Source organism: Salinibacterium sp. NSLL17 (genome assembly GCF_015864935.1).
Lineage (GTDB): Bacteria > Actinomycetota > Actinomycetes > Actinomycetales > Microbacteriaceae > Rhodoglobus.
This window is the reverse complement of the sequence record NZ_JADYWH010000003.1, coordinates 1-113,377: the sequence shown is the minus strand read 5'-3', so window position 1 is coordinate 113,377 and position 113,377 is coordinate 1. Positions and strand designations below refer to the sequence as shown.

Genomic DNA, 113,377 nt, shown 5'->3' with positions numbered 1-113,377 from the left:
TGATTGACCTATGGACAACTAATGAGCGGCTCGAAATGAGTTCCGTCCGTAATTAGTGGTCTGCCCCTGTCTGGGAGCAGACCCAGACAGGAGAAAAGTGGCTGCAAAACCACGCGTACACGAAGTCGCCGCCGAAGCTGGCGTCGATAGCAAGGCTGCTCTAGCGAAGCTCAAAGAAATGGGCGAATTCGTTAAGGGCCCGTCATCGAGCATTGAGCCCCCCGTCGCACGACGGTTGAAGGCTGCACTCGAAGCTGACGCAGCGAAAGCACCGGCAGAGCCGGAGAAGCCCAAGGCTGCTCCCAAGGCCGCGCCGAAGGCTGCCGCTAAAGCGACACCGAAGCCCAAAACTCCGATGCCAAGCGCGCCGACCCCAGCACCTGTTGCTGAGGAAGCACCCGCAGCAGCACCGGAGCCCGAGCACACTGCTGAACCAGAAGAAGGCGCGGCTCCCGCTCCTCTGACGGTTGCCGAGCGTCAAGCTCAGGCACTGGCTGCTGAAAAGGCACTGGCCGCAGAAAAGGCTTCTGCCGAGTCTGGTGCAAAGCCCGAGGGCGGCGCAGCAGATGCTCCCAACCCTTCCTCTGTTCCTCGTCCGGGTACTCCCCGTCCGGGAAACAACCCTTTCGCCTCCAATCAAGGCATGGGGCGTCCCGCACCTGCCGGTGGCGCAAGCTCGATTCCTCGTCCCGGCGCTCCGCGTCCGGGCTTGCCTCGTCCTGGCGCTCCGCGTCCGGGGGCACCTCGTCCCGGTTCGCCGCGCCCAGGTTCACCTCGTCCCGGTGCACCTCGTCCGGGTGGACCCGGTCAGGGTCAGCGCCCCGGTGGCTTCGGTCAGCGTCCAGGCGGTCCTGCTGGAGCAGGAGCCGGCGCACGCCCAGGTGGAGCTGGTGGCGGATTCCGTCCCGGTGGAGCACCAGGAAACAACTTTGGGCCTAACCGTCCACCAGCCGGCGGTCGCGGTCGCGGTCCCGGCGGAGGCACCGCAGGTGCTTTCGGTCGCGGTGGCGGCAAGAGCAAGGCACGCAAGTCCAAGCGGGCGAAGCGGGCAGAGTTCGAACTGAGAGAAGCACCGTCGCTTGGTGGCGTTAGCGTCCCCCGCGGAAACGGCAAGGAAGTTATTCGCCTTCGCCGTGGTGCATCGATCACCGACTTTGCCGACAAGATCGACACGAGCCCCGGAAACCTCGTCACCGTACTGTTCCACTTGGGACAGATGGCGACAGCGACCGAGTCTCTCGACGAGGCAACGTTCGACATCCTCGGTGAAGAACTTGGCTTCAAGATCGAAATGGTCTCGCCAGAAGAAGAAGACCGCGAGTTGTTGCTCGGCTTCGACATGGACCTCTCTCAAGAACTCGAAGACGAATCAGACGACGAACTCGTCATCCGTCCTCCCGTTGTTACCGTCATGGGTCACGTCGACCACGGTAAGACCAAGCTGCTTGACGCCATCCGTAACGCCAACGTTGTTGCTGGCGAAGCCGGCGGCATCACGCAGCACATTGGTGCTTACCAGGTCGTCAAGGAGCACGACGGTATCGAACGTCCGATCACCTTCATTGACACCCCGGGTCACGAAGCGTTCACCGCTATGCGTGCTCGTGGTGCTCAGGTCACCGACGTTGCCATCCTCGTGGTTGCAGCAGACGACGGAATCATGCCCCAGACGGTTGAAGCACTCAACCACGCTCAGGCAGCAAACGTTCCGATCGTTGTCGCGATCAACAAGATCGATAAAGAGGGTGCAAACCCGGCCAAGGTGCGCCAGCAGCTCACCGAATTCGGCCTCGTTGCAGAAGAGTACGGCGGAGACACCATGTTCATGGATGTCTCGGCGCTCAACAAGGTCGGTATCACCGAGCTTCTTGACGCAGTGCTCCTGACAGCGGATGCCGGACTCGACCTGCGTGCAAACCCCAACAAGGACGCTCGTGGTGTCGCGATTGAAGCCAAGCTCGACAAGGGTCGCGGTGCTGTTGCTACCGTGCTCATCCAGTCGGGAACACTTGAAATCGGAGACCCCATCGTTGCGGGTACCGCTTACGGTCGCGTTCGTGCCATGTTCGACGAGAATGGTGGATCGGTTACTCACGCGGAGCCTTCGCGCCCCGTTGCCGTACTCGGTCTGACTTCAGTACCCAAGGCCGGCGACGTGTTCTTGGTTACCGACGACGACCGCATGGCCCGCCAGATCGCTGAAAAGCGCGAAGCAGCAGAGCGCAACGCAATGCTCGCTCGTAGCCGCAAGCGCATCAGCCTCGAGGACTTCACGAAGGCCCTCGAAGACGGCAAGGTCGAATCGCTCAACCTCATCATCAAGGGTGACGTATCGGGTGCTGTTGAAGCCCTCGAAGAGTCGCTGCTCAAGATTGATGTTGATGACTCGGTTCAGCTGCGCATCATCCACCGCGGTGTCGGTGCTGTTACCGAAAGCGACATCAACCTCGCCACGGTCGACAACGCCATCATCATTGGATTCAACGTTCGCCCCGACCCGAAGGCACGCGAGCGCGCCGTTCGCGAAGGTGTCGATGTGCGCTTCTACTCGGTCATCTACGCCGCACTTGAAGACGTTGAGAACTCGCTCAAGGGAATGCTCAAGCCTGAATTTGAAGAAGTTCAGTCGGGTGTTGCTGAGATCCGCGAGATCTTCCGTTCCTCCAAGGTCGGAAACATCGCTGGTGTCATCGTGCGTTCGGGAACGATCACGCGAAACGCCAAGGCACGAGTTATCCGCGAAGGTGTCGTCGTTGGCGACAACCTCGCGATCGACTCGCTGCGTCGCTTCAAGGATGACGTCACTGAAGTTCGTACCGACTACGAAGCCGGTATCGGACTTGGTAAGTTCAACGACATCCAAATCGGTGACGAGATCGAGACAATTGAAATGAAGGAAAAGCCGCGAGTCTAATCTCGCTGGCTTATGACGGCACCCAGGTCAGGAAGCGGAGCTACGCAGGCTCCGCACGCTTCCTGACCTGGGTGCCGTCAACGCCTCGGTTATTCTCGAGGCAGCAAAAGTTATAGAAGGAGTAGAGATGGTTGACGCAGCTCGTGCCGCGAAAATGGCCGACCGTATCAAAGTGATCGTTGCCAAAACGCTTGAGCGTGGCATCCGAGACCCGCGCCTCGGCTTTGTCACCATCACTGACGTCCGGGTAACCGGCGACCTCCAGCATGCCTCGGTCTTCTACACGGTGTACGGCACCGACGAAGAACGCAGCGACAGCGCAGCGGCTCTCAAATCGGCCACCGGCCTCGTGCGCCGTGAAGTGGGCAAGAACATTACAGCCCGCCTGACGCCGTCTATCGAGTTCATTGCCGACGGAATCCCCGAGAACGCTGCCCTCATTGAGTCGCTCCTGACGGAAGCGCAGCAGCGCGACGCCTCAGTTGAAGTACTCAAGAAGACCGCACGCTACGCGGGGGACGAAGATCCTTACGTTAAGCCTCGCGATCTCGCCGCCGAAGAAGAAGCCGCAGGCTTTGACGACGACGAGGATGACACCACTCACGCCTAGCGACTGCCGCGTGCCGGCAGAGCGGCTGATTCACGCCCGTTAGGGCAGTACGTAGCCCGAGTCCTCAGCGACGGCGAGTCCGTCTTTCAGGAGACCTGCTAGTGCGCGCTCACGCTGTTCGGCATCCGCCCACACCTGCGTGATTTCGTCTGCGGTGACCGGCACATCGCTGGCCCGAAGCTCGGCAAGGATCAGACCGCGCACTTGCCGGTCTGAGCCCTCAAACTTTTTCTGCACGACCTGCCGTTTGCCCTCATAGGCCGGGTAACCGGCAGCACGCCACGCGCACAGTTCGCGCACCGGGCATTGCTCGCATAGCGGTTTCTTGGCCGTGCACACGATCGCGCCCAGTTCCATGACGGCGGCATTTGTGAGTGGAGAGGCAGCCCGGTCATCCGGGAGCAGCTGCTCCATGGCTGCGAGGTCTCGTGTGCTCGAGGGCGGGCCGGCTTCGCCCTCGCCGTTGACGGCCCGGGCGATCACCCGCCGCACATTGGTGTCAACGACCGGATGATGGTGGCCGTAGGCGAACACGGCGACAGCGCGAGCCGTGTAGTCGCCGATCCCGGGCAGCGCCAGCAGGGTCGGCACATCCTCGGGAACCACGTTGTTGTGCTGCTCCGCGATGGCGGTTGCGGCGGCGTGCAGGTTGAGGGCACGGCGCGGGTACCCGAGGCGTTCCCACGCCCGAACAGCGTCGCCAGGGGCGGAAGCGGCGAGGGCGGCGGGCGATGGCCAGCGTTCGAGCCACTGTTCGAGCCGTGGGATCACGCGAACGACCGGGGTTTGCTGGAGCATGATCTCGCTCACGAGGATTCCCCACGCGCCGAAGCCGTCGTGTCGCCAGGGCAGATCGCGGCCATATTCGACGAACCAGTCACCGATGAGCCTGGCGAGTTCAGCGCGGTCGGCCGTCGTGGTTTCTGCGGTCACGGAGGTTTGTCGGTTTCGTCGGGGTCGTGGGGTGCGTTGTGTGGGGCTGTGGAGCGCTGGCTAACGCGTGGAGGGAGGCGTGGTGTCGAGCGCAGCGAATCGCGCGGCAACATCCTCCGTGGTCAGAAAATTGCCGGTCTCTTCGACGCCGTGAACAAGTTCGACCATCAGTGCGTTGAGGGGAGCGGCACGGTTCAGTTCGTCAGCGGCACGCACCACGGCACCGTTGAGGGCATCCACTTCACTGGGTTGACCGCGACGAATGCTCTGCAGCGTCGAGCCAGGATTGGGGGTGCGCCCCATTCGCCGGCTCATGAGCAGGGGGATGATCTGACCGAGCCACAGCGGTGACCGTGCCAGATTACGAAGGCGTCGGTGGGAGAGCCCCTGAAGCGTCTCGAAGCGGATGCCGGCGGCAAGGGCAGTGCGTGCTGTTTCGCGCATGCTCGCGGTCATTATCTGTCGCAGCAAGGGCTCTTCGATGACGTCTTGCACGCTACGGCCAGTAACCGCAGGCAGCGCATTGACTTGGTTGATGACGAGCTTTGTCCACTGCGCACCGCGAAAGTTGGACACAGCGAAGGTCGGCATGACCGCGTTGAGCGCGTTTGCGGCATAACGTGCTGGCACATCGTTGTCTCCGGCAACACCCAAATAGCTGGGGCCAGCGGCGGTGACATGGATGGTGCCGGGGGAGAGGAACGAGGAGGCGAAGGTGGCGAGCCCGCCGATGATGTCTGAGCGCGGGGAGGCGTAGGTGGCAACATCGAGCGAGTCGAGGCCGTTTTGAAAGATGACAACGGGAAGGTCACGCAAAAAGCGAATGTTCTCGCGAATCGCTTCTTCGGCGTCGTGCGCTTTTGTGGCGACGATCACGAGCTCGTTGATGCGGCTGAGGGTGCCAGAGGCACGCACGCGAGAAACGCTGTCGCCCCACGCGCCGGTGAGGGTGAGGCCCGATTCGCGGATGGCGCGGAGGTGAGCTCCCCGTGCCGTCACTTCGACATCATTGCCAGCGCGCGCGAGCAACGCTGCTATTGCACCGCCAACGGCACCCGCCCCAATAACGCCGATTCGCATAGGGGAAGTCTAGGCGTACTGCGTGAACATTTTTCGTGACCGACGCAATGGAGCGCCGCACATCGACCGCGTCAGAATTGGCTAAAGTTGTGGGGCTGCCCATCCGGGGCACCCGTGCGGAAAGGAATGTCATGGCTAAGCCGCCGCGCAATCCGACGAGCGGGATTCTGTTCGTGGATAAGCCTCAAGGCATCACGAGCCATGGCGTGATCTCACGGGCCCGCAAATCAGTGGGCACCCGCAAGATCGGGCACGCCGGAACGCTTGACCCGATGGCCACCGGGCTCCTTGTGCTCGGCGTCAACAATGCGACTCGCCTGCTCACGTATCTCGTCGGGCTCGACAAGCAGTACACCGCCACGATTCGTTTGGGGGCATCGTCAAACACTGACGACGCTGAGGGCGAACTCTCTGAGACCGCGGATGCCGCGGCTCTCGCTGCCGTCTCCGACGATGCCATCGCGCACGCCGTCACCAATCTCACTGGCGCTATCTCGCAGCGCCCCAGTTCCGTGAGCGCCATCAAGGTAGATGGTCGCCGCGCGTACACGTTGGCTCGCGCGGGCGAAGAGGTCGTGCTCGCTGAGCGAGCGGTCACGGTTTCTGCTTTCGAGGTGCTGGAGATTGCGCGCGGAGAGTTCATCGATGTGAAGGTTCGAGTGGATTGTTCCTCCGGCACCTACATCCGCGCTCTTGCTCGCGATATGGGGGAGGCGCTGGGAGTTGGCGGTCACCTGACGGTGCTGCGTCGCACTCGGGTTGGGCCGTTCTCCGTCGAGGAGGCGAGTGCTGTCGATGAGGACCTTGAAACGAAGCTCGTGGCGCCGGCCGTCGTGGCCCGAGTGCTCTTTGACACTGTTGAGCTCGATGATGAGCAGGCTGCTGATTTGGCGCAGGGCAAGCAAATTGCTTTGGAGCCCCAGGGCGAGGGGGCACTTGCGGCGCTCAACTCAGAGGGCCGCTTAGTCGGCCTCCTCGAAATTGTTGATGGTCGCGCCCGAATCCTCTCGAATTTTCGACCGGATGCCGAGCCAGCAGCGCCTGAGCTTCTGGTGACGGGCGACGGCGAGTCCGCCTCTGAGGAAGGAACCCCGAACAATGGTTGAGTGGTTTGTGTGGGTTCAGATCGTTGTGGCGGTCACCGCAGGCCTTGGCGCCGTGATTGTCGGCTTCGCGCGAGTGAAGCCCAATGATTACACCCTGGGGGCAACGTTGCTGGTTGAGCTGTTGCTCATCGTCCAACTGGTCATGGCGATCATTGCGCCGTTGCTCGGGAACGTGGCGACGGGTAGTTCTCTAGAGTTCTGGATCTACTTGGTCTCGGCCATCCTGATCCCTCCCGCAGCGGTCATGTGGGGGCTTATCGAGCGCAACCGCTGGAGCACGGTGATCTTGGGGGTGGCGTGTTTGTCGATCGCCATCATGGTTTACCGCATGAGCCAAATCTGGTTTGTGCAATTGGCCTAGCCGAGAGCGCCTAAAGTTGAATGTGATGACTAGGAAAGCTTCTTCGACTGCCTCGGGCATCGGCCGAGTGCTGATCGCCGTTTATGCGGTGATGGCGCTGGGCGCTACCGCTCGGTCACTGTTTCAAATCGCTACCAAGTTCGATGAGGCGCCCGTGGCGTATCTGTTGTCTGGTCTTGCGGGGCTTGTCTACATCGTTGCCACTGTCGCGCTCATTCGCTCGGGTCGTGTCTGGTTCCGCGTCGCTGTGATCGCGATCGTGTTTGAACTTGTCGGAGTGATTACCGTCGGAATCCTCAGTCTCGTGGATGCCGTGTTGTTCCCGGCAGATACTGTCTGGTCTGCTTTCGGTGCCGGCTACCTCTTCGTGCCTCTCGCTCTTCCGGTGCTTGGCCTTATCTGGCTGTATCGGGTGCGTCGTGCTGAGGGGAGACGCTGACATGGATGTTTTCGATTCAATTGACGCTGTTCCCGCGACCTTTGGTCCGGTTGCCGTCACCATCGGCAAGTTTGATGGCGTGCACAGCGGGCACCGTGCGGTGTTGGCGCGGTTGCGCGCGGTTGCCGCCGAACGCGGTTTGCGCTCTGTTGTGGTGACGTTTGACCGCAATCCGATGAGCCTGTTGAACCCTGCAGCGTGCCCGCAACCCTTGCTGAGCAAGGAGCAGAAGCTGGAACGACTGGCCACGACCGACGTCGACGCCGCTCTTGTCTTGACCTTTGACCGTGCCCTCAGCGAAGTCTCGGCTGACGACTTTGTCGCGACGGTGCTCGCGGGGGCGCTCGATACCAAGGTTGTTCTCGTCGGGGCCGATTTCCGTTTCGGCGCTCGCGGCGCTGGCGATGTCGCCCTGCTTCGCACTCTGGGCAATAACCATGGTTTTGACGTCGTCGTCATCGATGACATTGCTCTTGAGGAAGGGCGTCGCGTCTCGTCAACCTTTGTGCGCGAGCTTCTCTCCGAGGGTCGCGTGGCCGAAGCGGGGCAATTGCTCACCGCCCCACACTCGGTGCGCGGCGTGGTGGTGCTCGGCCAGCAACGCGGACGAGAGCTCGGGTATCCGACCGCCAATTTGGATCGAAACTCTGAGGGTTTCATTCCCGCTGATGGCGTGTATGCGGCCTGGCTTGTGGTTGACGGGGTTCGCTTTGCGTCCGCGGTTTCTATCGGCAATAACCCGACTTTTGATGGGGTGCCCGAGAAGCAGGTTGAAGCGCACGCGCTCGACCAAGATTTCGATATCTATGGCAAGCGTGTCGAAATCGAGTTTGTGGAATACGTTCGCGGCATGGTCAAGTACACGACAGTTGATGCTCTTATCGAGCAAATGTGCCTTGATGAGATTGCGGTGAGAGAAATCTTGGGCGTCTCGGCAAAAAAGACGCCCAAGAAATAGTTCTTGAGGGTTAGCCCTTGATGAGCTTGTTGAGGGGAACCTTGACGCCGTTCTTGAGGTTCTCCACGATGTCATCGGGCACATCGCCGATGATCGGCAGGTTGAGGTCTTTGGCCCAGTTCGCGACAGTCTCGAGGATCGTATCGGTGTCGAGACCTTTGAGGGTCGGCTGGATGCCTTCCCAGATGGGCTCTAGAGCGTCAGTGTCAAGACCCTTGCCTTTGACGAGATCGCCGACGACGTCGCCGATGTCACCGAGATCGAATCCGCTGTTACCCATATTTATCTCCCTGAGATGCCAGCCGACACGAGTTGTCGGCGATACCCACCATCGTAGAGGTAGGGCTTTTCACGACGTAGACTCGTGCGAATGACTACCCCCACGCGCACCCTCTGGAGGGGGCGCATTCTTGCGCTTGCTGGCATCCTGTTCGTCGCTTTGAATGTGCGAACCGCGGTTGCCGCTATTTCGCCGATTATCGGCGTGATCGAAAACGATATTCCGATCTCGAGCCTAGGCCTAGGGATGCTCGGGATGTTGCCGCCGATCGCTTTTGCGATCGCCGGAGTCGCGGCGCCAGCGCTCGCTCGCGCCCGCGGTCTTGACGCGGGACTGCTCATTGCGGCGGCGGCCATGGTTGCCGGTTCGAGCTTGCGTGCCGTCAGCGATAACTACATCGTGCTTGCGATCGGCAGTTTTGTCGCGCTTGCGGGAATGGGAATCGGCAACGTGCTGCTGCCTCCCGCTGTCAAAAAGTATTTCCCCGACCGTTTAGCGACGGTAACGGGCGGTTATGTCGTGCTCATCTCGCTTGGCGCCGCGATTCCGGCGTTCTTCGCAGCACCGATCGCCGACGCCTCTGGCTGGCGTGTGTCCGTTGCGGTGTGGGCTGCTCTCGCGCTTACCGCGTTCGTCCCGTGGCTCGTACTGACGCTGCGGGGGCGCCACGCCAAGCGTCGGGCTGTGAACGACGAGAGTGTACTGCCGCTGACACCGCATATTTCGGTGTGGGCCGTCGCGAAGTCGCGAACGGCGTGGGCCATCACGATCGCCTTCGGAGTCTCATCGATCGCGTTCTACTCGTTCTTTGCGTGGTTGCCAGAGATTCTTATCGAGTCCGCTCAGTTCACCCCGGTCGAAGCAGGGGCAATGCTGTCTCTCTTTGGGCTCATCGGCATTCCGCTCGGCATCCTGAGCCCTATTCTTGCCAGCCGCGTACAGAACATCGGTGTTGTCATTGCCGGGGGAGTGTTTGCCGGCGTGATTGGCTTCACCGGTCTTGCGTTCGCCCCCACGGTCGCCACCTGGCTGTGGGTCGTGCTCGTTGGAATCAGTTCGATCCTGTTCCCGTTGTGCCTCGTGCTCATCAACCTGCGTACGAGAAGCCATGAAGGTTCGGCAGCCCTCAGCGGCTTCGTGCAGAGCGTTGCCTACTCAGTGGCGGCGCTTGGCCCGTTTGCTGTCGCTCTCGTGCGTGAGCTCAGCGGCGGCTGGGTTTGGCCCTTGATGTTCTTGCTCGTCACAAGTCTGCTCGCGCTTATCAGCGCTGTCATGCTCGCCCGCCCCAGTTTCGTCGAAGACGAGATCGACTTTCCGGCAGCGGCTCTCGACGATTAACCGGCGCGCGGCTAGTTGACTAGTCGCCGAGAGCTGACGTGCTCAGCCGTTCGGGGTGGTGCACGAGAGAGGCGGCGCCGATAAGGGGTCCATCGCTGGAGAGCCCGGACGCGACGACGCGCACCTTCGTAATGAACGGGAAGGGCGCTCGATCGGTGATCGCGTCCGCAACAAGATCGATGTAGTCGGCGGCAACGTGCGAGAAGCCGCCACCGATTGCGACGAGCTCAAGATCAACGAGTGCGGTGGCCGAGGCGATTCCGTGGCCAACGGCACGCGCCGAGCGGCGTACTGCGGCGATCGCAATGTCGTTTCCTGCGGCGTAGTCGGCAGACAGCTCTTCGCCGGTGGTGCCAGTCCAGCCCTGCGATTGTGCCCATTCAACGGTTTTGGGGCCAGCGGCGACTGCTTCGACGCAGCCTGTTCCGCCACACCCGCAGATGACAGTTTCTCCGCCAACTTCGACGTGACCGAAATGGCCGCCGTTACCCGTGGGACCGTCGATGAGCTGATTGTCGAGGATGAGCCCGCCGCCGACGCCGGTGGAGACGACCATGCCCATGAAGTACTTCACTCCCTGAGCGGCACCGACCCAGTGTTCTGCCAGTGCGATGCAGTTGCCATCGCCGCGCAGCGACACCGTGAGCCCTGGCAATTCTTCTTCGACAAGGGCGCGAACGCCGAAGTCACGCCACGCGGGCAAGTTCAAGGGGGAGACCTCACCGCGGGACACCGAGATGGGGCCAGCGCTGCCGATGCCAGCACCGAGCAGCTCCGCGCCATCCGGAAGCTCAGCGATCGACTGTCGCACGACCGTGCGCACGCTGTCAGCGAGCTGAGCGCTGGAGGAGGCGCGGCCCGTTGGCGCGCGAAAGCGGCTCGGGGTGAGAACGACGCCGTGGGGGTCGACGAGAGCGGCTTCGACTTTGGTTCCGCCAATATCAATGGCAAGGGCATAGCGATTCGATGTGGTGGTGGTCACGGCATCCACCTTATTGGGTTCGAGGGGTGGTCATGGTGCACCTGTGGACGTTCGTGTGGTGTTCAGCTTGGGGGTGTTTGCTGCTCGTGTGCGCACTCGCGTCGGCCACTTGCTGCTCATCTGAGCAAGTGGCCCCGCATATGTTGCAGCTCGGTGTCCGTGACTCTATCGTTGAAGCAGGAGGCAGCAGTGGATGAATCAACCGAACTCTTGGCCGTGCGCGTCGCCGAGCTCTATTACGAAGAGAACAAGACGCAAGACGAAGTCGGCGCCCTCCTCGGAATAACCCGCTGGAAAGTGGGCCGCCTACTCACTCGCGCTCGCGAAGCCGGAATTGTTCGTATTGAGATCGTGCACCCCCGAGCCCGCCGGCTGGATATCGAACGTCAGTTGCGAGACCGCTTTGGCCTCAAAGATGCGGTTGTTGTTCCGCTTCCCGCCGAAGACGAAGAAGTGAGCCCTCGCGTGGCTCAGGCTGCGGCTGACTACCTCGCTGCTGTGCGCCCCATTCCTCGCACTCTCGGCGTGAGCTGGGGCCGCACCCTTGACGAGGTCGCTCGTTTGCTCGCTGACGGCTGGACCATCGGTGTGCAAGTAGTACAGATCAACGGCGGAGTGAGCCTCAACAGCAAGCAGGGAACCGCCGCTCAGACCGCAGTGACCATTGCGCAAAAGGGACACGGTCAAGCAACGCTGCTGCCGATCCCCGCGATTCTTGAGCAGGTCGAAACGAAGCGTGCGATTGAACGTGACCGCACGGTGGCGAGTGTGCGCGCGCTGGGTGCTTCGGCATCCGCGTATCTCTATAGCGCTGGTGTTGCTGGGGCTAGTTCCGTGCACGTCGATAGCGGCTACCTCACTGAGAGCGATGTTGACGAGCTCGTGGCTAAGGGAGCGGTTGGCGACGTTGTCGGCCGCTATATCGATAGCGCAGGCGAGATTGTCGATTCGGCACTCGACGAACGAACCGTCGGTATCGGCCTTGATGAGCTCCGTGCCGCTGAGCACGCAATTTTTGTCGTCGCTGGCGACGCTAAACATGACGTCGCGCGCGCCGTCGTTACGAGTGGGCTGTGTTCCGTCATCGTCACCGATGAGGCCACCGCTCACGCCCTTCTGGAGGAAACAACATGACAATCGAATCGGCCATCGCGCTCGCTCCTGCTGAGCGCGCGGTCAATCTCATCGGAGCAGACCTGACCGAGAAATCTCTCAAGCTTCACCTTGAGGGGCTCCCGGGCGTCGACGCGGTCGGTCTTGAGCAGCGTGCCGCAGCGCTCGGCACCCGCTCGATCAAAACCACGTCAAAGGCCTGGGCTCTCGACACCATCATCAAGCTCATCGACCTCACCACGCTTGAGGGCGCAGACACCCCTGGCAAGGTTCGCTCACTCGCGGCCAAGGCTGTGTTGCCGGATGCTTCGGATGCCTCGACCCCTCAGGTCGCTGCTGTCTGCGTGTATGGCGACATGGTTCCTTACGCGGCCGAAGCCCTCGGGTCATCGTGGTCAAACGGTTCAGACAACGGAATCAACGTTGCTGCCGTCGCCACCGCGTTCCCGAGCGGACGCTCGTCGTTGCCGATCAAGATCATGGACACCAAAGAAGCCGTCGCTAACGGCGCAGACGAAATCGACATGGTCATCGACCGTGGCGCCTTCCTCTCCGGCAAGTACGGTGTCGTCTTCGATCAGATCGTTGCTGTCAAAGAAGCCTGCCGCCGCGAAAACGGCACCTACGCTCACCTCAAGGTGATTTTGGAGACCGGCGAGCTCAACACCTACGACAACGTTCGCCGCGCATCCTGGCTGGCAATTCTGGCCGGGGGAGACTTCATCAAGACGTCAACCGGAAAGGTCGCGCCAGCAGCGACTTTGCCCGTCACCCTCCTCATGCTTGAGGTTGTGCGCGACTGGCACTTGCTCACCGGCGAAAAGATCGGGGTGAAGCCGGCTGGCGGCATCCGCAGCTCGAAGGATGCCATCAAGTACCTCGTCACGGTCGCTGAAACGGTGGGCGAGGAATGGCTTCAGCCGCACCTGTTCCGTTTCGGAGCATCCAGTCTTCTCAATGACGTTCTCATGCAGCGTCAGAAGCTCACCACCGGCCACTACTCCGGCCCCGACTACGTCACGATTGACTAAGGCACACCATGACAGAGAACGACAAAGCACTGAGCGCGAAGGTCCCGAGTTTTCTCGACTACGCCCCCGCCCCCGAATCGACTTCGGTTCTGCACTTGAAGAAGCACTACGGTCTCTTCATTGATGGTGAATTTGTGGATGGCCGCGGCGACGCGTTCAGCACGATCTCACCGGCAACCGAAAAGGAGATCGCCTCGATCTCCAACGCCAACAGCGCCGATGTGGATGTCGCCGTCGCTGCAGCCCGCAAGGCCTACGACCGCACGTGGTCGAAGCTGTCGGGCGCAGACCGCGGCAAGTACCTCTTCCGCATTGCGCGCCTCGTACAGGAGCGGGCCCGTGAGCTTGCTGTTGCCGAGAGCCTCGACAACGGAAAGCCGATCAAGGAGAGCCGCGACGTTGACGTGCCTCTCGTTGCTGCCTGGTTCTTCTACTACGCCGGTTGGGCCGACAAGCTGGACTACGCCGGTCTCGGCCCCAACCCGCAGTCGCTCGGTGTTGCCGCTCAGGTAATCCCGTGGAACTTTCCGCTGCTCATGCTCGCGTGGAAGATCGCTCCGGCGCTCGCGGCAGGAAACACCGTCGTGATCAAGCCAGCGGAGACCACCCCGTTGAGCGCGATGATCTTCGCCGAAATCCTGCAGCAGGCTGACTTGCCCAAGGGTGTCGTCAACATCGTCACCGGCGCTGGCGACACGGGCCACGCGCTCGTCAATCACCCCGACGTCAACAAGGTTGCCTTCACCGGCTCAACCGGTGTTGGCCGTGCAATCGCGAAATCGGTCGCGGGCACGGGCAAGAAGGTCACGCTCGAGCTCGGTGGTAAGGCGGCGAACATCGTCTTCGACGACGCCCCCATGGACCAAGCCATTGAGGGAATCGTCAACGGCATCTTCTTCAACCAGGGTCACGTCTGCTGTGCAGGTTCGCGACTGCTGGTTCAAGAGAACGTGCACGACGAGGTCGTCGATCGTCTCAAGGCGCGACTGTCCACGCTGCGCATGGGTGACCCGCTCGACAAGAACACCGACATCGGTGCGATCAACTCGAAGGCTCAGCTCGACCGCATCCGTGAACTCAGCGATATCGGTGAAGCGGAAGGTTCAGAACGATGGACCGCCGACTGCCCGATTCCCGAAAACGGTTTCTGGTTCGCGCCCACCATCTTCACGAACGTGTCGACCTCGAGTCGCATCGCTCGCGAAGAAGTCTTCGGGCCGGTGCTGAGTGTTCTCACGTTCCGCACCCCAGCAGAAGCTATCGCTAAGGCCAACAACACGCCCTACGGCCTGTCTGCGGGCATCTGGAGCGAGAAGGGCTCACGAGTCCTTGCTGTGGCTGACAAGCTGCGTGCTGGCGTTATCTGGGCTAACACGTTCAACCGTTTCGATCCTGCGTCGCCATTCGGTGGCTACAAGGAGAGTGGCTACGGCCGCGAGGGTGGCCGTCACGGACTGGCCTCCTACCTAGAATCCGCTGGATGGGCCGCGCCCGCCGTCACGAAAGGTGGCAAGAAATGACCCGTCTCACGGTTCCTAAGACCTACAAGCTCTACATCGGTGGCAAGTTTCCGCGCAGCGAAAGCGGTCGCACCTACGAAGTCGCCACTAAAAAGGGTGCCTTCCTCGCGAACGCAGCTTTGGCAAGCCGCAAGGACGCTCGGGATGCCGTAGTCGCCGCCCGCGCAGCCTTCAGCGGTTGGTCGGGGGCCACGGGCTACAACCGCGGCCAGGTGCTGTACCGCATTGCAGAACTGTTGGAGGGTCGTCGCGAGCAGTTCATCGACGAACTCATGGCAACGGAGTCGCTCTCGAAGTCGGCAGCGACCGCACAGCTCGATACGGCAATTGATGCGTGGGTTTGGTATGCGGGCTGGGCAGACAAGTACGTGCAGGTTGCCGGTAACGGAAACCCCGTTTCGGGCCCGTACTTCAACCTCTCCACTCCTGAGCCGAGTGGCGTTATCGCCATTGTGGCTCCGCAGGATTCGTCGTCGTTGTTGGGTCTCGTGAGCGTCATTGCTCCGGCTCTCGTCAGCGGAAACACGGTTGTCGTGGTTGCTCACCAGAACGCCCCGCTCAGCGCGATCAGCCTCTCTGAGGTTCTCGCGACGAGCGACGTTCCCGGTGGCGTCGTCAACATCCTCACGGGGTCACCGGCCGAGATCGCGCCGTGGCTTGCGAGCCACGCGGATGTCAATGGTCTCGACCTCGCCGGAGCAGAACAGCTCGAGTGGGTTGACCTTCAAATCGCGGCTGCCGACACGCTCAAGCGCGTCCTGGGGCCGGTCGTGGGAGTTCCCGCACCGTCCGTCGAGCGCATCGTTCAGTGGACCGAAACGAAGACGGTCTGGCACACGAAGTCTCTGATTTAGCCGAGAAGTGTGGCGTGGGGGTTGCCCGGCGCGCGTATCTACGGATACTTGCTGAGTAATGATTTTTTCACGCCACACTCCGTCTCGTATCGCCAGCGCATTTTTTGCGCTTCTCTTGGCGATGTTCCTTGTTCCCCTCGGTGCCGCAAGTTCTGCCTCGGCCGCCGAGGCAGACACTATTCACGGACTTGTGAACCAAGCTCGCTGGGATGACGGTCAGCTCGGCCTCATCCGCAATGCGGAGATGGACGCGGTTGCGTTGGCGTGGGCCAAGAAGATGGCGGCGAGCAACAACATGTCGCACAACCCCAACTATTCGGATCAGATCCCGACTGGTTGGCGTTCCGCCGGCGAGAACGTGGCGCAGGGGTATCGCACCGCGCAGGCCATGCATGACGGCTGGATGTCGTCGCAGGGCCACCGCGAGAACATCTTGGGCGCGTTCACTGACATCGGTATCGCGTTCTATACGAGCGGTGGCACAACGTGGGGAGTGCAGGTTTTCGCGACCTATCCCGGCCACACTGGACCGGATGCCGCCTCCGCAGCTCCCGCACCGGCTCCCGAGCCTTCTGAGGAGTCGAGCGAAACGGCGACGTCTTCCGCGTCACCCACACCCACGCCGACAGCAACCGACGCCGGGGATTCTGGGGCGGGGTCGAACTCGTCGTCGGGGTCGTCAGCTGACGGCACGATCGGCGAAATTGATGCCGACGCAGCCCCCACGTTGACTCAAGCCGAATTGCAGGCCAGCGTCTATGGCACTCAACCGGACTACACGTGGATTTCGTGGACCATCTTCTTCACCCTGCTTGCGGTTGGCGGAGGCTTCTGGTTTGTGGTGTGGCGTCGTCTGAAGTCACGACGGCCTGTAGCGCGTCGCGCCCGCCAATAGAAGAACCTACGGCGAGTATCTAGGCGTTTGTGCGCTGCTTCCCAGTCGCGCTGCCTAGGGTTGCCGCATGCGCGTTCTTGTAACTGGAGCAACAGGATATTTGGGTGGCCGACTCGTACCTCGGCTGATCGAAGCAGGCCACACGGTGCGCGTTCTGGTGCGCAACCCCCGCAAGCTGCACGACGTTCCCTGGCGTGACGATGTTGACGTCGTCGTTGGTGATCTCACCGACGCGAGTTCACTCACGGACGCCATGGTCGATATCGATGCGCTCTATTACTTGGTGCACGCCATGGGCGCTGCCGGCGACTTCGAAAAGACCGAGAAGCTCTCCGCAAACAATGTGGCGAAGGCAGCCAAGAAGGCCGGTGTCTCACGCATTGTGTACCTCGGTGGGTTGCACCCCGCGGGGGATATCGCTGAGCTGAGCCGCCATTTGCGCAGTCGTGCCGAGGTCGGCAACATCCTGCTGGAATCTGGTGTGCCCACGATTGCGTTCAATGCGGGAGTCGTCATCGGTTCCGGGTCGGCATCCTTCGAGATGATCCGTCACCTCACCGAGGTGCTGCCCTACATGCCGGCACCCAAGTGGGTGCGCAACTTCATTCAGCCGATCGCGGTGCGCGACGTGCTCTACTACCTCGTTTCGGCCCTCGAATTGCCGGCAGATCTCAATCGCAGCTTCGACATTGGTGGCCCGGATGTGTTGCGTTACGGCCAGATGATGAATGGCTACGCCCTTGAGGCTGGCCTTCACCAGCGCCCCATCGCGTCATTGCCGGTGCTGACCCCGTGGCTGGCCTCGCAGTGGGTCAACTTAGTGACGCCCATCCCGCGCTTGCTCGCTGTGCCGATTATTGAGTCGCTTCAGTTCGACTGTGTCGTGCGCGACACGTCGGTGTCCGATTTCATTCCTGAGCCCGAGGGCGGCCTCACGGGGTACCGCGCTTCGGTGCGCTTGGCTCTGGTAAAGATGGGCGACGGCGAGGTAGAGACGAGCTGGCAGGACGCCACCGTTGTTGGTGCGCCGAGCGATCCGATTCCTAGCGACCCGGAGTGGACGGGGCACACGGTCTTTACCGATCTTCGGGAACGTGAAACTCCGGCTTCGGCGGAGGCCCTGTGGGGCGTCGTCGAGGGAATCGGTGGCGAGAACGGGTGGTATTCCTTCCCGCTGGCCTGGGCTCTGCGCGGCTGGCTCGACAAGCTCGTTGGCGGGGTCGGACTACGACGTGGTCGTCGCCATCCGAGCACGTTAAATACAGGCGATGCCCTCGACTTTTGGCGAGTGGAAAGCATCGACCGCGGGCACAGTTTGCGCTTGCGTGCCGAGATGAAGCTCCCTGGGCGAGCGTGGCTTGAACTGACGGTGGAGGATCGCGGCGCTGACGGTGCCGTGTATCGCCAGCGTGCCGTGTTCTTTCCGAGTGGTTTGGGCGGCCGGCTCTATTGGGCCGCAATTCTGCCGTTCCATGGCGTGATCTTTAGTGGCATGGTGAATCGGATTGTGGCAGCCGCCGAAGCTGACGCTGCCGAATAAAGTGCGCCGTTCGCGCCGGGAATGCGCTACTTTTGACTAATGTCAGGAATCGTCGTCGTCGGTAGCGCAAACATTGATCAGGTCTTTCGAGTGGAACGGATTCCCTCTCCGGGGGAGACCGTCATGTCTCAGGGGCTGAACACTGCTCTAGGCGGCAAGGGCCAAAACCAAGCGGTTGCGGCAGCGCGCGCGGGAGTAGCCACCACGTTTATCGGTGCCGTCGGAAACGATGGTTTCGGAGAAATGGTGCGTGACGGTCTCGCGGCTGACTCCATCGATGTGTCGCACCTGAAGACCACAGACAAGCCAACCGGAACCGCGCTCATCGCCGTCGATCCCACGGGTGAGAACACGATCATCGTTGAGGCCGGCGCCAATAACGACGTCGCTAACCTGACGAGCGAAGACTCCGCCGCGATCAGCACAGCATCCGCTCTCATGATGCAGCTGGAGATCCCGCTGGCTACCGTGATCGAGTCAGCGCGTATTGCGCACGCCGTTGGCACGCAGGTGATTCTGAACGCGGCGCCGATTCAGCCATTGCCCAAAGAACTCCTCGACAACCTCGACATCCTGATCGTCAACGAGCACGAGGCTGCTGAGCTCGCGCGCGATAACGGCCTGTCCGCTGACCTTGAGGGAGTGGGCGAACGCCTCTTGAGCCTCGTCTCGACTGTCATCGTCACGTTGGGTTCGAAGGGTGCTGCTCTTCACCGCGTCGGTTCGGAGCCGGTCGTCGTTCCTGCTCACCGTGTCACGGCCGTAGACGCTACCGGCGCTGGCGACACGTTCTGTGGTGCTTTCGCCGCGGGCGTTGTCGAGGGAATGATGATGGATGATGCGTTGCGCTTTGCCGGGGCTGCGGCATCCATTTCGGTGGAGAACCACGGTGCTGTGCCGTCGATTCCGCACCGGGCAGCGATTGAGACACGCCTTAACTAATCCGCCCAAAAGGTAACGGATTGGTAACAGGCTCGCTATAGTGGGGTCACCGTGAACGTGCGGCAACCCGACACAAGGACGGCGAGTCAATGGCGACATCGCATCACCTGGCACACCCGAAACACCATCTTCGAGCGCGGAGAGCTGCGCTAGCGGCCACGATTGTCACGGCAATCACGCTCGCTCTCGTACTGAACGCTAACGTCGCCCGCGTGCATGCGGCGGGAGTTTTCACCTCGCTCAAGGCGCCGGGGGAGGCCGCGTTCATCGCCGGTCATCGCGGCGACAAGACGGTTGCTCCCGAGAACACGATCGAGGCCTTGAGTCTCGCGCTTGATAGCGCGGCCGACTATGTCGAAACTGATGTGCAGCTGACGGCCGATGGCGTTCCCGTGCTCATGCACGACTGGACCGTTGATCGCACAACAGACGGCACTGGGCCGGTGTGGCAATACACCTACGAGGAGCTTTCTGCCCTCGATGCTGGCTCGTGGTTCGGCGAGGAATTCGCCGGAGCCACCGTGCCCACGCTTGAGCAGTTTCTGGGAGTGCTCCGCTGGTCAACAAAGAACGCGATTCTGGAACTCAAAGGCTCGTGGACCGACGATCAGGTCGCGCTCGTCGCCGATCTGATTGCCCGCAATGGCGTGAACAACCACGTGATCATCGGGAGCTTCGACATCATGACGCTGCAGGCCGTGCAGCGGGTGAGCCCCGAATTGCCCGGGATGCTTATCGTTCGTGACATCGTGGGCGATCCGGCTGAACTCGCGGCCGCGTCGGGCGCCGTGGCACTCGTCACGAGCAAGAAAGCCATCACTCGCGACCCGAATCTCGTGCAAGTCGTGCATGATGCGGGTCTCGGCATCTTGATATACACCCTCAACGATTCAGATACGTGGTCGGATGCCGTCGCCCTCGGCGTTGACGGAATCGTCACCGATCGTCCGGCAGAGCTCGGCACGTGGATCGCGAAAGAAGTCTCGGACGCAAATACCCTCCCGCTAGCGCCTCGTCGCGCAGCAGCGGGATAACGCAGTCGTGACCGACTCGTCTAGAGCGAAGCGATGAGGGCTCGATAGAACGCAATGCCGTCGAGGTAACTGCTGACGAGCATCCGCTCATTGCGCGCGTGCAGAGTGTCGCGCACCTCTCGTGCCATCGCGAACGGCGTGAAGCGGTAGACGCCGGTGCTGATGCGAGTGAAGTGGCGGCTGTCCGTAGCGCCATTTTGCACATAGGGGGTCACGAGAGTTCCGGGGAAGCTCTTTTCGATCGTTGAGCGCAGCAGTTCCCACGCCAGGCCGGTGGTGGCTGAAACCGGCGATGGTTCGCCGGGGGAGTCGACCGTCACTCGAACGCGCTTGTCGTTGATCGCGCGCGTGACATGCTTGACCGTTTCTTCGAGGCTCGAGTTCACAGCAATGCGCACATTGATTATCGCGCTGACCCGTTCCGGCATGGCGTTGACGGCGTGACCGCCCTCCAGAATCGTGACCGCTTGCGTTGTGCGCATCATGGCGGCGAGTTCATCGCTTTTGCGCACGAGAATCGGCAGCAGCAGGGTTTTGGTCCACGACACGTTGCGCAGCAAGTAGCCGGTTACTCCGCCAGCGTGCTCGCCGAGCAGACGCAGGAGGTCGGCGCCCGTGGGAGTCAGTCGAGACGGGAATGGCCGAGAGTTCAAGCGCACGATGGCCTGAGCGAGACGAACCGCGGCGGGAAACTGGGGTGGGGTGGAAGCGTGACCGCCCGACTGGTCGACCGTCAGGCGAAGAGCGGCCGTGCCTTTCTCAGCAACACCAACGACCGCCATGGGGGAGTCAACCTGCTCAAAAACATCATCGACAATGGCGCCGCCCTCGTCGAGCACGAAGGTGGGGCTGACGCCACGGCTTTCCAAGAGATCAACAATCGCTGACGCCCCGGAGCCGTGAGTCTCTTCATCATGGCCGAAGCACAAGTAGATGTCTTGGGCAGGAACAAGACCAGCCTCGAGCTGCGCCTCGACTGCCTCAAGGATGGCGACTACAGAACCTTTGTCGTCGAGCGTGCCTCGACCCCAGATCAGTTGTTCATCGTCTTTACCGCTGAGTTCGGCAGCGAACGGCGGCCGTTTCCAGCCCTCGTCGGTCGCTGCCACGACGTCGTAGTGCCCCATGAGCACGGCGGGCTCAGTTGATGCGCGACCACGCCAACGGAAAATCAGGGAATGGTCCAGCACCGTTTCACGCTCGAGCCGGCTGTGGCACAGTGGATACAGTTTGCGCAGCGTCTGGACGAAACGATCGAACTCTTGCCATTCAGTAGTGGAGGCATCCTCCCGCGAAATGGTGGGAATTCGAACAAGTTCCTGCAGATGTTCGACAGCCAAAGCACTCTTCATACCTCGACTCTAGCGAGCGCTGGGCGGTGCGTGTTTTCCCGCGAGGGTGATGGAAACGGAGACGCCATGACGATCAGAGCGCAGCGACGCACCCGAGCACGGTTGAGCGTGCGGCGCGGCGCGCGGCTCGTGGGGGCGCTAGCGGTCGTGCTGGCGCTCGGCACAGCACCTCTCGCGGCGACGGCAGCCGAGCATCCGGTCGCCCTCGGTAACACCGGCACCGCTGTCACCAGCGTTATTCACGCGGGCCTCGATGATTTTGTGTTCGACAGTTATGACGCGGATTTCTTTCTTGATCGCGACGCAGAAGGTCACTCGACGCTGCTCACGGTTGAGACCTTCGTCGCCAACTTTCCGCCCGACCAAAACCGCGGAATGCGTCGGGCGATCCCCAATTTCTATAAGGGTGACCCTGTCGATATTCAGAACATTGCTGTGACGGATGAAGCGGGAGAGCCGCGTGATTTCGACGTGGAAGACGACGGCGACTTCACGCTGGTAACGAGTGCTTCCGGATCGTTCGTAGAGGGGCCGCAAACGTATGTCTTCACGTACACCCGCTCGAACGTAACGCGGTTTGCCGCCGACACCAACGCCGACGAGTTCTACTGGGACACCAACGGAACCGGCTGGAATCAACCGTTCGGCTCGGTCACGGCCACTATTCATATGGGCGAAGGGCTCAGTGAGGCGTTGAGCGTCGAACCCGATTGCTATTGGGGTGCGGACGGCTCCACCGAGAAGTGCGAAATCGCCACGCTCGACGCCGACACCTTCGTCGCCACTCGAGACCTCGTAGGGCCCGGCCAGAACGTGACTGTGGCGTTCGGATTCGTTCCCGACACTTTCGTAGCGCGCGATAGCTCGTACTTTGGTTCGGCGGCAGGATTCGTTCAGCCGCTCGGACTCATCGGGGCGATCGGAGCGCTTATCTGGGCTATCCGACTTCGTCGCACCACTCTCGCGGATGCTGTTGGGCGCCCCACGATCATCGCCGAGTATGCACCGCCCCGCGACATCCCTGTCGTGACCGCTGCCCTCGTGATCAAGAAAAGCGACAAGGCAATTGCCGCGCAGATTCTGGACTTTGCGGTGCGGGGCAAGCTGCGCATCCTCGAAGAAGAATCGAGCGGATTCTTTTCATCTCGCACCACGTACCGCCTCGAACTGACCGACCCCACCGGGGTGACGGGGCACCAGCTCGATATCTTGCGCGCCCTGTTCGGTCAGTCGCTTCAACACGGCGCCATCCGGGATATGAAGAAAACGGATGCCAAGCTCAGCCAGAAGCTCTACAAGCTGATTATGGCGGAACGTTCCGGTCTCGCGGATGCTGGCTACCGTCGCAAGGTTCACGGCCGCAATTTTCTGCCGTTACTCGTCGCTGTTGTCGCGGTCATTCTGGCCATCTTCTTCGGCATTAGCTTGATCTCGGGCTCCTACGGCGCCGCGGTGCCTTTCGTGGTCATTGTGACAGCCATCATTGCTGCCGTGATCACGCTGGCGCTTCTTGCGCGTTCACCGCTCACCCCTCACGGGGCCGAGCTGCGCGATCATCTGGAGGGGCTCAAGCTCTATATCCGCCTGGCAGAGGCCGACCGTTTGCGGATGTTGCAAAGCCCCGAGGGCGCTTTGCGCGAGCGAAATGAAGCAACAGGCAACACCGACGTCCTCAAGGTGTACGAGAAGCTCCTGCCGTACGCGGTTCTGTTTGGGCTTGAGAAGGAATGGTCGACCGAGCTCAGCCGCTACTACGCCGATAGCTCGCCCGACTGGTACCGCGGCAGCGGTGGCTTCAACGCTGTCATCTTTGCGTCGAGCATCTCGAGCTTTTCTACCGCGGTAGCCAGCTCGTACTCCGGCAGTTCCTCGAGTAGCTCAAGCGGAGGGTCAGGCGGCGGCGGTTCGTCCGGCGGCGGTGGCGGTGGCGGTGGCGGCGGCGGGGTTTAGCGCGCCACGCTGCGCAGCTGGCCACGCTCAGACGGGTATATTCGAACGAGTGAGTGCAACGTATCCGAATCGCCCCCGACGCGTGGCACTACCCGCCGCAATCCTTGCTGTGCTCGTGTTGTTGGTTGGCGCCGGCGTGGTCGGAACCGAGATCTTCACGGTCGTGCGCTACGTGGTGAGCATCCTCGCTCTCATCAGCGTTGTCCTCGTCTGGCAGGTGCGCCAGTGGTGGTGGGCCATCGGCCTCATTCCGGTTGCCATTCTGTGGAATCCGATCTTCCCGATCGAGATTGCCGACATCCAACTCTTCCAAGGACTGCACTACACCGCAGCGCTCGTGTTCATCGCTGTCGGCGTTGGGGCACGCGTCACCGACTCCACAAGTCGAGGTTAATTCGCGCGGATAGCGCACTCTGGCGATTTTCTGCGTAGACTGATTCACGCATCCCTTGAGACCACCAATCGCATCGCAGTTGGGTCTGGCTCACTTGAGTGGATGTTGTCACTCAATTGAAGTCCCTATCGTGGCAACGTCTATTCGTTCAACGGCTATGAGTCCTCGTACCCGCGACTGAGCCGCTCGCCTAGCGCCAGGAGAATAATTGACCACCTCGTCAAAGTCCGATTCCGCACAGCGCAACAAACGACCCAAAAATTCGGGTCAGCGTCAAGCGGGCGGTGCCCAGCGTCGTCGTGCTCGTCCCGGTGACGACACCGGCGTGATCCCCGTGTTGGCCCGTGCCGCCCGTGAGGTCGAAACCGCCGTGCAGAAGGGGCCGCTCAAGCCCGCCAACCGGGCTCGCTTCCAAGTGGCGGCACTGCTGCTGCGCGAAGAGCGTGCTCGGGTGAAGACAGATGCCACCCTCACGGACTCTGAGCGCGCGAACGAACAAAAGCGCCTCGATGGCCTCGCGGGCATTCTCGCGAAGACTGCCGCTCGAGACACAAGCCTGCTGTCGATGTTGGGGGAGTCGGCGCCGATCACTCCCGCAGCGAAGGCGTTGCGCCGTGACCTCCTCCTCGACGCTGGTGTCGAGTTGAGCCCCGATGAACTGATCATCACCGAAGAGCCGAAGCCCGTCGACAAGCAGATCGAGAAGCAGGTCGTGCCGGCATCCGTTCGTCAAATGCAGATGGCGAATCCATTCTTAGCTCCCGATTTCAGCGCGATTGCTCCTCAGCAGGAACACAACAACCGGCTCGCCAACTGGGAACTCATCGATCCACTCTTCCGTGCTTTCGAGCACGGCTCCGGTGGTGGAGCTGCCTCGATGGAGCTTCCAGAAGCCGAGTCTCTGCGCACGCGCGGAAATCTTGAACTTATGCGTCACCAAGCGCGTTTCGTCGAGGTCGTCAAGCAGGGGCATCGCACCTTCTTGCTCGCCGATGAACCAGGACTTGGCAAGACCGCGCAGGCGCTCATGGCGGCGGAAGCTTCCAACTCCTACCCCTTGCTTGTCGTCGTGCCCAACGTGGTGAAAACCAACTGGGAACGCGAAGTGGAACTCTGGACTCCTGGTCGCAGTGCGACAGTCGTTCACGGTGATGGCGACACGGTTGATGCCTTCAGCGACGTTGTCATCGTCAACTACGAAGTTCTTGACCGCCACGTCGGTTGGCTCGGTCGTTTTGGCTTCAAGGGCATGGTCGTCGACGAAGCCCATTTCATTAAGAACCTCAAATCTGAACGCTCCAAGCACGTTTTGAACCTGTCGCAGAATATTCGTGCGACGTACCCGAAGGCGTTGCTCATGGCGCTCACGGGAACCCCGCTGATCAACTCGATTGAAGACTTCCGAGCCATCTGGCAGTTTCTCGGCTGGATCGACGGCGCCAAGCCGCTCGCGCCGCTCATGTCGAAGCTCGAAGACACCGATCTCACCCCGGCCGACCCTGGCTTCTTTTCCGAAGCGCGCCGCGCCGTTATCGATATGGGTATCGTGCGTCGCAAGAAGGTCGACGTTGCCGCGGACATCCCTGCTCGCCGTATCGCTGACATCCCCGTCGAACTCGACAACGACCTCGGTCGCTCGATTCGTGCTGCCGAGCAAGCCCTCACCGCTCGTCTTGTCGACCGTTTCACTCGGGTGCGCAAACTCAAGCCCGACGTTGCTATCGAAGACCTCATTCGCGTTGTTGCCCACGCCGAACTCGAAGAGTCGAAGAGTGCAACCACCGGCGAGAACGTCTTCACGATGGTGCGCCGCATCGGTCAGGCCAAGGCAACACTGGCCGCCGACTACACGGCCCAGCTCGCTCGCTCGGTGGGCAAGGTTGTTTTCTTCGCCAAGCACATTGACGTCATGGATACCGCCGAGGCTCACTTTGCGAAGGTCGGCCTCAAGGCTGTTTCTATCCGTGGCGATCAGAGCGCCAAGGCGCGTCAGAATGCCATTGACTCCTTTGCCAATGATCCGGATGTCGCGATCGTGGTTGCATCGCTCACCGCCGCTGGCGTCGGCCTCAACCTGCAGGCAGCATCCAACGTCGTGCTTGCCGAATTGAGCTGGACCAACGCCGAGCAGACTCAGGCAATCGACCGCGTGCACCGCATCGGTCAGGAGCTTCCTGTCACGGCTTGGCGCATCATCGCTGCCCACACGATCGATGCTCGCATCGCCGAACTGATCGACAGCAAGGCCGGTCTTGCCGCCCGCGCACTCGACGGTTCTGATGAGGCTGTTGTCGCCGAAGCGAACATTCAATTGCAGGCTCTTTCGGCACTCTTGCGCGACGCTATCAAGGAGTAGCACCGCGTTAAGAAATGGCTTTCTGGCCACCGCTCTTTCCTCCGGCGCGACTCTGCGCGAGCGTACACTTGAGGCGTGATCACAACGCTTGTGCGTCGCGCCAAAAATCAATGGAGATGAGAAAAAGAGTTGAGCAACACCTCTGTGCAGAACACCGCAACCCGTATCGAATCCGATTCACTCGGCTCGCTTGAGGTCCCTGTTGATGCGTATTGGGGAGTGCACACGCTACGCGCGATGCAGAACTTTCCGATCACGCGTCGCGCTATCTCCGTTTACCCCGATCTTGTCCGCGCGCTCGCCCACATCAAGCAGGCAGCAGCGCGCGCTAACGCCGAACTCGGCGTTCTCGAATCACGCAAGGCGCACGCTATCGATCAGGCCTGCCAAGAGATCCTTGATGGCGCACTGCACGCAGAATTCTGCGTCGGAGTAATCCAGGGCGGCGCCGGCACGTCGACCAACATGAACGCGAACGAAGTGATCGCGAACCGGGCTCTGGAAATTTTGGGACACGGCAAGGGCGAATACTCGTTCCTGCATCCCATCGATGACGTCAACCGCAGCCAGAGCACGAACGACGTGTACCCCACGGCGATCAAGCTCGCGATGGTCTTCGGTGTGCGCCGACTGCTCGTGGAGCACGAGTTGCTCTCGGAATCGTTCGGCGCCAAGGGGCGTGAGTTCGTCAACATCCTCAAAATCGGTCGCACGCAAATGCAAGACGCTGTGCCGATGACTCTTGGGCAAGAGTTCACGGGCTTCTCGCACACGCTCGAAGAGGACTACGCGCGTCTCACTGAGGTGCTGCCGTTCATGAGCGAGATCAACATGGGCGCTACCGCGATCGGCACCGGTATCACGGCCGATTCCCGCTACGCCGAGGCCGTTCGTCGTCACCTCACCGAGGCGACGGGCATCGAGATGAAGACCGCGTTCGACCTCATCGAGGCGACCAGCGACGTCGGAATCTTCATGACCCTCAGCAGCGTTCTCAAGCGCTCTGCTGTCAAGCTTTCCAAGATCTGTAACGACCTTCGATTGCTCTCGAGCGGACCGCAGGCTGGCTTCGGCGAAATTAACTTGCCCGCGAAGCAGGCAGGGTCGTCGATCATGCCCGGCAAGGTCAACCCGGTCATCCCCGAAGTCGTCAACCAGGTTGCCTTCAGCGTTATTGGGGCGGATGCCACGGTCACGGCGGCCGCGGAGGCTGGCCAATTGCAGCTCAACGCCTTCGAGCCCGTGATCGCTCACTCAATCCTCCAGTCGGTGATGTGGATGACCAACGCCTGCCGCACGCTGCGGGAAAACTGCATTGATGGCATCACAGCCAATGAAGAACGACTTGCCGCTCAGGTCGAGACGAGTGTCGGTGTCGTGACGGCGTTGACCCCGTACATCGGCTACGCGGCGGCAGCGAATCTTGCCCACACTGCGCTCACGACAAACGCGTCGATCGCGCAGCTTGTCGTCTCGTCGGGGCTCATGAAGGAAGAAGACGTCAAGCGCGTCCTCACGCCTGAGCGACTCAGCGGAACTTCACCGATGACAGCAGCGATCTCGCTGCCCTGGTTGGAAGAAAAATAGCCACCCGGTACAGCAGAAAGACGCCCCAGCTTCTCGAGAGAAGCTGGGGCGTCTTTGTGTGCTCAGGTCGCGCGTTGGCGATAGCGAAGCGTGGTGCAGATGGCGCTACTTCTGGGCGGCCGTTTCGTCGTAATCCTCGTCGTCTTCGTCATCGAGGGGCGCGAGTGCTTCATCTCGAGCCTTACCCGCGGTGATGAAAGCGCGGTCGATGGCTTCTTCGCCGCGTTCGCGAAGCTCTGCTAATTCTTTATTGGCGTTCTCGCGAACGTCGTCGGCCGTTTCCGTGACGCGACCGACGGCACCGCGCGCGGTGCTGGAAGCGCGATCGGCGAGGCTCTTGGCGGATTCTTTCGCGTTTTCGGCGAGCTCTTTGGCCGACTCTTTCGCGTTCTCCGCCAGCTCTTTGGCCGACTTCTTCGCATTCTCTGCGAGGTCTTTGGCGGTGTCGCGTGTGTGCTCGGCAAACTCCCGAGTGTTCTCGGCGACATCTTTCGCCTTCTCGCTCACGAAGCCGGGGGTCGCTTTGGCCACGGCGGTTGCTTTATCGCGCACGATCGGAGCCTGAGTGCGGGCATATTCTTCGACCGAAGTGCGCGCGCTCGACACTCGCGGGCTCTCCCACACCTGGGTGGCTTTGCCCTTCATTTGGTCGTAACGTTCGCGGCCAGCGCGGGCGCCAACAACGTATCCGACAGCGATACCGAAACCGAGGATGAAGAGTCTGGCGTTCATGACTCCAGCCTACGGTGACGTAGCCTTTCGCTCCACCTGTGCTGGCCGTGATCGCCACAGATGCATGCTGGCGTAGCTTCGCCACGGTGCCCACCGGCTGGAGTACTCGGTGAGAGCTTTCGCTGTGTCAGGAAGCCCCAACTCCCCAGCACCTTGGCGAATCACGAGGTCGCTGCTGAGCATGATGTCGGAGTTTCCGAGCACACGCATGGCCATGTAGCCGGCCGTCCACGGACCAATTCCGGGCATCGCGACAAGTTTTGCTGTGAATTCGTCGACAGGGGTCGAGACATCAAGATCGAGATCACCCGAGGCGATGGCTTCGGCGACCCCGAGGATGCTTCGTATGCGGGTGGCCGGGCCCCGCACAACCTCGGCTCCGGATGCGGCCAGCACGGCTGCGGAGGGGAACAGCCCGTCGCTGCCCAGTTGCTCCACGACGCGGGCGTGCACCGTGCGGGCGGCAGCAACGGAAATCTGCTGGCCGATGAGCGTTCGGAAGAGAGTCTCTTCGGTGTCGACGCTGCCGGGGAGCCGCATTCCGGGAACGCGCGCCACGGACCCAGCCAGCGCCGGATCGCTGCCCAGCGCGTGATCGATCGCGAGCGAGTCGGCGTCGAGGTCGAAGAGACGACGCACTCGAGCGACGAGCGGGGCGACATCCGAAATTGTGGCTAATTGGGCCGTGCAGATGATGCCCTGGTCTGCGAGCTCTAGACGAACCCGAGCTATGCCGCCGGGGAGCCGGATGGCGCGCTCAAGGCTGGTGTCGGTGGCGGTCTCGATGCCGGCTACTGCGTGATTCGCGAAGAACGTCATGAGTCCTGCACCGTCGAACGGCGCGCGGGTGGGCAAGCGCAGCGTGAGAGAAGAAGGGCGTTCGTGGGCAGCGTGCGGGTGCGCTGCTGCTCCGCGTCTGGCGAGGGCGCGTAGTTGGCTCGGCGTGGTTTCGTACACAGCCTGAATGGTGTCGTTGAACTGACGGATGCTGGAGAAGCCAGCAGCAAAGGCAACGTCAGAAATACTGAGCTCTGTCGCGGCGAGCAGGGTGCGGGCGGCCTGCGCGCGGTGTGCGCGGGCCAGAGCAAGCGGGCCGGCTCCGAGCTCGGCAGAGAGCACGCGGGTGAGGTGGCGGCTGGTGTAGCCGAGGCGAGTTGAGAGGCCCTCGACGCCGTCGCGTTCAACAACGCCATCGGCGATGAGCCGCATGGCGCGCGAGGCGAGATCGTCGTTGAGGTTCCATTCGGGGGAGCCAGGAACCGCATCCGGTTGGCAGCGTTTGCAGGCGCGAAGGCCCGCTTCGTGCGCGGCGGCGGCGGTGCGGTAGAAACGCACGTTGCGTGGTTGAGGCGCAACGGCTGGGCAACTGGGGCGACAGTAGATTCCCGTGGAGTGCACGCCAGCAATGAACTGGCCATCGAAGCGGGCATCCCGCGAGCAGAGGGCGCGGTACTGCTCGTCGAAGCTGAGCGTGGGGGAGACCATGGCTTAACTCTGTCACTGCCTGTGGTGCCTGACCAGCGGAAATCAGACATCACTGTGGCAGGGTTTCTCCCCAACGCTCCACGACGACGGTGCAGAAGGGGACGGTGAACGGCTACAGTCGCACCGTGGAATCTTCGTGGACAGCCCTTACCGTTCTGGCAGCTCTCTGGCTCATTGCGTTTTCGGCGCAACTCGCTGACTACGCCACAGCCCGCTTTGATGACCTTCGCCTCGCGCGTGGAGTTCGAACCCGGTTGCGCTTGCACCCGGTGGCGTGGATCGTGCCGACAGCCGGGCTGGGGATTGTGGCGCTCACCATTGCCGCCGACTGGAGCACGCGCCTTTTCTTTGCTGAACCGGCACAAGCACCGGCCGCAATTCTTATCGCGCTCAGCACGGTGGTTGTTGCGGTCACGATTGTGGCGATCATTGCCGTCGTGGTCGTTCGGCCGCCCGCGGATAGCTACCGTCTCGTGCGCGACGAACTCATCGAGTCTGCTGGGCTGCGCATCCATCAAGACCAGGTCGACGAGTTTCGTGCACGTGTCTCGGCAATTGACGGCGCATCCCGTGGTCGCGTGAACACGGGCGCCGGCACGGTCAGCGCGGCACTGCAACTGAGCGTGCGCACCCCGTATCGACTCATCGCCCCCGTCCTTGCCCTCGGCCTCGTGATCGCTGCCGTCATTGAAACGTCGCAGGGTTCGTCGCAGGGCCCAGCCGTCGTCATCGCCGTGATCGCCCTGGTGGCAAGCTTCATCATTGGCGTCAGCGCTGCGCAGGCATCTCTCGCGTTGGGAGCATCGGTGCGGTCGACGCAAGACGTCTACCGCGGTGAACTAATGAGCCTGATTGTGGATGCGGAGCGCTCGTCCAAGAAGCGTGTTGCGGGGCTCGGCGATCGAGTCACTCGCGCGCTCAGCATTCTGCGCGAGCAGCAAGAAACCGAGTAGCAGTGACGCAGCGGGGTGCAGCCTGCACGTTAGTCTCGTTGACATGACCGAGAGCCATTCTTCTTCTGCGACTCCCGATTTCACGGCATCGTCGGGGCGATCAGCCCCTCACCCCACTGCGGCATCTGCCGAGATCGCCGACGAGGCGCGGAGGCACCAGTTGCCGCCCCATGTGCCTCAGCCCCGGGGCCCGGGGCTGCTGATTCTGGGAATTCTCGGAGTCATCGCACTCTCGTTTGTGCTCCTCTTTGTTGTTGTCTACGTGATTTCGGGCATCGGAACAGACGCCTTCGCGATCGGCGGGGTGTTGGCCGTAGTCCCGCTTGCTGTCGTATTTTTTGCCGTGCGGTGGATCGACCGTTGGGAGCCTGAGCCGCGGCTCGCGGTAGTCTTTGCGTTCCTCTGGGGCGCTGGCGTTGCCGTGTTGCTTGCGCTCATTGTGGGAGCCGAGATCGATAACGTGATCAACTCGCTCGGTGGTCCAGGGCCCGGCTACGCGTTCTTCTCGGCGGCAATTCAGGCGCCCATCGTGGAAGAAGCAGGCAAAGCCCTCGGCATCCTCGTGATTTTCTGGGTGGCACGACGCCACTTCGATGGCCCGGTTGATGGGCTCGTCTATGGAGCGTGGATCGCTGGTGGTTTCGCTTTTACCGAGAACATTCTGTACTTCGGTTCCGAGCTCCTCAATGTGGGAGACAACAGCACGGGCATCCTGCAGTTGTTCCTCATTCGCGGCCTCATGTCGCCGTTCGCGCACGTTATGTTTACGGCCTGCACTGGCATCGCTTTGGGCTTCGCCGTGCGGTCACGAAGCAATGCCCGCAGTGTCGGAGTCTTCGCTGCTGGGCTTGGGCTCGCGATTGCGCTGCACGCACTGTGGAACGGCGCCCTCTTCTTCGTCAACGACTTCTTTGGCTACTACGCCATCGTGCAAGTTCCGCTCTTCGTGATCGCGATCATCATCGTCGTCTATTTGCGTCGCCAAGAAGAACGGATGACGTTTGAAAGGCTCGCAGAGTACGCGAACGCTGGCTGGTTCAATCAGGATGAGGTTCCGGTGCTCGCGACTTCCCAGGGCCGTCGGCGCGCCCTTGCTTGGGCTGCGCAGCACAACAAGCGCGCCACGATGAAGGTTTACATTCAAGAGGCCACTCGGCTTGCTTTTGCGCGTCAGCGCATCATTACGGGCCGCGACAGGATCGGCGCAATTGCCGACGAGGCAGTATTGCTCGGCGCAATCGTCGAAGCACGCCACGCGCTCACGGGTGAGCGGCGACCGTAGCGCTCTGATCGCACCGGCCGAACACGATCTCTGCAGCGTTAGGTGAACATCCCCAGTACGAAGGGGATGCCCCACACCACCGCGAAGAGCGCGACCATTACGAGCGTGGTTGCGGGGATACCGGCCCTGAGGCGTTGACCGCGGGGAGCCACTAGGTTGACGCTGTAATCGCCGATTTTTTCATCGGCATAGCGACGGGATTGCCGCACCGTTTTTGTGCCGACAGTGTCGGCGATGCCGAGGAGGCGGCGGTGCTGCGCCGGGTCAACAAGGTCAAACGGTTTCGGGGAGTACACCAGTAGCCACTTGTCGACGACTTCCACGTCGTACGCTCCCGCGTTATCGATCAGCAGCGCCATCAGGTCGGGCGTGAAAATGTACAGGGCGTCGCGTTCGTACTCGCGCGGGCAATAGAGGGTGAAGTGCGAATTGAAGTCACCCTCGAGCTTCAGGATCTGATTTTTCGCGAACGATTGCGGGAGATTGCTTACGCCGAAAAGCTGGTTATTGCCGGTGGCATCGAGGACCATGTGGGGCAGAGCGCGGTCGAGTTCGAACGCCAAGAATCCCCAGTCATGAGTTCGCTTGTTCTTTCCCGAACCGGTGGTGTAGCGGTAGTTTCCGTAATCGAGGGTTCGACCGCTCACGCTTCGAAAGCGGTTGCGCATGGAACGGTTTCCGCCTTCATCGAAAATCAGCCCCGGATAGTCGATCACTCGATCACGGGGCGAAAAGACCAGTTCGTTGTCTTCGGCAAATGTGTTCATCCGATAAAAACGTTGCCATGGCCCGCCGTTTTTGCGCCACGCCCGCACGAGCGAATAGAGCGCGCCTCCCGCAATCGACACGACAAGAGCACCGATGATCAGCGCAGGAACGGACGGACCAATGTTGCCTGTGGCCGCTACAGTGCGAAAGTTATGGGTCGCAATTGCGATGAGTGGCCCGCCGGCGACGAATATGAACACCACTACGGCAACGCCGACGAGCACAACTTTGCCCATGAGCTGCACTTGCGAATACCCGAAGAGATCCCGGCGGTTGCGCTTGAACTCTGCGACATCGTGCGGGTTCACGGGATAGATCAACCCGGAATAGTCGATAGAGCGAAGCATCAGCCCATCGTAGAGGCTGGGATGCTGTCTGCTGCAGCCTCCCTTTGGGGGTGATCTGCTCAGTCTTTGTCCTTTAACAGACTCATCGCCCGCCGGTGCGGCACTGCCTGCGACCTGGAGGGCGATGAGTTTAACTGCTTTTAGATTGCCACTGAGTTTCGCTGAGCGCAAGGGTTAAGCGGCGAAATCATAGTCAAAAAGCGCGTACGATTGGAGGTCGCAATTTGGAGAGGACAGCTGATGTCATCGAGTGAGCTTGAACGCGAGCGGGACTATGTCCACGGCCTCTACCGGCGGCTCGACGCCCTGAGAGATGCGGCTCAAGAGCAGCTCGAATCAGTGCGCCGGAGTGCGCCAGGTGGCACCCACCAAAACCGCTCAGAGCGCGACGCATTCGCCCGCATCTACGAAGACCGGATCGGTCAGTTGCGCGAAATCGATGAGCGGCTCGCCTTCGGGCGCCTTGAACTTGAAGTCGAGACTGACACCGAGGCCGGCACTGAAACTGACGCCGAGAGCGAGAGCGCCGTTGAACGCCCGGTGCGGTACATCGGTCGCATCGGATTGCGTGACGAAGATCAGCGCTCGCTGTTGCTCGACTGGCGCGTTCCTCAGGCCCGAGCGTTTTATCAGGCCACAGCCGCGACGCCACTAGGAGCCCGCGCCCGCCGGCACCTGCAGAGCAAGGGCCGAGACATCGTGCGCATTGACGATGAGATTTTTGACGCTGAACTCCTCGAGACCGATGCAGCATCGCTTCAGGGCGAAGCCGCCCTCATGGCGAGTCTCACCGCGGAGCGCACCGGTCGCATGGGCGACATTGTCGCGACGATTCAGGCTGAGCAGGATGCGATCATCCGCTCCGAACTTCGCGGCGCGCTCGTCGTGCAGGGTGGGCCCGGCACCGGAAAAACTGCGGTCGCGCTGCATCGCGCTGCATTCTTGCTGTACTCGCATCGAGAACGGCTCTCCGCATCCGGTGTGCTCATTGTGGGACCGTCCCGCGCATTCTTGCGTTACATCGAAGCTGTGCTGCCGTCTCTCGGCGAAACGGGCGTTGTGTTGGCGAGCCTCGGGCAACTGTTCCCTGGCGAAGATGCGCGCCACGATGATGTCGCTGCGGTGGCGCAGCTCAAGGGCTCGCTCGAAATGGCGGCTCTCATCAAGCGTGCTGTTCGTTCGCGCCGTGTCGTTCCGACTGAGACGCAGCGCCTGGAAATCAATGGCGAGATCCTGGATGTCCCTGCCGAACTCCTGCGCTCCGCCATGCAAAAAGCGTGGGACTCTCACAAACCACACAACCTTGCGCGGGTGATTTTCAACAAGGCAGCGATCGCGGGGATCAGCCGTCTGCTCGCAAATCAGTTGCGCGCCCACGGCAACACGATTGATGACGCTGACCAGAAGTGGTTGCGGGAAGACATTCGCACCGCCCACGACGTGAAGGTGGCGCTCAACACGGCGTGGATGCCGCTGACGCCCCAAAAACTCGTCGACGACCTCTATGCCCGACCTGGTTGGTTGCAGAGCCTTACGCCGCACTGGACGCCAGAGCAGCGCGAACTGTTGCGTCGCGAGCGGGACGTTCCGTTCACAATCAGTGATGTTGCCCTGCTCGACGAAGCTGCCGAGTTGCTCGGTGAAGTCGATGTTGCCCAGACCGCAGCCGAACACGAACGCAAACAGCAGCGTAAACGCGATGTTGAGAACGCTACGGCGGCCATTCGCAACATGGGTGTCGACGGCATGATCGATGCGGAAACGCTGGCTGAGGGTTTCGAGGCGAGTGTCGAACGGTCAACGACGGCGGAGCTGGCATCCGCTGACCGGTCGTGGACATACGGCCACATCGTCGTTGATGAAGCTCAAGAGCTGTCGCCCATGCAGTGGAAACTGCTGGCCCGTCGCAATCCGTTGAAGTCCTTCACGATTGTCGGAGACGTCGCTCAGGCGAGTGCTGCTGCCGCTACCTCCAGCTGGGGTGCGGCGCTCTCGGCCGACATCGGTGACCACTGGCGTCTTGAGGAACTCACGGTCAACTACCGCACGCCGTCGCAGATTGTTGCGGTTGCCGAGGCAGTGGCGGTGGCCCACAACGTCTCGATCACTCCATCGCGCGCGGTTCGTCACAGTGAGTGGCCCGTTGCGGTCACTGTCTCGACCCCCGAACAGCTGGCTGCCAGTGTCTCCGCCGTAGTGACAGCCGACCGTGCTATTTCCCACGACGGCACCATTGCGGTGATCGTCAGCGATTCTTTGACTGCAACCATCGTGGATGCCCTGCAGCAGTCGTTCGCAGGAGAGGTTGGGGAGGGTGCCGCGGGGCTCAATCGGCCCATCGCAGTGCTGACGCCACAAGAGTCGAAGGGACTCGAGTTCGACTCGGTCATTGTGGTGGAGCCACAGCGGATCGTGGAGGAGATTTCCCGGGGTGCCGCTGCGCTGTATGTCGCCATGACGCGACCTACTCAGCGGCTCGCCATCGTGGCTGCTGAGGGCCTTCCTGAAGGTATTCCGCAACCGTCATAAGGGGTGGTCTGAGTAGTTGACCCCCACTCGGGTATGCCCAATAGTGGGGGTTTCGGCGGATTCACAGGTTCGGCAGTATGTACCTAGAAGTTATTCCTCGGGGGAGGAACCTTCACTCGGGAGCGATTCTTCGCCACGAGTCGGGCCGGAGGCGGGGGAGCCTCCGGCCCAACGTATTTCTGCATGCATTCAGACGCATGTGAGAGCTGGAGGTCTGCGTGCCGCAGAATATCGATCTTCGCGGCCGGATCGCCGGACAGTCAGCCATGGCTGCCGTCGTTGAGGCACAATCGCGCCGTGCGCCGCGAGGTTTTGTGGCGCGCTTGTGTGGTGTCTCTCCGTTGACCAAAGAAAGCCGCGCACAGTATCGCGGTGCGGTCGGCGAGCTCCTCGTCGGCTCAATCCTTGATCGGCTCGGGCACAGTTGGGACGTGCTCCATGGGGTTCCGCTTGGAGAAACTTCTCTCGATCACTTTGCTGTTGGCCGTGCCGGCATCTTCGCGGTGACCGTCGTGAACTGTCAGGGTGACGATGTCGCGGTCAACGGTGACGAACTCGTCGTTGCCCGAGCGGTCAGCACCGCTATCGTTGCGTCGCGCACCGCTGCTCGTGCGGTCGCTAGGGCGTTGACGGCAGCGCTCGGTCACGAGGTCGAGGTTATTCCTGTGCTCGTCATGGTCGAGCCGGTAAAAGTTTCACTACTGGCCGCCCCCGCTGACGTCCATGTCCTCACCTCCACGCAGCTAGAGCAATGGCTCGCCAGCGCGCCCGAAGTGTTCACCGGGGATGAAGTTGCCACAATCTCGACCGCGGCTGAAGCGGGAACAACCTGGCCGCATCCCCAACAGGCGGCGCAGAAGTCGCGGAATCTGACGCGCGCTTTCGTGCGCATCCATCATGATGTTCGCGCTGCAAGCCTCCGAAGTTTCTTGTGGATCGTTGTGGCCCTCATCGTCACCTTCTTGTCGGTGTGGGTTCTCGTGTCGGTATTGGCCCGTCTTGTCATGAGTTCCTAGCGCGTCGAGCACTTTCTGAGCGTTCATAGGGCACGATTGGTGGATGTTTCGGCGTCACCCTTATCTGAGCGCTGCCACGTTCAGTTATCTCGCCGTAGTGGCGTGGTTGACGTTGAGCCCGCAGGCCCCTGACCAACGCGATGGTCCGCTGTGGCAGTTTGCTGTCTTCCTTGATCGTTTCCCGGCGACGCAGTGGCTGACGTTCAACGATCTTGAGTTCGTCGCGAATATCGCGCTGTTTGTGCCGCTCGGGTTGTTCTTCGTGCTGTTGGTGGGTAAGCGTCGCTGGTGGCTCGCTCTCGGTCTGGCCGTCATTCTTACGGCGGGAATCGAATGGGTGCAGCAGTTCATTCCTTCTCGGGTATCTGACGTGCGCGACATCGTGTCGAATTCGCTGGGGGCCACGATCGGCGTCGTGGTGACGTTGAGCGTGGCGGCGGCTCGCGAGCGTGCTCGCCGGCGTCATCAACGCCGGACCAATTACGATAATTATTCACACAAACGGTGATTCGCCCTACGCTATGAGCGTGGTCAACTTCCGATGGTGTGGGATCTACGTCGCGGTGGCGATTGTGCACGTCGTGAGCCTTCTCGCGGGCTGGGACGCAGTGGCCAACCCGAGCAAATTTCTCCTCATGCCGACGCTCGGCGTGGGGGTCATTCTCGCGACCGCGCGCGGGTTTCGGTGGCCTGACTACGCCTTTATCGGTGCACTCACTCTGGCCTGGGTCGGCGATATTTTTGTAGCGGATGCCGCAAGCTCAAGCTTCATCATTGGGCTTGCCGCATTTCTCGCCGCCCACGCGGTGTACCTCGTGCTGTTCCTGAAGGCCGTGCGTTCCCGCCGAGTTCCGTGGGCTACCGCCGTCCTCCTCGTGTGGTGGGTGGGATTGCTCGTCGTGCTGCGGGCTGACCTTGGGTCATTTTTTGTGCCACTCGCGGCCTACGGGGCCGTGTTGGCGGCATCCACTGCCTCAGCGTTCGCGACCACTCGGCTCATCGCAACCGGAGCGGTGTTATTTTTGGCGTCTGACACCGCGCTTGCCTGGGCACTTTTTGCGCCAGCAGCGGTGTGGTGGCAGTCAGATGCTCTCATCATGACGCTCTACACCGGCGGTCAGCTTTTGATCGCGGTTGGCTTTGTTGCGGCACGAAGAGGCTCGCGGAACACTGCTAGCGTATCCGGGTGACTCCCGAGCCCTCCGAGCCTTCTGTGAACCGACGCGTCGCCGTCGTCCCTGTGGTCGTCGGGGTCGCTCTGTTGGTGGTCTTTGCTGTTGTCATGACCGTCGTCGTTACCTTGGCGGCGGCATCGACCAACGAGGAGCCGGCGATTCCGGTTGCCGCGTCGTCCTCGTCCGCACCATCGCTCGCACCACGCGCTCCGGAGCCTGAGTCGACCGTGGTTGCGCCTGCCAGTGAATCGAGTGGCAACGAGTGTGTCGATTTCACGCGCGAGGTTGCGTCGCTCGATATCGAGTCGGTACTGGTGGCGCAATCGGACCGGGAGGAAGTCGCGATCGAGTTTTCTCTCACAGCACCGGTCGATCAGAATTCATCCCAGCTCGGAATCTATGCGGAGACTGCTGACGGTGAGCGTGCCTACCAATTCTTAGTGGAGTTGGATGATGGCGAAATCGACGAGGTCTCGGCCTATGAGCTCTACCGCGACGACAGCGACAGCCTCGACACTGATGATGCCGAAGTTGATGGCTCCACTGTTCGCTTCCTTATTCCGCGCTCGATCGGCAAAAAACTCGGCGACGACTGGTCATGGTTTGGGTTTAGCGCGGCCGGCGAATCGACAATTGATACGTGCCCGGGAACACCGGATGCACCGGAGTACCTAATTTTCGGTCGCTAGCGGCCCGTGCTCCTCGCAGAGCTATGAATCGGTAACGAGTGGGCGGAGAGTTGCTCTCTGACCCGTCGCCGAGTTCCTGCGGCGTGAGGGCACCGGCTAACGCGCGATGCACGCCCCGCTAGAAACGGTGCTCGTCAGGTCTGCAGCGTTGTCTACTACCGGTTGAACGGCATCCAGCGTGAGAGCGTAACCGACGTTATTTTGTTCGGTGCTGCTGCCGAAAATGGTGCCGACGAACTCTCCATCGAGAGTGAGAAGCGGGCCGCCTGAATTGCCAGGATTTACCTGACCGGCGAGGGTGTAAACCTCCCGCGGCGCAGCTCCATCCCCATAGATATCGGGACTTTCAAACGTGCTGATGTGCTGCACGAGAGCGGCATGGGTGCTGAACGGACCGCCGTAGGGGTAGCCCTGGATCGCCGTGCTCGTTCCGGGGCGAGCGGTGACGCCGAGGCGCAATGGATCGAGGCTCAATCCGGGAACGGCGAGAACAGCGAGGTCGTTGACGGAGTCGAAGTACACGATGGTGCTAGGCAACACTTGACCGTTCAGCGCCTCCACGACGGGGTCTGTAGTGCCCGAGATCACGTGCGCGTTTGTCATCACACGCTCAGGGGCGATGACAAACCCGCTGCCGGTTTGACCCTGACCGCAGGCGTATGCGTTTCCGGTAATCCGTACGACCGATTGTGCAGCGGCCGCCAGTGCTGGACTGTCGGAGTCGATCGTCGGGATCAGAGCATTGGGGTCGCCGAGAGGGGAGCCGAGCAGGGGCAGAGCTTGTTCGGTGAGCACGGTTCGCCAGCGGGCGATGCTCGCTTCGACGACATCGGGGGTGATGTCTTGAATCGTTCGGATGACCGCAGAGGAGGCAATGGTGCGCGAGAGAACCGGCAGGCCAAGTTGGGCAGCGCTGAAGCTCACTGTCGAGATGACGAGGGCTGCAACGACACCGATCACCAGGCCACCAACCGCGCGGTTGGCTCCACGCAAGGCGCTGGTCTGGATTTCTACGTGGATTGCTTTGCCCGCAGCAACTCCCACAGCGTGGCCGAGGGCAACAAGCCCGATGGCAACAGAGATCGCAACTATCGCCCGCAGCTGGGGGAGAGCGACGAGCTGGGATGCTGCCGGGGCGAGCATCGTGGCAAAAAAGATGCCGACACCAACGCCTGCGATCACAAAGATGCCGCGAGTGAGTCCGATGACAAGGCCATAGATGACATACCCCAGCAGAACTACTACGAGGAGTAGATCGAGCAAGGGCGCCACGTTCATGGACTCAGCCTAAACTGCGTCGGCGCGTGACGTGTCGAGTTGGGCGAAAGCGAGACGCCAGATATTCTCTGACAGAACGATGTTGGGGGATCCGGTGAGCGAGTCAGCACACGAAGACCAGGCTCCGGCGACCCCAACGCTCGATCGCGGCTTTGGCGCTGCGATGGCTGCATGTCTCCGAGCGCAAGCTGATCATGAACCACGCACCTGGTTTCGGGCCCTTCGCGGAACGAGCCCGTTGTCTCCGGAAGCGAAGGATCTGTACCAGCACGGAGTCGGCGAGCTGGAGTCGGCAGTGGCGCTTGCCGCGCTGGGATCCGATTGGATGGTCGCGCACTCCGATGACGATCACGATCAGAGCGTGGGCGCCGACCACCTGGTGTTAGGCCCGGCCGGTGCCTTTATCGTGTGCAGCCGACGGCATCCGGGGGACAGAATTGTCACTGCGGGACGCATGATTTTGGTGAATGGTCACCGTGCCGCCTACGTGCGCGATGCAACAACTCGTGCGGTGCAATTGTCGGAAGAGTTTGTGCAACGGGGCGCGGCCGATGTCGCTGTGCGGCCGATCGTGGCGCTCACCGGCGCATCCGATCTCATCCGTGGCCGGTCGAAAGCACCGGTACCCGTGCTTGCTCTCGGCGAGCTGGCCGGCTGGTTGATCCGCCATGAAGCGGTGTATTCGCGTGCTCAAGTCGCGGCTCTCGTGCCGGTGGCTGGCCGCCTCGCGGGCTGGCAGGTTCGCCCTGCCGTCACGGGTGCGAGCGTTCGACTCACGGCACGATTCGAACGATTGCGAACAGAAGTGGATGCCGCCCGCCGGCGCTCGCGGCTGTGGATCGTCTTCGGGGCAGCGGTTGCCCTCGCGGCTACCGTCACAATGCTGGCGTTCGCGATTCCCGCTGTCTTTGCGCTCTTCTCGGGATAGTTCTGCCGGAGCATCCATTCTGCTAAGCTTTCAAGGTTGCCGTCTAACGGCCGCGGATAAAGAGAGCTCGCGCATTCAGCTATGAGCACCGCGCAACGACTAGAGAGGGGATTACCTAATGGCACTTGAAGCAAGTATCAAGAAGGCGATCATCGAAGAATACGCAACCCACCCAGGTGACACGGGATCCCCCGAGGTCCAGATCGCGATGATGACTCGTCGCATCCTCGACCTCACGGAGCACCTCAAGATGCACAAGCACGACCACCACTCACGTCGTGGACTGCTTCTTCTTGTTGGTCAGCGTCGCCGTCTGCTGGGTTACCTGCAGAACGTTGACATCACGCGTTACCGTACGCTGATCGAGAAGCTGGGACTGCGTCGCTAGTCGATTCGTCACACTTGCCAAAGGCCGTCATCGCAATGCGATGGCGGCCTTTGTTGTTTCCTACAGAGGCAGTGCGGTCCGACGAATGAGCTGCACTGCGTAGCGGCTGGACCCCGTGCGAGTTTCGCCAGTAATGAGCTGCACCGTTTAAACGGAATGGGGTCGGGCGAACCGTGCGGTTAGCCCGACCCCATTCGGTCGGTCGAGAGTGCTCCCTAGACGGTGGTGGCTGTGGCGCTTTCTGCGTCGGTCTTGGGCTTGCGCGGCAGCGTCAGCAGGGTGGTGAGGCTCACGGCGATCATGAGGATCGCGCCGATCGCGACGAGCGAGAAAACGCCCGCAGCGGGAAGCACGAACATGGCAACGCCAGCGGCCATCGAGACGATTCCACTAACCCAGCCAAACCAGCGGGGGTGGATGGTGCCGCGAACGCCGCCGACGAGGTCAACGATCCCTTCGAGAATCCAACCGATTCCGATGACGAGCGCGAGTGCGATGAGTGACTGGAAGGGGTTGGCAAGGCACAGGATGCCGGCAATGACGACGAGGAGTCCCAGGAGGCCGGTCGTCCAGCGCATTGGGGAGTCGAGGTTGTTGGCAACGAAGGCTGCGGTGACGCGGTACATGCCGGAGGCAATGAGGTAGATACCGAAGAGCACCGCGATGGTGAGCAACGTGGCGCCGGGGAACAGCAGGCCGATCACTCCCAAGACGAGTCCGATGACGGCGACCGCCATGAGTTGACCACGGTGCACGCGCAGCAAGCCGGGAAGAAGATCATTCACCGAAGTGGTTGGCGGTGTCGTGCTGTCAGACGAGCTCATGAGGGTCCTTATCCAGAGTTGTCAAGTGGTGCCTTACTCTCTCATTCTCCCAGTTCGATTGCCCCGGTGTGCAACTGCGACGCACCCATTAGGCTCGAACCATGTCGCGTCGTGTTACTTATTCTCAGCTCGGTGGGCCTGAAGTGCTCACGATTTCCGAAGTCTCTGAACCTCATGCGGGCGAAGGTGAGGTGCGAGTGCGGGTGAAGTTCGCCGGCATCAATCCCTTTGACTCGAAGGTTTTCAGGGGTGCAGCAACGGCTGCTCCTCAAGATGTGCAGTTTCCGAGTGGCAACGGCAACGATTTTGCCGGTGTCGTTGACGAGATTGGCGCTGGAGTTGATCGATGGGCCGTCGGGGATGACGTTCTCGGTGGCAAGGGCTTCAGCGGTCAAGCTGATTTCGTTGTCGTTCCCGCCGACAAGCTCGTCCGAAAGCCCAGCGATCTCAGTTGGGAACAGGCCGGTGGCCTCGACATTGTCGGGCGCACCGCGTGGGCGAGTGTCGAAGCAATCGATCTGACACCCGCCGATACCGTCTTGGTGAGCGCAGCAGCGGGCGGTGTCGGCGTTATTGCCGCTCAGCTTGCCATGCTCAAGGGTGCGAAAGTCATTGGCTCCGCCAGCGAATCGAACCACGAGTTCTTGCGTTCCCTCGGCATCCATCCGGTTCGTTACGGCGAGGGCATGGTCGAACGGATTCTGGAGATTAGTCCCGAGGGCATCACCGCGGCTCTCGACAACAACGGCCGCGAAACTGTGGATGCTGCGCTTGCGCTTGGCGCACCAGCTCACCGCATTAACACGATCGCCGACTACGCCGCCATTTCCGAATACGGCACATCGGGTATCGGTGCCGCCGGTGCGACCCCCGACGACCTCGCGGCGCTCGCCGCGCTGGTTGCTGACGGCTCCGTGCAGGTGCCGATTGATTCAATCTTCCCGTTTGAGCAGGTTTCTGAGGCCTACACGAAGCTCCTCGAGGGTCACTCCCGCGGAAAGATCGTTCTCGCGCTCTAGCGCACCACCTGGCCTAGCCCCGTCCCTGCGCAGAGAGCGACAACCACTATTTTCCAGCTCCTCACCACCGGCATCATTGCGGGCATCGCCGGTTTCGCGTCGTCGTTCACCCTCGTTGTTGCTGGGCTCCAGGCGGTCGGTGCTAGTGACGCGCAAGCGGCATCCGGTCTGCTGATTCTGACCGTGATGATGGGGCTCGTCACGATCGGTTTGGCCAGGCGGTACCGGATGCCGATCACCGTGGCGTGGTCGACTCCGGGAGCAGCGTTGCTGATCGTCGCGGCGCAGGGCGATGGCGAGTTTCAGGCGGCTGTTGGCGCGTTCATTGTGTGTGGGGTGCTCATCATGGTGTGTGGCCTCGTGCCGGCACTGGGCCGCCTCATCACTCGCATTCCGCAGCCGATCGCGAGTGCGATGCTCGCGGGTATCCTGTTTCCCATTTGTCTTGCTCCGATCACGGCTTCGGTTGACTACCCGTTGCTGGGGCTACCGATGGTCGTGGTGTGGCTGATCCTGTTGAGGGTGGCGCCGCGCTGGGCTGTGCCCGGCGCGCTCGTGGCGGCGATTGTCGCGATTGCGCTCACGACCGAGGGCAGTTTATTGGGGGATGCCGCCGTCGTGCCGCAGCTCACTCCCGTCGTTCCGATTTTTGATCCGATTCTGATCGTGAGCCTCGGCATTCCACTGTTTATCGTGACGATGGCGGGTCAGAATGTGCCTGGCTTCACGGTGATGCGCACCTACGGCTACGCGGTGCCCGCGGGTCCCGCGCTCACCGTCACGGGCGCAGCATCAGCGGCGAGTGCGTTCTTTGGAGGCCACGCTCTCAATTTGGCTGCCATCACGGCAGCGCTCACGGCAAGCGAGGAGGCGCACGATGACCCGAAGCGGCGGTGGATCGCATCGGTGTCCGCTGGGGCAACCTACGTCGTGATCGGGCTGGCCGCTGGCTTCGCCACAGCGCTCGTCTCGGTAGCGCCTCCGATCGTCGTTGTTGCCATTGCGGGGCTAGCGGTAATCGGTGCTCTCATCACATCGGTGCGCACGGCTCTGGATGCTCCCGAGCACCGTATCGCGGCCATAGCGACCTTTCTCGTCGCCGCGTCGGGCATCACCGTGATCGGAATCGGCTCCGCGTTCTGGGCGCTCATCGTGGGAGCGGTCATCATGGCGTGGCTCGGTTGGCGCCGAAAAGCTGCTCCGGCAGCCACGCCCGCTGGCCCGGAATCAACTCCGGAGGGCGCCGAGCGGACCGCCCCAGAAAAGAAACCCTAAAGTTTTTTGAGATTGCTGCATCCAAAACAGGGGTTCAGCCGGAAGTACTCCATGTAAGGCGATTTACGCCCGACCATGAGAGGACAAGAACAGTGCGAAACAAAATTTTTGCCGGTGTAGCCGCCGGAGCGATTGCCGCCGTAGGAGTCGCTATCCCCGCCAATGCCATCTCGGACACCACTGCTGACCTGTATGTTCTGCACGCTGTGCCGGGACTCACCGTAGACGTCTACGTCAACGGTGAACTCACCCTCGACGACTTCGAGCCCGGTGACCTCGCAGGCCCCCTCGACCTCCCCGCCGACACGTACACGGTCGCCATCACCGCTTCTGATGCTGCCGACGACTCGGAGCCCGCTATCGGCCCCATCGACCTCACGCTCGAAGCCAACACGAGCTACACCGCTGTTGCTCACCTCGACGAGTCTGGCGATCCCACGGCGAGCCTCTTTACCAACGACCTCAGCACTGTTGCTGCGGGTGAAGGCCGCTTGACCGTTCGCCACACTGCGGCAGCCCCTGCTGTCGACGTGCTCGCCAACGATGCAGTCGCCTTCGACAACCTCAGCAACCCCGACGAAGTGAAGGCTGACCTCGCGGTCGGAACCATCTCCGCCGCTGTCGCGCTCACCGGAACCACTGACCCCGTCATTGGCCCGGCCGACGTCGAAATCGCCGAAGGTGTCAACACGATCGTGTACGCCTGGGGCAGCGCCGCAGACGACAACCTCACCCTCGCCGTGCAGACCATCGACGGTCTCCACTCGAACCCCGGTGGAGTAGACGCCGGAACCGCAGGACTCGCCGCTGACAACAACAACGGCATCCTCGTCGCCGGTCTCGGTGGCCTCGCAGCACTCCTTGCTCTCGCAGGATTCGCCGCAACTCGACTCTCCGCCGCACGCTCAGCGAAGTAGTCACCAGCACAACCTCCACAGCACGATCCAGTAACACCAGCACTCACATACCCCAGCAAGGAGAACGTCATGGCCCCGAGAATCCTAGCCCTCGCGGTCATGGCGCTTCTCCTTGCTGGCTGTGCTGCAGCCCCCGCAGAATCCATCGCCCCGGTGCCGGCACCACTGCCCACGGCAGAGATCGATGTGCCCCGCCAGTCCAGCGAACTTGCGCCGGTAGAGCAGCTTGCTGCCCCGGTTCGCATTCAGATTCCCTCCGTGGGCGTGGACATCTCGATTGCTCCGGTCGGTATCCAGCCCGACGGCTTTATGGAGATCCCCGAAAACATCACCGTTGCGGGTTGGTACCAATACGGCTCGTCTCCGAGCAGCGACACAGGGTCTACTGTCATCACGGCCCATGTCGACGACTTCATTCAAGGTCTTGGACCGTTTTCGCGACTGGCATCGATGCCAGCTCAAGCGGAAATCATTGTGACAACCGACGATGGCGTCGATCACCGCTATCAACTCGAATCGGTTCAGAACATTCAGAAGGCCCAGGTCCCACTCGACCAAGTGTTCGATCGAGACGGAGCGCCACGCATCGTCCTTCTCACCTGTGGTGGACAGTTCGACGAAAATGTGCGGCAATATTCTGACAACGTTGTAGCGATCGCTAACCCGCTATGAACGACATCCTCAACCGGAGAGCAATGACGGACAACGAAGCCGCAGACGAAGCCCGCATGACGCAGGCGTTCATCGCTGGTGACGAAGCCGCACTCGCCGAGGTCTATAAACGTTGGTCGTCGCTCGTCTTCACCCTTGCTGTTCGCTCGCTCGGCGACCGTGGCGACGCGGAGGATGTGACTCAAAAGGTTTTCGTCTCGGCCTGGACCGGGCGCTCAAGTTTCAAGCCCGAACGTTCGAGCCTCTCCGCGTGGCTTGTCGGAATCACGAAGAACAAAATTGCGGACACGCATGAGGCGCGGGCTCGAATTCGTCGGCTCCAAGAAGAGTTGGCCGCCACAACATCTCGGGGAGACGCAGTCGTGGAAGACTTCGACCTAGCGGACACGCTCATGATCGCCGACGAAATCTCTCGTCTCGAACCAGATGCTCAAGCGATCATGAGATTGGCATTTTTCGACGATCTCACCCACAACCAAATAGCCGACCGTCTCGAACTACCTCTCGGAACGGTCAAGAGCCATATCCGGCGCAGTCTGCAACGGATGCGAACACGATTGGAGGCGACTTATGCGACACGTTGATCCAGAGATCCTGGCGCTGCTCGCCCTCGGTGAGCAAGTTGCCCTTCCTGAAGACAGTGTGCACGTCAGCGAGTGCGACCAGTGCCGCCGCGAAATCGAGGTTTTGTCCCGCGCCGCGATGGTTGGTCGCTCAACCTTCGACGCCGGTGAGTTGCTTCAGCCGCCCTCGCGCGTGTGGGAGCGCATCAGCGACGAACTGGCGCTGACAGCAGAAGACGCTAGTGCGACATCCGCCCCCGCTGTTGGCGATGCTGGCGACAGGGTGCCCAGCGATGAGCTGGCCCAGAAACGCGTCGAACGAGACGACGTCGCGGTGGACGAGTCAGCTGCAACGATTACTGCGGAGAGTGGCACAGTGCACTCGCTTGCTGAGCGTCGTCGCCGTCCGTGGATCGGCATCGTTGCTGCAGCGGCCGCCGTCGCCCTGGTGGCGAGCGCGGGAACCGCACTGTGGTCAACGTTCCGCCCGGCTGAACAGCCCACCATTCTCGCGAGCGCAACGCTCGCTGCATTTCCCGACTGGCCAGATTCCGCCGGCGAAGCAAAGCTCGAGCAACTGCCCGACGGCACGCGGGTCATTGACGTCAATTTTGATGCTCCCGCGACCGACGGCGGTTACCGCGAAGTGTGGTTGATCACGACGGATGCCACGGCTCTCGTCAGCCTCGGAATCGTCGAAGGCACGTCAGGTCAGTTCACGGTGCCCGACGGTCTCGATATCTCGAGTTATGACCTCGTGGACATCTCGGAGGAACAGTTCGACGGAAACCCGGCTCACTCCGGCGACTCCATCGTGCGAGGTCAGCTCTCCAGCGACGCGTAGCGAGCGCCGCTGAAGCGTTGGTCCGGTTCTGTTCGGCTTAGTTCGGGCTCAGCTCAGTCGAACCGAGCGGTCTCCAAGCGGTGAAGGGCAAGAGCGACAGAGAGGCGTGTGCGACCGCGCGAGGTTCGCACATCGAAGCCGAGCTTCGCGCTGAGTTCCTCCGCGCGGGACTGCACCGTCGAGTGGTGAAAGCCGAGCGTCGCGGCGGCGGCCCGCAAACTTTCACTCGCAGCGAGAGTGTCGAGCATCGGCAGGATGCGCGGAGTCTCGCGGATAACGACGCCGAGCGATTGCAGATCGCAATTTTCCGGAGCTCCGGCGGGACTGATTTCGGCGAGCAACAACAGCGAACCAAGATCGTCGCCATAAAGCACGGGCTCATGATCGGAAGTGAGGCGCAGCGCCGTGAGTGCCGATAACCAGGAACGTATGAGATCGGAAGGGGAGGCAGCGATGCCGATGCCGGCGCGCGGAGCGGCCACGGCATCCGTGCTCAGTACGATCTCGGCGCGCACAGCACCCGCGACGGTAGTGATCACGGCAGACGGCCCGGCTGCGGCGTTCATGGTGCTCGCTGGCTGAGTGATCACGCGATAGCGGGTTGTGGCCACCAAATGGAGAGCGTGGGCTGCGGCCTGTCGGCTCTCGGCGCTCTCGGTCGAATCGAGCAGTGTTTCGACCGGGTTGTGAACGGACTCAGCAGGCCCGGTGCGTTCGAACAGGATGCCGAGGGCGAGCGCAACTCGTTCGAGAATCATGTCGTCGTTCGCGTGGGCGTTTCCGTCGCGTTCGATCCATACGGTGCCGCCGCCGGTGACTGCCCGTGTTGGCCAGAACGCCGGTGTGCCCGCTTCTGGGCTGCGACGTCCGCGCTCATCAACGCGAAGGGTGAGAGCTGGCGAGGTAAACCCGGCGGGGCATCCGGCAAGCATGCTGGCACCGCGCAAGAGAACTTCAGCGCTCGCGTGGCCTGCGGTGAGCGCGTCGAAGTACGAGATCACCCGCAGGGTTTCACTGGCTTCGGGATCGAGCGCTTTCAAGCGCCCGGCTAGTTCTTGCATTCTCGTTCCGCCCTCTGTGGTTCGAGCCCTACTCTATTGCGGCCTGCCCAGAACGAACAGTCGCAGTCAGGGCTCGAACCGCAGGGGCACTGGTGGCGCTGGACCCTGCTGGCTCGTTACACGCCGAGCGTGCGGCGCAACCAGTTGAGGCGAGCGTCTTGAGTGGCGATAGAGAGGGCGGCGAAAGGAGCCATGGCGTCGTAACCGTGGAAGCCACCGGGCCAGACGTGCAGTTCGCAGTGGCCGCCCGATGCCCAGATGGTTGAGGCGTAGGCGACATCTTCGTCGCGGAATACTTCCGAGGTGCCCACGTCAATAAAGGCGGGCGGCAAGTTGCTGAGGTCCGTCGCGCGCGCGGGTGCCGCATAGATCGAGACGTCATCGGTCTTGCGGCGGTCTCCGAGCAGGGCATCCCAGCCGGTGTCATTGCTACCACGATCCCAGACTCCTGTGCCGTCGATCTGATAGCTCGACACCGTCTCGTTGCGGTCATCGAGCATCGGGTAGATCAGCATTTGAGCGGCAAGCGCGGGTCCCTTGCGGTCGCGCGCCAAGAGCGTCGTGCCCGCAGCAAGGCCGCCTCCAGCGCTACCACCAGCAATAACGAGCTTCGTCGCGTCGATTCCGAGCCGTGCTGCGTTCTCCGCCGTCCACACGAGAGTTGCGTAGCAGTCCTCGACCGGAGCAGGGTCAGGATGCTCGGGAGCCAACCGGTACTCGACCGACACCACAACGGCATCCAATTCTTCGACCCAGGCGAGCATTGTCTCCATGCCGCTGAAGCGGTCGCCAATGATCATCCCACCGCCGTGCGTGTGAACGATGCCTGGCCCGGCAACTGTGTGATCGTTGCGGTGGAAAATGGAGACCAGCAGGTCCCCACCGGGACCAGCGAAGGTCTCTTCGCGGTGAGTGATCGCCCGCCCTTCGAGCAAATCGGCGACGGGCGTAGCCAGCCCGGCCCGAAAAGGCTCGATCATCGCGGGAGTGAGCGTGGGCGGTAGCTGCTCGTTCACGATCAACAGCACTGCAGCCAGTTCGGCATCGAACGGGGGAGCGGAATGAACATTGTTCGTAGTCATGAGACCTCCATTGGTCTGCGTCACGCCAGTGTGACGGCCTATCTCCACGCTAGAGCGTGGCGGCTCCGCGTCAGTACCGCCAGCCATTCCACGTTCAGAGTCCCTTAACCGCCATGTGGCGGTACCGGGCCGGAATTATCGGGAAACGGCGTGGTTGAACGGGATAACTGATTCATCCAGACAGATTTTGGGAGACCGGAGCACACCATGCAGTTCGGAATTTTCACCGTGAGCGACGTCACAACTGACCCGACAAACGGCACAACGCCCAGTGAGGGCGAGCGCATCAAGGCCATCGTGACGATCGCCAGGAAGGCGGAAGAAGTCGGGCTCGATGTTTTCGCGCTGGGGGAGCACCACAACCCTCCGTTCGTCTCCTCAAGCCCCACCACGACGCTGGCGTACATCGCGGCTCAGACCGAGAAACTCATCCTGTCGACGAGCACGACGCTCATCACGACCAACGACCCCGTGAAGATCGCGGAAGACTACGCGATGCTTCAGCACCTCTCCGACGGTCGCGCTGACCTCATGATGGGGCGCGGCAACACGGGGCCGGTGTACCCGTGGTTTGGCAAAGACATTCGCGAGGGCATCCCGCTGGCCATCGAAAACTATTCGCTGCTGCACAAGCTGTGGCGCGAAGAATTCGTCAACTGGGAGGGCAAGTACCGCACACCGCTGCAGGGCTTCCAGTCGACGCCACGGCCGCTGGATGGCGTGCCTCCCTTCGTCTGGCACGGGTCGATCCGCAGTCCCGAGATCGCTGAGCAAGCCGCGTTCTACGGCGACGGCTTCTTCGCCAACAACATCTTCTGGCCCAAAGAGCACTACATGCGCCTCGTGAGCTACTACCGTCAGCGTTTTGAGCACTACGGCCACGGCACCGCGGCCCAGGCCATCGTTGGTCTCGGTGGTCAGGCCTTCATGCGCAGCAACTCGCAGGCGGCCAAGGCAGAGTTCCGTCCCTACTTCGACAACGCTCCCGTGTATGGCCACGGGCCGTCAATGGAAGACTTCACCGACCAGACACCGCTTGCCGTTGGCAGCCCGCAAGAGGTCATCGATAAGTATGCCGGGATGCGCGAACACTTCGGCGATTACCAGCGTCAGCTGTTCCTCATGGATCACGCTGGCCTGCCGCTCAAGACAGTTCTCGAGCAGCTCGACATTCTCGGTGAAGAGGTCGTTCCCGTCCTTCGCAAGGAGTTTGCCACCAACCGTCCGGCCGAGGTTCCGGATGCCCCAACCCACGCATCTCTCGTCGCCAAGCGTGATGCGGCTCTCGCCGCCTCCGCAGCCGACGCCCCCGCGACGGTCTAGTTTCGCGGCCCGCCGCGCATCCACACCGTCAGATCCACAGAAAGCAGCTCATCATGTCCGACGTCAAGAAGATTGCCGTCATCGCCGCTGGCCTCAGCCAGCCCTCGTCCACCCGACTACTCGCCGACCGTCTCACCGAAGCAACCGTCAACAACCTGCGCGAACGTGGTGTCGATGCCGAGGTGACCGTCATCGAGTTGCGCGACCTCGCACACGACGTGACAAACAATCTGCTCACGGGCTTCCCGAGCACCAAGCTCGATGAAGCGATCGCCGCAGTTACCGGCGCTGACGGGCTTATCGCCGTCACGCCCATCTTCACCACGAGCTATAGCGGGCTGTTCAAGTCATTCATCGACGTGCTCGACCCGCAATCACTCACGGACCTTCCTGTACTACTGGGCGCGACCGGCGGTACCGATCGGCACTCACTCGCGATCGACTATGCGATGCGACCGCTATTCAGCTACCTGCACGCCGTGGCTGTACCAACCGGCGTGTATGCGGCATCCGCCGACTGGGGTAGTGGTGCCGGTAGTGCCTCGAGCACTCTTCCGGCACGAATCACTCGTGCGGCGGGAGAACTTGCGGCGCTCGCCGCGGTCTCCGATCGTTCAGACCGCGTGATTGACCCCTTTGCGCTGCCGGAGGGCTTTAGCCCTGTCGGCAGCTTCGGAGCGCAATAACAACGTGTCTGCGTTAATCCGTCGCGGTGCAGTTACCCGGTCTTGCGGCGGAAATCGCGTTTGTGGTCGGCCCGGTCGTGGGTGCCTTGGATAGCTGATTCAGCATCCAGGTGTCCCGGCCGGTCGGTCTGCTTGCCCTGCTTGCGATCAAGCGCCTCGCGGAACCTGCGCTTGTTTTCTTCGCTCGCAGAGGGTGTTTCTTCTGTGGGTTCCATACTCGTCAGCGTAGGCCACCTGCATGACAATCTGTGCCTGGTCCGTGTCGCGCACCAATCTCTGGGGCTTCACAGGCCCCCGGTGCTACGATTATGGGAGTTGTCCTGCTAGTTAGAGGGCAACGCACGGAGCAGGCTGGCAAGAAGCTGGTCACCGGTGGTAATTTTCCGAGTCGTTCGGAGGCTTTCTACTGTTGGCCAGACATGCGCCGCCACTCTAGGCATGCGCATGAACCATCGCGTCCTTCTGCCCGCTCCTGCTCCTTGACGAGTCGCACACCACACGGGTGCGCGACGTAAAACAAAGGAGAAACCCCCGCATGGAGGGTCCAGAAATCACATTCGCCGAAGCCGTTCTCGATAACGGCAAGTTCGGCAAGCGCACCGTGCGCTTCGAAACCGGTCGACTCGCTCAGCAGGCACAGGGTGCCGTCGCTGCGTACCTCGACGAAGAAACAATGATCTTGAGCGCGACCAGCGCTGGCAAGCACCCGCGCGAAGGCTTCGACTTCTTCCCACTCACTGTGGATGTTGAAGAGCGTTCCTACGCAGCGGGCAAGATCCCCGGCAGCTTCTTCCGTCGCGAGGGTCGTCCCTCCACGGAAGCGATCCTCGTCTGCCGTCTCATTGACCGTCCGATGCGTCCGACCTTCGTTGAGGGCCTCCGCAACGAAGTTCAGATCGTCATCACTGTTCTGAGCATCGCTCCGGACGAGTTCTACGACGCGCTCTCGATCAACGCCGCATCGCTCAGCACCCAGATCTCAGGACTTCCGTTCTATGGTCCGGTTGCCGGCATCCGCATGGCTCTGATCAACGACCAGTGGGTTGCCTTCCCGAAGCACAGCCAGCTTGCTGACGCTGTCTTCGACCTCACCGTTGCTGGCCGCATGGTCACCAACGACCAGGGTGAAGAAGACATCGCCATCATGATGGTTGAGGCAGAAGCTACCGAGAACAGCTGGGAGCTCATCAAGGCTGGCGCAACGAAGCCCGACGAGGCTGTTGTTGCTCAGGGCCTCGAAGCATCGAAGCCCTTCCTCAAGCAGCTCGTCAAGGCTCAGCTCGAGGTTGCCAACAAGGCTGCCAAGCCTGTTGCCGAGTTCCAGCTCTTCCCGCCGTACTCCGACCAGGCGTACAACGCGGTCAGCGAAATCGCTGAAGCTGAGCTTCGCGACGTGTACAAGATCGCTGACAAGATCGAGCGCCAGACCGCTGACGACGAGCTCAAGGCTCGCGTCAAGGCTGAGGTTCAGTCCAAGGTTGACGCTGAAGAACTCAGCGAAGACGTACTCGGCATGGTTGGCGGAGCGTACAAGGCCGTCAGCAAGAAGGTTATGCGTACCCGCGTACTCACCGAGGGCATCCGTATCGACGGCCGTGGCTTGAGCGACATTCGTGCGCTCGATGCTGAGGTCGAGGTCATTCCTCGCGTTCACGGTTCGGCAATCTTCCAGCGCGGCGAGACTCAGATCCTGGGTGTCACCACGCTGAACATGCTCAAGATGGAGCAGCAGATTGACTCACTGGCACCAGTGACCAAGAAGCGCTACATGCACCACTACAACTTCCCGCCCTACTCGACTGGTGAGACCGGTCGCGTTGGTAGCCCGAAGCGTCGCGAGATCGGGCACGGCTTCCTTGCCGAGCGCGCTATCGCACCGGTGCTTCCTGCTCGTGAAGACTTCCCTTACGCGATCCGCCAGGTATCCGAGGCTCTCGGCTCCAACGGTTCGACGTCGATGGGTTCTGTTTGTGCGTCGACTCTGTCACTGCTGAACGCTGGTGTGCCGCTGCGCGCACCCGTCGCCGGTATCGCCATGGGCCTGATCTCGGATGAAGTTGATGGCGTTACGCGCTACGCAGCTCTCACCGACATCCTCGGTGCTGAAGACGCACTCGGTGACATGGACTTCAAGGTTGCCGGTACGAGCGAATTCATCACCGCTATCCAGCTCGACACCAAGCTCGCTGGTTTGCCTTCGTCGGTTCTCGACGGAGCGCTCAAGCAGGCTAAGGAAGCGCGTACCGCGATTCTTTCGGTGATCAACGCTGCAATCGACGCTCCCGACGAGATGGCCCCCACGGCGCCTCGCGTGATCTCGGTTCAGATTCCGATCGACAAGATCGGTGAGCTGATTGGCCCTAAGGGCAAGAACATCAACCAGATCCAGGATGACACCGGAGCCGACATCTCGATTGAGGATGACGGAACCGTCTACATCGGCGCTGTCGATGGTCCTTCTGCCGAGGCTGCACGCGCGGCGGTCAACGCCATCGCGAACCCGCTCAACCCTGAGGTTGGCGAACGCTTCTTGGGTACGGTCGTCAAGATCGCTACCTTCGGTGCATTCGTATCGCTCACCCCGGGCAAGGACGGACTGCTGCACATCTCTGAGGTTCGCAAGCTTGCCGGTGGCAAGCGTGTTGAGAACGTCGAAGACGTTCTCGGAGTCGGCCAGAAGATTCAGGTTGAGATCACGAAGATTGATGACCGTGGCAAGCTCTCGCTTGCTCCCGTCTTGGAAGAGACTGAAGCAGAAGCAGCGGCTCCCGCTGACGAAAGCTAAGTCCCGCTAGACGTACATCACACAGCGCCCCTTCTCGACGAGAAGGGGCGCTGTGTCGTTAACGGTGAGTCTCGCCGCCGCGATCGTGCACCTCCGAAAAATTGTCTGATCGGAATGCAGGCAAGACAGGGGTAGTCACCCTTGTCTGCCCTTCGTTGGGGTGCCGCTTCGGGGGGTCGATCACGCTATTGTGTGGGAGTGACCCGAATCACTACACCTCTTGATGCCTTCATGAGCGACATGTTCATTTGGCTAGAGACCGCATGGTATTTGTGGGTGGCCCTCGGCATTGTTGTTTTCGTCGTGGTCGTTTGCGTGGTTGTTGCGAAGATGCGCAGCCGAGGCTACGAACGCGTTCCGCATTACTACCGCCGCAACACCTAACTCAGAGACTTTCGCGTTCTCCCGATTGCCCGTATTTCCGATACGGGATGTTTGTCGTGCCTGCACTGGCTGCTGCGCGCTTCAGGCGCTAGCTATCCTCTAGGTACTCGAGACGCCAATCAGTTGCGCGCGCGCGACGATGAAGTCGCGCAGCGCGAAGCCGAGCATGGCCGGGGTGCTTCCTCCTGGCACGTCGAGACGTTCGACGTTGAGGGCGCTCACGGTAAAGACATAGCGGTGCGGCCCATGGTCGGCCGGAGGGGCCGCTCCCTGAAACGAGGTGAGCCGCAGTTCGTTGGGAAGGGTGATCGCACCATGGGGCATGAGCTGGGCATCCGGATTGCCGGCGTCTTGGGGCAACGACTCAACGGAGGCCGGGATGTTGTAGACGGCCCAGTGCCACCAGCCGCTGCCGGTGGGGGCGTCGGGGTCGAAGACCGTCAGTGCGAAGCTCTTGGTGCCGGAGGGGAAACCGTGCCAATGCAGTGTGGGGGAGCGATCTTCGCCGCCGGCGTTCGCAATCCCTGAACGGGCCCACTGGGGGAGTGTGCCACCCTCTTCGAAATCGGGACTCTCAAGTGCAAAGGTGGGTACTTCGGGCAGTTTCCAATTGGGGTCATTCACGGTGACGGTCCTCTCGATAGCAAAAACGGCGCTGTGGCCAGTATGGCGAGAATGATGCGCAGACGACACTTTCGAGGGGTGTGTGACGCGAAAATGACGGTTTTCGACACGGACTAATAACGATCTGTCTGTCCTCCCGCCATTCACTCCCATGGCGACATATTCTTACCAAAAGCCTTGTGGGAGGCCGTTATGACGCAAGTGCACCCGACGCAATCACTGACGGGTTCCACTCGCGCGCGTCCAGTAACCGGGCAGCATTTCTCTACTCGGGTCATCGGGTCGTCTGACCTCCGTGTCTTCCCTCTTGCGCTCAGTGGAAACATCTTCGGCTGGACCGCAGATGATGCCGCAACCGCCTCGATTCTCAATGCTTTTGCCGACGGCGGAGGCAACTTCATCGACACGGCAGACTCCTACGCGTCCGGTCGCAGCGAACTCATGATCGGAAAGTGGATGCGCGTCCGCCGCAACCGCGATCAGATTGTGGTCGCAACCAAGGTCGGGAAGAGTCGCGACAACCCAGGCATGGAAGCTGACGCCATCAAGCGCTCAGTGGATGCTTCGCTTGCGCGATTGGGAACATCCCACATTGATCTTTTGTACTTGCACGTCGACGACGAGAGTGTCGACTTCGATGAGACGCTGCTCGCCGTTGACGAACTGATTGGTGAGGGCAAGGTTCGCTACTTCGGTGGTTCCGATCACACGGGCAACCGACTCATTCAGGCGCGCATTGCCTGCGGCCAGATGGGGGTTGCGCCCATGGTCGCGGTACAGGCGCACTACAATCTTCTTCACCGTCACGAGTACGAAACGGGGCTCGCGCATGTGGCAGCGATTCAGGGGCTTGGCGTTATGCCCCGATTCGCGCTCGCCAGTGGATTCTTAAGCGGCAAGTATCGGCAGCGTGCCGATCTTGCGCTCAACTCGCGCGGCCACGACGCGGCACAGTACTTGCGTCGCCGTGGCATCAAAATTCTGAATGCTCTCGACGGAGTCGCCGAAGAGCAAGATGAGAGTGTCGCGACGATCGCTCTGGCCTGGCTCTTGAACAAGCCTGGCGTTGTAGCGCCGGTGGTCAGCGCTAGCCGTGCCGAACAGGTTCCCGAGCTGATTGCAGCGGCGCGGGTGCAATTGACGCGGCATCAGTCAGCGGAGCTTGACCGCGTTTCTCACTACTAACGCGTGTCAGGAACAAGCGCGCGACGGTGACGAGCACGTTCTGCCCCAGACGCCTTCATACGGCTGACGCCTTTATGCGACGGGCGCCTTCGCGTAACTAGCGAGCTCAGGAGACCAGTGCGCCTCTGTTGGTGCGGGACTGACTGGCTAGACCTTGACGGCGTCAGAGAGCACGCGCTTGACGACGCGGGCCATAGCGGCGCCGGCGGCAATAGTGTCGCCGGCGTAGCCGCCGGCGAGGGCGCCATCCTTGGCGAGCATGAGCTCGTCAGCAGCGTCTCCGGCAAAGGGATGTTCTGCGGTGCGCATGAGGTCGTACAGCGACTCGTTGTACCAGTCGCGGTGATCAGCGATCAGCAGGCGAACCGGGTGGGTGGGGTCGGGGAATTCCGCGACAACGTTGAGGAACGGGCATCCGCGGAAGTCGGGCTTAGTGAGTTCGGCGGCGACTGACTCCAGGAGGCCAAGAACAGCGTCGTGCGGTGAGGCGGCATTGTCGATTATCGACTGAACTTCGGCCTCAACGGCGGCACGGCGGCTCTTGACGTACTCAAGGATGAGGTTGTCTTTTGAGCGGTAGTGCTTATAGAAGGTTGCCTTGGTCACGCTCGACTGGGCGATGATGCGGTCTACACCGACGTTCAGAATGCCGTCTTGGTAGAAGAGGGTGTTGGCCGTCTCTAAGATGCGGCCTTTGGCCGGAGCGCGCTGCGCGGTCTCTGGTGTCTCAAATACCATCGCAGCGCACTCCTTCCGTGGAGGTTCGGATCAGGAACTGTCCCCACTATGTGCATCGCTAGATTCGGGTCCAAGCGATGCGGTTTGTTTCATAACCCGGATTCGGGTCTGGGTTATGTGGTTTACATCAACCGGTTCGGGTCCGGATGATGGGTTGTCGGCTTCGGGTGCCTACAAAGAACATTAGCATATGAGGACATACAGACAAGTCTGTCTGTCCCCTTTTTTACACCCCAATTTGGGGGACGGAATCCGACCACATTTGAGCCGCTGACTCAGGAGAGACACAAATGACGTAGGCTCAGTGGTGATGAGCGACGCTGTAATTCTTCCTCTTGACCTTCCCGAACTGTCGTTCACCGCAACAGGTGACAGTCTCGTTCGTAGAACTGTTTTGCCGAGCGGTGTGCGCATTCTGAGCGAGCAAGTACCCGGAGCGCGCAGCGCCACCGTGGGCTACTGGGTCGCTGCGGGCTCCCGTGACGAGCATCCTGAGACGTTCGGCGCCACCCACTTCCTTGAACACCTCTTATTCAAAGGCACAGCCTCTCGCTCGGCGCTCGACATTGCCGTGAGCTTCGACGCTGTCGGCGGCGAGCACAACGCGATGACGGCCAAGGAATACACCTGCTACTACGCCAAGGTGCAAGACATCGACCTTCCGATGGCTATCGACGTCATTGGCGACATGCTCACCTCAAGCCTCATCGATCCCACCGAGTTCGCTAATGAGCGCGGCGTCATCCTTGAGGAACTGGCGATGGCCGACGACGATCCCACGGATGTTGCCAGCGAGCGCTACTTTGAGGCCGTCTTCGGCGCGCATCCGCTCGGCCGTCCTATTGGGGGAAGCCCGGAGACGATCAATGCGATCTCGCGCGATGCCGTCTGGGATCACTACCAAGCCAACTACCGCCCGCAAGACCTCGTTATTACGGTCGCGGGGGCTGTTGACCACGATGAACTTGTCGCCGCTATTACGTCGTGCCTCGTGGCGGCAGGCTGGGACCTCTCGACAGAAGCGGCCCCGGTAGCCCGTCGCGACCTTTCCGGTAGCGCCCTTTCCCCGGTGCTGACCCCTGGCCAGCGACTTCACGTCACGCATCGTCCGATCGAGCAGGCCAACATCATCGCCGGTGTCGAAGGCCTCTCGGCGACCGATAGTCGTCGCGCAACGCTCACGGTGTTGAACTCGATCCTGGGCAGCGGCATGTCATCGCGACTCTTCCAAGAGGTGCGCGAAAAGCGCGGGCTTGCCTACTCCGTCTACTCCTTCTCGCCCAGCTACTCCGACGCAGGCGTTTTTGGCATCTACGCCGGATGCTCGCCCGAGAAAGTCACCCAGGTCACTGACCTGATGCTCGAAGAGTTTCATAAGCTCGGCACCGCCCAGGTCACCGACGAAGAGATCAGCCGCGCGATTGGCCAGCTGCGAGGAGGGTCAGCGCTCGCGCTCGAAGACTCCGATTCCCGCATGTCACGCCTCGGTCGCAGCGAGCTCACTCTCGGTGAGTTCGTCGACCTCGACGCCTCCATTGCCCGCATCTCGGCAGTCACTGCCGACGACATCCAAGAACTTGCTCACGAACTCTCGTCGCGCCCCCTCTCTATTGCAGCGGTCGGGGCCGTCAACGAAGAGATGTTCTCAGGGCTTGCTCTCGGCAGTGTTGCCCAGAGCTAGATCAGCAAAGGAATGATGATGGCGCATTACCTGTATCTCGTACGGCACGGAGAGCAGCAGGACGCAGAGCACGGGTTGCCAGACGGACCGTTGTCGGGCAAAGGTGTCCGGCAGGCCCAAGCAATCTCCGAACGACTGAGCGGGGTTCCCTTTACGCGCGCGTTCCATTCGCCGCTGCAGCGTGCCGAGGAGACGGCAGCGATTATGACCGAGCGGATGCCCGCCCTCGAGTCTCAGCCGACGACGCTGCTCATGGACTGCATCCCCAGTGGACCCACTCACGATATGCCCGCAGCCTTTGAGCCCTTCTTCGGTTCCGTGACGGCTGAAGAAATCGACGCTGGTCAGGCGCAGATGGAAGACGCCGTCAACGAGTTTTTGACTCCGGCGCGCGAAGACCGTCATGACCTTCTGATTACCCACAACTTTGTGATTTCGTGGTTCGTGCGCGAAGTGCTCGGCGGGGATCAGTGGCGCTGGCTCGGCCTCAATCAAGCCAATTGCGGACTGACGATCATCCGTGTGCGCAGTGCTAAGCCACCCGTGCTCGTCACGCACAATGACCTCGGCCACTTGCCGGCTGAGCTTCGCACCGGATTGCCCACGGAACAGCCCTACTAGACAGCCCTACTAGACAGCTCTGCTCCGCAAGGCTGGAGCGGCAGTGGCAGCGGCAGTGGCAGTGGACTGAGACACAGCGATTAGCGCAGGGTCTTGAGATACCAGGTAGTGGCGTTCGAATTGTCGTTGTAGGGCTCGCACGGTTCGAAGCCGCTTGAACGATAGAGCCCGCCTGCCGCGGCGAGGCTTTCGTTGGTGTCGAGTACGAGTTCCGTAGCGCCCCAGGCGCGTGCTCGTCGTTCGAGTTCGCTGAGAAGCTGGCGGCCAAGACCCGCACCGCGACCCTCGGGGCGCACCCACAGGTGCTTCACTTCGAACCGACCGGGCTCAAGCTGGCGGATGCCACCACAGCCGAGTGCGGTCGCCTGCGACTGAGCATCAAGAGCGGATGCTCCCGGTGCAACGGTGGGCGTCGCATCACGTTCGGGGCCGGCAGCAGGCTCGGGGTCCGTCTCGATGACGAGGAACACACCGCGCGGCTCAGTGAACTGTTCCGGCGTGGGGAACGTCGTGACGTAGCCGGAGGGCGTCGGGAAGGTCTCAGCGCGGTAGCTGAAGTATTCCGTCAGAAGTTCGTGGGCGAGGGCATCCGTCACGGGAAGAGAGCGAAACTGTGGCACAGCACCAGAGTACTCGCGGCGCAGCGGGGGAGTAGTCGGTGAGCCCGCTCAGGATTGGTAGATTTGAACAATGACAACGAAAGTAGCGGTAGTCGGCGCAACCGGTCGCATGGGCAAATACATCAGTGGCGTCGTAGAGGCTGCTGCTGATTTCTCGCTCGTCGCCGCCCTCAACTCACGGTCTGAACTCAGCGAGATGCTCGCGGCAGACATTGTGGTGGATGTCACGGAGCCGAGTGTTTCACCCTCGGTTGTCGATTTCGCGATCAGTAATGGCAAGAGCGTGCTCGTCGGCACGTCGGGCTGGAGCGAGGACCGCGTTCAGGGCTTGCGCTCAACGTTGACGGAGACTCCCGAGACTGGCGTCGTCATCATCCCCAACTTTTCTCTCGGCTCGGCCCTCGCGACCTCCTTCGCGACCGCCGCCGCTCGCTATTTCGACTCGATCGAAATCATCGAGAGCCACCACGCCGCCAAGGTCGATTCTCCGTCTGGCACCGCAGTGCGCACCGCCGAGCTCATGGCGGATGCTCGCTCGGAGCGTGGCCCGGCGTTGGCCCCGCACGTCGATCAGCGCGCCCGTGGCGAGCAGGTCGCCGGCATTCCGGTGCACAGCCTGCGGATGACGGGAGCGATCGCTCACCAGCAGGTCGTTTTCGGTGGTCCAGGCGAAGTGCTCACCATCGACCACCGCACGATGTCGCAGGATTCCTACGAGGCCGGCATCCTGTTAGGGCTCCGTGCCGTGGTCGGCGCTACCGGCGTGACAGTTGGTCTCGACCAACTCATTGACCTCTCACCAGCATCGGGCACACCCTCCGCATGAAAACACGCATAGCCGCACTGGGCATGGTGGCGCTTCTCGCGCTCTACATGATCTTCGTGATCAACTATTCGATCGTGCTCATCCGCATCGATCAACCCATTGCCAACGTCATGGGCTGGGCTTTGCTCGTGCTTCCGCTGATCGGCTTTTGGGCGCTCGCCGCAGAATTGTTTTTCATTTTCCGGGCCGAGCGACTGCTCACGACCCTCGAGAATGAGGGCACACTGCCGGATGAGGCGGTTGAGCTCTTGCCGAGCGGCCGGCCCGATCCGGCGACGGCAGATCGCGCTTTCGACCGCTATCGCTCCGAGGCTGAGGCTGCACCAGAATCATGGCGCGCGTGGCTGCGCTTGGGGCTCGCGTATGACGCCAGCGGCGACCGCAAGCGTGCCCGCTGGGCTACGCGACGGGCGATAGCGCTTTCGCGCGCGAAGCCGACGCCCACCGCCTAGCTAGCTTCGCTGGTCGGCGAGAGTACCTCTACTCGACGAATGCGTCGATGGCCTGCTCGATAGTCGTGTGGCGGAACGTGAACCCCGTGCTGGCAAGTGTGGGCGATTGAACGTTCTCATCGACCAAGATGAGGTCTTCACCGGCGTCGCCAAGCATCCGGAACGCAAAGCTGGGTACGACGAACCAGTGTGGCCGTTTCATTTTTCGCGCCAGTGTTGTGGTGACGGTTTCGGCTGTCGCCGGGGTAGGGCCGACGAGCGAAACGGCGCCGGCAAAGTCGCTGCGTAGTAGATGGACGATAGCCGCGGCTTCATCGTGCAGGCTGATCCACGGCCAATACTGGGTTCCACTGCCGAGGCGGCTTCCAACTCCGAACCGTGTCAAGAAATTCAGCGGTGTGAATGCTCCGCCCTGGCCGACCACAATCCCGGTGCGGAACATGACGAGCCGCGTGGTGCTCGGCGTTAGCCGCGCTGCTTGCTCCCAGGCGTAGACGACGTCGCTGAGAAATCCTGTTCCCTTGCTCGACTCATCGGTGAGCACTTCACCGGGGCGGCTGCCAAAGTAGCCAACGGCCGACCCGCTGAGAAACACCACGGGCGGATTCGAGGCGCGGCGAATAGCTTCGGCCAGCGCTCGCGTGCCGTCAACGCGCGACCGCAGAATCTCGCGCTTATAGCTGGGCGTCCACGGGAGCTTGCCCGTGGACGCACCAGCGAGGTTGATGACGGCGTCTGCGCGCTCGATGGCCCGTTCATCCACCGTGCCCGCTCGTGGATCCCACTCGTATTCGCCCTCGGCAGTCGGTTCGCGACGCACAAGCTGCATCACTTCGAATCCCGCCGCGGTGAGTTGGGATACCAGCTCTGTTCCGATGTAGCCAGACGCGCCGGCAACAAGGACTCGTGAAATCGGGGGACGGGGAGCTGGCTCGTTCATGGCTAGGCCAAGCTCGCTTCGAGGGTGATGGGGATGCCGGTCAGCGCCCGTGAGACGGGGCAACCTTCTTTGGCTTCGGTTGCCAATCGCTGAAAGTCGTCTTCGCTGAGGTCCGCCACTTTGGCGCTCACCAGCAGGTGGCTCCCGGTGATGCCCTCGGCGGGATCGAACGTCACAGCGGCAGTGACTTGAAGACTTTCTGCCGGGGTGCCGTTCTCGGCGAGACCGTTCGAGAACGCCATTGCAAAGCACGCAGAATGGGCAGCACCCAAAAGCTCTTCGGGGTTCGTTGTTGCTTCTTGACCTTCGGATCGTGCGGCCCAGGTAACGGGGAATTCTGCGGCGTCAGAGGAATCCAACGACGTGGTTCCTTTGCCGCTGAAGAGGTCGCCGAACCAGAGAGTTGTTGCTTCGCTCGTAACAGGCATTGCTGTCCTTTCGTCGATCTCAACACTATGCGTTGGCTATGCAGCGCGCATGAGAAAGCCGTGTGAAACCGGTGCCGGTCGCCGCGCTGCGGAGCCGTGGCGCCACGCACGGTGCACTCAGTACTATTGGTTCGATGGCATCCACGATCGCAACCCCATATGAAGACCTGCTGCGCGACACTCTCGCGAACGGCGTAGCTAAGGGTGACCGCACCGGCACGGGCACACGCAGTGTGTTCGGGCGTCAGCTGCGATTCAACCTCGCCGAGGGGTTTCCTCTCATCACGACTAAACGGGTGCATTTCAAATCGATCGCCTACGAGCTGTTGTGGTTCTTGCGCGGCGAAAGCAACGTGTCATGGTTGCGCGACAACGGCGTCAGCATTTGGAATGAATGGGCGGATGCCGACGGCGAGCTTGGCCCCGTCTATGGGGTTCAGTGGCGCTCCTGGCCGACACCGTCTGGTGAGCAGATCGACCAGATCTCCGAGGTCATCGAGCAAATCAAAGACAATCCCGATTCCCGTCGGTTGATTGTGACGGCGTGGAACCCCGCCGATATCCCCAAGATGGCTCTTGCGCCGTGTCACGCGTTCTTCCAGTTCTATGTTGCAGACGGCAAGCTGTCTTGCCAGCTCTACCAGCGCAGTGCCGACCTGTTCTTGGGTGTGCCCTTCAATATTGCGAGCTACGCGCTGCTCACTCACCTTGTCGCTGAGCAGACCGGTCTCGAGGTCGGTGACTTCGTCTGGACGGGCGGCGACTGCCACATCTACGACAACCACGTTGAGCAAGTAACCGAACAGCTCTCTCGCGAACCTTTTGCGGCACCGCAGCTGGCGATCACTACGAAGCCAGCGAGCATCTTCGACTACACCTTCGAAGACTTTGAGGTTGTCGGCTACGAGCACCACCCGGCCATCAAAGCCCCGGTCGCAGTGTGAGCGGTAACGGCCGCGCTTTCTCTGTCGCCTTGATCTGGGCACAGTCCGCCGGTGGAATCATCGGTCATGACGGCTCGATGCCGTGGCACTTGCCCGAAGACCTCAAACACTTCAAAGAACTCACCCTCGGCAGCCCCGTCATCATGGGGCGCAAGACGTGGGATTCCCTGAATCCACGGTTTCGCCCACTGCCAGGGCGACGCAATATCGTTGTCACTCGCCAAGAAACGTGGGCCGCGAGCGGAGCCGAAGTCGCGCACAGCGTTGACGCGGCGATTGAGCTGGCTGCGGCATCCGCTGATTCCGGGGCCGCCGTTTCTGCTGACGCTGACGCCACCGGCGCACGGGACACCGTGTGGGTTATCGGGGGAGCGGAGATCTTCTCCTCAGTCCTTGATCATGCCGATCGTGTGGAGATTACCGAGATCGCCGCCACGTTCGATGGCGACACAGTGGCACCCGCGCTCGATGACGAGTGGATGCTCGCCGCCACCGATCCGGTCGAGGGCTGGCACACGTCATCCACCGATCTCCGGTATCGATTTTTGCGTTACGAGAACCAAGAGCCTCAGCAGCGGTAGCCTAGAGGGGTGACTAAAGAGAATCCCTTCGGCCAAGTCCTTGTTGCGCTCATTACGCCCTTCACCTCTGAGGGTGAAGTCGATTGGGCCGATGTAGAGAAGCACATCGATAGCGTGATCACCTCTGGGGCCGACGGCATCGTCGTCACGGGCACCACGGGGGAGACGAGCACGCTCACTGATCCCGAGAAGATCAAGCTCGTTGAGGTGGCCAAGTCAGTCTCTGGTGGGCGCGCCAAGATCATTACGGGCGGTGGCTCCAACGAGACCGCACACGCCATCGAGCTCTACAAAGCGAGCGAGAAGGCGGGCGCTGACGGCGTCATGATCGTCACGCCGTACTACAACAAGCCCACTCAGTCCGGTGTGCTCACGCACTTCCGCATGATTGCGGACGCGACTGATTTGCCGGTGATCTTGTATGACATTCCCGGCCGCACGGGAATCCCGATCACGTACGAAACCATTCTTCGTGCCGCCAAGCACCCCAACATTCTCGCCGTCAAAGACGCCAAGGGTGACTTCAGCGAGGTGAGCCGCGTGCTCAACCAGACTGACCTCATGTACTTCTCCGGTGACGACTCCAACGTCTTGCCGCACTTGTCGATCGGTGCCTCTGGCCTTATCGGCGTGACGGCCAACATCGCGCCAGCGCCGTACCGCGTGATTGTGGATGCCGTCAATGCTGGCGACCTTGCAACCGCAACGGCCGCCCACCAAGCTCTCGAGCCACTCGTGCGCGCTGCGATGACTCACGTACCCGGCACGGTTGCAGCCAAATACATCCTTCACGGTCTCGGCCGTATTTCGAGTCCGCGCGTGCGCTTGCCGCTCGTAGGCCCCGAAGATGCTGAGGCAGCCCTGATCGAAGACGAGTTGGCTCTCGTCTCGGGTATCAAGGGGCTCGATCTGTCCAACTTTCGCCCTGACCGCAATGCCGCGGCCGGGGGAGCCCTTCCCAAGATTGCCGGGGCAACCCGCTAGGTTCACCCACGCGGGGTAGGCTCTGCCACGGGCATGGCCCACATTTTTCGCACGGGGGCTGACGGCCCCACACAACTATCTGCAAGGTACTGAATGCCAGTTTCTATTTTTGATCCGCCCGCCCTCGAATCGGGCACGCTTCGTGTCACCCCGATTGGTGGTCTTGGCGAAATCGGTCGCAACATGACCACGTTCGAAATTGACGGCAAGATTCTCATCGTTGACTGTGGCGTGTTGTTCCCTGAGGAACACCAGCCCGGTGTCGACCTGATCCTGCCCGACTTCAGCTCGATTCGTGATCGTCTCGATGACATCCTCGGCATTGTGCTCACGCACGGCCACGAGGACCACATCGGTGCTGTTCCCTATCTCTTGCGTTTGCGCCAAGACATCCCGCTGATCGGTTCGACTCTCACGCTCGCGTTGATTGAGGCGAAGCTCAAGGAGCACCGCATCAAGCCGTACACCCTCAACGTCACCGAGGGCCAGAAAGAGAAAATCGGCCCCTTCGATCTTGAGTTCGTTGCCGTCAACCACTCGATTCCGGATGCTCTTGCTGTCGCCATCACCACTGACGCGGGCACCGTCCTGCACACGGGTGACTTCAAGATGGACCAGTTGCCCCTCGATAACCGCATCACCGACCTGCGTGCGTTTGCGCGTCTGGGCGAAGCGGGAATCGACCTGTTCCTCTCCGACTCCACCAACGCCGACGTTCCCGGCTTCACGCCCAACGAGCGCGACATCGGCCCAGTGCTCGAAGCGGTTATCGCTAAGGCTCCGCGACGCGTTATCGTGGCGAGCTTCTCGAGCCACGTCCATCGTGTTCAGCAGGTTCTGGATGCCGCGATCGCCAACAACCGCAAGGTTGTTCTGATGGGGCGCTCCATGGTGCGCAACATGGGCATCGCGTCAGATCTCGGATTCCTTAAGGTGCCCGACGGGGTTCTGTTAGACGCCAAGAAGGCCGTCAACTACCCCGACAACCAGCTCGTGTACATGTCCACCGGCAGCCAGGGCGAGCCGATGGCTGTTCTGGCACGCATGGCCAACATGGAACACCAGATTGAGGTCGGTCAGGGTGACACGGTCATCCTCGCTTCGAGCCTCATCCCCGGCAACGAGAACGCGGTGTACCGGGTCATCAATGGCCTCACCAAGTTGGGTGCCAACGTCGTGCACAAGGCGAACGCCAAGGTGCACGTCTCAGGTCACGCGGCTGCGGGCGAATTGCTCTACTGCTACAACATCTTGCGCCCCAAGAATGTTCTCCCCGTTCACGGTGAGTACCGCCACTTGGTCGCAAACGCGAACCTCGCCATTCAGTCGGGCGTGCCCGCTGAAAACACGATCATTGCTGAAGACGGCACTGTCATTGACCTCAAGGACGGCCACGCGGCTGTTGTGGGTCAGCTTGATGTCGGTTTCGTGTACGTCGATGGCTCGAGCGTCGGCGAGATCACGGAGGCCGACCTCAAGGATCGCCGTATCCTCGCCGAAGAGGGTTTCATCTCCATCTTCGTTGCGGTGGATCCTCAAACCGGCAAGGTCATTGTGGGGCCCGAGATCCAGTCTCGAGGCTTCGCAGAAGACGAAGGCGTGTTCGACGCTGTGCTTCCGCAGGTGGTCAAGGCGCTGACGGATGCCGCCGAGAATGGCACGCGCGATACTCACGCGTTCGCTCAGGTGGTTCGTCGCACGGTGGGTCGTTGGGTGAACACTCAGCACCGTCGTCGTCCGATGATCGTTCCGGTCATTATCGAAGCGTAGGTGTTATGGATGGCGCGGGAGCTTCGGCTTCCGCGCCATTTGTGTACCCGGACCCTTTCTCCGCGTGCGCCGTCGCCGGGGGATTGCTGACGTCTGCGCGCGGTTGAACGTTGGGCTTGTTTTTCGGTCCCCGAGGTGGTGTGATGTGAAGATTGCTCGGCTGTGTCGACGGGCTTCCTTCAGATTCGGGGTTTCAAGTGGGCGTTGCGCGCAGGTGGGTCTTCCCCATCATCTGGATGATCATTTTTGCCATAATCGCGGCAGCGCTCGTGAAATTCGCGTTCTTTGGTGACGCTCTTAGCGCGGACAGTCTCGAGTACCCGACGGTCGCCATTGAAGAACAGCACTACGAAGTAGCGACAGGAACCATCACCAACGATGTCGAGCTGACGGGGAGCATCACCGCTACCGCAGCAGTTCCGATCCCGGCGACGCTCTCGGGTGAGGTGCGCGAAGTGGCGGTATCGGCCGGGCAATCGGTAAAGAAGGGTCAGGAGATCCTTAAGCTGCGGGCCGAAGTGGTCAACCCCGATGGCACCTCGGGAACGCAGTGGAAAATTGTTGAGGCGCCGGCGACGGGCAAGCTGACGGACTTCACGGCGCTCATTGGGTCGTCGTTTCAGGTGGGGTCTCCGGTCGGCAACGTTGCTCCACCGTCCTACATCGTGAGCGGAACTGTGCCGTCAGAACAGCTTTATCGCCTCGTGGATCGTCCGAAAGAGGCGAGCGTTGCCATCAACGGCGGCCCGGCACCCTTTACGTGCACGGGGCTCAGCATCGCGTTCGCGTCGGCGAGCGAGGCGGGTGCGGGGGCGGAAGCGACATCCGGGCCCACAGTGTCCTGCACCGTGCCGAGTGATGTCGTGGTCTTTCCCGGTCTCACCGCCGACATCACAATTGCTGGCGGGATTGCCGAGGACGTCATGATTGTGCCCATCACTGCGGTCGAGGGTGCTGCCGGCTCCGGAAACGTTCATTTCGTTCTGCCGGATGGCACAACCGAATTGAGAGAAGTAGTTTTGGGGCTCAACGACGGCGTGAACGTCGAAGTCGTGTCAGGCCTCGAAGTGGGTGACACTATCTTGCAGTTCGTGCCTGGCGCAGAAGCCGTCGACGAGGAGGCGCTTCCCGATAACTGCTACGAAGACGGCGACGAAGTGGTGTGTTACTAATGCCGTTGCTCTCGCTTGATGGAGTCACACGCTCGGTCGAGTTGCCCGATTTCTCGACACTCGAGATCCTCAGAGGGATCACTCTCGATGTCGAGGTTGGCGATCACATCAGCATTGTGGGGCGCTCGGGGTCAGGAAAATCAACGCTGCTCAACCTCCTCGGGCTCATCGACAATCCCACTTCGGGCCGGATTGTGTTCGACGGTGAGCCGCTCGAGAAGCTCGCGGGAAGCAAACGCGATCGCAAACGCGGGCGAGATGTTGGCTTCATTTTTCAGCAGTTCAATCTTCTTGCGGGCCGCACGGCTCTCGAGAATGTCATGACCCCCTTGCTCTATGCCTCAGGGCGCCAATTTTGGCGACGTAAAGCTATCGCCGCAGAGATGCTCGACCGCGTCGGGCTTGGTGATCGGATGGCCTCGATGCCTGAGAAGCTCTCGGGCGGTGAACAACAACGTGTTGCTATCGCGCGCGCCCTTGTTCGCAGCCCCCGCCTGATCCTCGCCGACGAACCGACCGGTGCTCTGGATGTCGAGACAGGCAAGACGGTGATGGCTCTGTTGGATGACGTTGCCGAGCAGTCAGGCGCTGCTCTCATCACCATCACGCACGATCCGAACGTCGCAGCCCTCGCCCGTCGGCACTACCGTCTTGACGGCGGGGTTCTTGAGCCGATCGACGTGCACAAGATGCTTGCGGCCAGTCTTCCTGAGGCTGCGCTATGAAGTGGTGGCGAAAGAAAAAGACTGAGAACGTTTCGACCGAGCCGAACGACGCCATCGCTCTCACGGGAGCCGACGTAACGGAGACGACACCACCGGACGCAACACGCGTGGATGCTGAGCCGACCGCATCCACCGAATTGGTCGCGCGCCCCGGCTCTGCTCTCGCGCAGCTTCGCAGCGAGCCGCGGGGTGCGGTCTTCAGCGGTGCGGTGGGGGCTGTAGTCGAAGCGTGGGATGAGGTGCGCATCAATCGCACCCGTGTCTTGTTGAGCCTGATCGGTATCGGTGTCGCGGTGTGCGCGCTCGCCACTGTCGTGGGAGCGGGGACGGTGTTCGGCCAAGCCCAGACGGAACAGTTTGAGCGGGGCAGCGGTCGCCCCGCAACGCTTGCCGTCTATCCGCCGTACCAAGAAAGCGGAACCCAGAATCCTGACGCGACCACGTTCATGGCCAGCATGGAAAACATCATTGAGCGCTACCAGATCAGCCATGCGACTCCACTATTGCGGGGAAGCGTCACGGCGAACCTTGTGAACGGCTCGCAGTACACGGCCGTGCAGGGAGTCAGCGCTGCCTATGGTGTCATGCACCGCGTTGAGCTCGGGGAGGGACGTTGGCTCACCGACGAGGATGCGAACCGGCTTGCTCCCGCCGTCGTGATCAATGACGAGTTTTACGAACAGCTCGGTCGCCCAGATCTGCGCACCCACCCGACGATTGTGTTGGAAGGGGAGACCACCACCACCGCCGTTGTGGTGGGAGTCTTTCTCCCGCAACCCTTCTCGACGGGACTCACCCTGTCGATGCTGGCCGACCCATTCCGGGCCCTACTCGGATCCTCCGCCGGGGAACAATCCGACATCAGTTACGAACTGTGGGTTCCTGAAGAGCAATCCGCGCAGCTGCAAGACATCATCACTCGCGATATCGTCGGTGACTTCGGCGCAGACTGGCAAGCAAACGTCACCCGAAATGACTATCTCGCCTGGGGCGGGCCTAGTCCTCTCGAGCCTCTGCAATGGGTGATCGGGGGCATCGCGGGCCTGATCCTTCTCCTCGGCGCTCTTGGCCTCGTCAACATCTCCCTCGTGACCGTCAAGTACCGCGTGCGAGAGATCGGAGTACGGCGAGCCTTTGGGGCCACTGCTGGCCGAGTCTTCTTCGCGGTGATGATGGAGAGCGTCGTCGCATCGGTCGCCGCGGGGGTTATCGGTGTGGCGCTGGCGATCGTCATCGTTCAGAATCCCTCCGTCCAAGAACTCATTGCGCCCGGGGTGCAAGATCTCCCACCGTTCCCGCTGGAGGCAGCGTTGATCGCGCTCGCGGCATCCGCGGCAGTAGGGGCGCTAGCGGGATTGATGCCGGCACTCGTAGCGGTCAGGGTGAAAGTTATCGATGCCATTCGCTACTAGGGCTGGTGCGGCAGAGCGGGCGCGATGAGTGTCGCTGCATCGCTCTGACAGAGGCCACCGGTAGCGTTGAATTATGGCTACGCGTACATCGTCGACCTCGCGCTCGGGTGCGTCGAAACCGCGCGCCAGAAACACCACGAATAAGACCCAAGCGACTAAACGGATGCCGCGAGGCAAGAAGCCTCCGGTCGAGCCGGAAGGGCCCCTCACCAAGCTGTGGCTCGCGCTTGCACACATGGTCGGTGGAGCGTTCCGCGTTTTCGGTCGTGAAGAGCTCACGAAAGACGAGCGTCGCGACGGTGTTCCTTTCCTCTTCTTCCTGCTGGCGATCGTTGGCGCCGTCGTCGAGTGGTTCAATCCCACCGACTCGGTAGCGATCGCGCTCGACGCATACACCTTCGGTGGACTCGTCGGGCGCGTGGCCTTCGCGTTGCCGGTGATTCTGCTTCTCTTAGCGGTCTGGATGTTCCGGCATCCGTCGAGCGTTCACGACAACGGCCGCATTGGCATCGGGCTCAGCATTCTTATCGTGACGGTTGCCGCGCTCTGCCACGTGTACACCGGGCAGCCGCATCCCTCAGAGGGTGCTGAGGTTATTGCCCGCGCCGGGGGAGTGTTCGGCTGGCTGCTTGCAAATCCGCTGCTGTGGCTTGGTGGCGTGTGGCTCGCAGTGCCCCTGATCGTGCTTCTGCTGGTGCTCTCGATCTTCATCGTCACGAAGACTCCGCCCAATCGGCTGCCGTCGCGACTGCGCGAACTTTACGCTTACCTTTTCGGTGCACAGCTGCAGACGGATGAAGAACGGGCCGCGGCCAAGGCTCAGGCTGGTGCCACCTCGAACGACTCCGTTCAGTTCGGGTCTCTGACCGACATCGGGCTCGGGGATGCCAACGACACGGGATCGCTGCCCTGGTGGCGCCGCAACAAGTCGCAACCGACGCAAGACAAGGCTTTTGATAGCCCCGTAATTTCTCGTGACCAATCGACTGAGATCGTGGCCCCGACCGCTTCGCCGTCAGCCGCTCCGGTTCAGCCGCCTGCAGCAAAAGATCTCACCAAGAAAGAAGATGAGTTCGGCGTCGAGCTGCTCGAAGATCTCCTCAAGGCTGAAGACGCGGTCAAGAAGTATGCGACCGGAGAAGTGGATGCTTCCGCCACCGGTGTGCGTGACGACGGCCCCGGCATCCTGCCTGGTTTCACCACCAAAGCGAGCGAAAAGGGCAATGCGGGCGAGTTCGACGGCCCGCACGAGACCACTCCTCAATCGACCTCGGTCTATCGGCTTCCGCAGGCAGCGATGCTCTCGGCGGGAACCCCGCCCAAGTCGCGCTCGGCAGCGAATGACGAAGTCGTTGCAGCGATCACTGAAGTGCTCAAGCAGTTCAGCGTGGATGCTACGGTCACCGGTTTCAGCCGCGGACCCTCGGTGACGCGGTATGAACTTGAGCTCGGTCCTGGCGTGAAGGTGGAGCGCGTCACCGCGCTCGCCCGCAACATCAGCTACGCGGTCGCAAGCAACGAGGTCAACATCCTGTCGCCCATCCCGGGCAAGAGCGCTATCGGTGTTGAGATTCCCAACAAGGACCGCGAGATCGTGTCGCTCGGTGATGTGCTGCGTTCCAGCGCGAGCACGAAGAGCGAACACCCCATGACGATCGGTCTTGGCAAGGACGTCGAGGGTGGCTTTGTCGTAGCGAACCTTGCGAAAATGCCCCACCTGTTGGTTGCCGGTTCGACCGGCTCGGGTAAGTCGAGCTTTGTGAACTCCATGATCACCTCGGTGCTCATGCGGGCAAAGCCGGCCGAAGTGCGCATGGTTCTCATTGACCCGAAGCGCGTCGAGCTCTCGATCTATGCCGGGGTTCCTCACCTCATCACGCCCATCATCACGAACCCGAAGAAGGCTGCTGAAGCCCTCGCGTGGGTCGTGAAAGAGATGGACATGCGCTACGACGATCTCGCCAGTTTCGGTTTCCGTCACATCGACGACTTCAACCGTGCGGTCATCGCCGATGAGATCAAGCTTCCCGAAGGCAGCCAACGCAAGCTCAAGCCCTACCCGTACCTGCTGATCGTTGTCGACGAGCTCGCCGACCTCATGATGGTCGCACCGCGCGACGTCGAAGACTCGATTGTGCGAATCACGCAGTTGGCGCGAGCATCCGGAATCCACCTCGTGCTTGCCACCCAGCGCCCCAGCGTCGACGTCGTCACGGGACTCATTAAGGCCAACGTGCCATCACGACTCGCTTTCGCGGTCTCGAGCATGACGGACTCTCGCGTGATCCTCGATCAGCCGGGCGCAGACAAGCTCATCGGTCAGGGAGACGCACTCTTCTTGCCGATGGGCGCTTCCAAGGCGATTCGTGTTCAAGGAGCGTGGGTTCCCGAGAGCGAAGTAGCTGAAATTGTGAAGCACGTGATCGCGCAGGCACAACCGGAGTACCGCAACGATGTCGCTGTTGTCGCCGAGAAGAAGCAGATTGATGCTGACATCGGGGACGACCTCGATGTGCTGCTGGCGGCGACCGAGCTCATTGTCAGCACGCAGTTTGGCTCCACCTCGATGCTGCAGCGCAAACTGCGCGTCGGGTTCGCCAAGGCCGGTCGTCTTATGGACTTGCTCGAATCGCGCGAGATCGTCGGCCCGTCAGAAGGTTCGAAGGCGCGTGACGTGCTCGTGTCGGTTGAGCAGCTGCCAGCGGTGCTCGCGCGACTGCGGGGAGAAGACGAGCCGGGTCCGGTTGACGCGGTAGAAGAGTCTCTCAGCGGATACGATGAAGTAGAAAGCGCCTCAGACGAGGACGCCTGGAATTTGACCGATCGGGAGTGATCGCGTGGGCGACCAACCAGTTTCTGAATCCGCTCCGCCCCACCGCACCAGCTCATTTCGTGGTCGGATGGTTCGCAAGGGTGATTCTCCGGCGTCGAATGCCAACATCGCCAACATCGTCACTGTGGTGCGGATCTTTCTAGCACCGCTCTTCATTTGGATGCTGCTGCTCGATGACGGCGAAATGGGGCTCATCCGCTATATGGCGGCAGCCCTCTTCATCTTCGCGATCGTCACTGACACCGTCGATGGCCACCTGGCTCGCGGGAGAAACCTCATCACGAACGTCGGGATCATCCTCGATCCCATTGCCGACAAGATTCTGACCGGTGGCGCTCTCGTTGCCCTGTCGATTCTGGGTGAACTGCCGTGGTGGATCACGATCCTTATCTTGGTCCGCGAGTTCGGCATCACGATCTACCGTTTTGCGGTGCTGTCGAAGGTCGTTGTTCCGGCCTCCCGCGGAGGCAAGCTGAAGACCGTTCTGCAGGCCGTCGCCATTTCTCTCTTCTTGGTCCCGTTGTTCACCGTGCTCGGCCCGTGGGTCCTCTGGGTGAACTGGTTCGTGATGGCTATCGCTTTCATCTTGACGATGTACACCGGCATCGAATACCTGTGGCAGGCATGGCGCCACACCCGCAAATCCAACTCAGGAGCGTGACCCTTCACCAGTGACTACTGAAGAACTCGCCACGAAGATCGTGGCGATTCTCACCGAACAACGACAAACCCTTGCTCTAGCCGAGTCTTTGACGGGAGGGCTGTTGTGCGCGTCGCTCGTGGCAGTGCCCGGTGCTTCCGCGGTGCTCAATGGGGCAGTGGTGGCCTACAACACCGCCATCAAACATCAGGTTCTCGGAGTTGATGCAAGTCTGCTCGCCATCCACGGCACGGTGCATCCGGATGTCGCAGCACACATGGCCACGGGAGCGCGCGACATTCTCGGGGTCGGCGAGCAACAGGCCTACTTCGGCTTGGCAACGACGGGTGTCGCGGGGCCGGACTCTCACGAGGGCAAGCCGCCTGGAACCGTGTTCATCGGTTTCGCGGCCACTGGCTTCGTCGAGACGAGAGATTTCCACTTTGCGGGGGATCGACACGAGATTCGTGTGCAGGCCGTGCACGAGGCGCTGCAGTGTTTGTATGACTACCTCACGTCGGAAGACTAGTTCTCGCGGGTGGTTTGGTTGTCCCCAGAACTGGTGACAGGTCGTGGCAGAGGCCGGGAATAATCCATGTTTCGGCTCGGTTACAGTAAGCGAACTCACAAGGCTTCTCCAGTGTGGAGCGGTTAGAGTTCAGAACATAAAGTGGCTGTAGTCTTAGCTATCCAGAATAGTCTGGTCGCACGATTCAGTCAGAAAGGGAGTGTCCAATGGTTCTAGTTCGTCAAGAAATCGGTGACGTTCTCCGCGACTTCCGCTTGCAAAAGGGACGCACCCTTCGACAGGTCGCAAGTAAGGCGAGCGTTGCTCTCGGATACCTCAGTGAGGTTGAACGTGGTCAGAAAGAGGCAAGTTCTGAAATTCTTGCCTCGGTAGCTGAAGCTCTCGATACGCCCATCTCCGTGATTATGCGCGAGGTCGGCGACCGTCTAGCGGTCATCGAAGGCGCAACCACGATTCCCGATACTCTGCCCGACGAACTCGTCGCAGAGTTCGATTCGAACCTGGTTTCGCGCTAACCCCATCACGTCAGTGTCATCACGTCGCTGTCATCGCGTCAGTGCCCCGTTCCGGTGTGGAGCGGGGCATTCGTGCGTTCGGCGTGCTGTTGTCGCGTTTAGGGTGGAGTAATGCGATTGAGTGAGTTCTGGTTGGCTGTCTCCGATGAGTTCGGCGAGCCCTACGGCCGCGTTCTCGTCAACGATCAGGTGCTTGGTCCAGTCGGCGGCGTGACCGCGGCTCAAGCGCTTTCGCGTGGTGTTCCCGCGAAACAGGTGTGGGCCGCCCTGTGTGACGCTATGGACGTCCCCGCGGATCGCCGCTATGGCGTTGGCCAGCGCGAGCCCAAGAAGTAATCTTTTCGCTTCTGCGTGGCATGTTCGAACATCTGTTCGATATTGGTAGTCTTCTCCCTAACATCCTTTCGAATATTGAGTTTGGATGAGTTACGCACGTCGCTTCTCTGGAATGTCAGAGCATGCCCGTAGCGTGGCATTAGCAACACAGCCTTTGTCGGGAGGTTGCGGGCCTTGCATCATCGGTCCACGCCAATCACGACAGCCTATGGGCAGCAACCTACGACCACTGGAGAAGAAGTAATGCCATCAGTAGCAGACCGCGAGAAGTCCCTTGAGACCGCACTCGCTCAAATTGACCGTCAGTTCGGCAAGGGCTCAGTCATGCGCCTCGGCAGCGATGAGCGTGCTCCGGTCGAGGTTATTCCCACCGGCTCCATCGCTTTGGATGTCGCACTCGGCATAGGTGGGCTTCCCCGCGGCCGTATCGTCGAGATCTACGGCCCGGAATCTTCGGGTAAGACCACGCTCACCTTGCACGCCATCGCCAACGCCCAGCGCAATGGCGGAATCGCAGCTTTCATCGACGCCGAGCACGCGCTCGACCCGGAATACGCAGCGAAGCTTGGCGTCGACATCGATGCCCTTCTCGTTTCTCAGCCCGACACCGGTGAGCAGGCGCTTGAAATCGCCGACATGCTGGTGCGAAGTGGCTCTATCGACCTGATCGTTATCGACTCGGTTGCTGCGTTGGTTCCGCGCGCAGAAATCGAAGGTGAGATGGGCGACACGCACGTTGGTCTTCAAGCTCGACTCATGTCGCAGGCGCTGCGCAAGCTCACCGGTGGCCTGAGCCAGACCAACACCACCATGATTTTCATTAACCAGCTGCGCGAAAAGATCGGTGTCTTCTTCGGTAGCCCCGAAACCACCGCCGGCGGTAAGGCGCTCAAGTTCTACGCGTCAGTGCGCCTCGACATCCGTCGTATCGAAACGCTTAAAGACGGCACGGATGCGGTGGGTAACCGCACGCGAGTCAAGGTCGTGAAGAACAAGATGGCTCCGCCGTTCAAGCAGGCGGAGTTCGACATCCTCTACGGCATTGGTATCTCCCGCGAAGGTAGCCTCATCGACTTCGGTGTCGACCACGAAATCGTCCGCAAGTCGGGCGCGTGGTACACCTACGATGGCGACCAGCTCGGCCAGGGCAAAGAGAAGTCTCGTGCTTTCCTGCTCCAAAATCCGGCCATCGCGCTAGAGATTGAGCAAAAGATCATGCGCAAGCTCGGTGTCGGCGCCGAAGCTAAGGCTGCCAATGCAAGCGAAGCAAAAGCGCTTGCTGATGCTGCCGCTGTTGCGGAGAAAGCCGCTAAGGCCAGTGCTAAGGCTGAGGCCAAAGCTGACGGCCCCACATTGCCGGTGGCGGCTAAGACTGCTGCCGCGCCCCTCAAGAAGGCTTCTGGGCAGTAGGTAGTACTGGTGAATTCCTCCGACGACGATTACATCGCCCCCGTCATCAACCTCTTTGCTGACAGGTCTAGCGCTGTGCGCGCTGATGTGGTGGAGTCGTCGCCGGAGGAATCCTCCGCAGAAGAACAATGGGCAGCTGAGGCCGTTGAGGAACCGCAGGCTGTGCTTCGCGCACTGCCCACAATGCGTGACTTCAGTCCGGCCAGCGAAAAAGAAGAAGAACCGCAGCCAGCAACACGTCGCGAGCCACGATTCGTCCCTGAACCGGTTGCTTCAGAAGCAACGGTTTCGGCCGATCATCCCGCTAAGGGATCAGCATCGGTGGAGCCGGAAGATGGTTCGTCGCGCAAGGCACGAAAGCAAGCCCGCGACGGCTTCTCCGAGATCAGCCGAGTCAGCATGCGGGCGCTTGCTCGCCGCGGGATGTCCTCGCACGAGATGACCCAGTTTCTCGGAACGCGTGAATTCGAGTCCGACGAGGTCGAGGCAGAGATCGAGCGTCTTGAAGGGTCCGCGCTCCTCGACGATGCGGCCCTCGCCGAAACGCTTACCCGCACATTGCGCGAACGTAAAGGCCTCGGCTCCGGCGGAATCATTGCGGAACTTCGTCGTCGAAAGATCGACCAAGAGCACATTGACGCCGTCGTCGACTTTGAGCGTGATGAAGAACAAGAACGCGCAAATGAAGTCGCGCTCAAACGCGCACCACAACTCCGCTCACTCGACAACGAAACGGCCAAGCGCCGCCTCAGCGGATTCCTGCTTCGCAGAGGCTACTCCGGCTCTGTGGTGTCATCGGCAGTCAACACCGCGCTGGCACCCGGTGCCGGCGGATCATCGCACGGTCCCCGCTTTCGCTAGAAGCTCGGCGAGCTTCGCGCCTGTCAACCCTCCTCAACGCTGAGGCTTAAGGTGGAACACATGATTGACGAAAAACTGGCGACCCCGCGCAGCTACGAAGTGCGCACCTACGGGTGCCAGATGAACGTGCACGATTCAGAACGACTGAGCGGCTCGCTCGAAGCCGCTGGCTACGTGCGAGCGACTGAAGGCCAAGCGGACGTCGTTGTCATCAACACGTGTGCCGTTCGCGAGAATGCCGACAACAAGCTGTACGGCAACCTCGGCATGTTGGCGAGCGTTAAGAAAGAGCACGACGGCATGCAAATTGCTGTCGGCGGCTGTCTTGCTCAAAAGGATCAGGGCGTCATCCTCGAGAAAGCTCCGTGGGTTGATGTTGTCTTCGGCACCCACAACATGGGCTCACTGCCCACACTGCTCGAACGGGCCCGCCACAACGAAGAAGCCCAACTCGAGATCCTCGAATCGCTCGACGTTTTTCCCTCGACTTTGCCCACCCGACGTGAATCAACCCACAGCGCGTGGGTGTCGATCTCTGTCGGCTGCAACAACACCTGCACATTCTGCATCGTTCCCACGCTCCGCGGCAAAGAGAAAGACCGTCGCCCAGGCGAGATTCTCGCCGAAGTGCAAGCGGTGGTCGATGACGGCGCTACCGAAATCACGCTCCTCGGCCAAAACGTGAACTCCTACGGTGTCGAGTTTGGCGACCGCCAAGCGTTCAGCAAACTGCTGCGCGCCACGGGCTCCATCGAAGGCCTTGAACGCGTCAGGTTCACCAGCCCGCACCCCGCAGCATTCACCGACGATGTTATCGACGCGATGGCGGAAACTCCGAATGTGATGCCGCAGCTTCACATGCCGCTCCAATCAGGCTCCGACCGCATCCTCAAAGCGATGCGCCGCAGTTACCGTTCGACCAAGTTCCTCGGCATCCTTGAGCGAGTGCGGGCGCAAATGCCTCACGCCGCGATCACGACCGACATCATTGTGGGATTCCCCGGTGAGACCGAGGAAGACTTCCAAGACACCCTGCGTGTGGTTGAAGAATCACGTTTCGCTTCGGCGTACACCTTCCAATACTCCATTCGTCCCGGAACTCCCGCGGCCACGATGGAAGACCAGATTCCTAAAGAGGTCGTGCAAGAGCGCTTTGAGCGCCTCGCTGCCCTTCAGGACAGGATCTCTCGCGAAGAAAATGACAAGCAGATCGGCCGCACCGTCGAGGTGATGGCGACCGCGGTGGAAGGCCGCAAGCAGTCAGAAACTGCGCGACTCTCTGGCCGCGCTGAAGACTCTCGACTCGTGCACTTCAACATTCCGGAGGGTAGCGCTACGCCGCGCCCCGGTGACGTCGTGACACTCACGATCACCGAAGCTGCGGCGTTCCACCTCGTTGCCGATACCGAACCCGGGGGAGTGCTCAACATTCGTCGTACTCGTGCGGGAGATGCCTGGGACCGTGCCGAGGCAGCGTCGTGTGGAGTCCCCACAAGCACAGGCACAGGCGCAGGCGCGGCAGACGCGAGTCCGCGTGTATCGCTCGGTCTGCCCACGATCCGTGTCGCCACGACACCGATCTATGACCCCAGCGATTCCCTTCGCTAAGCAAGAAATGGCACAACCACCGCATGCCGAGCGCGAGCAGTCTCAACTGACCACGTCGGGGGAATTTTCTGCCCGCTCTGACCACCCCGGCTCCGCGCCCGATCCGACACTTGACAGCGACAGCGACAGCGCCGTGGCGTTCCCGCTCGTCGTGGTCGTCGGCGCGACGGGTACAGGTAAGTCTGAACTCTCCTTGAACGTCGCGGACGGTCTTGCGCGTCAGGGCATCTCATCCGAGATCATCAACGCTGACGCCATGCAGCTGTATCGGGGCATGGATATCGGCACAGCGAAGCTGCCTCTCGACGAGCGCCGAGGCATCCCACACCACCTGCTCGATGTGCTTGACCCCACCGACGATGCCAGCGTTGCTCAGTACCAAACGGATGCGCGGCGAATCATCGGGCAGCTTCAGAGCGCCGGGCGCGTGCCGATCATGGTTGGCGGCTCTGGCCTCTACGTCTCGAGCGTGATCCACGACTTCCAATTTCCCGCCCGAGACCCGGAGGTTCGCGCGCGTCTTGAAGCCGAACTCGATGAGCTGGGTGTTGGGCTACTTTTCCAGCGCCTTCAACAGCGTGATGCTGCGGCCGCGCACTCGATCGGCGCGAGCAACGGGCGGCGCATCGTGCGTGCGCTCGAGGTGATTGAGATCACGGGTGAGCTTTTCGGGGCGGGGCTTCCCGAAGAAAAGAAGTTATGGACTCCCGCGCATATTTTTGGTGTCGCCGCGCCACGAGATGAACTTGTTCCGAGGCTCAACGCCCGGGTGCAACAGATGTGGAATTCCGGGTTGCTCGATGAAGTTCGTGAGCTTCGTCCGCGCGGGCTGGGCGTCACCGCCGCTCGCGCTATCGGGTATGCCCAGGCGATCGAGCAGCTGGATGGCGCGCTCACTGAGGCAGACGCGATCGAGCAGACGGCCGCCCTCACGCGCCGCTATGCGCGTCGTCAGGTGGGCTGGTTCAAGCGCTACGACCACTGTCATTGGCTGCAGTATGACGATCCCGAGCGGGCAGAGCGCGCTCTGTCGATCGTGATGGGGGAGAATGGAACGCATGGCAACGCTTAACTTCACTAAAGGTCAGGGAACTGGCAACGACTTCGTGCTGTTTTCTGATCCGGATGGTGAGATTGATCTCACCCCGAAGCAGGTTGCGGCCATTTGCGATCGTCACTTTGGTGTGGGCGCCGATGGAATCATCCGCGCCGTCCGGTCCCGCAATCTCGACGCGGGCGCTGCGGCTCTTGCCGAAGATGCCGACGCCGAGTGGTTCATGGACTACCGCAACGCCGACGGCAGCATCTCCGAGATGTGTGGCAACGGCATCCGTGTCTACGCGGAGTACCTCGCTAATGAGGGTTTTGTTGATTTCGAGCCCGGTGACACTTTGCCGATCGGTACGCGCAGCGGGGTGCGCGATGTTCAGCGCAACATGGCCGGCTATCAGGTCGATATGGGCCGTTGGGCTCTTGACGGCGGAGAACCGCTTGTGCGGGCCAAGGAGCTTGATGTTGCCCGTCCGGGGCTCGGTATCAACGTGGGTAACCCGCATGTGGTTGTGGCTCTCGCTGAAGAATCCGAGCTTGATGGGGCTGACCTCAACTACACTCCCGTGATTGATCCTGTGCCCGAAAACGGCGCAAATGTTGAATTCGTGGTGCCGGCCGAGCCACTCGTCAAAGACGGTGTTGGTTCGATCCGGATGCGCGTGCATGAGCGTGGCAGTGGCGAAACGTTGTCGTGTGGCACGGGTGCGGTCGCCGCGGCTCTCGCTATTCGTCATTACGCCGGAGCGAGCGCTCCCCACCAGTGGCGGGTCACCGTTCCCGGCGGAACCGTTGTTGTTCGCATGTTCCCGACCGAGGATGGCGAACACGTGTCGCTGAGCGGTCCGGCCGAGCTCGTTTACACCGGCAGCCTCGAACTCGCTTAGCGAGCCCCTGAAGGCCGCTCACGGCCCTTTGCTGCCGCCTAGGCGTCAGCGTCGTCGAGCGTGGCAGCATGGTGTCGCGCCCGCAGTAGCCGGTAGCCCTTGTTCGTTGCGGCGCGAGTGAAACTGAAGTCGTCGGGGAAGGTTGCTTCCATCCACCGGTGGAGGGAATCCGATCCGAGGTTCTTTTGTACTACCAGCCAGGCGTCGGCGTCTGCTTCGAGACGGGGTAGCCAGGTCTGGAGAATGTTGTGCAGCTCGTTCTTGCCGACGCGGATGGGCGGGTTCGACCAAATAGACATAAACGTTATGTCTTCGGGAACATCCGCGGGCAAAACCGCGTTAATGTTGGGTATGGACAATTTTTCGGCGTTTGCGCGTACAAGATCCAGTGCGCGCTCGTTGACGTCCACCGCCCACACCGTTGCATGAGGTGACTCGAGGGCAAGGGTGAGCGCCATCGGTCCCCAGCCGCAACCGAGGTCAAGCAGGTTTCCTCCCGGGGGAGGAGCGGGCACGTTCGCCAGTAGAACCTTGGTTCCAGCGTCGATCCGTTCCGGACTGAAGATCCCATTTGACGTGACAAGTTCGCGTTCGAGACCAGCAATGGTCGCGTGAATCGTCCGCAATTTGAGATCACTCTCGGGTGATGACGAGAAGTAATGCTCGTTAGCCATGCACAGAACTTACCGAAAACTAGAGAAGTAGGGTTAACCCAATGACGCGAAACACGACAGAAACCAGTATCGAGGCCTCCAACGGCGACGACGCCGAGCGTTCCGTCGACCGTGTTCTGGCCGCAGAAAGCTCCGACCATGCCGCAGTGACGCGCTTCGGTTCCGAAGGGGCAGGCAAATCTGGCGCTCAGGCGCTGCAATCGGATGCCCACTATGAGTCCGATCGCGATGGTGACCAGTTCGATCGCGAGGATCGCCACGCCCTGAGGCGGGTGGCAGGTCTATCGACCGAACTTGATGACGTCACCGAGGTCGAATACCGCCAGCTGCGCATCGAGAACGTGGTGCTCATCGGTATTTACGGGCAGGGAAACCTGCGCGAGGCCGAGAACTCGCTTCGAGAGCTTTCTGCACTAGCCGAGACTGCGGGCGCCGTCGTGCTTGACGGACTCCTGCAGCGACGTAGCCACCCCGACCCGAGCACGTACCTGGGCAAGGGCAAGGCGCGTGAGCTGAAGGACGTGGTGGCCGCGACCGGCGCCGATACCGTGATCGCCGATACCGAGCTTGCTCCCAGCCAGCGGCGCGCTCTTGAAGACGTTGTGGGTGTCAAGGTCATCGACCGCACTGCGGTAATTCTTGACATCTTCAGCCAGCACGCGACGAGCCGCGAGGGCAAGGCCCAAGTGGAGCTCGCTCAAATGGAGTACTTGCTTCCCCGTCTGCGTGGTTGGGGTGAATCGATGTCCCGCCAGGCTGGTGGCCAGGTCGGTGGTGCGGGTGCCGGCATGGGTAGCCGTGGCCCCGGTGAGACCAAGATTGAGCTCGATCGTCGCCGTATCCACACGCGGATGGCGCGCCTGCGCAAGCAAATCAAGGGCTTTGCGCCGGCGCGTGAAGCGAAGCGGGCAAACCGTGATCGCTTTGAGGTTCCGAGTGTGGCGATCGCGGGCTATACGAACGCGGGCAAGTCGAGCCTGTTGAACCGGCTGACGCGCGCGGGTGTGCTCGTCGAGAACGCGCTGTTCGCGACCCTCGACGCCACCGTGCGCAAGTCGGCAACTGCCGATGGTCGGCTGTACACGTTGAGTGACACGGTTGGTTTCGTGCGCAACTTGCCGCATCAGCTGGTGGAAGCTTTCCGTTCGACGCTCGAAGAGATCGGTCAGTCCGATGTCATCGTGCACGTTGTCGACGCGTCGCATCCTGATCCTGGCGCTCAGCTCGCCACGGTGCGCGATGTTATTGGCGAACTCGGTGCGCGTGACATTCCCGAGATCGTTGTTTTCAACAAGAGCGATCTTGCGGATGACGATCAGCGTCTGCTGATTCGTGGCCTGGAGCCGACGGGCATCTTCGTCTCGGCGCGCTCCGGTGAGGGCATCGACGAACTCAATGCGCGCATCGCGGAACTTCTGCCTTCTCCCGAGATCGAGGTGACTCTGCTCGTGCCGTATGACCGTGGCGAGGTCATTTCGCGTCTCCACGTGCAGGGTCGAGTGATCTCGACCGATTACCGCGAAGAGGGCACGCTGGTTACCGCGTTGGTTCACCCGGCGCGAGTTCCAGAGATCGAAGAGTTCGTTTCGAAGCAGGCTTAGGCGGGAGCGAGAATCGTTCTCGCCTGCAGCGTGCCGAGCGCGCAGCCGTAGTTCTGGGTTGCGCGCTTAGCTGAGGCCGCGACCAGTGACACGTCTCGTCATGGCGGCTACAAGGCGTCGGCTGGCGAGCCTGGTCATGATGGTGGTGGCACGGTTCATCCCGCCGTCGATAACGCTGGGCGGCGGGTTGCGCCGGTCTACCGTGGCAAGCGCCAGCGCAACGACGCCGACGGAGGTGCGGAAGTTTCCGACCTGAGCGCCGGTGCCAGCGACGTCAAAGAACTCGGTACGGGTAGCGCCGGGCGAAAGGGCGAGAACTGTGAGCCCGGTGCCTTGCGCCTCAGACCAGAGAGCCTCAGTGAAGCTCAGGACGAACGCTTTGGTTGCTCCGTAGACGGCCATGAACGGCACGGGCTGGTAACCAGCGGTGCTCGCGACGTTGATAAGTACTCCCGCGTTGTGGCTGCGCAACTGAGGATAGAACTGACGGGTCAGAGCTACAAGGGCGCCAACGTTGAGTGCAATTTCCTGATCAATTCGCGCGGGTTCCTCATCTTCAAACCTGTTCCGGGTCGCAAACCCCGCGTTGTTCACGAGGCTGTGAACCGGGATGCCGCGCTCGGTGAGTTCTGCGGCAAGAGTGGATGCCGCATCCGGGGTCGACAGGTCGCGTTCGATCGGGGTGACGTTCACACCGTGGCTCGCACGCAGTTCGGTTGCTAGTTGTTCTAGTCGATCGATGCGACGCGCAACGAGTACGAGGTCGGCGCCACGGGCGGCGAGCTGTCTGGCGAATTCTTCGCCAAGCCCCGAGCTTGCTCCGGTGACGAGGACAGTGGTTCCGGTGTAGGAGATCGCCATGGCGGCCCTTTCTAGGTGTACAGGTGTTCAGTAATGTATGTTTACACGTGTACAGTCCCGATGTCCAGCGGAGAAATTATGAGAGACAGGCAACGCAACGCTCGCGGGAGTGGAGACCAGCTGCGAGATCAGCTTGTCGCGGCCGCGAGCGAAATGCTTCTCACCCCGCAGTCCATCGCCCCGCCTTCGCTGCGCGCTGTTGCACGCGCGTGCTCAGTCTCGCCCGCTGCGGTCTATCTTCACTTTGAATCTCAACACGCCCTCATCGACGCCGTCATCCAGACGCAGATGCAAGCGCTCGGTCATGCCATTGGTGCTGCTGTAGAGGGCACGTCGTCGCCGATCGCTCGGGCTTATGCCTTCGGGGTCGCCTACGCGACGTGGGGGATCGAGCATCCCGGTGCCTACCAACTGTTATTCGAAAGCGCCGACCGTCTTGGCAACTCAGCGCACGAGGCAGACTGGGGTTTGCTCGAAAGCGCCGCCATCCTTCTTGTGGATGTGACCGGCACCGATCTCACGACTGCGAACGTCATAGCGTTTCGCCTCTGGGCGTCGTTGCATGGCATCGTCTCGCTTCGCCTGCATAAAGTCGAAGCGCCGTGGCCGACTTCGCTCGAAGGCGAAGTGCGTGCGGTCATCGACAGTCTGGTCGGCAACGTCGGCGCCACCTCATAGAGCAGGCCTCACGCGGAAGGCGCTTACTTGATGGCGCGAAGTACGGTGACGACCTTGCCAAGCACTTGGGCGTAGTCGCCGAGGATCGGCTCGAAGTTTGAGTTACGCGGCAATAGCCACGTGTGGCCGTCTCGTTGACGAAAGACCTTCACTGTTGCTTCTTCGTCAAGCATCGCGGCGACAATATCGCCGTTCTCGGCAGTTTGCTGTTGACGCACGACCACCCAGTCGCCATCGCAGATAGCGGCATCGATCATGGAATCTCCCACGACCTTCAGCATGAAAAGTTCGCCCTTGCCCACGAGCTGACGGGGGAGCGGGAACACTTCTTCAACGTGCTGCTCGGCGGTGATGGGGATTCCGGCGGCGATGCGACCGACAAGCGGGACCATTGCTGCGTCGCCCATTGACGGGCTGATCGTGCTGGATTCGTCGACGGCGTTGGGAACGTCGATAAGAACTTCGATGGCGCGGGGACGATTGGGGTCGCGGCGCACGTAGCCACTGAGCTCGAGCTGGTTGAGCTGGTGGGTAACGCTCGACAGTGAAGAGAGACCGACGGCATCGCCGATCTCGCGCATGCTCGGCGGGTACCCCTGGGTAGCGACTGCTCGCTGAATCATCTCGAGGATCGCCTGCTGCTTAGCGCTCAGGCTGGTGTGCCGCCGTGTTCCGCGCTCGGAAACGTCGTCACGGGGTGCTCTTGCGTCAGTCACGGAGTCCTCTGTTTCTGCCACCGACGATTCCAATGTCAGTGGCTCATTCGAAACTGTATCCGCAGAAGGGGCCAAAAACAAACATTTGTTCGAGTGTCGAGAGCAAATGTCAGTGGCTTCTTCGAATATGTACTTGATATTCGAACTATTCGAATGTATGTTCGGAACACAACTTCGCATCCGGTTCTCCCGGCCGAGAGCCGGATGCGATACCACCCCCACGAGGAGCGAATGATGTCTACTGCTGTGATTGCACCTAACGCGGCTGTCCGTGCACGGCAGTCCGCACCGCGTCTTCGCCTCACCACGCGTGGTCGCGTCGTCCTTATGACTCTCGCGGCCACGCCGTTGGTTATCGCGGCCCTTCTCATCTCGCTCAACAGCGGCGGCGCTGCTGCGACTCTCGAGTCCAACGAGAACGCCTTCGTCTATGTCGATGTCGCGGCGGGCCAGTCCCTGTGGAACATCGCCGAGCAGCACGCCCCGGGTCACGACCCGCGCGAGGTTGTTGCCCAGTTGATCGAAGTGAACCAGATGTCGTCAGCAGACATCTTCGCGGGTCAAGAGCTCGCGATCCCCGCTAGCTTCTCCAACTAGCCTTCCCAACTCCGCCGGCATCACCACGGCCACGGCATCCGGCCACAGCCTGTTCCTCTACCATTGGTGAAGTGACTTCGCTATCAGATCTCCCCATTCGTGATGACCTCCGGGGTCTCACTCCCTACGGTGCACCAACCGATCCGGTTCGCATCCAGCTGAACGTCAACGAGAACACGCATCCGATTCCGGAGGCGGTTGCCACTGACATTGTCATGGCTCTCGCCGGCGCTGTTATGAATGCCAACCGCTACCCCGACCGCGAATTCACTGAACTCCGCGAATCACTTGCGGCCTACCTCGGTCACGGCCTTACTGCCGACAATATGTGGGCGGCCAATGGTTCCAACGAAGTACTTCAGCAGACGCTGCAGGCGTTCGGCGGGCCAGGTCGCCGCGTGCTTGGCTTCCCGCCCACCTATTCGATGCACTCCATCATTGCTTCGGGCACCGGCACGGAATGGGTCACGGCACCGCGCGATCCCGCCTATGACATCACGCCAGAGAGCGTCGTCGCTGCAATCGCTGAGCACACGCCCGATGTTGTTTTTCTCTGTTCTCCCAACAACCCCACCGGCACCCCCGTCAGCAACGACACGATCGTGGCCGCCTACGACGCGACTGATGGCATCGTGCTCGTCGACGAAGCGTATGCCGAGTTCTCTGATCGCGAATCGGCTCTGTCGCTCCTTGAGGGCCGCCCGCGACTTCTCGTGTCCCGCACGATGAGCAAGGCATTCGCCTTCGCCGGCGCGCGAGTCGGTTACCTCGCCGCTGACCCCGCGATTGCGGATGCCCTGCGTTTGGTGCGACTTCCGTACCACCTGTCGGCGCTCACGCAGGCGGCAGCCGTAGCAGCGCTGGCCCACGCGCCGGAAATGCTCGCCATGGTCGATGAGATCAAGGCGCAGCGTGACCGCATGAGTGCTGGACTTGAAGCATTGGGATTCAGCCCAGTTCCCAGTGAGTCCAACTTCGTATTGTTCGGCAATGTTGCTGACCCTCAGGAGCTGTTCCATAAGCTCCTCATCCAGGACATCCTGATCCGCGATGTCGGCATTCCGCATCACTTGCGAGTCACCGCCGGCACCGAAGAGGAAACCACTGCATTCTTGGATGCGATGGCCGACCTCCAGACGCTCGGTAGAGTTGAACAATGACCTCACAGCGCACCGCGACGATTACGCGTGAAACCAGCGAGTCGAGCATCGAGCTTTCGATCAATCTCGACGGCACTGGCACCTCATCCATTGACACGAGCGTGCCTTTTTACGACCACATGCTTACGGCGTTCTCGAAGCACTCGCTGATCGACCTCACCGTCAAAGCCACTGGTGACACCCACATTGATGTGCACCACACGGTTGAAGACATCGGCATTGCGCTCGGTATGGCTATCAAGCAAGCACTTGGCACCAAGGCTGGCATTTCGCGTTACGGCGACGCTCTCGTCCCGCTCGATGAAGCACTCGTTCGCGCCGTTGTCGATGTCTCCGGTCGCCCCTACCTTGTTCACACGGGAGAGCCTGCGGGTTTTGAGATGCACCTCATCGGTGGTCACTTCACGGGCTCTATGGTGCGTCACGTGTTTGAGGCAATCAGCTACAACGCGGGTATCACCGTGCACGTAACAGTTCTGGGCGGGCGCGACCCGCACCACATTGCTGAGGCAGAGTTCAAGGCCTTCGCTCGCGCTATGCGTGCAGCGGTGGAGCCGGATGCGCGGGTAACGGGCATTCCGTCGACGAAGGGTGCGCTCTAGAGTGGTTGCTCCTTCGGTTGTCATCCTTGATTACGGTTCCGGCAACATTCATTCGGCGGCGAAGGCTCTCGAGGCTGCTGGCGCGAACGTGCGTTTGAGTGCGGATCGCTCTGTCGCTGAAGCCGCCGACGGGCTCCTCGTGCCGGGCGTTGGCGCTTTCGCAGCGGTGATGTCGGCGCTCGAGTCCGTGCGCGGTGGCGCGATCATTGAGAAGCGCCTCACGGGCAGTCGGCCGGTTATGGGCATCTGTGTCGGGATGCAGGTGCTCTTCGCTTCGGGCGACGAACACGGAATTCAGACCGATGGCCTTAATGAGTGGCCGGGTGTTGTAGAAAAGTTACCCGCTCCGGTTTTGCCTCACATGGGGTGGAATACCGTCGAAACTCCCGAAGATACGACGCTGTTCGATTCGGTGCGGGATGAGCGTTTCTATTTCGTGCACTCCTATGCCGCACAGCAGTGGACGCTTGACGTTCAGCCGCCTTTTCCGCAGCCAAAGCTCACCTGGGCAGACCACGGCGGGCGCTTCTTGGCCGCGGTCGAAAACGGACCTTTGACTGCCACTCAATTTCACCCGGAGAAGTCGGGCGAAGCTGGAATCCGACTGCTAGGCAACTGGTTGAAGACCCTCTGATTTTGCGCGTGTTCTGCGTGCACTAGTATCGGATGCTTGTGCGCGGCGTTCCGCGGTCAGGTCTTTAGAGAGCGTATCTATGAGCGAGTTCAACAAAACCCCCGGTCTTACCCTGCTTCCGGCAGTGGATGTAGCCGACGGCAAGGCCGTGCGCCTCACACAGGGCGAGGCAGGCACTGAGAAGAGCTACGGCGACCCGTGCGCTGCGGCTCACGATTGGGTCGATCAGGGTGCCGAATGGATCCACCTTGTGGATCTCGACGCTGCCTTCGGTCGTGGCAACAACCACGCGATGATCAAGAAGGTCATCAAGTCAACGCCCAAGCGCGTCAATATCGAACTTTCGGGCGGCATCCGCGACGACGAGTCGCTGGAAGCAGCTCTTGCCACTGGCGCAAAGCGCATCAATCTGGGCACCGCAGCGTTGGAGAACCCCGAGTGGGCTGCTCACGTCATCGCCGAGTACGGAGAGGCAATTGCTGTCGGCCTCGACGTTCGTGGCACGACGTTGGCTGCTCGTGGTTGGACTCAAGAGGGTGGCGACATCTGGACGGTCCTCGACCGCCTGGAATCTGCTGGATGCTGCCGCTACGTGGTCACTGACGTCACGAAAGACGGCACGCTGCAGGGCCCCAACATTGAATTGCTTCGTCAGGTAATGGAGCGCACGCATCGCCCGGTCATCGCCTCAGGGGGAGTCTCCAGCTTGGACGACCTCATCGAGTTGCGCGAGCTTGTTCCTCAGGGCCTCGAGGGCGCCATCGTCGGCAAGGCTCTCTATGCCAAGGCATTCACGCTCGCTGAAGCCCTCGACGTCTCGTCGCACTAAGCGGATCGTCTCGCGGTAACTCACACCGGTACTGACCTAGGCACTGACACGGGAGCTGACATGGGCGCTGAAACGAACTCAACGGATTCTGCAGGTGTCCCCTGGGAGGGCCGTTCGTTCGAGCCCAATTCGTCACCGGATGATGACGGCAGTGCGCCCGAGGCTTTGATGGCGACCATCACGCGCTTTCATGCTGGCGATGCCACCGAGGCAGAGGTCGTAGATCAGGTTCGTGTGTCTCGACTGTTGATCCCCTTGCTTGCCAAAGCGGGGGAGACCGGCACCACTCCCGAGGGTCTCACGGTCGACAAGACCCAAGAGCTTTCCATCGTCACCGTTACTGGTCCGGATGGTCGCGCCGTCTTGCCCGTCTTCAGCTCCGTTGACGCCATGAAGGCGTGGAACCCGGATGCTCGGCCGGTGCCGGCGGCAGGCACTCGTGTTGCGCTGGCGGCCGCGAGTGAAAACACTGACCTCGTGATCATCGATCCGCTGAGCGACAGCGAGTTCATCCTTCGGCGCCCGGCAGTATGGGCGATCGCCCAGTCTGTTGCGTGGACGCCGAGCTTCTTGCGTGCCGATGTGCGTGATGAGTTCGCGGCATCCGCACAGGGTGAAGAGTTCGTCGTTGATATCCAGCTTCTTGCCGGTGACCCCGGCGCTCGGCTGCACGGCCCAGAGCTGGTCGTTCAGATTGCGATGCGCGAGGGGCTCGACCGCGAAACGCTAGATGCAGTCATGGATAGGATGCGCGAACGCTGGAGTGCTTCTGAACTCATCGCCCAGTCGGTCGATTCGCTCGCAGTCCAGGTCGTTCGCGCACCAGCCGCTGACTTGCCCACTAGCTGACGGTAACTAGCGGGCGCTGTCTTAGTTGACGGGGCCGGTGTATTTTTCGCCTGGTCCCTTGCCGGGGGCGTCGGGGAACCGTGATTCTTCGCGGAATGCGAGCTGAACCGAGCGGAGTCCGTCGCGCAGGGGCCGAGCGTGGTGGTCGCCGATTTCGGGAGCCGCGGCAGTGACAAGGCCGGCGAGAGCGGTAATCAGTTTGCGGGCCTCGTCGAGGTCCTTTTCGGACTCCGCATCCGGTCCATCAGAGAGGCCGAGTTTCACGGCGGCAGCGCTGAGCATGTGCACGGCGACGGTGTTTATTACCTCGACTGCGGGCACTTCTGAGATGTCGCGTGCTTCATTTGTTTCGTCGTGGGTGGGCTCGCTCATGATGTCCTTCGCTTATTGGGGTTCGCTCTGCTATTCTTATGCAGGCCCGGGGCTCGCCCCGGATACGAAAGTGGAGATTCTCCCACCTGTCAACCGCATATAAGGTTACCGGGTAGTTACACCCCGCACAGTTCGCTGGCGGTGCAGTACGCATAATTCGTGTTCGAATCTGCGCATTGTTCCGGATGTCGACTGGGCAGCTTTAAAGGGTGATGCAGCATTCGCTGCGTGACGATCCTCTTTCGTGCCACGGCATCCGCCGAACTGCGTTGACTAGACGACTACCGTTTAGCCGCGCACCACGAAATGTTAGGAGAACACGCATCAGCGATCCCCGTACCAACGACCGAATCCGAGTCCCTGAGGTCCGTCTTGTCGGACCCGGCGGCGAACAAGTCGGTGTCGTCTCCATTGACGTCGCCCTCAAACTCGCCCAAGAGGCAGATCTTGATTTGGTCGAGGTTGCTCCCAGCTCTAAGCCTCCCGTTGCCAAGATCATGGATTACGGCAAGTTCAAGTACGAAGAGGCGCAGAAGGCGAAAGAAGCTCGTCGTAATCAGACGAACACGATTCTCAAAGAGGTTCGTTTCCGTCTCAAGATCGACACGCACGACTACGAAACTAAGCGCAAGCGCGCCGAGGGATTCCTCGCAGGCGGCGACAAGGTCAAAGCAATGATCTTGTTCCGTGGCCGTGAGCAGTCTCGCCCCGATCAGGGTGTGCGTTTGCTTCAGAAGTTTGCCGAAGATGTGTCGGAGTTCGGTTCAATCGAATCGACACCGACTATCGACGGTCGCAACATGGTCATGATTATTGGCCCACACAAGACCAAGGCAACGGCGAAGGCTGAAGCCGAGGCCCGCAAGGTAGCTAACAAGAAGCCTCGTGAGGCAGAAGTTCCAGAGAAAGAGGAGAAAGATGCCTAAGCAGAAGACGCACTCAGGCACCAAGAAGCGTTTCAAGGTCACCGGTAGCGGCAAGGTCATGAAGCAGCAGGCGGGTATGCGACACAACCTCGAGGTTAAGAGCAGCAAGCGTAAGCGCGCACTCAACCAGGATCAGGTCATTGCGCCGCAGGACGCCAAGACAATCAAGAAGCTTCTCGGTAAGTAAAGGGTTTAGGAATACATCATGGCAAGAGTTAAAAGGGCGGTAAACGCTCACAAGAAGCGTCGGGTAATCCTCGAACGCGCAAAGGGTTACCGCGGCCAGCGTTCGCGTCTGTACCGCAAGGCAAAAGAGCAAGTCACGCACTCGCTCGTATACGCATACCGCGACCGTCGCGCCCGCAAGGGTGAATTCCGTCGCCTGTGGATCCAGCGCATCAATGCTGCATCGCGTGCCAACGGCCTCACCTACAACCGTCTCATCCAGGGTCTGAACCTTGCTGGTGTGCAGGTTGACCGTCGTATCCTCGCTGACCTCGCTGTCACCGAGCCCGCCACGTTCGCGTCGCTGGTTGCAACCGCTAAGGCTGCACTTCCTGCTGACACGTCGGCACCCCGTTCGGCTGCGTAACTAGCCGCACAACTATTCGTGCAATCGGCACGCTGTAGCGACCAATTTGGTCCCTACAGCGTGCCGATTCTCGTATGTGCGGGGCGCGAGCTTAGGGTTAGGAGCGTGATTGATAACCCGCGCTCGCCACGTGTACGAGCAGTGGCCAAACTTGCAAAGAAGAGCGCCCGGTCAGAGACCGGGCTTTTTCTCTTGGAAGGCCCCCAATCCGTAGCTGAAGCTCTCGAGTTTCGCCCGGATCTTTTGGTCGAGCTCTACGCCACTCCTACCGCTCTCGAACGCCACAGCGATCTCGCTCGTGCCGCTGAAGCAGCGGAGATCGAGATCGAGTTTGTTTCTGAGCAGGTGCTCGAGACAATGGCTGACACCGTCACCCCTCAAGGCATTCTTGCCGTCTGCCGACAGTTCCCGACGTCGATGAAAGATCTTCTGTCTGGCGGGCCTAAGTTGATCGCCATTCTTGAAGAGGTTCGAGACCCTGGCAACGCCGGCACGATTATCCGAGCCGCGGATGCCGCTGGTGCCGACGGCGTGATCCTTACCGGTCGCAGTGTTGATCTCTACAACCCCAAGGTTGTTCGCGCGACGACGGGCTCACTGTTCCACCTTCCCGTTGCCGTCGGTGCCGAGCTCGAAGCGGTGCTGGAGCGCGTCAAGGGCGAGGGCATGCGTGTTCTTGCCGCCGATATCAAGGGGGGCGACTTGTTGGCGGCTCGCAATGAGGGCGTTCTCGATAAGCCCTCGGCGTGGCTGTTTGGCAATGAAGCTCGTGGTCTGACTGACGAGCACTATGCGTTGGCTGATTGGGTTATCTCGGTGCCGATCTACGGACATGCAGAGTCAATGAACTTGGCTACTGCGGCATCCGTCTGCCTGTATGAGAGTGCTTTCGCGCAACGCAGCAACTAATCGACACCGGTGCTCGTGATTTAGTGTCACGACCGTGTTACATCTAGGCGCGTCGATTGACCCTCGTTGTAGGCGTGTGTTTATCTTGGTGAATGGCAGCGCAGAGCGGTGAACCTCTGGTCGTTATCGACCACGTCAACAAACATTACGGTGAGCTGCACGTGCTCAAAGACATCTCCACCACGATTAAACGTGGCGAGGTAGTTGTCGTTATTGGGCCAAGTGGTTCGGGAAAGTCCACGCTCTGTCGTGCGATCAACCGGCTCGAGACCATTGACGACGGCACCATCACTATTGATGGCAAGTTGCTTCCCGAAGAGGGGGCTGGCCTCGCCAAGCTGCGCGCAGACGTCGGTATGGTGTTCCAATCTTTCAACCTCTTTGCTCACAAGACGATTCTTGAGAACGTCACGCTTGGCCCGCGCCGTGTGCGCAAGATTTCCAAGGCTGAGGCTGACAAGCACGCGATGGAGCTGCTCGACCGCGTTGGTATCGGCAACCAGGCTTCCAAGATGCCTGCCCAGCTTTCTGGCGGGCAGCAACAGCGGGTTGCTATCGCCCGTTCACTCGCTATGGACCCGAAGATCATCCTGCTTGACGAGCCCACCTCGGCGCTCGATCCAGAAATGATCAACGAGGTTCTCGATGTCATGGTGCAGCTCGCTAAAGACGGCATGACGATGCTTGTGGTCACCCACGAAATGGGCTTCGCTCGCAAGGCTGCCGACCGCGTCATCTTTATGGCGGATGGCGAAATTGTCGAAGAGGCTGAGCCTGAACAGTTCTTCACCAACCCCCAATCTCCGAGAGCGCAAGACTTCCTCTCGAAAATTCTTACCCACTAACTCAGCGGGTAATCCCCACAGCAGCAAGGAGAAAAACATGAGACTCAAAAAAGGTCTGATGATTTCTGCCATCGCCGCCGTAGGCCTTCTTGGCCTCAGCGCGTGTGCAGCAGACACTTCGTCTACTACCGACAGCGACATGGTCGTTCCCGATTTCGAAGCCGGCACCACCATGGCTGACCTCGCTGAAGCAGGATCGATCACCATCGGCACCAAGTTTGATCAGCCGCTGTTCGGTCTCGTTGGTCCGACGGGCGAGCCTGTTGGATTCGACGTAGAGATCGGCAAGATCATCGCGTCGTCGCTCGGTATTAGCGAAGACAACATCGAGTGGGTAGAGACAGTTTCTGCCAACCGCGAGACGTTCATCGAGAACGGCACCGTTGACATCGTTATCGCCACGTACACGATTAACGACGATCGCAAGGAAGTTATTTCCTTCGCCGGGCCGTACTACAACGCAGGTCAGGACATCCTCGTCCTCGACGGTAACCCCGAGGGCATCACTGGCCCCGAGGACCTCGCAGGCATGGATGTCTGCAGCGTTGCTGGTTCGACTTCAGAGGCGAACATCGCTGAGTACGACGTCAACCTCATCACTACTGACACGTACTCGAACTGCCTCGAGCCGCTTCGTAACGGCAACGTTGTTGCGGTCACCACGGACAACGTGATTTTGGCCGGCCTCGCCGACCAGAACCCTGGTGAGTTCGAAGTTCTGAGCAACCCGTTCACTGAGGAGCCTTACGGCATCGGGCTTGGCCACGATGACGATGAGTTCCGCGACTACATTAACGATGTGCTCGAGACCTCGTACTCCGACGGTTCGTGGGATGAGGCATGGAACACAACTGCAGGTCAGGTTCTGAAGCTGCCGACCCCGCCAGCTGTTGACCGTTACAGCAACTAACTAGTGTTTCCGGTGCTCGTTCGCGGCTAGGCCGCGGACGAGCACCACTCACGCTACTGCCCACAATTCTTCAGGAGGCTCTGGATGGACGCCATCTCCAACGCGATTGACGCAATCATTGGCGTCACGCCGGTTTACTTTCAGGGTTTTCTTCAGACGCTCCTGTTATTGGCAATCTCGGGGGTCGGAGCCTTTTTCGTCGGCATCTTGATCGCCACGATGCGTATTTCGCCGGTTCCCTCGCTGCGATTGTTCGCCACGATTTACACCGAACTGCTGCGCAACATTCCGCTATTGCTCGTTCTATTTTTTTGCTCGACGGTTCTTCCCATTCTCGGTGTTGATCTTGACTTCTTCCTCTTAGCGGTTATAGGCCTCACGCTCTACACGTCGCCATTCGTTGCCGAGGCTATCCGTTCTGGGTTCAACGGTGTCCCCGTGGGCCAAGCTGAAGCTGCTCGGAGCATCGGAATGGGCTTTACCCAAACCGTGGGCCTCGTGGTTTTACCCCAAGCGAGCCGGATGGTTGTCCCGCCGCTCATCAACGTTTTTATCGCCCTCACCAAGAACACCTCTGTCGCTGGGATCTTCTTCGTCAATGAGCTATTCAAAGGGACGTACGAGGCCGCCCGCGATTACGGCAACGCTGTCGTGATCACCCTGGTTTATGCGGCGGCACTCTATTTGGTCATTACCGTTCCGCTCGGCCTCATAGCCGGAGCGATTGAGAAGAAGGTCATGGTGCTGCGATGAGCATGAGCGTTCTATATGACGCGCCTGGGCCCAAAACCAAGCGCAATTCGACTATTGCGTCAGTAATTGGGGCGGTCGCCATCCTCGCCGGTCTCACGTGGATTGTCTTGGTGCTTGCGGCCCCTCGCACCAATGCGAATGGTGCAGAGCAGCCCGGCATGTTCGATCCTTCTCGCCTCGATATTCTTAGCGACCCCGAACTATGGGGCGCTTTCGGACGCGGCGCGCTAGCGACGCTGCAAATGGCCGGTGCCGCTGCGGTCTTGGCAATTGTTGTGGGAATTCTGTTTTCTTTCGGGCGAACCTCGGCCTCGAAGTGGATTCGAATCCCCACCTCCGTGCTTCTTGAATTCTTCCGTGGCATGCCACTGCTGTTGCTGATCCTCTTCGTTTCCCTATTGTTCTCGATCGGGAGCTACTGGGCTGGTGTGTTGGGGCTCGCTATCTATAACGGCGCCATTATTGGCGAGGCATTGCGCGCGGGCATCATTTCCTTGCCCAGGGGGCAGCGCGAAGGTGGGCTATCGGTCGGCCTCACCTCACTTCAGACCCGCTTCATCATCGAGTTCCCGCAGGCATTCCGTCAGATGCTTCCGATCATTCTCGCGCAGCTCGTGGTGCTCTTGAAAGACACCTCTCTCGCCTACATCGTTGCGTACCCCGAGCTTGCACGAACGATTAAGAACCTTCAAAACTTCTATGGCAGCCGCTATCTCTTCACCCTGTTTGCGGTCGGTTTTGTGATCTATCTCGTCATGAACCTCACGCTGTCGTATATCGCTCGCTACGCGGCGAAACGTAGTGGCCCGAAGCTCGGCAAGATCACTCCAGACACCCCGAAGGTGCCTGGAGCTGAAGGAACACGGGCGATCACGATGCAACGCGGAAACGCGAACAATCGCAAAAATAGCAGTGGTGGTGTCGGCTAAACTCGGGTCTTGTGTCTGAACCCACCCCGATCACAGAACCAGCGGTAACCGCAGCGGTCGAAGCAGCTCTTGCTGCCATCGAATCCGCCGCGACAATGGCCGACCTCAAAACGGTGCGCGGCGCCCATCTTGCAGAGGGCTCGCCACTTGCGGCGCTCAACGCTCAGATGAAGAACGTCGCCCCCGCCGATCGCGCTACCTCCGGCAAGCTCATCGGAGCAGCACGCGGCCGCGTCAACGGCGCGTTTAGCGCCCGCGAGGCCGAGTTGGCGGTTGCGGAAGAGCAAGCCAAGCTCGCGGCTGAAGCCGTCGATGTCACGGCCGTAGCCACTCGCTATGTGAAGGGTGCCCGGCATCCGCTCAGCCTGCTCATGGAACACATGAGCGACATCTTCGTCGGCATGGGCTGGGAGGTCGCGGAAGGCCCTGAGCTCGAAAACGAGTGGTTCAACTTCGACGCGCTCAACTTCGACGAAGACCACCCTGCGCGGGCCATGCAAGACACGTTCTTCATCGACCCCGTCGACTCGCACTTGCTGTTGCGCACGCACACGAGCCCGGTTCAGATCCGCTCCCTGCTTGAGCGCCCACTGCCGGTGTACGTCGTTGCGCCCGGACGCGTGTTCCGCACCGATGAACTCGATGCTACCCACACTCCCGTCTTCCACCAGCTGGAGGGCATCGCGATCGATAAGGGCCTCACCATGGCCAACCTGCGGGGCACGCTCGAGCACCTCGCCCGCGCGATGTTCGGCGACGGCGCCCAGATTCGTCTGCGCCCCAACTACTTCCCCTTCACCGAGCCCAGTGCCGAAATGGACGTCTGGCAGCCCAACGCTAAGGGTGGCGCCCGCTGGGTCGAGTGGGGTGGCTGCGGAATGGTCAACCCCAACGTGCTGCGTGCAGCCGGGATCGACCCTGACGAATACCAAGGCTTTGCTTTCGGTATGGGAATTGAGCGCACGCTGCAGTTCCGCAATGAAATGAATGACATGCGAGACATGGTCGAGGGCGATATTCGCTTCTCCCAGCAGTTCGGAATGGTGGTCTAATGAAAATTCCCATGAGTTGGTTGCGGGAATTCGTTGAGATCCCCGCAGACATTACGCACGAGCACGTTCACGCCGCCCTCGTTAAAGTTGGTTTCGAAGAAGAAGACGTTCAGGGCTTCGATATCTCTGGTCCCGTCGTCGTTGGCCAGGTTCTCGAGTTCGTCGGTGAACCCCAGTCCAATGGCAAGACCATCAACTGGTGCCAGGTCGACGTGGGCGAAGCCGAACCTCGCGGCATCGTCTGTGGAGCGCACAACTTCGTCGTCGGCGACAAAGTCGTAGTTACTCTGCCCGGCTCCGTGCTTCCCGGCCCGTTCCCGATCGCTGCGCGCAAGACCTACGGCCACGTCTCGGACGGCATGATCGCCTCCACGCGCGAGCTTGGTCTCGGAGACGAGCACGACGGCATCCTCGTTCTGTCCACGCTAGGTCTCGACCCCGAGGTCGGCACGAGCGCGATTGAACTGCTCGGCCTTGACGACTTCGCGGTAGAGATCAACGTCACGCCCGACCGCGGTTATGCGATGTCGCTGCGCGGCGTCGCTCGCGAATACGCTCTCTCGACTGGGGCGACCTTCACTGACCCTGCTGACGCTCCCACGATTACCGCGGCGAGCGGTTTCCCCGTGGTCATCGCTGATAACGCTCCCATTCGAGGGCGCGACGGCGTACGAGCCTTCGTTACCCGTGTCGTACGGAACGTGGATGTCACCAAGCCAACACCGTCGTGGATGATTACGCGGTTGACGCTTGCCGGCATCCGCTCGATCTCGCTCACTGTCGACATCACGAACTATGTGATGCTCGAGCTCGGGCAGCCGATTCACGCGTACGACCTCGACCGCGTAGCCGGTGGCCTCACGGTTCGCCGTGCTCAGGCGGGGGAGACCCTCACGACCCTCGACGACAAGTCGCGCACGCTCAATCCCGAAGACCTGCTCATCACCGATGAGTCCGGCCCCATCGGCTTGGCTGGCGTCATGGGCGGGGCAAGCACTGAAATCACGGATGCCTCCACCAACGTTCTGATTGAGGCTGCCAACTTCGAACCGATCTCGATCGCGCGCACGGCTCGTCGTCACAAGCTCGGCAGTGAAGCATCGCGTCGTTTCGAGCGCGGTGTTGACCCGTTGGTCGCTCCCGCGGCCGCAGCGCGCGTCGTCGAGCTGCTGGTCGAGTTGGGTGGCGGAACTGTCGACGAGCTCGGCAGCGACCTGCTCGCCGACCATGCTGCAGATGTCGTTGACCTGCCCGAGGGCTACGCTCAGGGCCTCATCGGTGTGAACTACTCCGCTGATGAGATCACCGATTCGCTTCAGGCAATTGGCGCTGAAGTCACGGTTACTGACACTGGCTGGAGCGTGACCCCTCCGAGTTGGCGTCCCGACCTCGGTGATAAGACCACGCTCGTCGAAGAAGTTGCCCGCATCGTGGGCTACGACCGTATTCCGGCTGTCCTGCCGGTAGCCCCTCCGGGCCGCGGGCTCACGCGCGCCCAGCGCTTGCGACGCACCGTCTCTAACAGCCTCGCGGCATCCGGCCTCACCGAGGTCTTGGCCTACCCGTTCATCTCTCAGCACTCAAACGATCTCTTTGGTTCGCCGGAAGCTGGGGGAGCGACCACGATCAAACTCGCGAACGCCTTGGACCCGGATGCCGCAACCCTGCGTCGTTCGTTGCTACCGGGCCTCGCAGCAATCGCGCACCGCAATGTCTCTCGCGGGCTCACGGACCTTGCTCTCTTTGAAGTCGGAACAGTGTTCCTGCCCGAAGCGGGCCACCGTTACGGAAGTACCTCGTTGCCGCTCGGCTATGAGCTGCCCAGCGACGCCGCTCTCGCCGAACTGCGCGCGAGCATCCCCGAACAGCCCTGGCACGTTGCCGCGCTGTTCCTCGGTGATGCTGTTACGCGCCAGCCTGGCCAGCAGCCACTCTCTCGCGGGCTTGCGGATGTTCTCGCCACGGTTCAGCAGCTGGCGGCAACTCTCTCGGTCGACATCAACGTCGTGACGGGGAGCCATCAGGCGATGCACCCCGGTCGCACCGCCGAGCTTCGCGTGGGCGACCACACGGTCGGCTATGCCGGCGAATTGCTTCCTGCTTTGGCTCTTGAACTCGATTTGCCGCGCGTTGTTGCGGTTCTTGAGCTCGACCTCACCGTGCTGATCACGAGTGCTGCTGAAGATATCGCTGCGACGCCGATCATCTCCTACCCGGCCGCTACGCAAGATCTGTCTCTCGTGGTGCCGGTGGCTGTTCAGGCTGGCGAGTTGTTGGCCATCATTCGCGAGGGTGCAGGCGAACTTTTGGAGAACGTGCGGCTTGTCGATGACTACCGTGGCACCGGCATCCCGGAGTCACACAAGTCGCTGACTTTTGCGCTGCGTTTCCGTGCCAGCGACCGCACTCTCACTCAGGCAGAAGCGACAGATGCAAAGAACGCCGCGGTTGCTCTCGCCGGCGAACGCGTAGCCGCTGAGCTGCGCGAGTAACCGCCAGTTACGGCGAAAGCCGGTTGCCACTCACTGAGTAGCAACCGGCTTTCTGCGTTTGTCGATTAGCCTGCCGTGCGCTCTGGGCACTACTCTATAAATGTGACCGACTCCCGCACTTGCAGCCAGCGATTCTCGCTGAGCTTTGTGGTGCCGTCTTCGCCGGTTCTCCGCGGGGCTGACGAGCGACGATAGGCGGAGTTTCGCCACAACCCACGAGGTCGTGTGTGATTCGCCGCCGCAAGTGTTCTCGATTCCGAACCCACTGAAGGTAATTCCATGTCAATTTCGGTCGCTGTGGCCGGTGCCAGCGGTTATGCCGGTGGCGAGCTTCTTCGCCTGCTGTCCACCCATCCTGAGTTCGATGTCACGACAGTGACCGCGTTTAGTAACGCCGGTCAGCGTCTCATCGATGTGCAACCGCACTTGCGGTCTCTCGCGCACCTTGTTTTCCAGCCGACGGAGCCCGAAGTGCTCGCCGGCCACGATGTTGTTTTCTTTGCTCTGCCACACGGCAAGTCGGGAGCGTTGACGGCTGAGCTCAGCCCCGACACTCTCGTCGTGGACTGTGGGGCCGATCACCGCCTGACCAGTGAAGACGACTGGGCTGCGTTCTACGGCGGCGAGTTCTACGGTGCCTGGGACTACGGGATGCCCGAACTGCTGCATGCCGCCGGGGGAACGCAACGTCAAGTCCTCGCCGGTTCGAAGCGTATTGCGGTGCCCGGCTGCAACGTGACGGCCATCACGCTGGGATTAGCTCCCGGCATCCGTTCCGCGTTGATCGAGCCAGAAGATATTGTGGCCGTTCTTGCGGTTGGGCCTTCGGGAGCGGGCAAGAGCCTGAAGGTGAACCTCTTGGCGAGCGAGATGATGGGCTCTGCTTCGGCGTATGCCGTTGGTGGCACTCATCGCCACACTCCGGAGATCGCGCAGAACTTGAAGGTCGCCGGCGCGGAGACGGTGACGGTCTCGTTCACTCCCGTTCTCGTGCCCATGTCACGCGGCATCTTGGCGACCTCCACCGCGAAGCTCGCCGACGGGGTCACCGCAGCTCAGATTCGGGAAGCGTGGGAAACCGCGTATGCCGACGAGCCGTTCATCCATGTCCTCCCCGAAGGCCAGTTCCCGCGCACCGCTGATACGTTGGGCGCGAACACGGCCCTGATCGGGCTTGCGGTTGATGAAGCCGCTCGCCGTGTAGTCGTGGTCAGTGCAATCGACAATCTTGTTAAGGGCACCGCAGGCGCCGCCATTCAATCGACAAATATTGCGTTGGGCCTTGAGGAAACCCTCGGTCTGGCGCTGGACGGAGTAGCACCATGAGTGTCACATCAGCCGCAGGATTCGAAGCAGCCGGAGTCGAAGCGGGTCTCAAGGCGAGCGGTGGGCTCGACGTCGCCCTCGTCGTCAACCGTGGTCCACGCTTCGATGCAGCCGCCGTGTTCACGAGCAATCGTGCGCAGGCTCATCCCATCATCTGGTCCAAGCAGGTCATCGACGATGGCATCGCCACGGCGATCGCCCTCAACTCGGGCGGAGCCAACTGCTTCACGGGCCCGCAGGGTTTTCAGGTAACGCACGCTACGGCAGAGCACGTTGCTGAAGCGCTCGGGTCATCGGCGGGCGACATCCTCGTCTGTTCGACCGGTCTTATCGGCGAACCGCTTCCGCAAGACAAAGTGCTCGCCGGAATGTCGGCAGCGGTCAGTGCGCTCAGTGCTGACGGCGGCACCGACGCTTCGCTCGCGATCATGACCACAGACAGCAAGCCCAAAACTACTGTCGCGACCGGCACCGGCTACACCGTCGGCGGCATGGCCAAAGGGGCAGGGATGCTCGCGCCAGGCCTCGCGACAATGCTCGTAGTCATCACCACTGACGCCGTTGTCGCCGCAGCAGACCTTGACGCGGCCCTGCGGGAAGCCACTCGCGTGAGTTTCGACCGTCTCGACTCCGACGGCTGCATGTCGACCAACGACCAAGTAACACTGATGGCGTCCGGTGCCTCGGGCGTGACTCCGGATGCTGCAGAGTTTGCCGCACTTGTCACGAGCGTCTGCAGCGATCTGGCCGAACAACTGCAGGGCGATGCTGAGGGCGCAAGCCACGACATCCGCATCGAAGTTGTGGGCGCGCTCAGTGAAGACGAAGCTGTTGTGGTCGGCCGTTCGGTTGCTCGCAATAATCTCTTCAAGGCCGCGATCTTCGGCAACGATCCCAACTGGGGTCGGGTGCTGGCCGCGATCGGAACCACGGATGCTGCCTTCGACCCCTACGCGGTCGATGTGTCGATGAACGGTGTGCGGGTCTGCCACGCGGGCGCCCCCGATCGTTCACGTGACGAGGTAGATCTCACGGGCCGTGCTGTGCACGTGCTGATCGATCTCGCGACGGGTGATGCCGAAGCGACCATCCTGACCAACGACCTCACGCACGATTACGTGCATGAGAACAGCGCGTACTCCAGCTGATGCCGGCTTTTACCCACGGCGCTGAACACGAGCAGGCCATGACCAAGGCGGGAGTGCTTATTGAGGCACTTCCGTGGTTGAAGCGTTTTCGCAACCGCATCATTGTGGTGAAGTTTGGCGGCAACGCCATGATCAACGACGAACTCAAGCGTGCCTTTGTGCAAGACATGGTTTATTTGCGTCTTGCTGGTGTTCGCCCCGTGATTGTTCACGGCGGCGGCCCCCAGATCACCAAGGAACTCAAGATTCGCGGTATCGAATCGGAGTTCCGTGCTGGCTACCGCGTGACGACAGAAGAGTCCATTGACGTCGTGCGGGATGTTCTCACCGACCAGGTGGGTGCAGAACTCGTTGATCTCATCAATGAGCACGGAGATCTCGCTAACGGCATTGCCGGGCATGAGCACTCCCTGTTCATCGGTGAGCGCATGATCAAGGAAATCGAAGGCAAGCGCGTCGATCTCGGACTCGTCGGTAACGTCACTGAGGTTGATCCTCAGCGCGTGCTCGACGTGTTGGCGAGTGACAACATCCCTGTTGTCTCCACGCTGGCTCAAGAAGCAGGCGAGATCGCCGATGACGCTTCGGGTTTGCTCAATGTGAACGCTGACTCTGCAGCGGCGGCGTTGGCGATTGCGCTCGACGCTGCCAAGCTCGTCATCCTCACGGATGTTGCTGGCTTGTACAGCGATTGGCCCAACCGCGAGTCGCTCGTCTCGATCATCAACACTGACGAGCTGCGTGAGCTGCTGCCGAGCCTCGAATCGGGCATGATCCCGAAGATGACCGCCTGCCTCGAAGCGGTGGATGCCGGAGTTCCGAAGGCCGCCATCATCGATGGTCGTGCCCCGCACTCGATCCTGCTCGAAGTATTCACGCAAGATGGAATTGGCACCGAGGTGGTACCCGCATGACTTGGAAAGATGACTACGCCCATCGCATGATGAACACGTTCGGTGTGCCGAAGGTGGAGCTCGTGCGCGGTGAAGGCTGCACCGTCTTCGATTCCGATGGCAAGCGCTACCTCGACTTTCTCGGCGGTATCGCCGTGAACTCTCTCGGCCACAATCACCCTGCCGTCGTGGGTGCGCTCACGAACCAGGCCAACCTTCTTCACGTCTCGAACTTCTTCGCGACCGAACCACAATTGGCACTCGCCGAACGTCTCCTTCGCATTTCTGGGGCGGGCGACGAAGGGCGCGTCTTCTTCGCTAACTCGGGCACCGAAGCAAACGAAGCGGCCGTTAAATTGGCGCGGCGCACTGGTCGCCTCCGCATCCTCTCGTTGAACGACTCGTTTCACGGTCGCTCGATCGGCGCGCTGTCGATCACGGGCAAGACTGCGCTTCGCGAACCCTTCGAACCGCTGATGCCTAACGTTGATTTCATCGACACCACCATCGAGGCGCTCGCCGCAGCGATCGGGCCGGATGTCGCAGCACTCTTTGTGGAGCCCATCAAGGGTGAAGCCGGCGTGCAGCCGTTGCCCGAGGGCTACCTCCAAGCAGCGCGAGAACTCACCACCCAACACGGTGTGCTGCTCATCGTCGACGAGATTCAGACCGGCGCCGGACGCACGGGAGACTGGTTCGGCTTCCAAGAGAGCGGCATTGTTCCTGACGCGATCACGCTCGCGAAGGGGATTGGCGGGGGAGTGCCTATTGGTGCTCTCGTGACCTTCGGGGCGGCATCCGCGCTCCTGCAGCCGGGTCAGCATGGCACCACTTTTGGCGGAAACCCGCTCGTGTGTGCCGTGAGCAACGCCGTGCTTGAGCACATCGAGAATGCTGATCTCGTCGCCAACGCTGCCGCGCGAGGCGCCGAGCTGCGCTCGGCTATCGACGCGATCGGCTCACCGCTGGTGAGTGAGTTGCGCGGTCGCGGTCTCCTGATCGGTATTGGGCTTTCGCAGCCCGTCGCTCAGCAAGTAGTGGCAGTGGCACTCGATCACGGGCTGATCGTCAACGCCCCCAACGAGTCGACAGTCCGACTCGCTCCGCCCCTCATTATTGGCGATGCCGAAATCGCCGAATTCATTGACACGTTCAGCACGGTGCTGAACGAAGTAACCAACACAGCATCTACGGAGGCATCATGACCAGGCATTTTCTTCGTGACGATGACCTCAGCCCGGCTGAGCAACTCGAAATTCTCGATCTCGCCGAAAAAGTAAAAGCCGACCGTTGGGGGCGCAAGCCGCTAGCGGGTCCGCAGACCGTTGCTGTGATCTTCGACAAGTCGTCGACCCGCACGCGAGTGTCGTTCGCCGTCGGTATTGCCGACCTCGGTGGTTCGCCGCTCATCATTTCGACTGCCAACAGTCAGCTCGGCGGTAAGGAGACAGCCTCAGACACGGCTCGTGTTCTTGAGCGTCAGGTCGCCGCTATTGTCTGGCGCACCTATGGCCAAGAGGGACTCATCGAGATGGCGCACGGAACCCAGGTTCCCGTGATCAACGCTCTCAGCGACGAGTTCCACCCGTGCCAGTTGCTCGCTGACTTGCTCACGATCCGGGAACACAAGGGTGCGCTCAAGGGCTTGACCGTCACGTTCCTCGGTGATGGTGCGGACAACATGGTGCACTCCTACCTGCTCGCTGGCGCCACCGCGGGAATGCACGTGCGCATCGCGTGCCCCGAAGATTACCTACCGTTGGCGGATGTCGTCGCTGACGCGGAGAAGATCGCGGCATCCACGGGTGGTTCGATTTCAATTCTCACCGACGCGGCTGAAGCCGTGACGGGTGCGGATGTTGTTGTCACCGACACGTGGGTGTCGATGGGTAAAGAAGATGAGAAGGCCGCTCGCGTGGCTTCTCTTGGTGCATACAAGGTCGACACTGCGCTGATGGCGCTCGCTAAGCCAGACGCGATCTTCTTGCACTGCTTGCCTGCTGACCGTGGGTATGAGGTTGAGGCCGACGTGATCGACGGTCCGCAAAGTGTCATCTGGGATGAGGCAGAGAACCGCCTGCACGCCCAGAAGGCACTCATGATTTGGTTGCTCGAACAGGCTGCCTAGTTTTTGGCGGCATGAAGCCGCCGTTGTAGTTCCCTAAACTGATTCACGACGTCAAGGAGAAAAACATATGTCAGAACGCGTAGTTCTCGCCTACTCGGGCGGACTCGACACTTCAGTAGGTATCGGCTGGCTCAAGGACGCCACAGGCAAAGAGGTCGTCGCGCTCGCGATTGACGTCGGCCAGGGCGGCGAAAACATGGATGACATCCGTCAGCGCGCACTTGACTGTGGTGCTGTTGAGTCGATCGTTATCGATGCCAAAGATGAGTTCGCTGATGACTTCCTGATGCCAGCACTCAAGGCAAACGCGTTGTACCAGAAGCGTTACCCACTGGTTTCGGCTCTTAGCCGTCCGGTGATCTCGCGTCACCTTGCACTCACAGCCAAGGCTCTCGGCGCTGACAGCGTCGCTCACGGTTGCACCGGTAAGGGCAACGACCAGGTTCGCTTCGAGGCAGCTGTTGCGGCTCTCGCCCCCGACCTCACGAGCATCGCGCCGGTCCGCGACCTCGCGCTCACCCGTGACAAGGCGATCATCTACGCCGAAAAGCACAACCTTCCGATTCGCCAGTCCGCCGCGAGCCCTTATTCGATCGACAAGAACGTCTGGGGTCGCGCTGTCGAGACTGGATTCCTTGAGGACCCGTGGAACGCTCCGATCGAAGAGCTTTACGAGTACACCGCTGATCCTGCCGCTGGTCTGCCCGCCGACGAAGTGACCATCACTTTCGAAGCCGGAATTCCTGTCGCCATCGACGGCGTCGCGATGTCGGCTCTCGCCATCGTTGAGCACATGAATGCGCTCGCGGGCAAGCACGGCATCGGCCGCATCGACGTGGTCGAAGACCGCCTCATCGGTATCAAGAGCCGTGAGGTTTACGAAGCTCCCGGCGCGATGGCTCTTATCGCCGCCCACGAAGAGCTTGAGTCACTCACGATCGAGCGTGACCTTTCCCGTTACAAGCGTGGAGTTGAGGCCGAATGGTCGAACCTCGTGTACGACGGACTCTGGTATTCAGGTCTCAAGCGTTCACTTGACGCGTTCATCGACGACACCCAGCGCTATGTCAGCGGAGAAATCCGTATGACACTCCACGCTGGCCGTGCGGTACCGACTGGCCGCAAGTCAGAGCAGAGCCTCTACGACTTCAGCCTCGCCACCTACGACACCGGTGACACGTTTGACCAGTCGCTCGCTAAGGGCTTCATCGAACTCTGGTCACTGCCGAGCAAGATCTCGGCTCGTCGCGACGCAAAGCAGGGCTAATCATGGCGCAATCTGCCGAAACTGGTGAGGGACAACTCTGGGGAGCCCGCTTCGCAAGTGGCCCTTCACCTGAGCTTGCCCGGTTGAGCAAATCAACTCACTTCGACTGGCAGCTTGCGCAGTATGACCTCGCCGGTTCGCGAGCGCACGCTGTTGCGCTCGCGGCCGCGGGGTACCTCGACGACGTTGAGCTCGAAACGATGACGGATGCCCTGACATCGTTGAGTGCAGCCGTTGCCGATGGCAGTTTTACCGCCCTCGAATCCGAGGAAGATGTTCACGCCGCTCTCGAGCGTGGGCTCATCGAGCGTGCGGGGGCTGAGGTCGGAGGCAAGCTCCGTGCCGGACGCAGCCGCAACGACCAAATCGCCACTCTGGTGCGCATGTACCTGCTCGACCATGCGGGCGCAATTGCCGCGATGGTTGTCGACCTGATTGACGCAATTGTGGCGCAGGCTGAGAAGCACGATGCGGCCATCATGCCGGGTCGTACCCACCTCCAACATGCGCAGCCAGTGCTGCTCGCGCATCATTTGCTCGCGCACGCGTGGCCTCTGGTGCGCACGCTCGAGCGCTTGCGGGACTGGAAAGTTCGCGCATCCACATCGCCGTATGGTTCTGGTGCGCTTGCGGGCAGCACGTTGGGGCTCGACCCCGCGCTGGTCGCTCGGGAGCTGGGGCTTGCTCGCCCCACCGAAAACTCGATCGATGCCACCGCGAGCCGCGATGTCGTGGCAGAGTTCGCGTTCATTACCGCGCAGCTCGGCATTGACATTTCGCGACTCAGTGAAGAGATCATTCTCTGGAACACGCGCGAGTTCGATTTCGTGCAGCTCGATGACGCGTATTCCACGGGGTCGTCGATCATGCCCCAGAAGAAGAACCCTGACATCGCTGAGCTGGCTCGGGGCAAGTCTGGTCGTCTTATCGGTAACCTCACGGGCCTGCTTGCCACGCTCAAGGCGTTGCCGCTCGCGTACAACCGCGATCTTCAAGAAGACAAAGAGCCCGTGTTCGACTCCGTCGAGACTCTCGAAGTGCTCTTGCCGGCGTTCACTGGCATGGTGGCAACGCTGCGCTTCAACACTGAGCGCATGGCCGAGCTTGCGCCTCAGGGGTTCTCCTTGGCGACGGATGTCGCGGACTGGCTGGTTCGCCAGCATGTTCCGTTCCGTGAGGCTCACGAAATCAGCGGTTCCCTCGTACGTTTCTGTGAAGACAACTCGCTTGAACTTCACGAACCGACCGATGACGACTACGCCGCCATTTCACCTCACCTCACGGGTGATGTGCGCGCGGTTCTTACGGTGGAGGGTTCGGTGTCGAGCCGTGCCGGCGTCGGCGGAACTGCTCCCGTGCGCGTTGCGGAGCAGCGTGCCGAGCTCACCGAGCGTGTTCGCGTGCTCGCGTCTGCTCTCGATCCGCAGGTCATCCGCTAGACGTGTTCGAACTGCTCAGCAGGCCGGCGACTGAGGTTGCTCCGCTCTTGCTGGGTGCTGTCGTGCGCGTCGGTGAGGTCGCGGTGCGGCTCACCGAGGTCGAGGCGTACATGGGCGAAGTCGATCCTGGTTCTCACGCTTTTCGAGGGCCGGGCAAGCGCAATGCCGTCATGTACGGCCCGCCCGGCCATCTCTACACCTACTTCACCTACGGGATGCACACGTGCGCGAATGTGGTGTGCATGCCTGAGGGCGTCGCCTCAGGAATCCTTTTACGTGCTGGCGAAGTGATCGAGGGGATGGATGTCGCGGCCGAACGTCGCGCAACATCCAAGAAGCCGGCCGATCTCGCTATGGGGCCAGCACGCCTCGCGGTGGCGCTCGGCATCCGGCTGGATGACGCGGGAACCAACCTGGAGTCGGGTCGTGTCCGCCTAGAACTGCCTCGGTCGCAGTCTCTGTTTAGCGCTGGTCCGCGCACGGGCGTTGCGGGTGTTGGCGGCACCGACGAGTATCCGTGGCGCTTCTGGATTCCGGGGGAGCCGAGCGTGTCTCCGTATCGCCCCGCAGCGAAACGTAAGCGCAGCTAATGGCCCGCTTCACACCGCTTGAGCAGCGGATTGATGAGTGGGCGCATCGGCGTCTCGACCGGGTGCGCGGTGCGGCCGCGAACCCGCAATCCGCCAGCACGAGCGCGCGGTCGCAGCGCCTCCGCACGTGGGCTATTGAGTTCACGGTGTTCGTGCTCAAGCAAGCCTGGGCTTGCGTGTTCGGGGGAGCACTACTCGCCGTTCTCGTGCTCACTCGCCTCTGGTATCCAGAGTCGGCGGCCCTCGCCCGCAACGACTTTCTGGTGTTGGCTGCTCTCGCCATCCAAGTTCTCATGGTGGTCTTCAAGCTGGAGACACTGCGCGAACTGCGGGTTATCATCCTGTTCCACATTGTGGGAACGATGATGGAGATCTTCAAAACGGATGCCGGATCGTGGACCTATGAGGGCGACGGCGTGCTGCACATCTTCGGCGTCCCGCTCTATAGCGGCTTCATGTACGCGGCGGTCGGGTCGTACATGGTGCGCGTGTTCCGCCTTTTCGAGCTCCGCTTCGATCGCTACCCCCGGCGCTGGATCACGGCCATTCTGGCCACGCTGATTTACATCAACTTTTTCAGCCATCACTTCATCGTCGATGCCCGGTGGTTCCTGTTTGCGGCGATCGCAGTGGTCTGGTGGCGAACGGTCATGCACGTCAGAGTCTCGCGCGCGCGATTCCGGATGCCCGTGCTCGTGGCCTTCGTGCTGGTCTCGATCTTCATCTGGATCGCGGAGAACGTGGCAACCTGGTCGAATGCGTGGGTTTACCCGAATCAGTCGGACGGTTGGGAACTCGTATCGATCGCGAAGCTTGGTTCGTGGCTCCTGTTGATGATCGTCTCGGTGGTGCTCGTGACATGGGTCGAGAAGCCGCGGCCTCCCGAGTCGCTCAGCGAAAGCGCGCAGCAGCAGCCGTAGGCAGAAGACCCTCGAGCGGGTTTAGCGTCCGACGAGCAGCGCCGCGGTGCACAAGCCGGCCCACACCAGGCTCACGAGGGTGCCGATGATGAATCGTTCGCGCGCGGCCGCATTTTCCAGTTCGGCGAAACGACCGAGTCCTTTAACGGCGACAATGACGGCGATCGCGCCGGGCTGCCACACCATGAACGAGGCGATGAAGGCGAAGCGTTCGAGGTAACCGATCGTGGTTCCGCCGCGCAAGATTTCGCGTTCGGGCAGGGGCGAGTCGGCGTCGATCACGAGAATGCCGCCGTGCTCACCACGGGGTGCCGGATACGAGGCAAGCGAGAGCACGAGTGCCACGAGGGGGCTACCCGCAATGGTCGCGAGGGCGACGAGGGCTGCGCTGAGCAAGATGACGAGTCCGGAGGCATCACCCGGTAAAGGGTTTCCGGTCGATCCCAGAATGAGGGCAATTCCGACGGGCAGCAGTGAGACGGTGGCGAGCCAATACTTGTCGGTGCGGGCCGCAACCATGGATGCACCAATCGCTCCGATTGTGAGAACGAGTACCGCGATCCACCAGCCGATCATGACGTGCCTTCCTCTGCGCTGAGCGCGTTGTCGGTTACTACTCCACTGTGTGCTTTGTCGAGCAGGTTCGCAAGAGCTCGAACGGCATCTTCTTCGGTGCGTAGTCCGGCGACAAGCGCGCGCTGGCTGGCTGACTGTGGCGAGATGCCGAGTCGTTCAGCAGCATCGGCTTGAGTGATGCCGGTGCTGAGCAGGTCGTAGAGTTCCCAACCGTTGGCGGTGCGCCGGTTGCGCAGCAAAATCAACAGTTCGAGGAGCGGTTCGATGTCGTGAGCCAACTCGCTCGAAGGGTCGGATTCGACGGCGCATTTGGCTGGACTCTTTTTGGCGCGGTCGATGGCTTCGCGGGCGGCGAGAAAAGCGCGTCCGCTGGTCGCGCGCACCGTGGTTCCGTAGGGGAGCGGCACTGCTCCGATCCCGATTCCCACGCTCCACTGTTCCGTGCGGGTGAGTTCGAGCGTGATGTCGAGGGCGGCCTGTGCCGAGGTCAGCAGCATCTGGGCTTCGTCTCCGGCGGTGCGTTCGGCGGGCAGGGCGAGGTCATCCGCGCGCTCGATATTGATGCGCTGCAGGGTATGAGCCACGGCATCCGCGCTCCTGCGGCTGTTTCGTTGGTCTGCTGTAATCACGAACATAACTAAAGGCTACAGCATTGATTTTTCAACATCAGGTCCACAAGCCTGATTCCCCACAATCAGTGCCTCAGCATTGTGGATGCCGCCATTCTCGCTGCTCTCACCACTGCGGTATTAGGCACTACGGTTAATGACGTGTCAGCGACAGCATCAGAATCCCTCAGTACTCAGAACAACGACAGCTCCTTCGAGAGTCTGTGGCAAGAACTCACGTGGCGTGGCCTCGTGCATGTCTCCACCGACGCGGATGCCCTTGAGAAGCTTCTCGATGGCGACCCCATCACGTACTACTGCGGATTCGATCCCACGGCACCCAGTCTTCACCTGGGCAATCTCGTGCAACTGCTTCTGCTGCGCCGCCTTCAGCTGGCCGGCCACAAGCCCCTCGGGCTCGTCGGGGGAGCGACCGGTCTTATCGGCGACCCACGCCCCACGGCCGAGCGCACCCTCAACGACAACGAAACGGTCGCCGAGTGGGTCAGTTACTTGCAAGCCCAGGTCTCCAAGTTCTTGAGCACCGAGGGCGACAACGCGGTGCGGATGGTCAACAACCTCGACTGGACAGCGCCGATGAGCGCGATCGATTTTCTGCGCGATGTCGGCAAGTACTTCCGAGTCGGCACGATGATCAAGAAGGATGCCGTCAGCGCGCGCCTCAACAGCGACGCCGGCATCAGCTACACGGAGTTCAGCTACCAAGTCATGCAGGGCATGGACTTCTTGGAGCTCTACCGCAACTACGACTGCGTATTGCAGACCGGGGGCAGCGACCAGTGGGGCAACCTCACAAGCGGTAGCGACCTCATCCACAAGGCTGAGGGCGCGAGCGTTCACGCCATCGGTACCCCGCTCATCACCAACTCAGATGGCACCAAGTTCGGCAAGAGCGAAGGCAACGCCATTTGGCTCGACTCGAATATGACGAGTCCGTACGCGTTCTACCAGTTCTGGCTCAATACCGACGATGCGGATGTCATTGAGCGCGTGAAGATCTTCACGTTCTTGTCGCGCGATCAGATTACGGCCCTCGAGACCGCTGTCGCTGAGGCGCCGTTTAGGCGTGAAGCACAGAAGACTCTCGCGTACGAAGTCACGTCTCTCGTGCACGGTCGCGCGGCAACGGACGCGGCGATTGCTGCTTCTGCTGCTCTGTTCGGCCAGGGCGAATTGGCCTCGTTGGATGCCGACACTCTTGCCGCAGCATTGCGAGAACTTGCCCACGTCGAGACGGCAGCGGATGCGACGATCGTGCAGTTGCTCATCGACACGAAGCTGGTGTCGAGTGCGAGTGAAGCACGTCGCGCAATTTCGCAGGGCGGCGTTTACCTCAACAACGTTGCGGTAGCGGATGACCAAGCGACGGTTGGCGGCGATCTTCTCGCCGGAAACGTGGCGGTTCTCCGTCGCGGCAAGAAGACTCTCGCGGGAATCTTCGTCACTTCCTAGACCCAGGGCTGGCGCGGCTGAGTGTTCCCAGCCCGCCGGTGTCGTCCGATGGCCGTACCCTGATCGCATGTCACGCATTCTTTTCGAAACCGCGTCCACCCTCAACGGCTACCTTGCCGATGAGGGTGATTCTCTCGACTGGCTGTTAGCGGTGCCTAGTGACGAGGCGCCGGCGGTTGCGCCTACCGCGACAGTCCAGGTCGAGGGGTCGACCACCTACGAGTGGGTGCTCAAGCAAGAAGACCTGATTGCGCAGCCACACAAGTGGGCAGAGTATTTCGGCAACAAGCCGACCTTCGTGTTCACTACGCGTGATCTGCCTGTGCCGGAAGGTGCAGACGTGCGTTTCGTCCACGGCAGTGTTGCGGATGCCCTGCCCGTCATTCGCGAAGCGGCTGGTGATGGCGACATCTGGATCGTGGGTGGGGGAGAGCTCGCCGCCCAGTTCTTCGATGCCGGCGCTCTCGATGAGATCTCGATCTCGTTCGCTCCCGCGACGGTCATCGGTGGGGCGCCGCTTTTCCCTCGGATGCTGGGTTCTGATCGTCTGCGGTTGACGTCAGCTGCTGCTGTCGGTCAGTTCGCTCACCTGGTTTACGAAGTCCGGCCGCGGGAGTAGTTCACCCTGGTGCCCAGACGAAGGTCGTCGAAAACCATCACCCTTCACCGCAAGGTCTGACCACAGTGCAGTGTTTGCGGGCCCTCATCTTCGTGACACGCCCGGGATGCAGTCGGTGTTGGTGGGGCGTCGAGAATGCACGTAATGTTTCCTCTTGTCACCCCAAAGGTGCGGAAGTCCCGGGCAGTTCTGCTGCTAGGTTTCCGGCCTCAAGTGGGGGCCACCATCCTCTAAATCTGTTATAGTTTTAGTCCGGTCAGGTAGCGGAGTTCCTCATGTAGGTTCCGTCATCGGATCGTTGGATGTCTTCCCGCTTCACGCGTGTGTTGGTCTGTTGTTTGTGTGCCGTTCTGGTTCGCTTCATTGGATTTGACAGCAACGCTGAAGCTGGTAAGTTAGACAGGTTGCCTTTCGCTTTCAGCGGAGGTTGCCAACACAGGTTTTGAAAGCCCTGGGGTGAAGC

At 61.1% G+C, this 113,377-nt stretch carries 114 protein-coding genes (1 of these 114 cut by a window edge); 90 read left to right on the top strand and 24 right to left on the bottom strand.

The genetic code is table 11. The features are described 5' to 3' along the window. From I6E51_RS13470 to rbfA, 3 genes are all read left to right on the top strand, one after another. Positions 1-7: the end of a YlxR family protein gene (locus I6E51_RS13470; RefSeq protein WP_197108869.1), read on the top strand. It extends 284 nt beyond the left edge of the window; 7 of the gene's 291 nt are visible here — the last part of the coding sequence; the start codon falls outside the window, past its left edge; it ends in the stop codon at positions 5-7. Between the two features lie 90 nt (positions 8-97). Beyond that, positions 98-2,914: a translation initiation factor IF-2 gene (infB, locus tag I6E51_RS13465; protein ID WP_197110640.1), complete on the top strand. Its 2,817-nt coding sequence runs from the start codon at positions 98-100 to the stop codon at positions 2,912-2,914. A 127-nt stretch (positions 2,915-3,041) separates the two neighbouring features. Next, the gene (gene rbfA, locus I6E51_RS13460) at positions 3,042-3,524 is read left to right on the top strand and encodes a 30S ribosome-binding factor RbfA (protein ID WP_197108865.1); all 483 of its coding nucleotides are present in this window, start codon (positions 3,042-3,044) and stop codon (positions 3,522-3,524) included. Positions 3,525-3,563: 39 nt separating this feature from the next. On the opposite strand, the gene I6E51_RS13455 is transcribed toward rbfA, so the two are convergent. Together I6E51_RS13455 and I6E51_RS13450 are read right to left on the bottom strand one after the other, a co-directional pair. Next, positions 3,564-4,409 (bottom strand): A/G-specific adenine glycosylase, encoded by an 846-nt coding sequence (locus tag I6E51_RS13455; protein ID WP_307784020.1) that lies wholly within the window; start codon positions 4,407-4,409, stop codon positions 3,564-3,566. 108 nt (positions 4,410-4,517) lie between these two features. Further along, complete coding sequence (locus I6E51_RS13450) at positions 4,518-5,537, bottom strand: ketopantoate reductase family protein (protein ID WP_197110638.1); 1,020 nt, start codon at positions 5,535-5,537, stop codon at positions 4,518-4,520. Positions 5,538-5,668: 131 nt separating this feature from the next. On the opposite strand from I6E51_RS13450, the gene truB reads away from it, so the two are divergent. Genes truB through I6E51_RS13430 form a run of 4 tightly spaced genes read left to right on the top strand, consistent with a single transcriptional unit; the run spans position 5,669 to position 8,401 of the window. After that, entirely contained in the window at positions 5,669-6,643 is a 975-nt protein-coding gene (gene truB / locus I6E51_RS13445; RefSeq protein ID WP_197110637.1) for a tRNA pseudouridine(55) synthase TruB, read from the top strand. Beyond that, positions 6,636-7,004 (top strand): hypothetical protein, encoded by a 369-nt coding sequence (locus I6E51_RS13440; RefSeq protein ID WP_197108852.1) that lies wholly within the window; start codon positions 6,636-6,638, stop codon positions 7,002-7,004. The genes truB and I6E51_RS13440 overlap by 8 nt, the downstream gene beginning before the upstream one ends. Positions 7,005-7,029: 25 nt before the next feature. Next, positions 7,030-7,443 (top strand): hypothetical protein, encoded by a 414-nt coding sequence (locus I6E51_RS13435; protein ID WP_197108850.1) that lies wholly within the window; start codon positions 7,030-7,032, stop codon positions 7,441-7,443. A 1-nt stretch (position 7,444) separates the two neighbouring features. Beyond that, the gene (locus I6E51_RS13430; protein WP_197108848.1) at positions 7,445-8,401 is read left to right on the top strand and encodes a bifunctional riboflavin kinase/FAD synthetase; all 957 of its coding nucleotides are present in this window, start codon (positions 7,445-7,447) and stop codon (positions 8,399-8,401) included. A gap of 10 nt (positions 8,402-8,411) precedes the next feature. On the opposite strand, the gene I6E51_RS13425 is transcribed toward I6E51_RS13430, so the two are convergent. Beyond that, positions 8,412-8,681 (bottom strand): hypothetical protein, encoded by a 270-nt coding sequence (locus tag I6E51_RS13425; protein ID WP_197108846.1) that lies wholly within the window; start codon positions 8,679-8,681, stop codon positions 8,412-8,414. A 90-nt stretch (positions 8,682-8,771) separates the two neighbouring features. On the opposite strand from I6E51_RS13425, the gene I6E51_RS13420 reads away from it, so the two are divergent. Further along, positions 8,772-10,019 (top strand): CynX/NimT family MFS transporter, encoded by a 1,248-nt coding sequence (locus I6E51_RS13420; protein ID WP_197110636.1) that lies wholly within the window; start codon positions 8,772-8,774, stop codon positions 10,017-10,019. A gap of 19 nt (positions 10,020-10,038) precedes the next feature. Here I6E51_RS13420 and I6E51_RS13415 read toward each other — a convergent pair whose 3' ends face one another. Then, positions 10,039-11,001: an ROK family protein gene (locus I6E51_RS13415; protein WP_197110635.1), complete on the bottom strand. Its 963-nt coding sequence runs from the start codon at positions 10,999-11,001 to the stop codon at positions 10,039-10,041. 189 nt (positions 11,002-11,190) lie between these two features. Between I6E51_RS13415 and I6E51_RS13410 the strand changes: the two genes are divergently transcribed. From I6E51_RS13410 to I6E51_RS13375, 8 genes are all read left to right on the top strand, one after another. After that, the gene (locus I6E51_RS13410) at positions 11,191-12,135 is read left to right on the top strand and encodes a sugar-binding transcriptional regulator (protein WP_197110634.1); all 945 of its coding nucleotides are present in this window, start codon (positions 11,191-11,193) and stop codon (positions 12,133-12,135) included. Then, positions 12,132-13,145 (top strand): deoxyribose-phosphate aldolase, encoded by a 1,014-nt coding sequence (deoC, locus tag I6E51_RS13405; protein WP_197108838.1) that lies wholly within the window; start codon positions 12,132-12,134, stop codon positions 13,143-13,145. The genes I6E51_RS13410 and deoC overlap by 4 nt, the downstream gene beginning before the upstream one ends. 8 nt (positions 13,146-13,153) lie before the next feature. Continuing rightward, entirely contained in the window at positions 13,154-14,665 is a 1,512-nt protein-coding gene (locus I6E51_RS13400; RefSeq protein ID WP_197108836.1) for an aldehyde dehydrogenase family protein, read from the top strand. After that, positions 14,662-15,519 carry an aldehyde dehydrogenase family protein gene (locus I6E51_RS13395; RefSeq protein ID WP_197108834.1) on the top strand — a complete coding sequence of 286 codons (858 nt, stop codon included), beginning with the start codon at positions 14,662-14,664 and terminating at the stop codon, positions 15,517-15,519. The genes I6E51_RS13400 and I6E51_RS13395 overlap by 4 nt, the downstream gene beginning before the upstream one ends. A 58-nt stretch (positions 15,520-15,577) precedes the next feature. Next, the gene (locus tag I6E51_RS13390; RefSeq protein WP_197108832.1) at positions 15,578-16,414 is read left to right on the top strand and encodes a CAP domain-containing protein; all 837 of its coding nucleotides are present in this window, start codon (positions 15,578-15,580) and stop codon (positions 16,412-16,414) included. A gap of 67 nt (positions 16,415-16,481) precedes the next feature. Beyond that, complete coding sequence (locus I6E51_RS13385) at positions 16,482-17,954, top strand: SDR family oxidoreductase (RefSeq protein ID WP_197110633.1); 1,473 nt, start codon at positions 16,482-16,484, stop codon at positions 17,952-17,954. A 39-nt stretch (positions 17,955-17,993) separates the two neighbouring features. Next, positions 17,994-18,896: a ribokinase gene (locus tag I6E51_RS13380; RefSeq protein WP_197110632.1), complete on the top strand. Its 903-nt coding sequence runs from the start codon at positions 17,994-17,996 to the stop codon at positions 18,894-18,896. Positions 18,897-18,985: 89 nt separating this feature from the next. Beyond that, a complete protein-coding gene (locus I6E51_RS13375) occupies positions 18,986-19,930 on the top strand; it encodes a glycerophosphodiester phosphodiesterase family protein (protein ID WP_197110631.1) in 945 nt (314 codons plus the stop codon). A gap of 20 nt (positions 19,931-19,950) precedes the next feature. On the opposite strand, the gene I6E51_RS13370 is transcribed toward I6E51_RS13375, so the two are convergent. After that, entirely contained in the window at positions 19,951-21,282 is a 1,332-nt protein-coding gene (locus I6E51_RS13370; protein WP_197110630.1) for a M20/M25/M40 family metallo-hydrolase, read from the bottom strand. A 66-nt stretch (positions 21,283-21,348) separates the two neighbouring features. Between I6E51_RS13370 and I6E51_RS13365 the strand changes: the two genes are divergently transcribed. The 4 genes from I6E51_RS13365 to I6E51_RS13350 all read left to right on the top strand — a co-directional run bounded on the left by I6E51_RS13365 (position 21,349) and on the right by I6E51_RS13350 (position 27,569). Next, a complete protein-coding gene (locus I6E51_RS13365) occupies positions 21,349-23,232 on the top strand; it encodes a DUF2207 domain-containing protein (RefSeq protein WP_197110629.1) in 1,884 nt (627 codons plus the stop codon). 49 nt (positions 23,233-23,281) lie between these two features. Then, positions 23,282-23,626 (top strand): DUF6804 family protein, encoded by a 345-nt coding sequence (locus I6E51_RS13360; protein ID WP_307784005.1) that lies wholly within the window; start codon positions 23,282-23,284, stop codon positions 23,624-23,626. A 208-nt stretch (positions 23,627-23,834) separates the two neighbouring features. Continuing rightward, on the top strand, positions 23,835-25,982 hold the full coding sequence (locus tag I6E51_RS13355) for a DEAD/DEAH box helicase (protein WP_197108820.1): 2,148 nt from the start codon (positions 23,835-23,837) through the stop codon (positions 25,980-25,982). 129 nt (positions 25,983-26,111) lie between these two features. Next, positions 26,112-27,569, top strand: a complete 1,458-nt coding sequence (locus tag I6E51_RS13350; RefSeq protein ID WP_197108818.1) for an aspartate ammonia-lyase — start codon at positions 26,112-26,114, stop codon at positions 27,567-27,569. A 105-nt stretch (positions 27,570-27,674) separates the two neighbouring features. On the opposite strand, the gene I6E51_RS13345 is transcribed toward I6E51_RS13350, so the two are convergent. Continuing rightward, positions 27,675-28,301, bottom strand: a complete 627-nt coding sequence (locus I6E51_RS13345; RefSeq protein ID WP_197110628.1) for a protoporphyrinogen oxidase — start codon at positions 28,299-28,301, stop codon at positions 27,675-27,677. Between the two features lie 9 nt (positions 28,302-28,310). Beyond that, entirely contained in the window at positions 28,311-29,786 is a 1,476-nt protein-coding gene (locus I6E51_RS13340; protein ID WP_197110627.1) for an AlkA N-terminal domain-containing protein, read from the bottom strand. Between the two features lie 125 nt (positions 29,787-29,911). Between I6E51_RS13340 and I6E51_RS13335 the strand changes: the two genes are divergently transcribed. Then, positions 29,912-30,739: a hypothetical protein gene (locus I6E51_RS13335; protein WP_197110626.1), complete on the top strand. Its 828-nt coding sequence runs from the start codon at positions 29,912-29,914 to the stop codon at positions 30,737-30,739. 43 nt (positions 30,740-30,782) lie between these two features. Continuing rightward, positions 30,783-32,021: a PrsW family intramembrane metalloprotease gene (locus I6E51_RS13330; RefSeq protein ID WP_197110625.1), complete on the top strand. Its 1,239-nt coding sequence runs from the start codon at positions 30,783-30,785 to the stop codon at positions 32,019-32,021. A gap of 38 nt (positions 32,022-32,059) precedes the next feature. Here the strand turns inward: I6E51_RS13330 and I6E51_RS13325 are convergent, their stop codons facing one another. Continuing rightward, positions 32,060-33,136 (bottom strand): hypothetical protein, encoded by a 1,077-nt coding sequence (locus I6E51_RS13325; RefSeq protein ID WP_197110624.1) that lies wholly within the window; start codon positions 33,134-33,136, stop codon positions 32,060-32,062. A gap of 240 nt (positions 33,137-33,376) precedes the next feature. On the opposite strand from I6E51_RS13325, the gene I6E51_RS13320 reads away from it, so the two are divergent. The 5 genes from I6E51_RS13320 (at position 33,377) to I6E51_RS13300 (ending at position 38,545) form a co-directional block, all read left to right on the top strand. Beyond that, on the top strand, positions 33,377-35,665 hold the full coding sequence (locus I6E51_RS13320) for a UvrD-helicase domain-containing protein (protein WP_197108807.1): 2,289 nt from the start codon (positions 33,377-33,379) through the stop codon (positions 35,663-35,665). Between the two features lie 218 nt (positions 35,666-35,883). Further along, the gene (locus I6E51_RS13315; RefSeq protein ID WP_307784004.1) at positions 35,884-36,681 is read left to right on the top strand and encodes a nuclease-related domain-containing protein; all 798 of its coding nucleotides are present in this window, start codon (positions 35,884-35,886) and stop codon (positions 36,679-36,681) included. A 43-nt stretch (positions 36,682-36,724) separates the two neighbouring features. Beyond that, on the top strand, positions 36,725-37,189 hold the full coding sequence (locus I6E51_RS13310) for a VanZ family protein (RefSeq protein ID WP_197110623.1): 465 nt from the start codon (positions 36,725-36,727) through the stop codon (positions 37,187-37,189). Between the two features lie 19 nt (positions 37,190-37,208). Further along, entirely contained in the window at positions 37,209-37,871 is a 663-nt protein-coding gene (locus tag I6E51_RS13305; protein ID WP_197110622.1) for a lysoplasmalogenase family protein, read from the top strand. After that, positions 37,868-38,545: a hypothetical protein gene (locus tag I6E51_RS13300; protein ID WP_197110621.1), complete on the top strand. Its 678-nt coding sequence runs from the start codon at positions 37,868-37,870 to the stop codon at positions 38,543-38,545. The genes I6E51_RS13305 and I6E51_RS13300 overlap by 4 nt, the downstream gene beginning before the upstream one ends. Positions 38,546-38,641: 96 nt before the next feature. Here I6E51_RS13300 and I6E51_RS13295 read toward each other — a convergent pair whose 3' ends face one another. Next, entirely contained in the window at positions 38,642-39,823 is a 1,182-nt protein-coding gene (locus I6E51_RS13295; RefSeq protein ID WP_197108799.1) for a MarP family serine protease, read from the bottom strand. A 94-nt stretch (positions 39,824-39,917) separates the two neighbouring features. On the opposite strand from I6E51_RS13295, the gene I6E51_RS13290 reads away from it, so the two are divergent. Together I6E51_RS13290 and rpsO are read left to right on the top strand one after the other, a co-directional pair. Then, positions 39,918-40,751: a hypothetical protein gene (locus I6E51_RS13290; RefSeq protein ID WP_197108791.1), complete on the top strand. Its 834-nt coding sequence runs from the start codon at positions 39,918-39,920 to the stop codon at positions 40,749-40,751. Positions 40,752-40,869: 118 nt separating this feature from the next. Continuing rightward, positions 40,870-41,139, top strand: coding sequence for a 30S ribosomal protein S15 (gene rpsO, locus I6E51_RS13285; RefSeq protein WP_009771894.1), 270 nt, complete (start codon positions 40,870-40,872; stop codon positions 41,137-41,139). A 215-nt stretch (positions 41,140-41,354) separates the two neighbouring features. On the opposite strand, the gene I6E51_RS13280 is transcribed toward rpsO, so the two are convergent. Further along, the gene (locus tag I6E51_RS13280) at positions 41,355-41,963 is read right to left on the bottom strand and encodes an HdeD family acid-resistance protein (protein ID WP_197108789.1); all 609 of its coding nucleotides are present in this window, start codon (positions 41,961-41,963) and stop codon (positions 41,355-41,357) included. 101 nt (positions 41,964-42,064) lie between these two features. Between I6E51_RS13280 and I6E51_RS13275 the strand changes: the two genes are divergently transcribed. From I6E51_RS13275 to I6E51_RS13250, 6 genes are all read left to right on the top strand, one after another. After that, the gene (locus tag I6E51_RS13275) at positions 42,065-42,982 is read left to right on the top strand and encodes an NADP-dependent oxidoreductase (protein WP_197110620.1); all 918 of its coding nucleotides are present in this window, start codon (positions 42,065-42,067) and stop codon (positions 42,980-42,982) included. 48 nt (positions 42,983-43,030) lie between these two features. Further along, on the top strand, positions 43,031-44,257 hold the full coding sequence (locus I6E51_RS13270) for a benzoate/H(+) symporter BenE family transporter (protein ID WP_197110712.1): 1,227 nt from the start codon (positions 43,031-43,033) through the stop codon (positions 44,255-44,257). A gap of 92 nt (positions 44,258-44,349) precedes the next feature. After that, positions 44,350-45,174 (top strand): DUF4397 domain-containing protein, encoded by an 825-nt coding sequence (locus I6E51_RS13265; RefSeq protein WP_197110619.1) that lies wholly within the window; start codon positions 44,350-44,352, stop codon positions 45,172-45,174. 69 nt (positions 45,175-45,243) lie between these two features. Next, entirely contained in the window at positions 45,244-45,846 is a 603-nt protein-coding gene (locus I6E51_RS13260; protein WP_197108783.1) for a class F sortase, read from the top strand. Positions 45,847-45,869: 23 nt separating this feature from the next. Continuing rightward, positions 45,870-46,430: an RNA polymerase sigma factor gene (locus I6E51_RS13255; protein WP_197110711.1), complete on the top strand. Its 561-nt coding sequence runs from the start codon at positions 45,870-45,872 to the stop codon at positions 46,428-46,430. Then, on the top strand, positions 46,417-47,253 hold the full coding sequence (locus I6E51_RS13250; RefSeq protein ID WP_197108780.1) for an anti-sigma factor: 837 nt from the start codon (positions 46,417-46,419) through the stop codon (positions 47,251-47,253). The genes I6E51_RS13255 and I6E51_RS13250 overlap by 14 nt, the downstream gene beginning before the upstream one ends. Before the next feature lie 53 nt (positions 47,254-47,306). On the opposite strand, the gene I6E51_RS13245 is transcribed toward I6E51_RS13250, so the two are convergent. Next, a complete protein-coding gene (locus I6E51_RS13245; protein ID WP_197110618.1) occupies positions 47,307-48,314 on the bottom strand; it encodes a helix-turn-helix domain-containing protein in 1,008 nt (335 codons plus the stop codon). A 116-nt stretch (positions 48,315-48,430) separates the two neighbouring features. Beyond that, positions 48,431-49,396 (bottom strand): alpha/beta hydrolase, encoded by a 966-nt coding sequence (locus I6E51_RS13240; protein WP_197108776.1) that lies wholly within the window; start codon positions 49,394-49,396, stop codon positions 48,431-48,433. A gap of 207 nt (positions 49,397-49,603) precedes the next feature. Here I6E51_RS13240 and I6E51_RS13235 point away from each other — a divergent pair, with 207 nt between their 5' ends. Next, positions 49,604-50,719, top strand: coding sequence for an LLM class flavin-dependent oxidoreductase (locus I6E51_RS13235; RefSeq protein ID WP_197110617.1), 1,116 nt, complete (start codon positions 49,604-49,606; stop codon positions 50,717-50,719). A gap of 53 nt (positions 50,720-50,772) precedes the next feature. After that, positions 50,773-51,405: an FMN reductase gene (locus I6E51_RS13230; protein WP_197108773.1), complete on the top strand. Its 633-nt coding sequence runs from the start codon at positions 50,773-50,775 to the stop codon at positions 51,403-51,405. Positions 51,406-51,437: 32 nt separating this feature from the next. On the opposite strand, the gene I6E51_RS13225 is transcribed toward I6E51_RS13230, so the two are convergent. Further along, positions 51,438-51,620: a DUF5302 domain-containing protein gene (locus I6E51_RS13225; RefSeq protein ID WP_197108771.1), complete on the bottom strand. Its 183-nt coding sequence runs from the start codon at positions 51,618-51,620 to the stop codon at positions 51,438-51,440. A gap of 320 nt (positions 51,621-51,940) precedes the next feature. On the opposite strand from I6E51_RS13225, the gene I6E51_RS13220 reads away from it, so the two are divergent. Next, positions 51,941-54,190 carry a polyribonucleotide nucleotidyltransferase gene (locus tag I6E51_RS13220; RefSeq protein WP_197108769.1) on the top strand — a complete coding sequence of 750 codons (2,250 nt, stop codon included), beginning with the start codon at positions 51,941-51,943 and terminating at the stop codon, positions 54,188-54,190. A gap of 198 nt (positions 54,191-54,388) precedes the next feature. After that, positions 54,389-54,574, top strand: a complete 186-nt coding sequence (locus I6E51_RS13215; RefSeq protein WP_197108761.1) for a hypothetical protein — start codon at positions 54,389-54,391, stop codon at positions 54,572-54,574. 99 nt (positions 54,575-54,673) lie between these two features. Here the strand turns inward: I6E51_RS13215 and I6E51_RS13210 are convergent, their stop codons facing one another. Beyond that, the gene (locus I6E51_RS13210) at positions 54,674-55,198 is read right to left on the bottom strand and encodes a YbhB/YbcL family Raf kinase inhibitor-like protein (protein ID WP_307784003.1); all 525 of its coding nucleotides are present in this window, start codon (positions 55,196-55,198) and stop codon (positions 54,674-54,676) included. A gap of 192 nt (positions 55,199-55,390) precedes the next feature. Here I6E51_RS13210 and I6E51_RS13205 point away from each other — a divergent pair, with 192 nt between their 5' ends. After that, complete coding sequence (locus tag I6E51_RS13205) at positions 55,391-56,383, top strand: aldo/keto reductase (RefSeq protein WP_197108749.1); 993 nt, start codon at positions 55,391-55,393, stop codon at positions 56,381-56,383. 147 nt (positions 56,384-56,530) lie between these two features. On the opposite strand, the gene I6E51_RS13200 is transcribed toward I6E51_RS13205, so the two are convergent. Then, positions 56,531-57,121 carry a TetR/AcrR family transcriptional regulator gene (locus tag I6E51_RS13200; protein ID WP_197110615.1) on the bottom strand — a complete coding sequence of 197 codons (591 nt, stop codon included), beginning with the start codon at positions 57,119-57,121 and terminating at the stop codon, positions 56,531-56,533. Between the two features lie 310 nt (positions 57,122-57,431). Here I6E51_RS13200 and I6E51_RS13195 point away from each other — a divergent pair, with 310 nt between their 5' ends. Next, positions 57,432-58,802: a pitrilysin family protein gene (locus tag I6E51_RS13195; RefSeq protein ID WP_197110614.1), complete on the top strand. Its 1,371-nt coding sequence runs from the start codon at positions 57,432-57,434 to the stop codon at positions 58,800-58,802. An 18-nt stretch (positions 58,803-58,820) separates the two neighbouring features. After that, positions 58,821-59,423, top strand: coding sequence for a histidine phosphatase family protein (locus I6E51_RS13190; protein ID WP_197108911.1), 603 nt, complete (start codon positions 58,821-58,823; stop codon positions 59,421-59,423). Positions 59,424-59,503: 80 nt separating this feature from the next. Here the strand turns inward: I6E51_RS13190 and I6E51_RS13185 are convergent, their stop codons facing one another. After that, complete coding sequence (locus I6E51_RS13185) at positions 59,504-60,043, bottom strand: GNAT family N-acetyltransferase (RefSeq protein WP_197110613.1); 540 nt, start codon at positions 60,041-60,043, stop codon at positions 59,504-59,506. A gap of 70 nt (positions 60,044-60,113) precedes the next feature. Here I6E51_RS13185 and dapB point away from each other — a divergent pair, with 70 nt between their 5' ends. Together dapB and I6E51_RS13175 are read left to right on the top strand one after the other, a co-directional pair. Beyond that, positions 60,114-60,869, top strand: a complete 756-nt coding sequence (gene dapB, locus I6E51_RS13180) for a 4-hydroxy-tetrahydrodipicolinate reductase (protein WP_197110612.1) — start codon at positions 60,114-60,116, stop codon at positions 60,867-60,869. Continuing rightward, a complete protein-coding gene (locus I6E51_RS13175; protein ID WP_197110611.1) occupies positions 60,866-61,321 on the top strand; it encodes a hypothetical protein in 456 nt (151 codons plus the stop codon). The genes dapB and I6E51_RS13175 overlap by 4 nt, the downstream gene beginning before the upstream one ends. Before the next feature lie 28 nt (positions 61,322-61,349). On the opposite strand, the gene I6E51_RS13170 is transcribed toward I6E51_RS13175, so the two are convergent. Together I6E51_RS13170 and I6E51_RS13165 are read right to left on the bottom strand one after the other, a co-directional pair. Further along, on the bottom strand, positions 61,350-62,261 hold the full coding sequence (locus tag I6E51_RS13170) for a TIGR01777 family oxidoreductase (RefSeq protein WP_197110610.1): 912 nt from the start codon (positions 62,259-62,261) through the stop codon (positions 61,350-61,352). Positions 62,262-62,263: 2 nt separating this feature from the next. After that, on the bottom strand, positions 62,264-62,689 hold the full coding sequence (locus I6E51_RS13165) for an OsmC family peroxiredoxin (protein ID WP_197108727.1): 426 nt from the start codon (positions 62,687-62,689) through the stop codon (positions 62,264-62,266). A 134-nt stretch (positions 62,690-62,823) separates the two neighbouring features. Here I6E51_RS13165 and I6E51_RS13160 point away from each other — a divergent pair, with 134 nt between their 5' ends. From I6E51_RS13160 to dapF, 17 genes are all read left to right on the top strand, one after another. Further along, the gene (locus I6E51_RS13160) at positions 62,824-63,633 is read left to right on the top strand and encodes a thymidylate synthase (RefSeq protein WP_197108725.1); all 810 of its coding nucleotides are present in this window, start codon (positions 62,824-62,826) and stop codon (positions 63,631-63,633) included. A 29-nt stretch (positions 63,634-63,662) separates the two neighbouring features. Then, on the top strand, positions 63,663-64,214 hold the full coding sequence (locus I6E51_RS13155; RefSeq protein WP_255528631.1) for a dihydrofolate reductase: 552 nt from the start codon (positions 63,663-63,665) through the stop codon (positions 64,212-64,214). Positions 64,215-64,223: 9 nt separating this feature from the next. After that, a complete protein-coding gene (gene dapA, locus I6E51_RS13150) occupies positions 64,224-65,198 on the top strand; it encodes a 4-hydroxy-tetrahydrodipicolinate synthase (RefSeq protein WP_197108723.1) in 975 nt (324 codons plus the stop codon). Positions 65,199-65,291: 93 nt separating this feature from the next. Then, on the top strand, positions 65,292-66,968 hold the full coding sequence (locus I6E51_RS13145) for a ribonuclease J (protein ID WP_197108719.1): 1,677 nt from the start codon (positions 65,292-65,294) through the stop codon (positions 66,966-66,968). A gap of 197 nt (positions 66,969-67,165) precedes the next feature. Next, on the top strand, positions 67,166-68,140 hold the full coding sequence (locus I6E51_RS13140) for a biotin/lipoyl-binding protein (RefSeq protein ID WP_307784001.1): 975 nt from the start codon (positions 67,166-67,168) through the stop codon (positions 68,138-68,140). Continuing rightward, positions 68,140-68,865, top strand: coding sequence for an ABC transporter ATP-binding protein (locus tag I6E51_RS13135; protein ID WP_197108715.1), 726 nt, complete (start codon positions 68,140-68,142; stop codon positions 68,863-68,865). The genes I6E51_RS13140 and I6E51_RS13135 overlap by 1 nt, the downstream gene beginning before the upstream one ends. After that, the gene (locus tag I6E51_RS13130) at positions 68,862-70,277 is read left to right on the top strand and encodes an ABC transporter permease (protein ID WP_197108713.1); all 1,416 of its coding nucleotides are present in this window, start codon (positions 68,862-68,864) and stop codon (positions 70,275-70,277) included. Before I6E51_RS13135 ends, I6E51_RS13130 begins: the two co-directional genes overlap by 4 nt. A gap of 73 nt (positions 70,278-70,350) precedes the next feature. Beyond that, positions 70,351-73,110, top strand: coding sequence for a DNA translocase FtsK (locus tag I6E51_RS13125; RefSeq protein WP_231600163.1), 2,760 nt, complete (start codon positions 70,351-70,353; stop codon positions 73,108-73,110). A 67-nt stretch (positions 73,111-73,177) separates the two neighbouring features. After that, on the top strand, positions 73,178-73,771 hold the full coding sequence (gene pgsA, locus I6E51_RS13120) for a CDP-diacylglycerol--glycerol-3-phosphate 3-phosphatidyltransferase (RefSeq protein ID WP_197110607.1): 594 nt from the start codon (positions 73,178-73,180) through the stop codon (positions 73,769-73,771). A gap of 10 nt (positions 73,772-73,781) precedes the next feature. Then, the gene (locus tag I6E51_RS13115) at positions 73,782-74,279 is read left to right on the top strand and encodes a CinA family protein (protein WP_197108710.1); all 498 of its coding nucleotides are present in this window, start codon (positions 73,782-73,784) and stop codon (positions 74,277-74,279) included. Positions 74,280-74,485: 206 nt separating this feature from the next. After that, positions 74,486-74,794, top strand: coding sequence for a helix-turn-helix domain-containing protein (locus I6E51_RS13110; RefSeq protein WP_197108707.1), 309 nt, complete (start codon positions 74,486-74,488; stop codon positions 74,792-74,794). A 111-nt stretch (positions 74,795-74,905) separates the two neighbouring features. Next, entirely contained in the window at positions 74,906-75,130 is a 225-nt protein-coding gene (locus I6E51_RS13105) for a DUF3046 domain-containing protein (RefSeq protein WP_197108705.1), read from the top strand. Positions 75,131-75,373: 243 nt separating this feature from the next. Next, positions 75,374-76,540 (top strand): recombinase RecA, encoded by a 1,167-nt coding sequence (gene recA, locus I6E51_RS13100; protein WP_197108703.1) that lies wholly within the window; start codon positions 75,374-75,376, stop codon positions 76,538-76,540. A gap of 9 nt (positions 76,541-76,549) precedes the next feature. Next, complete coding sequence (locus I6E51_RS14600; RefSeq protein ID WP_307783999.1) at positions 76,550-77,401, top strand: regulatory protein RecX; 852 nt, start codon at positions 76,550-76,552, stop codon at positions 77,399-77,401. Between the two features lie 60 nt (positions 77,402-77,461). Next, positions 77,462-79,009 (top strand): tRNA (N6-isopentenyl adenosine(37)-C2)-methylthiotransferase MiaB, encoded by a 1,548-nt coding sequence (gene miaB, locus I6E51_RS13090; protein WP_197110606.1) that lies wholly within the window; start codon positions 77,462-77,464, stop codon positions 79,007-79,009. Then, positions 78,984-80,081, top strand: a complete 1,098-nt coding sequence (gene miaA / locus I6E51_RS13085) for a tRNA (adenosine(37)-N6)-dimethylallyltransferase MiaA (protein ID WP_231600162.1) — start codon at positions 78,984-78,986, stop codon at positions 80,079-80,081. The genes miaB and miaA overlap by 26 nt, the downstream gene beginning before the upstream one ends. Then, positions 80,068-80,946: a diaminopimelate epimerase gene (gene dapF, locus I6E51_RS13080; protein WP_197108697.1), complete on the top strand. Its 879-nt coding sequence runs from the start codon at positions 80,068-80,070 to the stop codon at positions 80,944-80,946. Before miaA ends, dapF begins: the two co-directional genes overlap by 14 nt. A gap of 38 nt (positions 80,947-80,984) precedes the next feature. Here the strand turns inward: dapF and I6E51_RS13075 are convergent, their stop codons facing one another. Further along, positions 80,985-81,620 (bottom strand): class I SAM-dependent methyltransferase, encoded by a 636-nt coding sequence (locus tag I6E51_RS13075; protein WP_197110604.1) that lies wholly within the window; start codon positions 81,618-81,620, stop codon positions 80,985-80,987. Positions 81,621-81,661: 41 nt separating this feature from the next. Between I6E51_RS13075 and hflX the strand changes: the two genes are divergently transcribed. Beyond that, positions 81,662-83,221, top strand: a complete 1,560-nt coding sequence (gene hflX / locus I6E51_RS13070; RefSeq protein WP_197110603.1) for a GTPase HflX — start codon at positions 81,662-81,664, stop codon at positions 83,219-83,221. Between the two features lie 66 nt (positions 83,222-83,287). Here hflX and I6E51_RS13065 read toward each other — a convergent pair whose 3' ends face one another. Then, a complete protein-coding gene (locus I6E51_RS13065) occupies positions 83,288-84,082 on the bottom strand; it encodes an SDR family oxidoreductase (RefSeq protein WP_197110602.1) in 795 nt (264 codons plus the stop codon). 78 nt (positions 84,083-84,160) lie between these two features. Here I6E51_RS13065 and I6E51_RS13060 point away from each other — a divergent pair, with 78 nt between their 5' ends. Next, positions 84,161-84,760: a TetR/AcrR family transcriptional regulator gene (locus I6E51_RS13060; protein ID WP_197108682.1), complete on the top strand. Its 600-nt coding sequence runs from the start codon at positions 84,161-84,163 to the stop codon at positions 84,758-84,760. Positions 84,761-84,783: 23 nt separating this feature from the next. Here the strand turns inward: I6E51_RS13060 and lexA are convergent, their stop codons facing one another. Beyond that, the gene (gene lexA, locus I6E51_RS13055) at positions 84,784-85,476 is read right to left on the bottom strand and encodes a transcriptional repressor LexA (RefSeq protein ID WP_197110601.1); all 693 of its coding nucleotides are present in this window, start codon (positions 85,474-85,476) and stop codon (positions 84,784-84,786) included. Between the two features lie 234 nt (positions 85,477-85,710). On the opposite strand from lexA, the gene I6E51_RS13050 reads away from it, so the two are divergent. The 6 genes from I6E51_RS13050 (at position 85,711) to I6E51_RS13025 (ending at position 90,147) form a co-directional block, all read left to right on the top strand. Next, positions 85,711-86,073, top strand: coding sequence for a LysM peptidoglycan-binding domain-containing protein (locus tag I6E51_RS13050; protein ID WP_197108678.1), 363 nt, complete (start codon positions 85,711-85,713; stop codon positions 86,071-86,073). A 71-nt stretch (positions 86,074-86,144) separates the two neighbouring features. Beyond that, positions 86,145-87,233: a histidinol-phosphate transaminase gene (locus I6E51_RS13045; RefSeq protein ID WP_197110600.1), complete on the top strand. Its 1,089-nt coding sequence runs from the start codon at positions 86,145-86,147 to the stop codon at positions 87,231-87,233. Further along, the gene (gene hisB / locus I6E51_RS13040; RefSeq protein WP_197110599.1) at positions 87,230-87,835 is read left to right on the top strand and encodes an imidazoleglycerol-phosphate dehydratase HisB; all 606 of its coding nucleotides are present in this window, start codon (positions 87,230-87,232) and stop codon (positions 87,833-87,835) included. The genes I6E51_RS13045 and hisB overlap by 4 nt, the downstream gene beginning before the upstream one ends. Before the next feature lies 1 nt (position 87,836). Then, on the top strand, positions 87,837-88,469 hold the full coding sequence (gene hisH, locus I6E51_RS13035) for an imidazole glycerol phosphate synthase subunit HisH (RefSeq protein ID WP_197108664.1): 633 nt from the start codon (positions 87,837-87,839) through the stop codon (positions 88,467-88,469). 79 nt (positions 88,470-88,548) lie between these two features. After that, positions 88,549-89,298 carry a bifunctional 1-(5-phosphoribosyl)-5-((5-phosphoribosylamino)methylideneamino)imidazole-4-carboxamide isomerase/phosphoribosylanthranilate isomerase PriA gene (priA, locus tag I6E51_RS13030; RefSeq protein WP_197108662.1) on the top strand — a complete coding sequence of 250 codons (750 nt, stop codon included), beginning with the start codon at positions 88,549-88,551 and terminating at the stop codon, positions 89,296-89,298. A 60-nt stretch (positions 89,299-89,358) separates the two neighbouring features. Continuing rightward, positions 89,359-90,147: an SseB family protein gene (locus I6E51_RS13025; protein WP_197110598.1), complete on the top strand. Its 789-nt coding sequence runs from the start codon at positions 89,359-89,361 to the stop codon at positions 90,145-90,147. Between the two features lie 21 nt (positions 90,148-90,168). Here I6E51_RS13025 and I6E51_RS13020 read toward each other — a convergent pair whose 3' ends face one another. Continuing rightward, entirely contained in the window at positions 90,169-90,519 is a 351-nt protein-coding gene (locus I6E51_RS13020; RefSeq protein ID WP_197108658.1) for a DUF1844 domain-containing protein, read from the bottom strand. Between the two features lie 323 nt (positions 90,520-90,842). Here I6E51_RS13020 and infC point away from each other — a divergent pair, with 323 nt between their 5' ends. From infC to I6E51_RS12925, 19 genes are all read left to right on the top strand, one after another. Further along, on the top strand, positions 90,843-91,445 hold the full coding sequence (gene infC / locus I6E51_RS13015; RefSeq protein WP_307784019.1) for a translation initiation factor IF-3: 603 nt from the start codon (positions 90,843-90,845) through the stop codon (positions 91,443-91,445). After that, entirely contained in the window at positions 91,438-91,632 is a 195-nt protein-coding gene (gene rpmI, locus I6E51_RS13010; protein WP_197108656.1) for a 50S ribosomal protein L35, read from the top strand. The genes infC and rpmI overlap by 8 nt, the downstream gene beginning before the upstream one ends. Before the next feature lie 18 nt (positions 91,633-91,650). Beyond that, positions 91,651-92,037, top strand: a complete 387-nt coding sequence (rplT, locus tag I6E51_RS13005; protein WP_009771944.1) for a 50S ribosomal protein L20 — start codon at positions 91,651-91,653, stop codon at positions 92,035-92,037. Positions 92,038-92,142: 105 nt separating this feature from the next. Then, complete coding sequence (locus tag I6E51_RS13000) at positions 92,143-92,946, top strand: RNA methyltransferase (RefSeq protein WP_197110597.1); 804 nt, start codon at positions 92,143-92,145, stop codon at positions 92,944-92,946. Positions 92,947-93,062: 116 nt separating this feature from the next. Next, the gene (locus tag I6E51_RS12995) at positions 93,063-93,791 is read left to right on the top strand and encodes an amino acid ABC transporter ATP-binding protein (protein ID WP_231600173.1); all 729 of its coding nucleotides are present in this window, start codon (positions 93,063-93,065) and stop codon (positions 93,789-93,791) included. 37 nt (positions 93,792-93,828) lie between these two features. Next, complete coding sequence (locus I6E51_RS12990) at positions 93,829-94,701, top strand: glutamate ABC transporter substrate-binding protein (RefSeq protein ID WP_197110595.1); 873 nt, start codon at positions 93,829-93,831, stop codon at positions 94,699-94,701. A gap of 84 nt (positions 94,702-94,785) precedes the next feature. Beyond that, on the top strand, positions 94,786-95,454 hold the full coding sequence (locus tag I6E51_RS12985) for an amino acid ABC transporter permease (protein WP_197110594.1): 669 nt from the start codon (positions 94,786-94,788) through the stop codon (positions 95,452-95,454). Continuing rightward, positions 95,451-96,383: an amino acid ABC transporter permease gene (locus tag I6E51_RS12980; RefSeq protein ID WP_197110593.1), complete on the top strand. Its 933-nt coding sequence runs from the start codon at positions 95,451-95,453 to the stop codon at positions 96,381-96,383. The genes I6E51_RS12985 and I6E51_RS12980 overlap by 4 nt, the downstream gene beginning before the upstream one ends. A gap of 11 nt (positions 96,384-96,394) precedes the next feature. After that, complete coding sequence (gene pheS / locus I6E51_RS12975) at positions 96,395-97,435, top strand: phenylalanine--tRNA ligase subunit alpha (protein WP_197108645.1); 1,041 nt, start codon at positions 96,395-96,397, stop codon at positions 97,433-97,435. Then, positions 97,435-99,927: a phenylalanine--tRNA ligase subunit beta gene (gene pheT, locus I6E51_RS12970; RefSeq protein ID WP_197110592.1), complete on the top strand. Its 2,493-nt coding sequence runs from the start codon at positions 97,435-97,437 to the stop codon at positions 99,925-99,927. The genes pheS and pheT overlap by 1 nt, the downstream gene beginning before the upstream one ends. A 279-nt stretch (positions 99,928-100,206) precedes the next feature. Next, the gene (gene argC, locus I6E51_RS12965; protein ID WP_197110591.1) at positions 100,207-101,253 is read left to right on the top strand and encodes an N-acetyl-gamma-glutamyl-phosphate reductase; all 1,047 of its coding nucleotides are present in this window, start codon (positions 100,207-100,209) and stop codon (positions 101,251-101,253) included. After that, positions 101,250-102,401, top strand: coding sequence for a bifunctional glutamate N-acetyltransferase/amino-acid acetyltransferase ArgJ (gene argJ / locus I6E51_RS12960; RefSeq protein ID WP_197110590.1), 1,152 nt, complete (start codon positions 101,250-101,252; stop codon positions 102,399-102,401). The genes argC and argJ overlap by 4 nt, the downstream gene beginning before the upstream one ends. Next, positions 102,401-103,315: an acetylglutamate kinase gene (gene argB, locus I6E51_RS12955; RefSeq protein ID WP_100390107.1), complete on the top strand. Its 915-nt coding sequence runs from the start codon at positions 102,401-102,403 to the stop codon at positions 103,313-103,315. Before argJ ends, argB begins: the two co-directional genes overlap by 1 nt. Next, positions 103,312-104,499 carry an acetylornithine transaminase gene (locus tag I6E51_RS12950; protein ID WP_197110589.1) on the top strand — a complete coding sequence of 396 codons (1,188 nt, stop codon included), beginning with the start codon at positions 103,312-103,314 and terminating at the stop codon, positions 104,497-104,499. Before argB ends, I6E51_RS12950 begins: the two co-directional genes overlap by 4 nt. After that, positions 104,496-105,422, top strand: a complete 927-nt coding sequence (gene argF, locus I6E51_RS12945; protein ID WP_197110588.1) for an ornithine carbamoyltransferase — start codon at positions 104,496-104,498, stop codon at positions 105,420-105,422. Before I6E51_RS12950 ends, argF begins: the two co-directional genes overlap by 4 nt. A 67-nt stretch (positions 105,423-105,489) precedes the next feature. After that, positions 105,490-106,689: an argininosuccinate synthase gene (locus I6E51_RS12940; RefSeq protein WP_010205232.1), complete on the top strand. Its 1,200-nt coding sequence runs from the start codon at positions 105,490-105,492 to the stop codon at positions 106,687-106,689. 2 nt (positions 106,690-106,691) lie between these two features. Continuing rightward, the gene (gene argH, locus I6E51_RS12935; protein ID WP_197108625.1) at positions 106,692-108,128 is read left to right on the top strand and encodes an argininosuccinate lyase; all 1,437 of its coding nucleotides are present in this window, start codon (positions 106,692-106,694) and stop codon (positions 108,126-108,128) included. Between the two features lie 2 nt (positions 108,129-108,130). Further along, positions 108,131-108,718 carry a DNA-3-methyladenine glycosylase gene (locus tag I6E51_RS12930; protein WP_197110587.1) on the top strand — a complete coding sequence of 196 codons (588 nt, stop codon included), beginning with the start codon at positions 108,131-108,133 and terminating at the stop codon, positions 108,716-108,718. Continuing rightward, positions 108,718-109,638 (top strand): DUF817 domain-containing protein, encoded by a 921-nt coding sequence (locus I6E51_RS12925; RefSeq protein ID WP_197110586.1) that lies wholly within the window; start codon positions 108,718-108,720, stop codon positions 109,636-109,638. Before I6E51_RS12930 ends, I6E51_RS12925 begins: the two co-directional genes overlap by 1 nt. A 21-nt stretch (positions 109,639-109,659) precedes the next feature. Here the strand turns inward: I6E51_RS12925 and I6E51_RS12920 are convergent, their stop codons facing one another. After that, positions 109,660-110,214: a hypothetical protein gene (locus I6E51_RS12920; protein ID WP_197110585.1), complete on the bottom strand. Its 555-nt coding sequence runs from the start codon at positions 110,212-110,214 to the stop codon at positions 109,660-109,662. Then, complete coding sequence (locus I6E51_RS12915) at positions 110,211-110,798, bottom strand: DNA-binding protein (protein ID WP_307783994.1); 588 nt, start codon at positions 110,796-110,798, stop codon at positions 110,211-110,213. The genes I6E51_RS12920 and I6E51_RS12915 overlap by 4 nt, the downstream gene beginning before the upstream one ends. A gap of 186 nt (positions 110,799-110,984) precedes the next feature. On the opposite strand from I6E51_RS12915, the gene tyrS reads away from it, so the two are divergent. Next, positions 110,985-112,295, top strand: a complete 1,311-nt coding sequence (tyrS, locus tag I6E51_RS12910; protein ID WP_197110584.1) for a tyrosine--tRNA ligase — start codon at positions 110,985-110,987, stop codon at positions 112,293-112,295. A 67-nt stretch (positions 112,296-112,362) separates the two neighbouring features. Next, positions 112,363-112,914, top strand: coding sequence for a dihydrofolate reductase family protein (locus tag I6E51_RS12905; protein WP_197110583.1), 552 nt, complete (start codon positions 112,363-112,365; stop codon positions 112,912-112,914). Positions 112,915-113,377 lie beyond the last annotated feature (463 nt).

Bases quoted from the DNA above. Each gene is read 5' to 3' on its own strand.
- rbfA (WP_197108865.1), top strand. From the start codon at position 3,042: ATGGTTGACGCAGCTCGTGCCGCGAAAATGGCCGACCGTATCAAAGTG.
- I6E51_RS13450 (WP_197110638.1), bottom strand. From the start codon at position 5,537: ATGCGAATCGGCGTTATTGGGGCGGGTGCCGTTGGCGGTGCAATAGCA.
- truB (WP_197110637.1), top strand. From the start codon at position 5,669: ATGGCTAAGCCGCCGCGCAATCCGACGAGCGGGATTCTGTTCGTGGAT.
- I6E51_RS13440 (WP_197108852.1), top strand. From the start codon at position 6,636: ATGGTTGAGTGGTTTGTGTGGGTTCAGATCGTTGTGGCGGTCACCGCA.
- I6E51_RS13435 (WP_197108850.1), top strand. From the start codon at position 7,030: ATGACTAGGAAAGCTTCTTCGACTGCCTCGGGCATCGGCCGAGTGCTG.
- I6E51_RS13430 (WP_197108848.1), top strand. From the start codon at position 7,445: ATGGATGTTTTCGATTCAATTGACGCTGTTCCCGCGACCTTTGGTCCG.
- I6E51_RS13425 (WP_197108846.1), bottom strand. From the start codon at position 8,681: ATGGGTAACAGCGGATTCGATCTCGGTGACATCGGCGACGTCGTCGGC.
- I6E51_RS13420 (WP_197110636.1), top strand. From the start codon at position 8,772: ATGACTACCCCCACGCGCACCCTCTGGAGGGGGCGCATTCTTGCGCTT.
- deoC (WP_197108838.1), top strand. From the start codon at position 12,132: ATGACAATCGAATCGGCCATCGCGCTCGCTCCTGCTGAGCGCGCGGTC.
- I6E51_RS13400 (WP_197108836.1), top strand. From the start codon at position 13,154: ATGACAGAGAACGACAAAGCACTGAGCGCGAAGGTCCCGAGTTTTCTC.
- I6E51_RS13395 (WP_197108834.1), top strand. From the start codon at position 14,662: ATGACCCGTCTCACGGTTCCTAAGACCTACAAGCTCTACATCGGTGGC.
- I6E51_RS13390 (WP_197108832.1), top strand. From the start codon at position 15,578: ATGATTTTTTCACGCCACACTCCGTCTCGTATCGCCAGCGCATTTTTT.
- I6E51_RS13385 (WP_197110633.1), top strand. From the start codon at position 16,482: ATGCGCGTTCTTGTAACTGGAGCAACAGGATATTTGGGTGGCCGACTC.
- I6E51_RS13380 (WP_197110632.1), top strand. From the start codon at position 17,994: ATGTCAGGAATCGTCGTCGTCGGTAGCGCAAACATTGATCAGGTCTTT.
- I6E51_RS13375 (WP_197110631.1), top strand. From the start codon at position 18,986: ATGGCGACATCGCATCACCTGGCACACCCGAAACACCATCTTCGAGCG.
- I6E51_RS13370 (WP_197110630.1), bottom strand. From the start codon at position 21,282: ATGAAGAGTGCTTTGGCTGTCGAACATCTGCAGGAACTTGTTCGAATT.
- I6E51_RS13365 (WP_197110629.1), top strand. From the start codon at position 21,349: ATGACGATCAGAGCGCAGCGACGCACCCGAGCACGGTTGAGCGTGCGG.
- I6E51_RS13345 (WP_197110628.1), bottom strand. From the start codon at position 28,301: ATGAACGCCAGACTCTTCATCCTCGGTTTCGGTATCGCTGTCGGATAC.
- I6E51_RS13340 (WP_197110627.1), bottom strand. From the start codon at position 29,786: ATGGTCTCCCCCACGCTCAGCTTCGACGAGCAGTACCGCGCCCTCTGC.
- I6E51_RS13330 (WP_197110625.1), top strand. From the start codon at position 30,783: ATGACCGAGAGCCATTCTTCTTCTGCGACTCCCGATTTCACGGCATCG.
- I6E51_RS13325 (WP_197110624.1), bottom strand. From the start codon at position 33,136: ATGCTTCGCTCTATCGACTATTCCGGGTTGATCTATCCCGTGAACCCG.
- I6E51_RS13320 (WP_197108807.1), top strand. From the start codon at position 33,377: ATGTCATCGAGTGAGCTTGAACGCGAGCGGGACTATGTCCACGGCCTC.
- I6E51_RS13310 (WP_197110623.1), top strand. From the start codon at position 36,725: ATGTTTCGGCGTCACCCTTATCTGAGCGCTGCCACGTTCAGTTATCTC.
- I6E51_RS13295 (WP_197108799.1), bottom strand. From the start codon at position 39,823: ATGAACGTGGCGCCCTTGCTCGATCTACTCCTCGTAGTAGTTCTGCTG.
- rpsO (WP_009771894.1), top strand. From the start codon at position 40,870: ATGGCACTTGAAGCAAGTATCAAGAAGGCGATCATCGAAGAATACGCA.
- I6E51_RS13280 (WP_197108789.1), bottom strand. From the start codon at position 41,963: ATGAGCTCGTCTGACAGCACGACACCGCCAACCACTTCGGTGAATGAT.
- I6E51_RS13275 (WP_197110620.1), top strand. From the start codon at position 42,065: ATGTCGCGTCGTGTTACTTATTCTCAGCTCGGTGGGCCTGAAGTGCTC.
- I6E51_RS13260 (WP_197108783.1), top strand. From the start codon at position 45,244: ATGGCCCCGAGAATCCTAGCCCTCGCGGTCATGGCGCTTCTCCTTGCT.
- I6E51_RS13255 (WP_197110711.1), top strand. From the start codon at position 45,870: ATGACGGACAACGAAGCCGCAGACGAAGCCCGCATGACGCAGGCGTTC.
- I6E51_RS13250 (WP_197108780.1), top strand. From the start codon at position 46,417: ATGCGACACGTTGATCCAGAGATCCTGGCGCTGCTCGCCCTCGGTGAG.
- I6E51_RS13245 (WP_197110618.1), bottom strand. From the start codon at position 48,314: ATGCAAGAACTAGCCGGGCGCTTGAAAGCGCTCGATCCCGAAGCCAGT.
- I6E51_RS13240 (WP_197108776.1), bottom strand. From the start codon at position 49,396: ATGACTACGAACAATGTTCATTCCGCTCCCCCGTTCGATGCCGAACTG.
- I6E51_RS13235 (WP_197110617.1), top strand. From the start codon at position 49,604: ATGCAGTTCGGAATTTTCACCGTGAGCGACGTCACAACTGACCCGACA.
- I6E51_RS13230 (WP_197108773.1), top strand. From the start codon at position 50,773: ATGTCCGACGTCAAGAAGATTGCCGTCATCGCCGCTGGCCTCAGCCAG.
- I6E51_RS13225 (WP_197108771.1), bottom strand. From the start codon at position 51,620: ATGGAACCCACAGAAGAAACACCCTCTGCGAGCGAAGAAAACAAGCGC.
- I6E51_RS13220 (WP_197108769.1), top strand. From the start codon at position 51,941: ATGGAGGGTCCAGAAATCACATTCGCCGAAGCCGTTCTCGATAACGGC.
- I6E51_RS13205 (WP_197108749.1), top strand. From the start codon at position 55,391: ATGACGCAAGTGCACCCGACGCAATCACTGACGGGTTCCACTCGCGCG.
- I6E51_RS13200 (WP_197110615.1), bottom strand. From the start codon at position 57,121: ATGGTATTTGAGACACCAGAGACCGCGCAGCGCGCTCCGGCCAAAGGC.
- I6E51_RS13195 (WP_197110614.1), top strand. From the start codon at position 57,432: ATGAGCGACGCTGTAATTCTTCCTCTTGACCTTCCCGAACTGTCGTTC.
- I6E51_RS13190 (WP_197108911.1), top strand. From the start codon at position 58,821: ATGGCGCATTACCTGTATCTCGTACGGCACGGAGAGCAGCAGGACGCA.
- dapB (WP_197110612.1), top strand. From the start codon at position 60,114: ATGACAACGAAAGTAGCGGTAGTCGGCGCAACCGGTCGCATGGGCAAA.
- I6E51_RS13175 (WP_197110611.1), top strand. From the start codon at position 60,866: ATGAAAACACGCATAGCCGCACTGGGCATGGTGGCGCTTCTCGCGCTC.
- I6E51_RS13170 (WP_197110610.1), bottom strand. From the start codon at position 62,261: ATGAACGAGCCAGCTCCCCGTCCCCCGATTTCACGAGTCCTTGTTGCC.
- I6E51_RS13165 (WP_197108727.1), bottom strand. From the start codon at position 62,689: ATGCCTGTTACGAGCGAAGCAACAACTCTCTGGTTCGGCGACCTCTTC.
- I6E51_RS13160 (WP_197108725.1), top strand. From the start codon at position 62,824: ATGGCATCCACGATCGCAACCCCATATGAAGACCTGCTGCGCGACACT.
- I6E51_RS13145 (WP_197108719.1), top strand. From the start codon at position 65,292: ATGCCAGTTTCTATTTTTGATCCGCCCGCCCTCGAATCGGGCACGCTT.
- I6E51_RS13135 (WP_197108715.1), top strand. From the start codon at position 68,140: ATGCCGTTGCTCTCGCTTGATGGAGTCACACGCTCGGTCGAGTTGCCC.
- I6E51_RS13130 (WP_197108713.1), top strand. From the start codon at position 68,862: ATGAAGTGGTGGCGAAAGAAAAAGACTGAGAACGTTTCGACCGAGCCG.
- I6E51_RS13125 (WP_231600163.1), top strand. From the start codon at position 70,351: ATGGCTACGCGTACATCGTCGACCTCGCGCTCGGGTGCGTCGAAACCG.
- pgsA (WP_197110607.1), top strand. From the start codon at position 73,178: ATGGTTCGCAAGGGTGATTCTCCGGCGTCGAATGCCAACATCGCCAAC.
- I6E51_RS13110 (WP_197108707.1), top strand. From the start codon at position 74,486: ATGGTTCTAGTTCGTCAAGAAATCGGTGACGTTCTCCGCGACTTCCGC.
- I6E51_RS13105 (WP_197108705.1), top strand. From the start codon at position 74,906: ATGCGATTGAGTGAGTTCTGGTTGGCTGTCTCCGATGAGTTCGGCGAG.
- recA (WP_197108703.1), top strand. From the start codon at position 75,374: ATGCCATCAGTAGCAGACCGCGAGAAGTCCCTTGAGACCGCACTCGCT.
- miaB (WP_197110606.1), top strand. From the start codon at position 77,462: ATGATTGACGAAAAACTGGCGACCCCGCGCAGCTACGAAGTGCGCACC.
- miaA (WP_231600162.1), top strand. From the start codon at position 78,984: ATGACCCCAGCGATTCCCTTCGCTAAGCAAGAAATGGCACAACCACCG.
- dapF (WP_197108697.1), top strand. From the start codon at position 80,068: ATGGCAACGCTTAACTTCACTAAAGGTCAGGGAACTGGCAACGACTTC.
- I6E51_RS13075 (WP_197110604.1), bottom strand. From the start codon at position 81,620: ATGGCTAACGAGCATTACTTCTCGTCATCACCCGAGAGTGATCTCAAA.
- hflX (WP_197110603.1), top strand. From the start codon at position 81,662: ATGACGCGAAACACGACAGAAACCAGTATCGAGGCCTCCAACGGCGAC.
- I6E51_RS13065 (WP_197110602.1), bottom strand. From the start codon at position 84,082: ATGGCGATCTCCTACACCGGAACCACTGTCCTCGTCACCGGAGCAAGC.
- I6E51_RS13060 (WP_197108682.1), top strand. From the start codon at position 84,161: ATGAGAGACAGGCAACGCAACGCTCGCGGGAGTGGAGACCAGCTGCGA.
- I6E51_RS13050 (WP_197108678.1), top strand. From the start codon at position 85,711: ATGTCTACTGCTGTGATTGCACCTAACGCGGCTGTCCGTGCACGGCAG.
- hisB (WP_197110599.1), top strand. From the start codon at position 87,230: ATGACCTCACAGCGCACCGCGACGATTACGCGTGAAACCAGCGAGTCG.
- priA (WP_197108662.1), top strand. From the start codon at position 88,549: ATGAGCGAGTTCAACAAAACCCCCGGTCTTACCCTGCTTCCGGCAGTG.
- I6E51_RS13025 (WP_197110598.1), top strand. From the start codon at position 89,359: ATGGGCGCTGAAACGAACTCAACGGATTCTGCAGGTGTCCCCTGGGAG.
- I6E51_RS13020 (WP_197108658.1), bottom strand. From the start codon at position 90,519: ATGAGCGAGCCCACCCACGACGAAACAAATGAAGCACGCGACATCTCA.
- rpmI (WP_197108656.1), top strand. From the start codon at position 91,438: ATGCCTAAGCAGAAGACGCACTCAGGCACCAAGAAGCGTTTCAAGGTC.
- rplT (WP_009771944.1), top strand. From the start codon at position 91,651: ATGGCAAGAGTTAAAAGGGCGGTAAACGCTCACAAGAAGCGTCGGGTA.
- I6E51_RS12990 (WP_197110595.1), top strand. From the start codon at position 93,829: ATGAGACTCAAAAAAGGTCTGATGATTTCTGCCATCGCCGCCGTAGGC.
- I6E51_RS12985 (WP_197110594.1), top strand. From the start codon at position 94,786: ATGGACGCCATCTCCAACGCGATTGACGCAATCATTGGCGTCACGCCG.
- I6E51_RS12980 (WP_197110593.1), top strand. From the start codon at position 95,451: ATGAGCATGAGCGTTCTATATGACGCGCCTGGGCCCAAAACCAAGCGC.
- pheT (WP_197110592.1), top strand. From the start codon at position 97,435: ATGAAAATTCCCATGAGTTGGTTGCGGGAATTCGTTGAGATCCCCGCA.
- argC (WP_197110591.1), top strand. From the start codon at position 100,207: ATGTCAATTTCGGTCGCTGTGGCCGGTGCCAGCGGTTATGCCGGTGGC.
- argJ (WP_197110590.1), top strand. From the start codon at position 101,250: ATGAGTGTCACATCAGCCGCAGGATTCGAAGCAGCCGGAGTCGAAGCG.
- argB (WP_100390107.1), top strand. From the start codon at position 102,401: ATGCCGGCTTTTACCCACGGCGCTGAACACGAGCAGGCCATGACCAAG.
- I6E51_RS12950 (WP_197110589.1), top strand. From the start codon at position 103,312: ATGACTTGGAAAGATGACTACGCCCATCGCATGATGAACACGTTCGGT.
- argF (WP_197110588.1), top strand. From the start codon at position 104,496: ATGACCAGGCATTTTCTTCGTGACGATGACCTCAGCCCGGCTGAGCAA.
- I6E51_RS12940 (WP_010205232.1), top strand. From the start codon at position 105,490: ATGTCAGAACGCGTAGTTCTCGCCTACTCGGGCGGACTCGACACTTCA.
- argH (WP_197108625.1), top strand. From the start codon at position 106,692: ATGGCGCAATCTGCCGAAACTGGTGAGGGACAACTCTGGGGAGCCCGC.
- I6E51_RS12925 (WP_197110586.1), top strand. From the start codon at position 108,718: ATGGCCCGCTTCACACCGCTTGAGCAGCGGATTGATGAGTGGGCGCAT.
- I6E51_RS12920 (WP_197110585.1), bottom strand. From the start codon at position 110,214: ATGATCGGCTGGTGGATCGCGGTACTCGTTCTCACAATCGGAGCGATT.
- I6E51_RS12905 (WP_197110583.1), top strand. From the start codon at position 112,363: ATGTCACGCATTCTTTTCGAAACCGCGTCCACCCTCAACGGCTACCTT.